This window comes from Paenibacillus sp. CF095, assembly GCF_900101225.1.
Taxonomy (GTDB): Bacteria; Bacillota; Bacilli; order Paenibacillales; family Paenibacillaceae; genus Paenibacillus.
This window is the reverse complement of sequence record NZ_FMZN01000002.1, coordinates 288,356-403,698: the sequence shown is the minus strand read 5'-3', so window position 1 is coordinate 403,698 and position 115,343 is coordinate 288,356. Positions and strand designations below refer to the sequence as shown.

Annotated in this window: 103 protein-coding genes (2 of these 103 running past the window's edge); 22 read left to right on the top strand and 81 right to left on the bottom strand. The window is 48.5% G+C overall.

All coding sequences use genetic code 11. The annotated features are described in order from the left end of the window. Positions 1–854, bottom strand: the 5' portion of a protein-coding gene (locus tag BLS69_RS21110; RefSeq protein ID WP_017691731.1) for a cytochrome ubiquinol oxidase subunit I. It extends 562 nt beyond the left edge of the window; only the first 854 of its 1,416 coding nucleotides appear in the window; it begins with the start codon at positions 852–854; its stop codon lies off the left edge, out of view. 383 nt (positions 855–1,237) lie between these two features. Here BLS69_RS21110 and BLS69_RS21105 point away from each other — a divergent pair, with 383 nt between their 5' ends. Genes BLS69_RS21105 through BLS69_RS21085 form a run of 4 tightly spaced genes read left to right on the top strand, consistent with a single transcriptional unit; the run spans position 1,238 to position 5,733 of the window. Then, the gene (locus tag BLS69_RS21105) at positions 1,238–2,530 is read left to right on the top strand and encodes a tetratricopeptide repeat protein (RefSeq protein WP_091035885.1); all 1,293 of its coding nucleotides are present in this window, start codon (positions 1,238–1,240) and stop codon (positions 2,528–2,530) included. Next, positions 2,527–3,522: a glycosyltransferase gene (locus BLS69_RS21100; protein WP_256332376.1), complete on the top strand. Its 996-nt coding sequence runs from the start codon at positions 2,527–2,529 to the stop codon at positions 3,520–3,522. The genes BLS69_RS21105 and BLS69_RS21100 overlap by 4 nt, the downstream gene beginning before the upstream one ends. 1 nt (position 3,523) lies before the next feature. Continuing rightward, on the top strand, positions 3,524–5,065 hold the full coding sequence (locus BLS69_RS32665; protein WP_256332375.1) for a glycosyltransferase family 4 protein: 1,542 nt from the start codon (positions 3,524–3,526) through the stop codon (positions 5,063–5,065). Continuing rightward, positions 5,062–5,733: a class I SAM-dependent methyltransferase gene (locus BLS69_RS21085; RefSeq protein WP_076216788.1), complete on the top strand. Its 672-nt coding sequence runs from the start codon at positions 5,062–5,064 to the stop codon at positions 5,731–5,733. The genes BLS69_RS32665 and BLS69_RS21085 overlap by 4 nt, the downstream gene beginning before the upstream one ends. A gap of 246 nt (positions 5,734–5,979) precedes the next feature. On the opposite strand, the gene BLS69_RS21080 is transcribed toward BLS69_RS21085, so the two are convergent. From BLS69_RS21080 to BLS69_RS21060, 5 genes are all read right to left on the bottom strand, one after another. Beyond that, positions 5,980–7,995, bottom strand: a complete 2,016-nt coding sequence (locus tag BLS69_RS21080; RefSeq protein WP_176872916.1) for a glycosyltransferase family 2 protein — start codon at positions 7,993–7,995, stop codon at positions 5,980–5,982. Between the two features lie 111 nt (positions 7,996–8,106). After that, a complete protein-coding gene (locus BLS69_RS21075) occupies positions 8,107–10,077 on the bottom strand; it encodes a tetratricopeptide repeat-containing glycosyltransferase family 2 protein (RefSeq protein ID WP_176872914.1) in 1,971 nt (656 codons plus the stop codon). Then, positions 10,034–12,316 carry a glycosyltransferase gene (locus BLS69_RS21070; protein WP_176872911.1) on the bottom strand — a complete coding sequence of 761 codons (2,283 nt, stop codon included), beginning with the start codon at positions 12,314–12,316 and terminating at the stop codon, positions 10,034–10,036. Before BLS69_RS21070 ends, BLS69_RS21075 begins: the two co-directional genes overlap by 44 nt. A gap of 78 nt (positions 12,317–12,394) precedes the next feature. After that, positions 12,395–13,801, bottom strand: coding sequence for a DUF6385 domain-containing protein (locus BLS69_RS21065; protein WP_256332374.1), 1,407 nt, complete (start codon positions 13,799–13,801; stop codon positions 12,395–12,397). 45 nt (positions 13,802–13,846) lie between these two features. Next, positions 13,847–14,344, bottom strand: coding sequence for a DUF6385 domain-containing protein (locus BLS69_RS21060; RefSeq protein WP_091035871.1), 498 nt, complete (start codon positions 14,342–14,344; stop codon positions 13,847–13,849). Between the two features lie 199 nt (positions 14,345–14,543). Here BLS69_RS21060 and BLS69_RS21055 point away from each other — a divergent pair, with 199 nt between their 5' ends. Next, positions 14,544–15,077, top strand: a complete 534-nt coding sequence (locus tag BLS69_RS21055; RefSeq protein WP_091035868.1) for a hypothetical protein — start codon at positions 14,544–14,546, stop codon at positions 15,075–15,077. 30 nt (positions 15,078–15,107) lie between these two features. Continuing rightward, the gene (locus BLS69_RS21050; RefSeq protein ID WP_091035866.1) at positions 15,108–15,689 is read left to right on the top strand and encodes a hypothetical protein; all 582 of its coding nucleotides are present in this window, start codon (positions 15,108–15,110) and stop codon (positions 15,687–15,689) included. A 121-nt stretch (positions 15,690–15,810) separates the two neighbouring features. Here the strand turns inward: BLS69_RS21050 and BLS69_RS21045 are convergent, their stop codons facing one another. The 23 genes from BLS69_RS21045 to lspA form a co-directional block, all read right to left on the bottom strand. After that, positions 15,811–17,148 carry an MFS transporter gene (locus BLS69_RS21045; protein WP_091035864.1) on the bottom strand — a complete coding sequence of 446 codons (1,338 nt, stop codon included), beginning with the start codon at positions 17,146–17,148 and terminating at the stop codon, positions 15,811–15,813. A 69-nt stretch (positions 17,149–17,217) separates the two neighbouring features. Next, positions 17,218–18,396 (bottom strand): winged helix-turn-helix domain-containing protein, encoded by a 1,179-nt coding sequence (locus tag BLS69_RS21040; protein WP_091035862.1) that lies wholly within the window; start codon positions 18,394–18,396, stop codon positions 17,218–17,220. A gap of 188 nt (positions 18,397–18,584) precedes the next feature. Beyond that, positions 18,585–19,379, bottom strand: coding sequence for an ABC transporter ATP-binding protein (locus tag BLS69_RS21035; RefSeq protein ID WP_036606660.1), 795 nt, complete (start codon positions 19,377–19,379; stop codon positions 18,585–18,587). A gap of 2 nt (positions 19,380–19,381) precedes the next feature. After that, positions 19,382–20,242: an ABC transporter permease gene (locus tag BLS69_RS21030; RefSeq protein ID WP_051154091.1), complete on the bottom strand. Its 861-nt coding sequence runs from the start codon at positions 20,240–20,242 to the stop codon at positions 19,382–19,384. 171 nt (positions 20,243–20,413) lie between these two features. Then, positions 20,414–21,463, bottom strand: coding sequence for an ABC transporter substrate-binding protein (locus BLS69_RS21025; RefSeq protein ID WP_091035858.1), 1,050 nt, complete (start codon positions 21,461–21,463; stop codon positions 20,414–20,416). Positions 21,464–21,805: 342 nt separating this feature from the next. After that, positions 21,806–22,666 (bottom strand): phosphotransferase family protein, encoded by an 861-nt coding sequence (locus tag BLS69_RS21020; protein ID WP_091035856.1) that lies wholly within the window; start codon positions 22,664–22,666, stop codon positions 21,806–21,808. A gap of 22 nt (positions 22,667–22,688) precedes the next feature. Further along, positions 22,689–23,261 (bottom strand): TetR/AcrR family transcriptional regulator, encoded by a 573-nt coding sequence (locus BLS69_RS21015; protein WP_091035852.1) that lies wholly within the window; start codon positions 23,259–23,261, stop codon positions 22,689–22,691. A gap of 163 nt (positions 23,262–23,424) precedes the next feature. Further along, positions 23,425–24,072, bottom strand: a complete 648-nt coding sequence (locus BLS69_RS21010; protein WP_091035849.1) for a helix-turn-helix transcriptional regulator — start codon at positions 24,070–24,072, stop codon at positions 23,425–23,427. Between the two features lie 12 nt (positions 24,073–24,084). Beyond that, a complete protein-coding gene (locus BLS69_RS21005) occupies positions 24,085–24,972 on the bottom strand; it encodes an oxygen-dependent tRNA uridine(34) hydroxylase TrhO (protein WP_091035847.1) in 888 nt (295 codons plus the stop codon). A gap of 236 nt (positions 24,973–25,208) precedes the next feature. Beyond that, entirely contained in the window at positions 25,209–26,318 is a 1,110-nt protein-coding gene (locus BLS69_RS21000) for a TolB-like translocation protein (RefSeq protein ID WP_143023603.1), read from the bottom strand. A gap of 57 nt (positions 26,319–26,375) precedes the next feature. Further along, positions 26,376–27,881: a sensor histidine kinase gene (locus BLS69_RS20995; protein ID WP_091035841.1), complete on the bottom strand. Its 1,506-nt coding sequence runs from the start codon at positions 27,879–27,881 to the stop codon at positions 26,376–26,378. Continuing rightward, complete coding sequence (locus BLS69_RS20990) at positions 27,878–28,588, bottom strand: response regulator transcription factor (protein ID WP_091035838.1); 711 nt, start codon at positions 28,586–28,588, stop codon at positions 27,878–27,880. Before BLS69_RS20990 ends, BLS69_RS20995 begins: the two co-directional genes overlap by 4 nt. A 252-nt stretch (positions 28,589–28,840) precedes the next feature. Beyond that, positions 28,841–29,737 (bottom strand): helix-turn-helix transcriptional regulator, encoded by an 897-nt coding sequence (locus BLS69_RS20985; RefSeq protein ID WP_091035834.1) that lies wholly within the window; start codon positions 29,735–29,737, stop codon positions 28,841–28,843. 221 nt (positions 29,738–29,958) lie between these two features. After that, positions 29,959–31,368 carry an MATE family efflux transporter gene (locus tag BLS69_RS20980; RefSeq protein ID WP_091035831.1) on the bottom strand — a complete coding sequence of 470 codons (1,410 nt, stop codon included), beginning with the start codon at positions 31,366–31,368 and terminating at the stop codon, positions 29,959–29,961. Between the two features lie 236 nt (positions 31,369–31,604). Next, entirely contained in the window at positions 31,605–32,492 is an 888-nt protein-coding gene (locus BLS69_RS20975) for a carbohydrate ABC transporter permease (RefSeq protein WP_091035828.1), read from the bottom strand. 30 nt (positions 32,493–32,522) lie between these two features. Beyond that, positions 32,523–33,404, bottom strand: coding sequence for a carbohydrate ABC transporter permease (locus BLS69_RS20970; protein ID WP_091035825.1), 882 nt, complete (start codon positions 33,402–33,404; stop codon positions 32,523–32,525). Between the two features lie 38 nt (positions 33,405–33,442). After that, a complete protein-coding gene (locus BLS69_RS20965) occupies positions 33,443–34,762 on the bottom strand; it encodes an extracellular solute-binding protein (RefSeq protein WP_091035821.1) in 1,320 nt (439 codons plus the stop codon). Positions 34,763–34,876: 114 nt separating this feature from the next. Further along, a complete protein-coding gene (locus tag BLS69_RS20960; protein ID WP_091035819.1) occupies positions 34,877–35,671 on the bottom strand; it encodes a response regulator transcription factor in 795 nt (264 codons plus the stop codon). Beyond that, the gene (locus BLS69_RS20955; protein WP_176872909.1) at positions 35,661–37,433 is read right to left on the bottom strand and encodes a cache domain-containing sensor histidine kinase; all 1,773 of its coding nucleotides are present in this window, start codon (positions 37,431–37,433) and stop codon (positions 35,661–35,663) included. The genes BLS69_RS20960 and BLS69_RS20955 overlap by 11 nt, the downstream gene beginning before the upstream one ends. Positions 37,434–37,972: 539 nt before the next feature. Then, a complete protein-coding gene (locus BLS69_RS20950; RefSeq protein WP_091035811.1) occupies positions 37,973–38,800 on the bottom strand; it encodes a carbohydrate ABC transporter permease in 828 nt (275 codons plus the stop codon). Beyond that, the gene (locus BLS69_RS20945; protein ID WP_036606633.1) at positions 38,800–39,666 is read right to left on the bottom strand and encodes a carbohydrate ABC transporter permease; all 867 of its coding nucleotides are present in this window, start codon (positions 39,664–39,666) and stop codon (positions 38,800–38,802) included. The genes BLS69_RS20950 and BLS69_RS20945 overlap by 1 nt, the downstream gene beginning before the upstream one ends. A gap of 24 nt (positions 39,667–39,690) precedes the next feature. Further along, positions 39,691–40,878 (bottom strand): ABC transporter substrate-binding protein, encoded by a 1,188-nt coding sequence (locus BLS69_RS20940; RefSeq protein ID WP_371129085.1) that lies wholly within the window; start codon positions 40,876–40,878, stop codon positions 39,691–39,693. A gap of 311 nt (positions 40,879–41,189) precedes the next feature. Next, the gene (lspA, locus tag BLS69_RS20935; protein ID WP_091035808.1) at positions 41,190–41,681 is read right to left on the bottom strand and encodes a signal peptidase II; all 492 of its coding nucleotides are present in this window, start codon (positions 41,679–41,681) and stop codon (positions 41,190–41,192) included. A gap of 228 nt (positions 41,682–41,909) precedes the next feature. On the opposite strand from lspA, the gene BLS69_RS20930 reads away from it, so the two are divergent. Beyond that, positions 41,910–42,389, top strand: coding sequence for a heme-degrading domain-containing protein (locus BLS69_RS20930; protein WP_256332373.1), 480 nt, complete (start codon positions 41,910–41,912; stop codon positions 42,387–42,389). A gap of 71 nt (positions 42,390–42,460) precedes the next feature. Here the strand turns inward: BLS69_RS20930 and BLS69_RS20925 are convergent, their stop codons facing one another. From BLS69_RS20925 to BLS69_RS20875, 12 genes are all read right to left on the bottom strand, one after another. Continuing rightward, the gene (locus tag BLS69_RS20925; protein ID WP_091035806.1) at positions 42,461–43,438 is read right to left on the bottom strand and encodes a permease prefix domain 1-containing protein; all 978 of its coding nucleotides are present in this window, start codon (positions 43,436–43,438) and stop codon (positions 42,461–42,463) included. Between the two features lie 6 nt (positions 43,439–43,444). Beyond that, complete coding sequence (locus BLS69_RS20920) at positions 43,445–43,774, bottom strand: PadR family transcriptional regulator (RefSeq protein ID WP_017691704.1); 330 nt, start codon at positions 43,772–43,774, stop codon at positions 43,445–43,447. 160 nt (positions 43,775–43,934) lie between these two features. Further along, positions 43,935–44,882 (bottom strand): nucleoside hydrolase, encoded by a 948-nt coding sequence (locus BLS69_RS20915; RefSeq protein WP_091035803.1) that lies wholly within the window; start codon positions 44,880–44,882, stop codon positions 43,935–43,937. A 57-nt stretch (positions 44,883–44,939) separates the two neighbouring features. Continuing rightward, entirely contained in the window at positions 44,940–45,344 is a 405-nt protein-coding gene (locus BLS69_RS20910; RefSeq protein ID WP_091035802.1) for a DUF350 domain-containing protein, read from the bottom strand. Further along, positions 45,326–46,726, bottom strand: a complete 1,401-nt coding sequence (locus tag BLS69_RS20905; RefSeq protein WP_091035799.1) for a glutathionylspermidine synthase family protein — start codon at positions 46,724–46,726, stop codon at positions 45,326–45,328. The genes BLS69_RS20910 and BLS69_RS20905 overlap by 19 nt, the downstream gene beginning before the upstream one ends. A 4-nt stretch (positions 46,727–46,730) precedes the next feature. Beyond that, positions 46,731–47,015 carry a hypothetical protein gene (locus BLS69_RS20900; protein ID WP_036671603.1) on the bottom strand — a complete coding sequence of 95 codons (285 nt, stop codon included), beginning with the start codon at positions 47,013–47,015 and terminating at the stop codon, positions 46,731–46,733. After that, positions 47,015–47,437, bottom strand: coding sequence for a hypothetical protein (locus BLS69_RS20895; protein ID WP_256332372.1), 423 nt, complete (start codon positions 47,435–47,437; stop codon positions 47,015–47,017). The genes BLS69_RS20900 and BLS69_RS20895 overlap by 1 nt, the downstream gene beginning before the upstream one ends. Before the next feature lie 313 nt (positions 47,438–47,750). After that, on the bottom strand, positions 47,751–49,832 hold the full coding sequence (abc-f, locus tag BLS69_RS20890; RefSeq protein ID WP_076333794.1) for a ribosomal protection-like ABC-F family protein: 2,082 nt from the start codon (positions 49,830–49,832) through the stop codon (positions 47,751–47,753). Between the two features lie 98 nt (positions 49,833–49,930). Then, entirely contained in the window at positions 49,931–50,092 is a 162-nt protein-coding gene (locus tag BLS69_RS32215; RefSeq protein ID WP_017691697.1) for a hypothetical protein, read from the bottom strand. A 113-nt stretch (positions 50,093–50,205) separates the two neighbouring features. Further along, a complete protein-coding gene (locus BLS69_RS20885; protein WP_076333795.1) occupies positions 50,206–50,490 on the bottom strand; it encodes a hypothetical protein in 285 nt (94 codons plus the stop codon). A gap of 53 nt (positions 50,491–50,543) precedes the next feature. After that, entirely contained in the window at positions 50,544–51,542 is a 999-nt protein-coding gene (locus BLS69_RS20880; RefSeq protein WP_091035796.1) for a glycosyltransferase, read from the bottom strand. Between the two features lie 18 nt (positions 51,543–51,560). Continuing rightward, entirely contained in the window at positions 51,561–52,544 is a 984-nt protein-coding gene (locus BLS69_RS20875; protein WP_091035793.1) for a phosphotransferase family protein, read from the bottom strand. 161 nt (positions 52,545–52,705) lie between these two features. Between BLS69_RS20875 and BLS69_RS20870 the strand changes: the two genes are divergently transcribed. Further along, the gene (locus BLS69_RS20870) at positions 52,706–53,296 is read left to right on the top strand and encodes a TetR/AcrR family transcriptional regulator (protein ID WP_091035790.1); all 591 of its coding nucleotides are present in this window, start codon (positions 52,706–52,708) and stop codon (positions 53,294–53,296) included. A gap of 190 nt (positions 53,297–53,486) precedes the next feature. Beyond that, positions 53,487–54,065 (top strand): NAD(P)H-dependent oxidoreductase, encoded by a 579-nt coding sequence (locus tag BLS69_RS20865; RefSeq protein WP_091035788.1) that lies wholly within the window; start codon positions 53,487–53,489, stop codon positions 54,063–54,065. A 603-nt stretch (positions 54,066–54,668) separates the two neighbouring features. Here the strand turns inward: BLS69_RS20865 and nikE are convergent. From nikE to BLS69_RS20815, 10 genes are all read right to left on the bottom strand, one after another. Further along, positions 54,669–55,469 carry a nickel import ATP-binding protein NikE gene (nikE, locus tag BLS69_RS20860; protein ID WP_091035785.1) on the bottom strand — a complete coding sequence of 267 codons (801 nt, stop codon included), beginning with the start codon at positions 55,467–55,469 and terminating at the stop codon, positions 54,669–54,671. A gap of 161 nt (positions 55,470–55,630) precedes the next feature. After that, complete coding sequence (locus BLS69_RS20855) at positions 55,631–56,437, bottom strand: ABC transporter ATP-binding protein (protein ID WP_091035783.1); 807 nt, start codon at positions 56,435–56,437, stop codon at positions 55,631–55,633. Positions 56,438–56,475: 38 nt separating this feature from the next. Further along, positions 56,476–57,306: a nickel ABC transporter permease subunit NikC gene (nikC, locus tag BLS69_RS20850; protein WP_091035780.1), complete on the bottom strand. Its 831-nt coding sequence runs from the start codon at positions 57,304–57,306 to the stop codon at positions 56,476–56,478. Next, positions 57,303–58,247, bottom strand: a complete 945-nt coding sequence (gene nikB, locus BLS69_RS20845; RefSeq protein ID WP_091035776.1) for a nickel ABC transporter permease subunit NikB — start codon at positions 58,245–58,247, stop codon at positions 57,303–57,305. Before nikB ends, nikC begins: the two co-directional genes overlap by 4 nt. Positions 58,248–58,322: 75 nt before the next feature. Beyond that, a complete protein-coding gene (gene nikA / locus BLS69_RS20840; RefSeq protein WP_091036538.1) occupies positions 58,323–59,957 on the bottom strand; it encodes a nickel ABC transporter substrate-binding protein in 1,635 nt (544 codons plus the stop codon). A gap of 294 nt (positions 59,958–60,251) precedes the next feature. Next, on the bottom strand, positions 60,252–61,193 hold the full coding sequence (locus BLS69_RS20835; RefSeq protein ID WP_091035774.1) for a glycoside hydrolase family 113: 942 nt from the start codon (positions 61,191–61,193) through the stop codon (positions 60,252–60,254). Between the two features lie 72 nt (positions 61,194–61,265). After that, the gene (locus tag BLS69_RS20830; protein ID WP_091035772.1) at positions 61,266–62,303 is read right to left on the bottom strand and encodes a glycoside hydrolase family 130 protein; all 1,038 of its coding nucleotides are present in this window, start codon (positions 62,301–62,303) and stop codon (positions 61,266–61,268) included. A gap of 22 nt (positions 62,304–62,325) precedes the next feature. Beyond that, a complete protein-coding gene (locus BLS69_RS20825; protein WP_091035769.1) occupies positions 62,326–63,159 on the bottom strand; it encodes a carbohydrate ABC transporter permease in 834 nt (277 codons plus the stop codon). Between the two features lie 2 nt (positions 63,160–63,161). Continuing rightward, the gene (locus BLS69_RS20820; protein WP_017691677.1) at positions 63,162–64,049 is read right to left on the bottom strand and encodes a carbohydrate ABC transporter permease; all 888 of its coding nucleotides are present in this window, start codon (positions 64,047–64,049) and stop codon (positions 63,162–63,164) included. A 195-nt stretch (positions 64,050–64,244) separates the two neighbouring features. Further along, positions 64,245–65,558 (bottom strand): ABC transporter substrate-binding protein, encoded by a 1,314-nt coding sequence (locus BLS69_RS20815; RefSeq protein WP_091035766.1) that lies wholly within the window; start codon positions 65,556–65,558, stop codon positions 64,245–64,247. A 413-nt stretch (positions 65,559–65,971) separates the two neighbouring features. On the opposite strand from BLS69_RS20815, the gene BLS69_RS20810 reads away from it, so the two are divergent. The 3 genes from BLS69_RS20810 (at position 65,972) to BLS69_RS20800 (ending at position 69,559) form a co-directional block, all read left to right on the top strand. Next, positions 65,972–67,162 carry an AGE family epimerase/isomerase gene (locus tag BLS69_RS20810; RefSeq protein ID WP_091035764.1) on the top strand — a complete coding sequence of 397 codons (1,191 nt, stop codon included), beginning with the start codon at positions 65,972–65,974 and terminating at the stop codon, positions 67,160–67,162. Then, positions 67,159–68,343 (top strand): glycoside hydrolase family 130 protein, encoded by a 1,185-nt coding sequence (locus tag BLS69_RS20805; RefSeq protein WP_091035761.1) that lies wholly within the window; start codon positions 67,159–67,161, stop codon positions 68,341–68,343. The genes BLS69_RS20810 and BLS69_RS20805 overlap by 4 nt, the downstream gene beginning before the upstream one ends. 139 nt (positions 68,344–68,482) lie before the next feature. Continuing rightward, positions 68,483–69,559 (top strand): substrate-binding domain-containing protein, encoded by a 1,077-nt coding sequence (locus BLS69_RS20800; protein ID WP_091035759.1) that lies wholly within the window; start codon positions 68,483–68,485, stop codon positions 69,557–69,559. Positions 69,560–69,634: 75 nt separating this feature from the next. Here the strand turns inward: BLS69_RS20800 and BLS69_RS20795 are convergent, their stop codons facing one another. The 3 genes from BLS69_RS20795 to BLS69_RS20780 all read right to left on the bottom strand — a co-directional run bounded on the left by BLS69_RS20795 (position 69,635) and on the right by BLS69_RS20780 (position 72,867). Continuing rightward, on the bottom strand, positions 69,635–69,892 hold the full coding sequence (locus BLS69_RS20795) for a hypothetical protein (protein WP_091035755.1): 258 nt from the start codon (positions 69,890–69,892) through the stop codon (positions 69,635–69,637). 741 nt (positions 69,893–70,633) lie between these two features. After that, the gene (locus BLS69_RS20785) at positions 70,634–72,061 is read right to left on the bottom strand and encodes a pectate lyase family protein (RefSeq protein WP_091035750.1); all 1,428 of its coding nucleotides are present in this window, start codon (positions 72,059–72,061) and stop codon (positions 70,634–70,636) included. Between the two features lie 290 nt (positions 72,062–72,351). Then, positions 72,352–72,867, bottom strand: a complete 516-nt coding sequence (locus tag BLS69_RS20780; RefSeq protein ID WP_036671622.1) for a DUF2179 domain-containing protein — start codon at positions 72,865–72,867, stop codon at positions 72,352–72,354. 346 nt (positions 72,868–73,213) lie between these two features. Here BLS69_RS20780 and BLS69_RS32860 point away from each other — a divergent pair, with 346 nt between their 5' ends. After that, entirely contained in the window at positions 73,214–74,428 is a 1,215-nt protein-coding gene (locus BLS69_RS32860; protein WP_143023602.1) for a Leu/Phe/Val dehydrogenase, read from the top strand. Positions 74,429–75,134: 706 nt separating this feature from the next. On the opposite strand, the gene BLS69_RS20770 is transcribed toward BLS69_RS32860, so the two are convergent. From BLS69_RS20770 to BLS69_RS20720, 11 genes are all read right to left on the bottom strand, one after another. Next, positions 75,135–76,802, bottom strand: a complete 1,668-nt coding sequence (locus tag BLS69_RS20770; RefSeq protein ID WP_091035745.1) for a hypothetical protein — start codon at positions 76,800–76,802, stop codon at positions 75,135–75,137. Between the two features lies 1 nt (position 76,803). Next, positions 76,804–77,589, bottom strand: a complete 786-nt coding sequence (locus BLS69_RS20765) for an ABC transporter ATP-binding protein (protein ID WP_047840868.1) — start codon at positions 77,587–77,589, stop codon at positions 76,804–76,806. 234 nt (positions 77,590–77,823) lie between these two features. Continuing rightward, the gene (locus BLS69_RS20760) at positions 77,824–79,332 is read right to left on the bottom strand and encodes an RICIN domain-containing protein (protein WP_256332371.1); all 1,509 of its coding nucleotides are present in this window, start codon (positions 79,330–79,332) and stop codon (positions 77,824–77,826) included. A gap of 34 nt (positions 79,333–79,366) precedes the next feature. Continuing rightward, complete coding sequence (locus BLS69_RS20755) at positions 79,367–79,558, bottom strand: hypothetical protein (RefSeq protein ID WP_091035743.1); 192 nt, start codon at positions 79,556–79,558, stop codon at positions 79,367–79,369. A gap of 134 nt (positions 79,559–79,692) precedes the next feature. Continuing rightward, positions 79,693–80,322, bottom strand: coding sequence for a PepSY domain-containing protein (locus tag BLS69_RS20750; RefSeq protein ID WP_176872904.1), 630 nt, complete (start codon positions 80,320–80,322; stop codon positions 79,693–79,695). A gap of 236 nt (positions 80,323–80,558) precedes the next feature. Further along, positions 80,559–81,359 (bottom strand): PepSY domain-containing protein, encoded by an 801-nt coding sequence (locus tag BLS69_RS20745; RefSeq protein ID WP_176872902.1) that lies wholly within the window; start codon positions 81,357–81,359, stop codon positions 80,559–80,561. A 78-nt stretch (positions 81,360–81,437) separates the two neighbouring features. Beyond that, the gene (locus BLS69_RS20740) at positions 81,438–82,814 is read right to left on the bottom strand and encodes a sensor histidine kinase (protein ID WP_091035735.1); all 1,377 of its coding nucleotides are present in this window, start codon (positions 82,812–82,814) and stop codon (positions 81,438–81,440) included. Further along, the gene (locus tag BLS69_RS20735) at positions 82,811–83,566 is read right to left on the bottom strand and encodes a response regulator transcription factor (protein WP_091035732.1); all 756 of its coding nucleotides are present in this window, start codon (positions 83,564–83,566) and stop codon (positions 82,811–82,813) included. The genes BLS69_RS20740 and BLS69_RS20735 overlap by 4 nt, the downstream gene beginning before the upstream one ends. A 55-nt stretch (positions 83,567–83,621) precedes the next feature. Further along, entirely contained in the window at positions 83,622–84,266 is a 645-nt protein-coding gene (locus BLS69_RS20730) for an SDR family oxidoreductase (RefSeq protein WP_091035729.1), read from the bottom strand. A gap of 316 nt (positions 84,267–84,582) precedes the next feature. Beyond that, on the bottom strand, positions 84,583–85,764 hold the full coding sequence (locus tag BLS69_RS20725) for an NAD(P)/FAD-dependent oxidoreductase (RefSeq protein ID WP_036606574.1): 1,182 nt from the start codon (positions 85,762–85,764) through the stop codon (positions 84,583–84,585). A 24-nt stretch (positions 85,765–85,788) separates the two neighbouring features. Further along, entirely contained in the window at positions 85,789–86,235 is a 447-nt protein-coding gene (locus BLS69_RS20720; protein ID WP_017691658.1) for a DUF1641 domain-containing protein, read from the bottom strand. 684 nt (positions 86,236–86,919) lie between these two features. On the opposite strand from BLS69_RS20720, the gene BLS69_RS20715 reads away from it, so the two are divergent. Continuing rightward, positions 86,920–87,093 (top strand): CsbD family protein, encoded by a 174-nt coding sequence (locus BLS69_RS20715; RefSeq protein ID WP_017691655.1) that lies wholly within the window; start codon positions 86,920–86,922, stop codon positions 87,091–87,093. Between the two features lie 166 nt (positions 87,094–87,259). On the opposite strand, the gene BLS69_RS20710 is transcribed toward BLS69_RS20715, so the two are convergent. Continuing rightward, positions 87,260–88,261: an NAD-dependent epimerase/dehydratase family protein gene (locus BLS69_RS20710; RefSeq protein WP_176872900.1), complete on the bottom strand. Its 1,002-nt coding sequence runs from the start codon at positions 88,259–88,261 to the stop codon at positions 87,260–87,262. Between the two features lie 154 nt (positions 88,262–88,415). Here BLS69_RS20710 and BLS69_RS20705 point away from each other — a divergent pair, with 154 nt between their 5' ends. Beyond that, a complete protein-coding gene (locus tag BLS69_RS20705; protein WP_091035726.1) occupies positions 88,416–88,934 on the top strand; it encodes a cupin domain-containing protein in 519 nt (172 codons plus the stop codon). A gap of 276 nt (positions 88,935–89,210) precedes the next feature. Here the strand turns inward: BLS69_RS20705 and BLS69_RS20700 are convergent, their stop codons facing one another. The 8 genes from BLS69_RS20700 to BLS69_RS20665 all read right to left on the bottom strand — a co-directional run bounded on the left by BLS69_RS20700 (position 89,211) and on the right by BLS69_RS20665 (position 101,174). After that, the gene (locus tag BLS69_RS20700; protein WP_091035723.1) at positions 89,211–90,290 is read right to left on the bottom strand and encodes a DUF1835 domain-containing protein; all 1,080 of its coding nucleotides are present in this window, start codon (positions 90,288–90,290) and stop codon (positions 89,211–89,213) included. A 67-nt stretch (positions 90,291–90,357) separates the two neighbouring features. Beyond that, positions 90,358–91,017: a TVP38/TMEM64 family protein gene (locus tag BLS69_RS20695; protein ID WP_091035720.1), complete on the bottom strand. Its 660-nt coding sequence runs from the start codon at positions 91,015–91,017 to the stop codon at positions 90,358–90,360. Between the two features lie 268 nt (positions 91,018–91,285). Further along, a complete protein-coding gene (locus BLS69_RS32970) occupies positions 91,286–92,926 on the bottom strand; it encodes an HNH endonuclease (RefSeq protein ID WP_371129083.1) in 1,641 nt (546 codons plus the stop codon). A 380-nt stretch (positions 92,927–93,306) separates the two neighbouring features. Continuing rightward, positions 93,307–94,482, bottom strand: a complete 1,176-nt coding sequence (locus tag BLS69_RS20685) for an acyltransferase (protein WP_091035717.1) — start codon at positions 94,480–94,482, stop codon at positions 93,307–93,309. Between the two features lie 281 nt (positions 94,483–94,763). Beyond that, entirely contained in the window at positions 94,764–96,110 is a 1,347-nt protein-coding gene (locus BLS69_RS20680; RefSeq protein WP_091035715.1) for a cryptochrome/photolyase family protein, read from the bottom strand. Positions 96,111–96,146: 36 nt separating this feature from the next. After that, entirely contained in the window at positions 96,147–97,310 is a 1,164-nt protein-coding gene (locus BLS69_RS20675) for a response regulator (protein ID WP_091035712.1), read from the bottom strand. Positions 97,311–97,409: 99 nt separating this feature from the next. Then, positions 97,410–100,505 carry a hybrid sensor histidine kinase/response regulator gene (locus BLS69_RS20670; RefSeq protein ID WP_091035710.1) on the bottom strand — a complete coding sequence of 1,032 codons (3,096 nt, stop codon included), beginning with the start codon at positions 100,503–100,505 and terminating at the stop codon, positions 97,410–97,412. A gap of 240 nt (positions 100,506–100,745) precedes the next feature. Next, a complete protein-coding gene (locus tag BLS69_RS20665) occupies positions 100,746–101,174 on the bottom strand; it encodes an SRPBCC family protein (RefSeq protein ID WP_256332370.1) in 429 nt (142 codons plus the stop codon). Between the two features lie 228 nt (positions 101,175–101,402). Between BLS69_RS20665 and BLS69_RS20660 the strand changes: the two genes are divergently transcribed. Then, entirely contained in the window at positions 101,403–102,170 is a 768-nt protein-coding gene (locus BLS69_RS20660) for a class I SAM-dependent methyltransferase (protein WP_091035705.1), read from the top strand. 275 nt (positions 102,171–102,445) lie between these two features. On the opposite strand, the gene BLS69_RS20655 is transcribed toward BLS69_RS20660, so the two are convergent. Then, positions 102,446–103,480: an NADH:flavin oxidoreductase/NADH oxidase gene (locus BLS69_RS20655; RefSeq protein WP_017691643.1), complete on the bottom strand. Its 1,035-nt coding sequence runs from the start codon at positions 103,478–103,480 to the stop codon at positions 102,446–102,448. Between the two features lie 48 nt (positions 103,481–103,528). Further along, positions 103,529–103,720, bottom strand: a complete 192-nt coding sequence (locus BLS69_RS20650) for a tautomerase family protein (RefSeq protein ID WP_017691642.1) — start codon at positions 103,718–103,720, stop codon at positions 103,529–103,531. 488 nt (positions 103,721–104,208) lie between these two features. Between BLS69_RS20650 and pepT the strand changes: the two genes are divergently transcribed. Then, on the top strand, positions 104,209–105,447 hold the full coding sequence (pepT, locus tag BLS69_RS20640) for a peptidase T (protein ID WP_091035698.1): 1,239 nt from the start codon (positions 104,209–104,211) through the stop codon (positions 105,445–105,447). A gap of 135 nt (positions 105,448–105,582) precedes the next feature. Here the strand turns inward: pepT and BLS69_RS20635 are convergent, their stop codons facing one another. After that, positions 105,583–106,275, bottom strand: coding sequence for a Crp/Fnr family transcriptional regulator (locus BLS69_RS20635; RefSeq protein WP_091035696.1), 693 nt, complete (start codon positions 106,273–106,275; stop codon positions 105,583–105,585). A 283-nt stretch (positions 106,276–106,558) separates the two neighbouring features. On the opposite strand from BLS69_RS20635, the gene BLS69_RS32855 reads away from it, so the two are divergent. After that, on the top strand, positions 106,559–107,398 hold the full coding sequence (locus tag BLS69_RS32855) for a methyl-accepting chemotaxis protein (RefSeq protein WP_091035693.1): 840 nt from the start codon (positions 106,559–106,561) through the stop codon (positions 107,396–107,398). Positions 107,399–107,543: 145 nt separating this feature from the next. On the opposite strand, the gene BLS69_RS20625 is transcribed toward BLS69_RS32855, so the two are convergent. Further along, entirely contained in the window at positions 107,544–108,980 is a 1,437-nt protein-coding gene (locus tag BLS69_RS20625; RefSeq protein WP_076251914.1) for an alanine/glycine:cation symporter family protein, read from the bottom strand. A 329-nt stretch (positions 108,981–109,309) separates the two neighbouring features. Between BLS69_RS20625 and BLS69_RS20620 the strand changes: the two genes are divergently transcribed. Beyond that, positions 109,310–110,239 (top strand): response regulator, encoded by a 930-nt coding sequence (locus BLS69_RS20620; RefSeq protein ID WP_091035691.1) that lies wholly within the window; start codon positions 109,310–109,312, stop codon positions 110,237–110,239. A gap of 173 nt (positions 110,240–110,412) precedes the next feature. On the opposite strand, the gene BLS69_RS20615 is transcribed toward BLS69_RS20620, so the two are convergent. Then, on the bottom strand, positions 110,413–110,589 hold the full coding sequence (locus tag BLS69_RS20615) for an aspartyl-phosphate phosphatase Spo0E family protein (RefSeq protein WP_017691636.1): 177 nt from the start codon (positions 110,587–110,589) through the stop codon (positions 110,413–110,415). A gap of 435 nt (positions 110,590–111,024) precedes the next feature. Between BLS69_RS20615 and BLS69_RS20610 the strand changes: the two genes are divergently transcribed. Both BLS69_RS20610 and BLS69_RS20605 read left to right on the top strand, forming a co-directional pair. Further along, positions 111,025–111,648 (top strand): acetate uptake transporter, encoded by a 624-nt coding sequence (locus BLS69_RS20610; protein ID WP_091012490.1) that lies wholly within the window; start codon positions 111,025–111,027, stop codon positions 111,646–111,648. A gap of 210 nt (positions 111,649–111,858) precedes the next feature. Then, positions 111,859–112,371: an acyl-CoA thioesterase gene (locus BLS69_RS20605; RefSeq protein ID WP_026081401.1), complete on the top strand. Its 513-nt coding sequence runs from the start codon at positions 111,859–111,861 to the stop codon at positions 112,369–112,371. A gap of 41 nt (positions 112,372–112,412) precedes the next feature. Here the strand turns inward: BLS69_RS20605 and BLS69_RS20600 are convergent, their stop codons facing one another. Next, a complete protein-coding gene (locus BLS69_RS20600; protein WP_091035688.1) occupies positions 112,413–113,489 on the bottom strand; it encodes an anthranilate phosphoribosyltransferase in 1,077 nt (358 codons plus the stop codon). Positions 113,490–113,507: 18 nt separating this feature from the next. Further along, positions 113,508–114,101, bottom strand: coding sequence for an ANTAR domain-containing response regulator (locus BLS69_RS20595; RefSeq protein WP_091035686.1), 594 nt, complete (start codon positions 114,099–114,101; stop codon positions 113,508–113,510). Between the two features lie 590 nt (positions 114,102–114,691). Here BLS69_RS20595 and nirB point away from each other — a divergent pair. Then, positions 114,692–115,343 carry the 5' end (the start) of a nitrite reductase large subunit NirB gene (gene nirB, locus BLS69_RS20590; RefSeq protein ID WP_091035683.1) on the top strand. Its footprint extends 1,790 nt past the window's final position, so the window shows 652 of its 2,442 coding nt (coding positions 1–652); its start codon is at positions 114,692–114,694; its stop codon lies off the right edge, out of view.

The window sequence follows — 115,343 nt, the reverse complement described above, 5'->3', positions numbered from 1 at the left end:
ATTTTGATCTCACCCGTACTCTCCTGTTTATCCGGGTCAATAAAAGCGACCACCGTCCATGGCGCCGGATCTTCTGTCGTTGTCCATGTGCCCTCACTGGCTGCCATCTTCATCGGCTGTGTCTCCACCAGATATTGCGCCTGGAAGTGACCCGAGAATGCGACGCCGAATGAAGAAACAAGAGCGATAATGATCGCAATATTAAACGATTTGCGGAAGATCTCCACATCTTGCTTTTTCATCAATTTGTAGGCACTAATCCCGGTTACGACGAAAGCCCCTGTCATCAATGCCCCAAAGATTGTATGTGGGAATTCGACGAGAAGCTGACCATTCGTGATGAGTGCAAAGAAATCATTCATCTCGGCTCGGCCGTTGTTAATCTCAAACCCGACCGGATGTTGCATAAATGAATTGGCTGCCAGAATCCACAGCGCGGACAGGAATGTGCCGACAAACACCAGCCAGATGCAGGCCAGATGCACTTTTTTGGACAAACGATCCCATCCGAATATCCACAACCCAATAAATGTAGACTCCATAAAAAACGCCAGTAGCGCTTCAATAGCCAGTGGCGCACCAAACACGTCTCCCACAAACCGAGAGTACTCGGACCAGTTCATGCCAAACTGGAATTCTTGCAGAATACCTGTGACAACCCCGACGGCAAAGTTAATCAGGAACAGTTTGCCCCAGAACTTGGCCATCGTTTTGTAGATCTCCTTACCCTTAACAACGTACAACGTCTCCATGATTGCAACCAACAGTACAAGACCGATGGATAGCGGGACAAAAAAGAAATGGAAAATCGTTGTAAGTGCATATTGGATACGCGATAACATAATCGGATCCATACCGTTACCCCTTCTTTCTGTTCACTTCGCAGTATGCGTATTTGGCATTGAAGCTGCACCTTCGCTGTCTGTCCGCCAAATACGTTGATGAACGTATTGTGCCAGATTACCTATTTTATACATGTGAGAATTATCACAATCTTCGTCTCTAGAGCAAAAAAAAGTGATCCTGGTCACACAAAAGATAAAATTCAGCCTATTATCATAGCTTGCCAACTTCATCTATTCATGGAAGATACTCATGTTTGGGACGGAATGCCCATATGTTAGTCTCAGGCATATCATGCGAAGTACCGTGAGGGCTTTACATATGAAGTGAAAGCATGCAGTACATGCAGAGCGAATGACGCTCCATATTACAGTCAAGGTGAGGTGAACTTTTCATGGAAAAACCTGCACCACTGCCAGGTGAAGACACCAAAGCCAGCCTGGATAAGGTCAGCACAACACAGCCCCCTGTCCGATATGTTCTCTTCCCTCGCAAAGGTGGCTGGTCATCCTTTCCCTATCCCGATATTGCTGCACTGCTGTCGATCGAGGGAGAGGTCTACTATGTCAGCAGCCTGACGCAAACAGAAGATGTACCTCCAGTCATTACCGTCATCTCCCTCCCTGAAGCCGAGCAGCTATTGCTGGAACCTCGCACCGTAGCCGTAGTCGCCCATCCCTACTGGCTAATGGCTACAGCCTCGCTGGAGCCGGAGCTATGTATCGCCCTGCTCCCTGAGCCTGCTGGGGAAGAATCATCTTCTCCCCTATGGGAGAGCAGTATTTCCAAACTGGTCGGCATCGCCGATCTGGTAGGCACATCCTCCGAGACACGTTATATGAAGCTGTTATTCCAAGGCGTACGTGTTATCTGGCTGGGCGGCGAAGACCCTGCACCTGCGGGTACGATGCAAAAGGATGATCTCGAAGTCCCTCTCCGGGACTACGAACTGTTCTTCCTGCATGCGCTGCGGCAGGTCTTGTCAGGCACTTCGGATAGCGTCAGCCTGCTTCAATGCAGTGTACGTGCCGACTTCTACCGACAGCTCCGAGCCAAAGCAGGCCCACATGAGACGATATCCTTTTTGCTGGCAGCCTATGAGTACTTGCTTGAAGATCGGCGGGCCGTCCATTCGCTGCAAGAGGCCTTCACCCACGCGGTCATGAACGGTCGCAGTGATTGTGTGGTTTCCCATTATCGATTCCTGTCTGCCATTCATGCCCGGGCCGGACAGTTGGAGGACGCCCTGCGGGTGTACGGAATTAGTGCAGCAGATGAACAAGAACGGCATCATTATGAACAGTTATGTCGCTGGCTTGAGGCAGGAGAAGATCAACTTGTACGAGCGGAACTACTGCGTATGAACGATGATTACGGAAACGCCCTGCGTATCCTGGACGAACTTGGCGGAGAAACGGCGAGACATTGGAAATTCCGCATTTATCAGGAGACAGGACGTGTGGAAGAGGCACTGGCTCTGGTGCATGCAGTCGATATTCAGGATGATGCCAGTCGCCGGGATTATCAGCAATTATCCGGCAGTGCGCTGGCACTGCGAGGGGAACGGCACGGGGCAGTCCGACATTTTCTCGAAACGGCACTGGAGGATGAAGATGCGCTCGCCCGGATTGTCGAACTGGAGTTGTTGGATTATGCTGTACAGCAATTGCTTGGGGAGGTGCCATGATGCTGGACCCGAAGAAGCGTAGACAACAGTTGAATGGGCCAATGGTGCACAGGGATATCCGAACCGAAACCACTTACACGCCAACCGAAACAGTCGATCGAACACATACAGACGCATTGGAAAATGGAGATCACACCCCGGATCATGCACAACCAACACAGGACATCCGAAGCCAAGTGCATCACTGGGGTGATTCACAAGGTCAGGCAGAACAGAATGCAGCTATAACACAAGAGGAAACAAGTGTATTCAAAGAGCCCTTCTCCATTCGTCGGGTTCGCAAAAACAAAGGTAACAAGCTGACCGCCATGCTCCAGGTTCGCAACGAACGTGGCCGATACCTTGAAGAAGTATTGCATGATCTGAGTGAGTTCGTGGATGAGATCGTCATTGTAGACGATGCCAGCACAGACGGAACACCGGACATATGCAAAGCCTATTCGAAGGTAGTCCGTCTGGAGGTATTGGAGAAACCACTGTTCGCCGAGGAATGGCGCCTTCGCAACACCTTATGGCAAGCTGCTGCGGGAACATGTCCCGACTGGTTGCTCTCAGTTGATGCGGATGAGCTGTACAGCTTAGAGGCCAAGAAAGCCATAAGCACTCTGATTAATCAGGAATATGCAGACTGGTTTGCATTTCGTTTCTACGACATGTGGGGTGGCCGGACCCACTACCGGGAAGATGAACTTTGGTGTCTGCATAAACGGCATACGGCTTCACTTGTACGGTATATGCCTGGATATCCTTATTTTTATCCACAACAGAATCATCATGTTCCCCGTCTTCCCTTGTCCTGCACTGTGTTGCCTGGAGTCAGTACGGAACTGAAGGTTCAGCATCTCGGCTGGGCAGGCAGTCTGGAGGACCGGGTTCGTAAATATTTGCGTTACAAGCGCATTGATCCTAGCGGTGAGTGGGGCAATCTTGCACATTACGAGTCTATTCTCGATCCGGAACCTCGGCTGATTCCCTGGAAGGAGGGACCGTGAGATGGGCGTGGTAAGTATTCTGACGCATAGTTTCACCGACGGGTACAACCGGGAATTCGGTCGTGTATTTGGGGGTGGACTGGAACGCTACATTCTGGATCTGTGCAGTGTCATCCGAGGACTCGGGCATATTCCCGAGGTTCATCAGCTGTCCTATTTTGAAGCATTCCAGACTCGGACGGAGCAGATTGACGTATTTGGTTATTCGTACGACATGGATAATGTACCGGAAGCCTTTGACCGGATGGCAGCAGCAGCGCGCGGCCCAGTGATCTATGCCAGCTGTCTGTGGCAACCCATCACCTACAAACCCGGCAGTCTTGGCATCTGTCACGGCATTAACTGGGATCGTCCCGGACTTCCACTGGAGACCAAACAACAAGTGGCGGAACATATTCAACTGGCTCTGGATGGACTCGTGCGCATTGTATCCGTGGATTCTCATTTCCAGACCTTTTGCCGAGCTGCATGCACCTATACCGATCCAAGACAGGTTGTCCTGATTCCCAATGCGGTGGATACTTCCTATTTCACACCTGCCCCACCAACGCGAACCTTTGAGCAAGAACAGGAAGACGAATGGCTTGTCGCATGGAAGAATGATCTGGCGAGTCATGAGGAGAATGCTGGTGCAGTTATATCAGGGGTGCAAGCTGTAAAAGGCCAGGGCGGAACGAGTTGTGCTGGAGCGAACAGTGGTAAGGCTAACGGAGATGGAGGTGGGGATACAGATAGCGATCAAGAACCAGAGGGGAAAGAAACGGTAGATCTCCATTTGCAGTTATCGAAACTGGAAGAAGTCGGGGCAGATGGCGAAACGTATAGGTTTGCTCATAACCACCGATATTCAAAGGATTGGGCTACCGATATTCTAGCAGAAGCAGATGCTGAGCATCAGGTTAATGGTCCGATTCAAGGGCAGGTTGAAAAGAAAACTGTGGAGGCCCGTGTGACCTCTCCCCGCCCAATTCGCATTATCTATCCACGCCGCATCAGCATGGAACGGGGTATTATTCCAATGATGCTGGCAGCAGATAAACTACTTGGAGCCTTTCCGGATCTGGAGGTTGAATTTGCCGGGGAACTGGTCGAAGGCAGTACGGTAGGGAGAGTCTTTCGTTACTGGCATCGTACTCATCCACATGCGGAGCGAATTAACCAGCGCACGTATGATTTCCGGGATATTCGGGAGGCCTACCATCAGGCAGATATTGCCGTAATTCCAACCGTGTTCTCGGAAGGCACATCCTATGCCTGTCTGGAAGCAATGAGCTGTGGACTTCCGGTGATTGCCTCCAATGTTGGCGGATTGAATGATCTGATTCAGGATGGGTTTAACGGGCTATTGGTACCTCCTGATGAGCAGGAACTAACCGCTGCACTGGTACGTCTTGTACAGGATCGGGCCGAGCGAGAACGACTGGGAATCTATGCGCGCGAGACTGCATTGTCCTATGATCTTGCCAGGTGGCGGAGCCGGTGGTGCACAGTGTTGGAATCTTTTTTGGCAGAGACAGGATTAAAGGAGGGAATTCGGGGATGATGGATACGCCCAAGGCAACGGAATTCATGGAATCAAGATACATTCGGCAAAGTGACCCTAAAACGGACACATTGGTCTTCCCGCTGCATCCGGCATGGTGGAGCCGTCCCTACGAATATGAATGGGCCCGGCGGTTTGCACGTCCGGACGATGTTGTCCTTGATGCAGCCTGCGGCATCTCCCATCCGTTCAAATTCTGGCTTGCCGAACACTGCCGCGAGGTTCACGCCTGCGACTGGGATGAACGTATTTTGTCTGAAGAGGCGATAAGACTGGATATCGTTTCTGATTTTGGCGAGCAAGCCGCCCAGGATCTTCCGGAATCAACTCTCGTCCGATTGCACCGTGCAAAGGCTAATCTGGCCCAGCTTCCGTACGAGTCGGGTAAGTTTGATCGGGTGTTCTGTATCTCTGTACTGGAGCATCTGGATACGGGCACAATGTTGCGGGCGTTTCGGGAATTCGCCCGGGTACTGAAGCCAAACGGACAGTTGATCGCTACCTTCGATGTCCCCGAGATGCGCCCTGATCTGCTGGAGACAATCATGGCTGTCACCGGATTAACCATTGAAGATAAGCTGAACGTGAAAGAGCCAGACGATGCCATCTGGTCTGATATGTACGGCACGCCGATCCGTTGTTTTCGAGCGGTGATATGCAAAGGTTGAGACAAATTGGGTTACGTTGAGTTAAGAGCAGAGTGGAAAATTGCGGACTTGAGGGTTCGACCCATTAGCAACGGAAATATACACGGTTCGGGCAATGCTCCGATTACCGGTAGCTCCGTTGCTTTTGCAATTTCAATCGGATGGGCTAGTTCGGGAATATATGGGGATGGAGGTTGGGGACTAGAGACTAGAAATCAGTGATTAGTGATTAGTGATTAGTGATTAAAGATTAAAGATTAAAGGAAATTATAGGTGTACCAGTAACATGTTGCACTGGTTGGTGTACTCTTTGGCAGAGGCTGCGCCGGGTGCTGTCAGGCGCAGCAGGGTTTGCAGGCCCGGCGGGATTGCTGTCGCCGGGCGACCTGTGGCGGCAGATTGCCGCGCAGTGAGTTGGGCCGATTCGGCCCATTCACGCGCCAGGTTCTGCCGCCCGGCGAGCAGCGCGAGCGTGCCCGCGAGGAGCGCGTGAGCGGTGCGCTCCGGGGCGGGCACTTCGTCCGCGGGGGGCTGCTGCGCGCCGTCAGGCGTGCCGCATAGCGCAAGCAGCCCTTCGCGGACGCTATCGGGTGCGCGCAGCAACCCGCAGCGTGCCGCAGGCGGAAGCGCTGCGAGCAACGCCAGCGCGCCGCGGGGCGGCAGGGCTTGCAGCAGGCGCAGCCATGCGGCCCAGGCGCCTACGCCGGCGAGCGCTTGCGCAGCGGCGAGCACGCCGCCCGGCGCAGGCGCGGCACGGCCGCCGGGCGTTGCGCCGAAGGGCGGGCTGCCGCTGCTGCACGCCCCGCCGCTGCTGCGGGCCAAGGCCCCGTGCTGCAGCAGCGCCTCGGCGGCGTGGGCCGCGGCAGGCAGCGCTGCCTGCTGGCGAGCCGCCGCTCGGGCGTTGCGCCCGCCGGGCTGCTTGTGGCCCAGCGCCCACAGCGCGAGCGCCGCCTCTGGCCCGTGCTGCGCATGCGCCGCCCAGGGCTGCAAAGCCGCCCGAGCCGCGGCGTCCTCGCCCAGCTGGGCCAGCGCAAGCCCGGCGGCCAGCGGCTGTGCCCGCAGCGGTGCAACCAGCGCCGCCGCATGGCGCAGCAGCCACTCCGGCCGATGCGCGGCAAGCGCGGCCGGGATCAACGCTTGCCATGCCGCAGGCGGCAAGCTTACCCGAGCCGCGGCGCTGGCGATGGCGTGCGGCCGCCCTGTGGCTGCGGCGAGCAACAACAGCCGCTGCCATGCAGGCAAGGTACCGGGTTGCATGCCCAGCGCCGCTATGTACGCGGCTTCTGCCTCTGCCCAGCGGCCAGCCCGCTCATGCGCCATGCCTTCCAGCGTCAGGCTGCGGTAGGTTCCAGCACCAGAGACCGAAGTATACCTGCTGGCAGTGGAAGCAGCGGATCTAGCCTGTTTTAACCAGTTCAGGGCCATATCTTCTCTCCCTTGATCCAGTTGCAGTACAGCACCAAGCTCCAACAAATCCGGAAAATCCTCATACACGGGCGCCCACGCTTCCACCACAGCAAGCGCCCTCTCCGGGCTGCCAATCTCTCGCCAAGCGTAAGCCGTTTTCAGCACCAGATCCGAGTGATATCCACACTCCGGCATAAGCTGCGCCAATAATGGCTGTAACAACCGGAGTGCTTCATCATACTTCGCTTGCTGAAACCATTCAGCAGCCAGAGCATATAACAGATCCGGTTGATCCCCCTCCTGATTCAACGCGGAACGTATCAATTGCATGTTGCGTGCACCTTTATTTTTGGCAGTAATCGCCTGCTCCAGATATCCGTAATGAATGACTTCAAGTCCAGAATGAAGCACACCTTGTGGAGCCAGTGCCATGATGGACGAAGCAATCTCTTCATGAATTCTACCCTGAAAGGCAATTCGGGGATCATTTCGGAACAATCGACATACCGCATCCGTCACACGCTCTTCACCGGACACACCCAGCAGACTTGTGACCTGTATCCAATATCCCCATACGTCGTCTCTGCTTGCCGCTAACAACTGCACGAGTTCTGCCTTCATCTGCGGGGTCTGTACCCAGACTTCATCCGCATCAAGCACCAAAATCCACGGTTTCGTAGCAGCCGCCAGCGACAGATTACGGGCTTCACTGAAATCTCCGTTCCATTCCGCACGGATTACAACAGCACCATGGAGACGTGCAATTTCAGTTGTATCGTCTATCGAGCCTGTGTCTACAACGATGATCTCATCCACAACATCCTTGACTGCATTCAAGCACCGCTGGAGTGACCCGGCCTCATCCTTCACGATCATGCACAAGCTGATCCCTGACTCCACATTCACCACCATCCCTCACCAACGGAGTTCGCCCCCATTCAGAACCCAGCTGTATCTACTTTAACTCCCTCACTCACCTGATTCCTCTCAGCTCTCAAACCCGTCCGCTCCCGGCAACTCCAGCCGAATATGCTGAACGACAGGCCAACAACGGTGCCGCTGACCATCTGCATGCTGAGCGAATATCTCCAGATGATGATCCGCAGCACTGACCAATCCCTTCACCAGCCAGCTGGTTCCCGTCAGGGTATCCGAAGCCCCTGGGAACGACTCCATGTCACCGGCCTTCCCTTTTTCCTTTTTCCCTTCCATCTCTTTCTCCTTCTCTCCCGCTCGAACGCTCTCTCCCACCGATAACCCTTCTCCCGACAATTGCTGACGGCATATCTGAATCAGGCTATGCAGTTCCTTCCATCTTCCTGACTGTACACATCCTTCCATCATCAGTCCGAGCGCCTGCCAGCCATCATACTCTGCTCCTGCAACCGTTCCGTCCATGCCGGAGTCCATGTCCTTCTTTGTTGTCGCTCTCAGACCCACCGTTCGTCCTGCCTGTACAACCATTTCCTCATTCGTGACTGCACCTAGCTGCGAGCTACGCTTCAACCACAACGTCAGTGGATCATCTCCGTTGACTTCCTTCCCCTCGACCCACTCCAATCGTTCGAGCCATCGGGCAGACGAGATCGCAAGCAGCCCTTTTTTCCGCTGCACAGGTTCCAGTTTCAGACGCGCCTTGTTCCATCTTCCCTGTTGGATTTGGAGCATCGCCTCCGCCACAGATAAGCGCTCCCTCATCTCTCCGGTGGGTTGTGAGGATACATCCGGTAACAATTGAAGAGCCGCATCATAACAACGGGATTGTTCCAGAATGCCCAATACTTTGTGTGTTGCCTCTTCCGAACCGAGTGCAAAGCGCTCCCTCACCAGCTCTGGAATCTGATGTCCCTGCCCGGAGACTCGCATAATGCGGAATATCCGATAGAGCGGCGGTAACAGACTCGATTTGGCGCGCACCGCTTCCACGTAAGCATCCACCGCACCCTCCAGATCGGCCCTTCCTTCCAGCAATCGCCCTAACGTATACCACGTCTGATAGGTGCCGATGCCTTCTTCCGTATGGTATATGGGGAGAGGTGGACCCATGCGAATAGCTTCACGGAGCGAATACTCTGCCCGATCTGCATCACCCAATGCCTCTGCACATACCGCCCGATGGTGCATCAGATCCGTGTACTCTGGAAAGAGTTCAAGCGCAGCATCAATACGATCTAATGCCTCCTGCCAACGATTCAGATGCTGGAGACAACGAACTTCATATTTGAACAACAGATGCGCATAACTGGTCACCGCAGGATCAATCCCCATCCGAGCCACACCAAACGTCTCCAACGCCCGCTCCGCTTCCCCCACACGCAAATACTCGACACCCAGATTATAGTGATGGAACGGCTGATCCGGTTCTTCCTCCACTGCCTGTTGCAGCAGGCGGACATTGCGGTTCACCTTATCTTTGCGCTCCACAATCGCCGTCTGATACCCATAATGATGGATGACCATGTCCGTCACATGAAAAGCAGCCTCTGGATTCCCACGACAGATCGCCGCCGCAATCTGCTCATGAATCCGACCTTCAAACCGATGGCTAGGAGCATTGCGGAAGAGACGCAAAACCGGATTCACGGTAACCCCTTGTTGACCCGTACCTGTATAGTTATGAATGTTTAAAAACAATCCGTCACATCCGCTGACCGCCGTCCAGCTCCTGATCTGCTCCCGCGCAGCTCTATCGAGCGCCTCGTCCGCATCAAGAAAGAGAATCCAGTCGCCGGAAGCCCGCTCCAGGCCAGCATTCCGTGCTGCGGCAAAATCTTCGCACCACTCAAATGCCACAACCACCGCTCCATATTGCTGCGCAATCTCCGCGCTGCGGTCCGACGAACCGGTGTCCACTACAATCATCTCGTCCACCGCTCCCTGGACACTGGCAAGGCAGTGAGGCAGCAACTCTTCCTCATCCTTCACGATCATGCATAGGGAAATTCGTTCCGCTCGCAAGCTGATTCCTCCTTTCCTTCGCTTGGAAAAGCGTACGCCACGGGATGCCTTCGGTCGTTCGCAGCCTTTGTTCCAGTGCAGTATATTGTGCATCGAGTACACCCGAAGATGAAGAACGAACCATTTCCTGCCGAATCGCCTCCATTGCCAACCGCATGTAACATACAGCAGCTCCAGCTCGGGCCTGCCGCATATCAGGCTTCTGCTCCAGAGCCTGCTCGAACAGAGACAGCGCTTGATCATTGTGGCCTTTGGCATACAGCGTTTCACCCAGCCAGAATAACCCTTCGGCATCCAGCTCACTCTCGGTCATGCACTGAATCAGGATGTTCGCGGCTACCATGGTATACCCCTGACGATACAGCAGGCTTGCAAACTCCCGTCGTAAAGTTACAGCTGTGTCCCAATGGTCACGCATCATCATTGCTCGCAACTCATGCAGCTGTTCAGCAAGTATGAGCTGTCCTGTCTTTATGGCTTGCTGCACAACCTTCTCCGCTACCATCTCTGCCTGCGGGCCCCATTGCATAAGCTTCTGTTCTTGTGACGCAGATTTCCTGCTTCGCGGCTCTTTGGTTAACTGATCCAGCAGTCGATCCATGACTTTCCACACGTTTTTTTCCTGTGGAAGCGTAGTTGCCAGGAACGCCTCGGATAATCGTAATCCATTGGCCCAACAAGCCAGTGCCCAATCCATCCTGTGCTCCCCCAGCAGATTGACTTCATGTGCCCCCCCCACGTTCCAGTGTTCTTCTGCCAATTGCAGTGCTTCGGAAACCTTATTCGCACACAACATCCAATGTATTCGATCCGCCACATGGATACGAGCGGTACGCACATCTGCATCCAGCATTTTCAGTGCCTGTTCATATGCTCCGCAGCCTGCTAGAACATAGATTACATGCACCAGATGATCCTCATTCATCACTGCATATGAATGGGGCATTTCACCACGAATCGAATCACCGTGACCCGATTCCTCGAATCCTCGGCATCTGGCGAGCAATGCTTCTGCTATGTTCTCATCCGTTTCACCGGATTGTTGCATAACATCTGCCAACCCTACCCATGCCGGAGCATACGTGAACATGCTGTCCAGAGCCAGCCCGTACAGGTGTGCAGACTCATTAAGGAATCCCCGTTTCTGCGCAAGTCTTGCCATGGCGGTATAGGCTCTGTAACTGTCGGAACCTGCTTCCGTTACATACTGTGCATCAAACTTACCTCCGCCATCACTCTGTCCAACACGGTCCATTCCCTTCCGGCAGTCCGTTGCTCGGGCATAGGATTGATATGCACGTTCCTCCAAACCTTGTTGCTCCAACGTCTCCCCATACAACAGGTGCAGATCAGCATAGGAGGGATAACGCTGCCTTTCCACAGCCAGAATGGCATGCGCCTCGTCATAACGTGCCGATCCCACAAGGGTCTTTGCATAATCTCTAACCAGAGTAGGACGATATGGCGCGAGCAGCTCTGTCAGGTGTAATGATTCACGGAACACTTCAATTGCCTGTTCGATCTGACCAAGCTGGCAATACGTTACTCCCAGATTGTACAGGTGAAAAGGCTGTGCAGGTTCATCTGCGAGTTCCCGCTCAATCAGTTTCAAATTACGTCTTGGCTTATGCTCTTGCGCAATCGTTGAGGCCAGATATCCATCATGAATCAGACATAACGGAGCAAGCGGTTCCGTCTCAATCAATACACTTTCTTCATCTGTATTACTCTCGCTTTTATTTGTATCAGCAACCTCATCCTGGGCAAGCTTGCATGGGCTATGACGAACCAACTGCTCATGGACGCGTCCCGCATATCGATATCCCTGATGAGCACGGAATAGTCTCACTGGTTGGGAGATGACCCTCTCTTCCACCCCTTCACCATATCGATTCTCTATGGTAATCCGTAATCTTGAAATGCTTTTATGGACTTTAGGTAAATAATTCAGCAGTTCTTCCAATCCCTGCGCAACGTACTCATCAGCATCCAAAGATAGAACCCATTCCGTACTCGCCAGAGGCAGACTGATGTTTCGTGCATGGGCAAAGTCATCTTGCCAGCGGGCGTGCAACACCGTTGCTCCGTACGTTCTGCCGATTTCAGGTGTACGGTCAGATGAGCCAGTATCGGTAATAAAACATTCCGTGCCGATATGCTTCAAGCTGTCGAGACAGCGGGGCAGGTGATGTTCTTCATTTTGAACAATCATATGGATTCCAAGTAAACGGTTCTTCAAATGTAACCACCTCCAATGCAAAAAAGTACATGAAGTCCACCAAAGGAACTCCATGTACCTATATGACAAATAAATGGGTTATGTGCCTTGTCCATTGAAGAACACATCAATCGTACTTGGTGCGCCGATTAGGCTGGAGCGGTAGGAAAGACGCGTATATTTGAGAAAACGTTGCGGCACGAGTACATCCACTGATCCGGATAAAATACCCGTCACAGTTGTCACATCCGTGTACCAGTTCGTTCCATTGGCACTGATCTCAACAAGAGCATCTACCCGGTTTACACCCGGTCCCCGGTTATATACAAAGAAAGAATACGTGCCAAATACACTGGTCGTAACCGCTGGGAGCGCTGTGAAGGTGTTTGCGGTAGGGGTGCTTATGAGTTGGGACTCCTGAAAACTCTTCTGTGAAATAGACGTCACACTGCTAAGTGTCCCCGCTGTAATTGTCGCTCCGAGCACACTGGTAATCGTTCCGTTCAACAAGTTTGTCAGGGTTCCTGCGGTGATCGTTGCTCCAAGCACACTCGTGATCGTACCATTCAGCAAGTTCGTTAATGTACCCGCTGTTACAGTTGCACCAAGTACGCTGGTAATCGTTCCGTTCAATAAGTTCGTCAGGGTTCCGGCTGTAATCGTTGCTCCAAGTACACTCGTAATCGTACCATTCAGCAAATTGGTCAACGTACCCGCTGTTACCGTGGCTCCGAGTATACCTGTGATGGTACCTGCTGTAATCGTTGCTCCAAGCACGCTCGTGATCGTTCCTGCAGTAATCGTTGCTCCCAATACACTTGTGATCGTACCGTTCAGCAAGTTCGTTAATGTTCCCGCTGTCACTGTGGCTCCGAGCACACTCGTGATCGTTCCTGCAGTAATCGTTGCTCCCAATACACTTGTAATCGTACCATTCAGCAAGTTCGTCAGCGTTCCCGCTGTCACTGTGGCTCCGAGCACACTCGTGATCGTTCCGGCGGTAATCGTTGCTCCCAGTACACTTGTGATCGTACCATTCAGCAGGTTCGTCAGGGTTCCCGCTGTAACTGTGGCTCCGAGCACACTGGTAATCGTACCATTGAGCAGGTTCGTTAATGTACCTGCGGTCACGGTTGCTCCCAGCACACTCGTGATGGTTCCCGCCGTGATCGTTGCGCCCAATACACTTGTGATCGTACCATTCAGCAAGTTCGTCAATGTACCTGCTGTTACTGTAGCTCCAAGCACACTGTTAATCGTACCTGCCGTGATGGTCGCTCCAAGCACACTTGTGATGGTTCCGTTCAGAATGTTGGTAATGGTTCCGGCGTTAATTGTAACGGTAGTCAGACCTGAGATGTTACTGATGGTTCCGTCCAAAATAATACCAACCACGTTCCCGCTCGTATCTGTTCTGACAGGCTGGGCTGTGCCTGTACTATCTTGACCGAAAATCAACGTTCTCAAATTATCCGGATTTGTATTAAACGTTGTAAAGTTAGGCATGTGCTTCGTCCTCCTCCCTGGTCAAATCTGTGTGATCATACTCCCTTACGGCATACGCTGTGCCTGAAAGTAAACATCGAGCCGGGTCGGTTGATCCGGTTCAACGGATTGAATTGCAAGCCGGGTATAGTGCAAAAATCGCAATGGTACCAGCGCTTTGGTCTGTCCTCCCGCGATCACCTCCTGGCTGTCCACAGCATAGTCCAAGGCATTGGGGCTGATCTGGATCTGTACAAGAGCCGGATGTTTCCCCCGATTCACAACGCCATAGGTGTACATGCTGAGTGATGAGGTGTCTTGTGCCGGGAGTGAATCCATGCTGCTACTGGTTTCGGCCCCGACATACGTATGCTCTGTAAAACAATGAATAGCACCAGGGAGTTTCGTGCGTGAGGAAGCACCCTGCTTGAACCGGGGACGAGTAATCCGGGAACAAGGGGGGTTCAGCAATTTAGCGCGGCAGGAGTGACGGGAGCGGCGGCGACTGACATATTTAGTTGGTTGCTTCGTTCTCTTCTTGCTTCGCTTCGCTGTTCGACTCATCTCGATTTCCCCTTAAAAAATGTGCTTACGCATCGTATGCCCGGATTGAATATGCGGGCACGGCATCTGCCGTTATTTTGGAATTTGCAGACAGTTCCCAAACGCTTTCTCTTGTTCTTACATACAATGCAATTAATGAGGACATGCGAAATAAAAAAGTATCATGAAGGCATTTCAATCTGTTCAGAGGGGGTACAAGATGGCAAACGCTAATGTATTCAACCAGTCTAATGGGCCCCTGTTCACTCAACTGACCAACACCTATGCAGCCCCAGGTATTGAGGCTTCGGTAAATACCGGTGCGGCTGCGGCAGGCAGTTTTTTTGCCCTGACGACAAATAACATATCGATTCCTTCCAGCCAAAACCTTCTTCTTCAAATCCTGAATGCGTCTGGAAGTGGCAGAACAGTACGTATTGCCAGCCTTTCGGGAGGTACAACTGCTGCAGCTACACTGGTCGTTTATTCCGGAGGCACGGTGACCGTAGGAAGTACACCTGTACCCGTCAATACGTTGCTTGGCAACACCAACACCAGCATCGTTACCACCAGGCAAAATACAGGCACTCTTGGGGGTACGTTCACAAGCTTACTCAGCATACCTCTTACTGCGGGAATGTATTCTTTGGATTTGAACGGTTCCATTCTTGTTCCGCCGGGACAATCACTATCCATTAGTTTAGGAACTGGCAGTCAGACTGCAGCCATTAATCTCTTCTGGTGGGAATTCTGAGCATGATCCTGATAAAAGGAGGTGCACACTGTGCCAAACAACAATGTATTTAATCCATTGAATCTGCCCGTCTATACGTCCAACACCAACACGTACATTTCTCCCGGCATTGTTGCTCCTCCGGAGAATAATGCTGGCAGTACAGGCAATCTGTATAATGCAGGTTCCACCAACTCCACAACACTGGGATTGCTGGGAGGAACGGTTATCGCCACCGTACAATTGGCCAATCCAGCAGGGAGTGGGAAGACCCTGTACGTATCCCGGCTCTCCGGCGGAATCACGGTTGCACTGAATCTGTTGTCATCCTTCAGCGGTTCCATGAGTCTGACCGCCAATGGAACGCTAAGCTCTCCCAGTACACTAACATCGGTGAACAGCAATCTTTCCAGCAGCAATACCAGCGTAGCCACGGTACGGTTCTCTGCTGCAGCGCCTTCAGGAACGACCTCATTGATGGCTATGCCCCTTCAAGCAGGGCCGTTTCTATCCAATGAATTTGGCCGTTATGTGGTTCCTCCAGGTCAAGCCATTAACCTCTCTGTCAGCGGATCCCTTTCGGTTGGTGGACTGATGGCCTCTACTGCTTATTTCGCTTGGTGGGAAGTATGATTCATTCAACGATGTATAACAAATGCAATGTGCAAACAACCGCCTTCGGTTGAATACGGAAGCGGCTGTTCGTTTTATTGTAGATGGATTGAGGATAAATATATTGTCCGGGCAAAGTCTGTCAGACCGATTCCTGCGGAATAGTCTCTTTTGCTTCAGACACGAGAGGTTGCTTTCCCTCCCACAAGATACGTTGTAGCAGTATGCCGGCAAGACCAATCACGAGCGTAGCGAGACCGATATATTGAAAGGTGGGACTTGGCCCTGCAACTCGAATGAGCGCCCCACCTGCAAGTGGAGCGACCACCAGTACAACACTGGATAGTGAATTTTGAATGCCGAAGACGCGCCCTACATAGGCAGGAGGGGTCTCCTTTTGCAACAAATAATTCAGTGTTACCATAAAGAGTCCATTACCCAGCCCAATGCAGACACCCCAGATAATGACCCAAATTTCAGGTGTTTGTGGGCCGATCCACCCCAATGCAGCGATTGCGGCACCTACGAACAGATATCCTCCACCCAGTCCCCACCCATACCTAATTCTCGGCAAGCGATTTAACAACAAAATGATGATGACTGCCCCTGCTCCTGCCGACGACCCCAACCAGCCGAGCAGTGATTCGTTACCTGGCTTGATCTCTCGAAACAGGGTCGTAAACTGATAATCAATCATAAGAATGGCCATGAGTCCAAAACAGCCGAACCAAATCGTACTCAGCACGGTGCGACTGCTCCGTATAAAACGCCAGCCTTGCTTCCACTGGGAGAACAAAGATTCCGATCCATCCTTTTCACTAGCAGCACTTCCGTCTGAGGCTACGGACTCCGACTTTTCCACCAAACGCCGCAAGGGCCACAATACCGCACCTGACAACAGGCGGGTACAGGCATTAATGACAATACAGATTTGTGGTGAGAAAAAGGCCAAAATAACTGCACCCAGAAGTGGTCCCGCCACTTTCGAACACTGGCTTACAAAACCGTTTAGGGACGATGCCTGAAACAGATGCTCCTCTGCCACCACCTGGCGGGTTAACGCCTGCTGGGCTGGAACATGAAAAACCCCCATCATGGCACGTAGAGCAAGAAGTGGAAGCAGCCAGATCGGGCTTGGTGCGAATAAAATAGCAACGGTTAATCCCACGGTGATCACATCACACAGCATCATGATTTTCACTTTGTGAAGTCGATCGGCAAGGGCACCTGCAAAGGAGCCCAGCAGTATGCCCGGGACAGCCATACATACAGGAATAAGGGCAATGATCAGCGGATCGGCTCCCCAACGGTAGGCCACCATCACCTGGATGGCAAGTGCATCGAACCAGTCTCCAAACGTAGCCAGAGAGTATGCGATAAACATGCGGACAAACCGGAGGTTGGTCCATAAGCTTTTGGAAGATTCCGCGAGTGATTCGGTGGATTCCTTGGATGTGGGTTCATTTGAAATGACGGTCATACGTGTACTTCCTCCCTTGATTACAGCCGTTAGCGGTCTGTATGTTCCTTGGCTGTAATCATAAAGGAGTTATATCAGAGGAAGATCAGAGGATGGGGAGATAGGGGATAAAAAGTTACGTATTTCATCTACAATTTGTTGTCCATATGCGGGTACACCGTAACTTTTGCCGATCTCTGCATACACTTGACGATACTTACTGCGAATTCTACCTTCAATTCGATGTTGACCCATGAACTGGAGAATCTGAAAGGCAGCATTCAGATATAGCGGTGCGTTCAGCGACATTTTCAATACATCCAGACCGTCATCCATTCTCAGTTCCGCTTCACGAACTCGTCCTTGCCGAAGTAACCATAATCCCTCCATCACCTGAAAACGTCCGATCTCTCGCAGATACGGGGCATCCTTCAATCCTGACCGCAGGACTGACACCTGAGCTTCAATCGCCTCACCACTGCCACCCCACAGTTCCACATACAACGCTGCAAGTGCTACAGGAAGTCTGAAGTTCTTCAGCTCGTCAGTCTCTATTACACGATACGTTTCTTCAAGCTGCGTTTTGGCACGTTGATACTGGCCCGCCTCTACATAGACTTCAACGATGTTCAGAATGCGAAGTTCCCGAAGCTGATCGGCAGATAAAGCAGATGAACTCAATGCCTGCTCATACAAGGGTAAGCTTTCTGATGGTTCAATTAGCGAATGGACAAAAATTAATAACCAGTATAAGCGTTCTTCGAAAGCAATTTCTTTGGTTGTAATCAGCCACTCCAGATCTCCCTGTATAAAATGAATATACAACTGGTAATACGGGACAATCTGAATGCCAAGCGCTTCCTGCTGCTGAACCAGGGTCTGTATGGCATTTCCCTGCCCAAACAAGTGATATTTACGAAGTAATCCGTGAATGACTTCCTGCATTTCTGGGTCCTGAGCAGAAGGGCTAGCGGGTAGAGCGGACTTGTTCTCCTGCACAGCAAGCCGGTATCCATAACCCCGTACCGTATCCAGACTGATCTCATCCCAGCGTTTCAATTTCTTGCGCAGGCGATAGATATGATCGTCCACGGTGCGTTCAACCGGATATTCCAGCGGCCATACCCGATCCAGCAGTTGACTGCGGGTGAAGGCTTTTTCCTTGTTTTCATACAGAAAATGCAGCAGTGCAAATTCCTTGGCGAGCAGGCGAATGGATTCCGTTCGCCGCGTAACCGTATATGTTCCTTCATCCCATTGCAAAGACATGTCAGGGTCCTCCTACTATGTATAATTCGCTATTCCGAAATAATATAGATTCATTCCATTTTCTTCAACGTGTTCAACATACCATAAAAACCCTTTGCGAGAACGCAAAAGGTTTTTATCGTTTATCTTATAGATAGCTAAATTGCAGACGCTACGATATCTGTTCTTCCAACAAGTATTGCCTTGCCTTAACCCAGTACGACACGATCATCTGCCATCTTTTTGCCGCTAATCCGTTCGAATTCGCCAAGCAACTCAGGCACGGTTAACGTACGCTTGCGCTCTTCGCTGACATCCAGAATAATTCGGCCTTTGTCCATCATGATCAGACGGTTACCCAGACGAATGGCCTGCTCCATATTGTGCGTCACCATCAGGGTGGTCAGTCTCATCTCACGCACAAGTGTCTCCGTCAGTTCCGTGATCAATTCGGCACGTGAAGGGTCAAGGGCTGCCGTATGTTCATCCAGTAGCAAAATCTGCGGCTGGGTAAACGTAGCCATCAACAGACTGAGTGCCTGCCGCTCACCACCAGACAAAAGCCCCACTTTTGCATTGGGACGCTTCTCCAGTCCGATTCCTAGCTTCTCCAGTTGCGTGTTGAAAATCTCACGTCTGGCACGGGTAACTCCGAAGCCCAGTCCGCGTCCTTTGCCACGTTTGTATGCCATCGCCATATTTTCTTCAATGGACATATGTGGTGCTGTCCCTGCCATCGGGTCCTGAAACACCCGGCCAATCCAGCTGCTGCGTTTATGCTCCGGCAGGTTTTTAATAGAGCGGTCATTGATCAGTACATCACCCATATCCGGCTTCATCACACCCGAAATGATGTTCATCAGCGTGGATTTACCGGCTCCGTTACTGCCAATCACCGTCACAAAATCTCCCGGATTCATCGTCAGATTCACACCTACCAGCGCGGTCTTCTCATCCGTTGTGCCTGGATTGAACAGCTTGGTTACTTGCGTAATCTCCAGCATGCTCACATACCTCCCTTCGCCTGATGACCCCCGGATCGCATCAACTCTTCTGTTCGTTTGCGAGCCAGACTTCGCTGCTTCATGGAGCGCTGCATCGTTGGGAATACAAGGGCAATAATGACGATCACCGCGGTAATCAACTTCAGATCAGATGTATCAAACCATTCGACCTGTAGGGCAAGTGCGACCACAATCCGGTAAATAATCGAACCAACGATCGCTGCAAGTGTCGCCCAGAAGACCGTTCTTGCACCAAGAATGGCTTCACCGATAATCACCGAAGCCAGTCCAATGACGATCATACCAATGCCCATCGTGATATCCGCAAAACCTGATTGCTGTGCAATGAATGCACCAGACAGGGCAACCAATCCATTGGATAAGCTGACACCTACAATCGTAGTCACATCGGTATTCGCACCAAAGCTGCGAATCATGCGTTTGTTATCACCTGTCGCGCGAAGTGCCAGTCCAACATCTGTTTTCATGAACAGATCGAGCATGATTTTAAACACCAGCACGACGATAATAATAAGCACCATGACATGCTCACCCGAGAATGGATTATCCATGCCCATAATGGATTTATTCGGTGCGCCAAGAATACGCATATTAATGGAGTAGAGCGCAATCATCATCAAAATCCCGGATAACAATCCGTTGATTTTGCCTTTGGTATGCAGCAGACCTGTACAAGCTCCAGCCACCATGCCGCCAGCCATTGCCGCCAAACAGGCGAGCCAAGGAGAGAAGTCATTGGAGATCATAACCGCCGCGATTGCGCCTCCTGTTGTGAAACTTCCGTCTACGGTAAGGTCAGGAAAATCGAGTATGCGGAACGTAATATATACACCAAGTGCCATCAGTGCATATAAAAGCCCCAGCTCGATTGCTCCTTCAATTGAATTCCAGCTTATACTCACGCTACTTCCTCCCTGTCTATCGAAAAGAATGAGGCGAACCCGTTGCACGTTCGCCTCGCATCCATACTGCCGGATTACACTTCGGTCAGATTATTGAATCAATCTCAGATTCTATTGAATAATGTTGTTTTCCTGGTCTTTTACTTCGGCTTTCATCTCATCCGTAACCGTGATGCCTTGGGCTTCAGCTGCTTTCAGGTTCAGGATCAGATCCAGTTTGTCCGGAACGGTGACTTTCATTTCACCCGGTTTTGTACCATTTTTCAGAATATCCGCGGCCATCTCACCCACCTGATATCCATGGTCATAATATTTGAAGCCAACCGTTGCGAAAGCTCCTTTTTCAACGGTATCCCGATCACTGGAGAAGAACGGAATTTTATTACTGTTCGCCGTTTGGATGATCGTATCAACCGCACTCACGACGGAATTATCGAGTGTAATGTAGAAGGCATCTACTTTCCCAACCAGAGAATCCGTTGCCTGTTTTACTTCAGATGTATTCGTAACGGGTGCTTTCACCAGCTTGATATTATGTGTTGCGAGTGCTTTTTCTGCGTTATTTGCCATAACCACCGCGTTTGGTTCACCTTCGTTAATGACCAAACCTACTGTCTTCACATCCGGCAGATTTTTGGCGATAAAGTCAGCCAATTGTACGATGGCCTCTGGATTCGTGTCGGATGCACCTGTAACATTGCCGCCCGGCTTGTCCATATCGGTCACCAGTTTGGCACCCAGTGGGTCTGTCACTGCTGCGAACAACAATGGCTTGTCCTTCACTTGTTGAGCCAGAGCCAGCGCAGATGGTGTTGCGATTCCGAGTACGAGATCATTTTTGGAATCACCCGAGATTTTCTGTGCAATGGACAGGTTGTTCGTCGAATCACCTTGCGCATTATTGTAATCGATTTTGAGGTTCTTGTTCTCTTCAATACCCGCATCCTTCAGGGCTGCGATGAAACCTTCGCGTGTAGCATCCAGGGATGGATGTTCAACAATCTGGGAGATGGCAATCTGGTATGATTTTTCCTCGCTGCCTCCACCTGTCGTACTCCCCGATCCTTCGGATTCCGTGCCTGTACCGCTGTTATTTCCGCAACCTGCCGCAACGATCATTGAAGCAACCATCATCAGTGACATCCAAAATTTCTTTTTCATGTGTGAGAACCCCTCTCCATCTTATAAAATGTAGTTACCCTTACCTTATCGGTATTTCATTGGCACGATAGGGCGGGACAAAACGAACGCTTCAACGCATTGTTGCTTTGATCGACAAAAGCAGACAAATATAGACTTTTCTCATGCGACTGAAGTCCATGACCCGTGTTGGTGTTTTATTGTTCCCCTAATATTAAGGGGCGTCCCGATATCCGTCAATGGTTGAACCGCTTCCAATTTACTTTCATCGGTTGATTGTGATAGAAAACATTACATTAGACAAAAAACCACCCACATTGTTCTGTAGATGGTCGCCATGGATACAACAACATAAAATCTTACTCATGAAAATGGAATATGAAGTCTTCTTCTAATCTCGTCCACAAGCATTGTTTTCTCCGCTTCCGATATGGCATCTGCGATCAATTTACGTGCGGCAACAGGCGCAATCCAGGGTTCGATATCTGCATAACCAATACCGGACAACTTCTCATACTCTTCCATAAAGACACCAATGCTGTACTCTCTTGTGGCATTGAGGACAACCGTCGCTTCATGCGGCAAATGCGGGGGGAGTATCGCATATCGAATCATAATAATGTATTCGGCCAAGTCTGCTTCCGGATTCCCGATAGAGGCATTGTTCCAGTCAATAATGACTGCATCATGATCTCGAAGGAGTATGTTACCCGGGTTGGGATCACCGTGACATAGTTGCTGCTTCATCGGTAATTGATCCAATTGGGCAATCACGGCAGCTTTCTCAGCTTGAGACAAGTATTGTGCTTCAACAATATTATGCTTGATATTTTCCCGCTGACTCGGCATATTGGCCACAGCATGTGAATGAATCTGATGAAAAAGCTGGGCTGTAATTCGGGCATTCACAAAATCTTCGCTGATATCCAGCGGTTGCTGCATTCTGGACTGCTCTACCGCGCTGTCTACAAAACGCTTCATGATCGTCTCGCCATCAATCCGTTCGAATACAATACCTGATCGCCCCTCAACGGTCACCAGATCATATGGTTTGGGAACAGGTAATCCACACGCCGAAGCGATTCGGCAATGATGAAGTTCGGCCTCCAAAGCAGCGGTAATGGTGTTCGGTTTGGCCAGTTTAACGATCTTGCTCCCATCTTCCCATTCAAATACTTCCGCACATCCACCTTCTCCAATTTTGTTACCCAACCTGTGGACCATGACGCTCACTCCTTCAACGGATTTAATAAGTGAGACCTTCCTTATGCAACAACATCTCGTACATTTCCCGGATCATTTCAATCGCTTCATTCATCTCCAGCTCCAAAGTGTGAGAGTTCAGAAGTGTTCCAATACCAATTAAATAGATTGTGAGCTTAAGGAAAATGCGCTTGAGTTGTTCCACCGACACATCCTGCAATCGCTTACTATATCGCATATAAGACGTGGTTAATTCTTCACCCAGAAACTGATCGGTGTGGGGATTGTATTGTCGGTAACCCGAGAGATACAACGTTCGAAATAGCTGCTTCTCGTTCTGTGCAAAGTACAGGAATCCAATCGTCAGGTTCAAAGCAGGGGATTTGTCATCGTCCTTATACTCCAACATGCTGTAACGGGCGAATTCGGCAGCCTTGTCATAGACCTTTGCTTTTAGCTCTTCAATGTTACTATAGAGACTATATATGGGCTGGGTGGAACAATGGAGCGCCTGAGCAACGTTTCGCGCAGTGAGTGCCTCCAAGCCTTGAGTCCGTACAAGCTCAAAGGCGGCAGATAACACTTTTTCTTGTGTAATCTCAGATTTCGGTGGCATATACTGCTCCTTTCGTTTTAATAACACATGTTATATAACGTATGTTATTATGAGTTAATTCATGTGTCAAGTGCACTTACGGGATGAAATTTTTCATATTTAAAATTTCCAAAAAAAAGAGACTATTTCGACGAATCGAAACAATCTCTCGTGTATAAACCAGTTAATTCCCCGACGCTTCGCGAATCTCATACTTGCACCTTTTGCCGCCATCGGCGTAACATTCGGTACGCTCCACTTCAGCTTGAAGCAGCGAGCGGAACAGATCCAGTTCACAGCGGCAAGCCTGCTTGTAGACACTCGCGACTTGCACAATCGGGCAGTTCATTTCCGTAATAACGTAGGTTCCATCTTCTTCTATGGACGCATCCGCCATATATCCGTTGGCATTCTGAATTCGCGCGAGTTCCTCCACCCGTCCGGCCAGATCCTGGCCCTCCATCTGTGGCAACCCGCTGCGAAGCAGCTTGTCCCGGCGACTCTCGAACAATGCATCCACCACACCGCTCCCGGCTGAGTCAGACAATTCGTCAAGCAGTTCCAGCGTAAGGGACGAATATGATTTTGGGAAAAAGCTGTCCCCGCGTACCGTCAATTGGTACACCGAGGACGGACGTCCGGCCGTAGCCCGGGCCTCCCGAACCTCAATCCAGCCGTCCTGCTCCAGTGCCGTCAGATGACGGCGAATAGCCATGCCGGTCAGACCCAGATCAGCTGTCATTTCCCTCGCGGTCAATGTGCCTTGCTGCTTCAGCATGAACAAAATCCGTTCACGCGTCGTTCGTTCCTCTTCACGCTTCACGATCAGCACCTGCTCTCCTGCTTATGCGTGTACCGGTGCTGCCTCCCGGCAAGCATCCGAGCAAAAGCGGTTATGCGTCTCTTCGCAATCCTCACAGCTTACGTGCTGCAGGTTGCAGGTTGGACAATTAATATATCGGTCATGTGTCGTTCCACAGTGATAACAGCTGGCAATGACAATATCCTCGTCTGTCCGGTTAATCGGCACAGAGATTCGCTCATCAAACACGTAACACTTGCCATCAAACAGATGGCCTTGTACTTCAGGGTCTTTACCGTACGTGACAATACCGCCGTCCAATTGAGCCACGTCCTGGAATCCTTCATTGATCATGAAGCCAGTCAGCTTCTCGCAGCGAATGCCGCCAGTGCAGTAGGTAATAATCGTTTTGTCCTTCATGTCACCCAGGTTCTCCCGAATCCACTCCGGAAACTCACGGAACGACTCAACATCTGGACGGATGGCCCCGCGGAAATGGCCGATTTCGTATTCATAGTCATTGCGACCATCGATAACGATGACATCATCACGTTGCAAATGCTCATGGAACTCCTTCGGTGAAAGGCGTTTGCCGCTAATCACATTCGGATCGAGATCTTCCTCCACGCGGAACGTAACCAGCTCTGCTTTGTGCCGAACAAAGATTTTTTTGAACGCATGCTCTTCCACATCATCAATCTTAAACACCATGTCGCTGAACAGCGGGTTCGCATGCATGTCTTTCATATACTGTTCCGTCTGTTCTGGCGTTCCGGATACCGTGCCGTTAATACCTTCGGATGCGATCAGAATACGGCCTTTCACACCGAGATCCTTGCAGTATTGCAGATGCTCTTGTGTAAACGTCTCGGGGTCTTCAATCTTCACGAACTTATAATATAAAAGCACGCGGTACGCGCTGTTACACATGTATATCACCTGTTCCTATTCCATGTTGTTATTAGCCGGATCATCCGGCAAGACGACTACGTTGCACCCTTACTTGTAAAAAGAAAAGAAACAGCCGCCCGAAACTTCGTCTCGAACTGCTGTCTGACATTCGACTTTTATTCCTGCATTCTAGTTTATCGGAAGCGGAATAGCTTAGTCAATATAAATGTATAGAAAGGGATGAAAGATATGGAACATATCTGTCCGCAACCATCCTATTCCGAGATCGTAATGACCGAGGTCACAAAGTGATAAGACTCATTCTCCAATATGGCCTGCGATAACAGGATCTTATTGCCTTTCGGGCTCCAGGCAAGCGGGTCAGAAGCGTTGTCCATATCCGCCGAGATCTGGAACTGCTCAGCCGATTCCGTGTTGGAGACAAACAGCCCTTTCTCATTATCATTCTCTGAATTGATGGTGTATGCAATCTTGGAATCATCACCCGACCAGCTGGTGCCGAAGATCTGCGTACCTCTGGCGAGCGTGGCCTTCTCATTACCTTCCAGATCGGTGAGCACCAGCGCCCGTTTGGTATCCGCCGTTCTTTTCACAATCGCAAGCCTTGTTCCATCATTAGAAGGGATGACCCACTCCACACTTTTCAGCACCTGTTTTACGTCACCCGTCTTCACATCGTATGCATTCAACTGGCCGTCTTCGCCTGTAATATAATAGAGCATTCCGTTCGAAACCTTAATGCTCCGCACATTGAAATTGCCTGTCTCGACCAGCACTTTCGTTGTACCATCCACACTTGCCGAGATGAGATCACCCTTCATATTGGGAAAAATGACATGTTCATTATCCAGCCATGCGCCCTCTTGGATAAAGCCATCCTCCTTACCAGCGGGGATTGCCTCCCCGTTATGCAGGTTCAGAATGTAACCTTTACCCGTACTTTCCTCCGGCTCCCGGTAGAACAGGTACTGACCATCCGGTGACACCAGCGGTGCACCCAGACTGGCTTCACTTTCCTTGAGCGGCGTGTCTGTACCTTTGGTTAGATCATACATATATAAGTTATGCGGGTATCTTTTCTGACCTTCAACGGTGACGGGTTTCAAGGACTTATTCTCCTTGTCGGATACAATCCAATCATCACTTAGCCAGGCGATTCCGCGCATATTCGGCAATTTATCAATTTTCTCCAACTTGAAGCTCTGGTACACGGACGTGTTGGTGTTATCTTTTACTGTAATATCGGTGCCCGTTTTCCCGCCTTGTGCATTGTCCCCCGGCTCTGTTGTTCCCCCACATGCTGCTGTTGTTAACAGGCCAATGGCCCCAAACGCCCCCAAAGCTGCTTGTTTCCAATTCATCATGGTCCCCCCTGGTTTCTCTTCTATAAGACCAAGCATACACATGGCATACTTCCAAAGTTATTCAGACTTGTTTCGAACTTGTAAACTTGAATCAGCCAAAGGGAACATGAGCTGGAACGTCACACCTTCCCCATCTTCTGGATCGCCCGACAGCAGGGTGATTGTACCGCCCTGTTTTTCAACAAACTGCTTCACGAGAGATAATCCCAGTCCGGTTCCGCCAGTTTTTCTGGCCCTGTCTTTGTTCACGGTGTAAAAGGGTTCAAAAATCTTCTCCCGTGCCTCAGCCGGAATCGGCGTACCCGAGTTGTAGATGCGAATGACCGCTTGACGCTCCTGCATCCGTAGTTCACTCTTCACCCGGATCACACCATCCGGAACGTTATATTTGATCGCATTATCCAGCATGTTAATGAAAATATGCATAAGACTCTCCCGATCACTGCGGATCACCGCCGGTTCAAGATCCAGTTCCATATTCAGCGCGAACTTCTCCGCTTTCCCACGCATCCGGCCACAGGCATCCTCCAGCAGAGCACTGACCTCTACATCTTCGGCCTGATTCTCGAAGTCGTACTTCTCCAGGGCAGATAAATGTAGTACTTTCTCCACCATCTCGTACAGCCGCTCCGTTTCTTTGCCAATGTTACTTGTGGCATCATCAAGCAGTTGCGGATCATCCTTATACATGTCGAGTAGCTCCACATAAGCTTTGATCGACGTTAGCGGTGTCTTGAACTCATGGCTGATGTTACCGATATATTGTTTCTGTTGCTGTTCCAGCGCCTGAAGCTTCTTAATTGCCAGTTGCAGCTTCTCCTGCTCCGCATGCATGGCTGTGATGTTTTGCTGAATGGATGTACTCATATAATAAATGCCCTGCCCCAGCTCTCCCAGTTCATCCTTGCGCCTTACAGGGGACTCCGTAATGTAGTTCCCTTCGCGAATGGAATCTGCGGACCTCTTCAGCCGGGTAATCGCAACGGCAAACCGATTGTAGAACAGATAACCTAATATGAAGCTCAGCGCCACAACAGTAATTCCGGCCCAGATGAACAATTGAAGGATGCGAGTATAGAATTCATGGTAGCTCTGGACAGGATATTGTATCCATACGGCGCCCATCTGTCCATCCGGACCGTCCAGCGGTGCGGCATAGAGCAGGGTCTCGCCTTGCTCATGATAGGCTATTTTATTTTGCAGCGCATAGTCTAACGTTTCCTGAACGAGTTCACTCTCGCCGGAGGCGAAGGATGCTCCCACCTGCTGGCCTGTCATGTTATAAAGTGCTATTGGCAATCCGGTAGAGTTGGCCAGTTCCTGTGCCAGCCTGCGGCCATTTCGCTGTAAAAATACATCCTGATCCAGATGAACGGACTCGGTGTAGTAGGACTGTCGCACATTCAGATTCACCAGCCGTGTCTGCTGCGATAAAATACCTTCAATCTGTGACTGTTGATTGCGTTCAATACCGCGCAGGACCAGTGAACTAAGCACAACCACCGTTAGGATAAGCAAGGCTGCCAGAAAAACACTGAACTTCAGCTTGATGCTGACTCTCATATGGCCCCGCCTGCTTCAGGAGCAGATGCTTTGTAACCAATCCCGTATACGGTCTGCAATTTTTGCTGATCCGTATCTCCGATTTTCTTACGCAAACGCTGGATATGAATGTCCACGGTTCGTGTACCACCCGCATATTCCATACCCCAGACCCGATCCAGAAGATCGTCTCGTGTATACACACGCTCAGGATTAGACATGAGAATGGTCAGCAGATCGAACTCTTTTGGGGTCAGATCCAGCTTTTCCTCATTCACGGTCACCGTGCGGTGAGCAACATGAATACGCAGTGTGCCATTCACGATGGCCTGATTCTTCGAATCATCCGGTGGTGGACTGCTTTTCTCGACACGGCGCATGAGCGCTTTCACCCTTGCGAGCAGTTCACGGATCTCGAAGGGCTTGGTCATGTAATCATCGGCGCCCATTTCCAGGCCAACGATCTTATCCACGATATCATTTTTGACGGTTAGCAAAATAATGCCGATATCCTCCCGGTCTTCCAGCCTCCGGCATACACCGTACCCATCAAGTCTTGGCATCATGACGTCCAGAATCATGACCTGCGGGTGAAACGATGCAACCTTGACCAAGGCCTCTTCGCCGTCACTCGCAGTCTCTACTTCATATCCTTCGCGCCGCAGCGCGTAAGCAATGGCACTGACGATACTTGATTCGTCATCCACCACGAGCACTTTTTTATTCATGGGATTCATCCTCTTTATCTATGTCATGAGTTAGTTTATGGGTCTATGTTAGCAAGGTCCGTGGGAATTAGCTATGGATGAGTTTGCAATTTGTATGAGAGACTCTCATCCTCTCAGCTTGGACTTGGCTCTACTTTCTTTATACCCCAAAGGCAACAAAAAGAGCCAACCCGTAATTGGATCAGCCCTTCATCTATAGATTCCCAATTCGTGTTACTGTTTAAGTCAGCCGTTTAAGTCCCTCTTCTGCATTTACTCCTCAAATGACAGATTGAGCGGCTCGTCCGACATCTCGTACTCTGGCTCCATATGTGTCAGCGGTGTGTTCAGATCAACCTCCTCGAAGCGGAAGCTGTCGACCCACACTTTTCCTTTACCGTTCAAAATAACCCCGAATGAAATGACCGCGCTGTCCTCCGGTACATCAAGCACAATACTATACTGATTCCATGGCTGCGTGCCCGTAATTGGCCGATCATGCATGTTATCAAATTGAAGTACGTCATGGACGTTATTATCCACACGCATCCACAATCCGCAAAAAGCATCCACACGCTCGGTCTTCACAAATCCCGATAATTTCATCCGCTTACCCACATACTTGTCTGCTCTGAACTGTTGCATCATAGTTGCAAATTCGTTGGGCTCCATCGGCGTAACTGCCTTCAAATATCCTGAAGCTTTCCCCTGATGCACTTCGGCCGGATCAATGCCCATCTCATAATTTTGCGGATGACTTCCGGTTAACATCCAACCTGTAATCGTTGACGTCTGATTCATCTGTAATTCTCCTCCTCTGGTTCTTCCTTCGAATAATTTCAGATCGAACAATTTGCGAAAGCGTCCTGGTGGCATGCCATATAATCTGCGGAATGCGCGGGTGAAGGCTTCCTGACTGTCAAATCCACAAGCCAAGGAAATATCCAGAATGCCAGCATCTGTGGATCGTAGGGCCGTGGACGCCAGACTCATCCGGCGATTGCGGATATAATCCACCACGGTCATGCCAACCTCATTACGGAAAATACGGTGGTAATGATAAGGTGACAACAACGCCTCGGACGCCACTTCTTCTAACCCAATCTGCTGATGAAGATGGGTTTCGATATAGAACAAACTTTGCTGAATCATTTCACGATAACGGCTCAACTGAGGCAAATCCCCCTTCCATATCTTTACTATACGTGAATGAGTTATCTCCGTTTTGATCATTTTTGCTTTCCTCACTTCGGTTGGTCTCTGCCCCGAACGCAAAAAAGAGCCAATCACGGATTGAATCCTTTCCGTGATTGACTCTTCTGGGAAACTGCTGCCCTGTGGCTACTGTAGAGCCACTTCATTGATCTACAGCAGGTTCATTTATCTATTCGTCAGACAGCCGGTACCGGCTGCGCACCAACCTCTTCGTCATCATGCTCCACCAATTCATGTTTCTCCCAAGCTCTACTCTTCCAGCGGAAGTACATAATGACCGCACGGGTCCACTCATCCGCCGCAATGGCAAGCCACACACCCGCGAGCCCCAGATGAAGCTTGAATATGAGCAGATACCCCAGTGGCAGACTCATGCAGACCATGGAGATCAGCCCCATGTATACCGGGAATTTTGCATCCCCTGCCGCACGCAGGGAACCAATGATCACAATGTTGCAGGTACGTCCGGTTTCGAGCAAAAGACTGAGCAAAATTACCTGAGCCCCCAGCTTGATAATTTCCGGATTATCCGTAAATATGCTCATCAGAGGCACACGGAAAAAAATGATGATTACATCAATGATAACCGTAGCCAGAAGGGCCCATTTTACACTGTCAAAAACACGTTTGTACGCATCGTCTTTGCGCCGCGCACCCACAAGCCGGCCTACAATGATCGATGTCCCCATACCAATCGCCATGCTGAACAAGTAGATATAGCTGGAGATATTACCCGCATACTGCTTGGTTGCCATGGCTTCTGCGCCCAGATAGGTCACATACAGCGTGAACACGAGCTGGCAGGAATGATATACCATGGATTCCATCGCAGACGGAATGCCAATCCGCAGAATTTTGCCAATAAAATGTTTGGACAATTTAATGTAGTATTCGAAATCCACCCGCACCTCGCTCACACGATACAACAACCAGAAGAAGATCAGCAGGCAGATAAAGCGACTTCCTACCGTGGAGATCGCTGCCCCTTCCACCCCAAGCTTTGGCAGGCCGAAGTGACCAAAGATCAATGCATAGTTACCAACAACGTGAATGACATTCATGAACACAGCAACATACATCGTTTCTTTGGTGTAACCATGTGTACGAATCGTCGCAGCCAGCGCATTAATGAGTGCCTGGAGGAAGATTCCGCCACCGACGATATTTATATACGAACGGGCAAAATCATAAATTTCGCCTTGAATATTCAGAAGTGTTAACAAATGTCCTCCGAACAGAAGGAAGATTCCGCTCAGGACCAGCCCCACGATAAGATTCAGCGTAATCGCATTACCCGTAACTTGTGCTGCTTCACTTAGCTTTTTCGATCCGATATATTGTGCTACTACAATCGCGGCACCATGTCCAATGACTTCCAATACAAGGATAGCGATAGAAATAATCTGATTGGCTGCTCCAACGCCGGAGACCGCATTATCGGATACCGAGCTGAGCATGAGCGTATCCACGCTCCCCATCAACATAAATAAGAAGAGTTCCAAGAAAATAGGCCATGTCAGTCGAATCAGATTCAGATCCTTGGCATCAGAACGAAGGGACTCTTTGGTTGAGGATATTGCTGTCATTTTCTCACCTTTCCCATGTGGGCTTTAATTCTTAGGGTATGTTAGCACAGGTAGTTTGAAAATGCAGTAGTTTTGCGAAAATAGTTGAAAGTTTTTTGCAATTCCATAAATAGGTATTTTCAGCGTTTTCATCAAGCTCCGTTTCCGTACACCTGCCAGAAGTTTTAGAAGACAAAAAAGGCCCCTCCCGACTCGCTTTTAAGCAAGTAATGGAAGGACCTTAGACCCTCAGCCTTTTAACCTTTAACAGAACCCGCAGCAATTCCCTCTACGATTCGATTACTCAGGATGAGAAATGCAATCAGGATCGGCAAAATACTAATCATCAGCGTCGCACCAATGGCTCCCCAATCCGTTGTATATTGACCGATAAAGTTCTGTACCCCAACCGTTAAGGTCTTGTATGAATCTGTACTGATGAACGTATTAACAAAGATAAATTCATTCCAGTTATAGATCATGTTGATAATCGCCGTTGTGGAAATGACCGAAGACGTCATCGGCAGCACAATCCGAAAGAAAATTCGATGCACGGAGCAACCATCCATCACTGCCGCTTCTTCCACTTCCCGAGGAAGCGCGTAGTAGAATCCCAGTAGAATCATAATGGTAATTGGCATATTAAATGCGATATAAGACAAGATTACTGACAAAGGATGATCGGTGAGATGAAGTTTCAGGAACAAGCTGAACAGTGGGATCAATGTGGAGTGCACAGGGATCATTAGCCCCACCATGAATAACCCCAATACCAGCGAGCGACCCTTCCAGCGCATACGTGTAATGGCAAAGGTCACGAGACTGGCAAACAGCACGGTGAACACAACCGAGACCACCGTAATCCATACACTGTTGAAGAAGTATAAGCTGATATTCCCCTCTGTCCATACCTTGACATAGTTTTCCCAACGCGGAGTAGCAGGAAGGGAAAAAGGCGCCATGTCGAATACTTCCTGATTATTTTTAAGCGAGAACAACAGCAACCATACCAAGGGCAAAATTTGCAGCAAAGCTACCAGGGACAAGAGGAAATACAGCAGAACATAGCCGAATCTCCTTAACCATGCCGAACCTCGGCCTGTCCCCGGATAAGTTGGTAATCTAACGGCCGTATCCGTCTTCACCGGGATGGACCTCCTTTCATTTCACATGCCTCAGGAATACTGGATCGTATCTTTGGATGCCGTCGCTTTTCGAAGCAGCCAGGTAACCAGCAGACAGATCAAGAGCAGGAAGAAACCTACAGCACTGCCGTAACCAAAGTCGAAGCTACGAAACGCCTGACGATACATATAGGAGGCCATCACTTCGCTGGAGCCATTCGGTCCGCCATCGGTCATCACGTAGATGAGATCAAAATACTTGAGTGAACCTACCACAGCCAGTACAACGGTCACCTTGATCACCTCAGTAATAAGCGGCAGCTTGATGCGAAAAGCGATCTGCCAAGGGCTTGCCCCATCAATCCGGGCTGCTTCCACCAGAGATTCCGGAATATTTTTGAGGGCCGCATAATAGATCAAAATATAGAAGCCTGCATACTGCCACAGAATCGGTACGAACAGTGCATACAGCACCAGGGATGGCTCCGCCAGCCAGGCTGGCGGATTGCTGAAGCCGATCGCTTCCAGAAAGGTGTTCAGCACACCATTGCTGGGATGATAGATCTTCAGCCATAACTGGGCGATCGCGACCGAAGACAGCAGCATCGGGATCAAATATATTTTACGGAACAGATTGGCACCCTTGATCTTGCCTGACAGCACCAAAGCAATCATCAGATAACCGATCAGACTCAGCGCGGAGAACAAAGCAAGCAAAAAAGTATGACCCGCACTCTGCCAGAATGTTCCGTCCTGAAGCAGTCTGGCGTAATTATCCAATCCAATAAAGGTCATTGCACCGATCCCGTCCCATTGCATCAACCCATAATACCCGGTGAGCACGATCGGGATGTAAACCAAGACCAGCAGCAGAAGCAGTGCAGGAAGCACGTACAACGCAGCAACGAGACGGTTGGACATGACTTTGTCCATCACATTATCCTCCCTTCAAGCGTTCAAACGTGTGTACGTCAATTGCCTTTATCAATCGCAGCCTGATGATTCTTCACAAAGTCCTCCGGTGTTACCGCTTTGCCAAACAGCGCCTGAATCATATCCAGATGTGCCTGAGCGGCTGCCGGTTTCATCTGCACGTCTGCAAAGAGTGTGAGACTGCTGGCCTGATTCAATTCGTTCAGCAGGTCAATATAGAGCTGTGGAAGTTGTACTGCAGCCGTATCCACTTTGGTTGCCGGGATGACGCCTGCTTCAGTCACCGAACTTTCACCCCATTTTTCCACAAAGTATTGCACGAACTTCGCCGCTTCTTCCTTCACTTTGGAGTTCTGAGCCACGAACAGCCCTACGCCTGGTCCACCTACCCAACTGTTAATATCACTTTTGCCATCTTCCATTGTTGGGAATTTGAAAAATCCGATCTTGTCCTTGAATTCCTGCGGGATGTCCGGGTTAGTCGTGAAGTTTGGCAGTTCCCAGGTGCCCATCAGATACATAGCAGCCTTTTCATTCATGAATTCGGATTTGCCCTCATCGTTGGACAACCCGTTGAAGCCTTTGTTGAAGGCATTCATATCCACCAGCTTTTGTACCTCGGCAGCAGCTTGAGTCAGAGCAGGATCGTCAAACTTGCCGGAGCCATTGATCGCCTTTTCCAGTGCATCTCCACCTAACCGATTCGCCAGATACATATACCAGAGTGAGCCGGTCCAGCGGTCTTTATTACCCAGTGCGATCGGAACCTCACCGTTATCTGTCAGTGTCTTCAGCACACTCAGGAATTCATCGTACGTTGCTGGCGGCTGCAAGTTATATTTTGCAAAAATGGCTTTGTTATAATAAATGGGGGAGATATTCAACTCGATTGGTAACGCATACGTTTTGCCGTCTATGGCATAGGCTTCTGTTGTTCCGGCTATGAATTTGTCGCCCAGCGAGCCGCTCAGCAGATCATCGACCGGTGCAAACAGATTCCCCTTCACATAAGGCTCCAGAAATCCAGCAGCCCAAGTTACACCAACATCGGGAAGTTCATTGGATGCCGACAGGATTTTCAATTTGTTCTTGTATTGTTCATTCTCCAACACTTCCTGCTTAATGGTCACATTGGGATGATCCGTCTGATACTGCTTGATGATATCGTTGACCAGTTTGTTTTGCTGTGCGGAACTACCTGCTGGCCAGAGGTGCATGAATTTGAGGGTTACTTTCCCATCTGTGCCGTTGCTGCCCGCTTCACCCTCTTGATCCGAACTTGAACTGTTACATCCGGATAAAATTACGGCGAGAACCAGCGTCCACGACAGAAGAATGGCCATCGTCTTTTTGCTCATTATTCCAACCCCCTTGGTTTTTTCGGTTAATGTAACCGCTTTAACCAAATTGTAGCACGGGCCTATTACCTCTATAAGACCAGAACAATTTGGAAAAACTCCACTTTTTTGAGGTTATTTGTTATCGTTTTCAGATAGGGAATGACGATATTTGCTTGGACTAAGCCCCTCAAGACTTTTAAATACCGTGATAAAATACTTATCCGTCTGATAACCCACCTGTTCGGCAATCTCCGAGATGGGCATCGTAGTCTGTACAAGCAACTCCTTCGCGCGCTGAATGCGTTTGCGGGTCAGGTATTCACTAAAATTGATGCCGATCTGTTCCTTGAACAACACACTGAAGTAACTGGAGTTGAGATGGAGTAACTCAGCGATTTCACGCATGGTCACATGTTCACCCAGATGAGCATCCACATAGGCCAAAGCTTCACTGATCTGGCTATTGAGCCTTTGTTCCCCTCGCTCCTTAACATCCAGCAGCTTGGGGTCAACCATATCTTGCATCGTTTGAATACGTCGCTGTTGTTCGCTAAACTTCAAGGCTTTTTCGACGGTCTGCAGCAATTGTTCCTTATCAATCGGTTTCAACATATACTCCACAACACCCAGCTTAATGGCCTGCTGGGCGTATTGAAAATCGGCATGCCCCGACATAATCAGGACAGCAGGCTTGTTCGAAAAGTGCTGAATGGCTTCAATCAGACACAATCCAGAGAATTCCGGCATGCGAACATCCGTTATTAACAGATCTGCCGGTTTTTTCTTGAGCCATTCCACGGCCTCGACGCCACTTTCTACAGTCTGAATGTGATTTCGTCCTGCTGACCATCCCTCCAGTGTCTTGCGAATACCCTCTCTTGTACGCGGTTCATCATCAACGATAAGAATCGTTTTGTCATGAATCATATGCACCCTCCGTTCCCTTGGGAATCTCAAAGCAAATGACGGTCCCTTCCCCAACCTTACTTGTTATGGAGAGTTTGCAACGTTCGCCAAGTTGGCTGCCAAAGTAAAGCTTCAGTCGCTGATGTACGTTAATTAGACCTACACCTGTCCCCTTCTTGGACACAGCCGGCCCGCCATGTAAAGCATGAATAACAGATTGAAGCCGCATTTCATCCATACCGGGACCATCATCCCGAACCTCAATGCAAACCAGATTTTTCTCGGTCGAAGCATCCACATGGATGCTTATCTTTCCCGGTCCCAGTTTACTTTCAATGCCGTGGAGAATCGCATTTTCCACCAAAGGCTGTATAAGCAGTTTCGGAATGGGGACCTTACGAACCGCATCACTCAGCTGAATCCCCCATTGCATTCTATCTCCCAATCGCATCTGCATAATTCGAAGATAACGCTCGGCGTGTTCCAGCTCGTCGGCAATCGTAACCCATTCATCCTGCTGCGAACTGGAGATAATGTAGCGAAATAATCGGGACATCGCCACGACCATACGTGCCATCTCCTCGTCTCCCTTTTCTTCAAGAGACCAATAGAACGCCTCCAGGGTGTTGAATAGAAAATGGGGATTAATCTGAGACTGCAACGCCTTCAGTTCGGCCCGGGACTGCATGATTTCCTTCTCATGCACCACACGGGTCAATTCGTTCTGCCTGTAAACCATCTGGTTATACACGTTGTTTAGTTCATTGATCTCCATCGTAGAGCTGACCATTAGATTAGGTCTCATTGCTCCCGGCTGTGCACTGCGCATCGCCCGCATCAGGCGGATGAGCGGACGTGTAATCATCGTGGACAGAAAGAAGGACATGATGAGGAACAGCACAACACCAATGATTCCCGAGACAAGCAGCGCCGTCCTCAGGATGGATACCCCTTCCGTTGTCTCCCGCAGCGGGGTCAGGACAGCAAGTGTCCATCCCGTTAACTCCGATTTTTGCCGGACGACGATGTAGGATTCCTCCCCGTTTTGCACGACTGATCCGCTGTCCAATATGGCTTTGGGATCGAGATTTATCTCCAGATCGGAAGTCACCACTTCGCCTGCACCATCCAAGAGCATGATAGAGTCCTGCGAACCATCTGACCCATTCGAATCATTGAGTTGAAAAAAACTGCGTTGCATCCGTACCAACACATAACCTCCATGTTCGAAAGAATGATCCAGCAGGTTAATCCGCCGAATAGCCAGCAGCACACCCGGATCTTCAGGGTCAGCGCCTGCCCATACCAGTCTGCCTTTTCCTTCATCCGCCAGATTGATCCAGTTGCGCTCCACTCTGAGATCGAGGGATCGGTCATCCATCGGAAAGATGCGGTTATAACCCGTAGTGTATATCTCCATACTTTGCGCTCCGTTGATGAAAGACTGATAACTGCCTGCAATCTGCAAGAGAGCTTGGCGCTGATTAAAGGTAGCTGGGTTGCCTTGTTTCTCATCGCTGAGCAGACGCTGCACGTATGAATCATCCGCCACCTGGGCGGTCAGCGAATTCACTTGTGCAATGAGTGCATCCAATCTGCCACTGGCTTGGACGGCGGTTTGGTGAATATGTTTCTCCGCATTGCTTTTCAGCAGAGCAGCTACCCGATCATAAGCCGTTATACCTGCGAGCAGCAGAACAACCAGCATCACCATAACAAAACCAATGAAGATCTGATTGCGAAGTGAGTTAAAATGTCCTCTTTTCCCGTGCAACTTCCCCATTCTCCTCTCTTTTTGGCATGTAAAAGAACCCACCACCTTACGCCCGTGCTCTTGAAGACTGGGTACAAACGATGCCGGATTTATCTACGTATTCAGTTCTTCTATATAAAATGAACGAAAGAATATTTACACTAGCCACTACGATGACAGAATAACCTTCCAATCGCTGTTATCCCCAGATTTTTTGATTCCCTTTTTAAAGGGGAAAATCCGGTGATAAAGGCGAACGCTCCGCTTTTTCAGGTTATTTCTGCCCTCTCCGTTCTCGTGCAAATGTTTAGTTCAATTTATATAGTTAAAGCGCTTGCAAAATTGAACCTCAATCTTCTTCTCACTATCTTTGTTTACCGATTAAACTGACGACTAAAAAATAGCATAGTTTTACAGGTTAATCAATCCTCCGAAGAGTTCTCAAACGTTAAATGACAAGGATCAAAAAAAGAGAGGGGACTTTTAATGTCCACCTCTCTTTACTCATCTTCCCTGTACATATGTCCATTCCTTTTACATCTATCTTTTTCTTCCCCACATAATTTCAGTTATTTCACAGACCCTTGCGTAACCCCGTTGATGATCCACTTCTGTGCAAACAGGTAGATGATAATCATTGGCAGCAACGCGAGCAGGTAGGATGCAAATGCAAGGTTAAATTCAGTATTGAACTGTCCTTGGAATACATACTGTACTAGCGGCAGCGTGTACTGTCCCGGATCACTGATAATAATGAGTGGCAGCAAGAAGTCGTTGTACGTCGATAGGCAGGTCAGGATACCAACCGTGGCACTGATTGGTGCCATGAGCGGGAAAATGATTTTCCAGAACGTGCCCCAAGTTGTCGCCCCATCCACAAATGCCGCTTCCTCCAGTGCTACCGGAATGGACCGGATGTATCCAACGTACACAAATACGTTGAATGCCAGACCATAGACCGTGTGCAGCAGGATCAGACCTACCAGATTCGTCATCTCCAGGGATGCGGTCAGTTTAACAATCGGCAGCATGATGATCGGGAACGGAATGAACATCGCGCTGACAAAGTAATAATACAGCCCTTTGAAAAACTTGCGTTTCTCCATATTCCGCGCAATGGCATAGGCCACCATCGAGTTACTGAGCAACGTCAAAAGCACGGTTGATGCAGTAACAATTGCACTGTTACGGAACGACTGGAAGAAGTTCGTCATGTCGATGGCCCTCGCGAAATTCTCCCAGTGAAGCGTTGTTGGCATGGCAAAGACCGATTGGGCCATCTGTTCCGGATTTTTCAAAGCAATCGTAACGGTCATATACAATGGGAACAGGATAAACAGCGTGCCCAGCACAACGAGCAGCATAACGAGCCAATTGATTCGTGTACGGCTTCTCATTACAGATCCATCTCCCTTCTTTGCAGGAACCGGATTTGCAGAATTGAAATCACCGCAATAACGATGAAGTAAATAACCGAGTTCGCAGATTGATATGCATATTCGCCGCCTTCAAATCCTCCGGTGTAGATCAGATGGGAGATGGACTGCGTCGCCCGTCCGGGACCACCGTTGGTCAAGGCTACGATTTGGTCGAAGACCATAAGTGAGTTTTTCATCGCAAGCACCATATTAATGGTGAAGAAAGGTGCAATCAGCGGGAATGTAATACTCCAGAATTCACGCCATTTGCCTGCACCGTCGAGGTTGGATGCCTCGTATAGTGTCGTTGGTATCGTTTGCAGACCAGCCAAATATAGAATCGTATTCAGGGCCACGGATTGCCATACTGCAACAATGACGATACCGATCCAAGCCAGACTCTCGCTGCCGAGAATGTTGGTGGATAGCGCGTTGATGCCCAGATTTTGTCCCCAGATCGGGAATACGTTGGAGAACAGGTAGTTAAATATGTAACCTACAATCAGTACACTCAGAATATTGGGCAGGAAGTAGATGCCGCGGAAAAAGTTACGGAACTTGATCTTGGCATTCAGTCCGAGTGCAATGAGTAGGCTCAGGATATTGGTCAGGATTGTCACCACGATCGCAAATTTGAATGTAAACCAGTAGGCGTTACCCACGTTGTCATCTTGGAATAAGTTGAAATAGTTTTTAAAACCAACAAAATCATACTCTTTCCCGAATCCGTTATAATTCGTAAATGAATAATAGATGCCCTGGAGGGCCGGCAGTGTCATAAATACAAAGAACAATACAACCGCCGGAACCGTCATCCAGTAATAAGGTGCGATACGTTTGTTCATGTTCCATCCTCCTTCAGACAAGGCTTAACGCCGATTGGCAACCTTGTCCCATTCTTTGTCGAGTGTATCTAGATAGTTGTCGATGTTTTGGTTCTGCAAAAAGGACTGTACGATGGAATTCAGCTGCACCGCAGCCGGAATATAGTGATCGGGAAAGTCAACAACCTTGCCCTGCTCGATATAAGGCATCAATTCCTGTACCGCAGGATCATCCTGCTTTACATCTTCGACCGCAGAGAACAGGGTCTGTTCGTCAATGTATCTCCCGATATTTTCAGGCTCTAATAGAAACGCAATAAACGTCTCTGCCTGCTCGCGATTAGGCGTGTCCGCCGCAATGGTAAACAGGGAGTCGATCCCGTTCACCAGCTTGATCTCACTTGCATCGTTGCCTGTTGGGAACGGGAAGAAACCAATGTCAACATTCGGGTTTGCTTTGCGAATCTCCGAGATGGCCCAGGTTCCCTGGATGTACATGAAAGCTTCACCGTTAGCAAAGGCACGGTTACCGTCCGAATACGCTTTACCAAAGTTATCGCTGTGACCGTACTTCATGAGTTCCAGCTGCTTCTCAGCTACCTCGCGGTACTTCTCCTTGAACGTCACTTTGTTATCGCGCCGCTCTTGGTAGAAATCAATACCGACCAGATTGGAGGCCAGTGCATTGAACGGCAGGCTTGTCTGCCAGTCATCCTTGTATGTGAAGTAAAATGGAATCTCACCTGCATCTTTAATCTTTTGGGCGGTCGCAATGAGTTCATCCCACGTCTTGGGCACGTCCAATCCCATTTCCTTAAACAGCGTTTTATTGTACATGATTCCGTTTGCATTAGTCGCGTAAGGAATACCTGTCACTTCGTCCATACCTGTGAGATCATTCAGCATTTGTATGTAGTTCGGATCAATCGTCTGGAGTAATGAGCTGTCCGTCAGATCGGTGAAAATATCACTCTGGGCCAGGATTGAATACGTATCCGTTGCCCCCATGGCCATAATATCCGGTATATCATTTTTGACGACACGTGTCTTTAAGACCGTCTCCGCATCCGGCGGATTCACCTGTGTCACCTGAATATCGTCATGCTCTGCATTAAACGTTTTGATCAATTCATCAAAGGTTGTTTTGGCTTCAGGCTTGTTCTGGAAAAACTCAATCTGCACTTTGCCATTCGCGCTATCCCCACTGGTACAGGAAGATAAAAGTACAGCCATCGTTCCACACAGCAACATTGTCCCGAGAGCCTTGGTAAGTGTTGTTCTCATGTTGTACCTCCCTCAGCTTTATACGTAAATATTTACCCATCCAAATGGTGAAATAACCATATGGTTACTCCTTCCAAACCTATTTCAATCTGAATGAATGATATAAGTCTTTATTATTTCTAAAACGGTTTCGGTAAAATTGAATCAAGGCAGTTCTTCCCATGGCCCGAGATTGGCATAACAAAAAGGACACTGGATGATATCCCATGTCCTCAGTTATTAAGCTTATTTTCAGCCACTGTAAAGCTGTTAACCATGTGTTACGGACGCTCAATTTTGGGCAAAGTATTACGCAACCGCTTGGCCCGGTAACTCTGAAATGCACGAATTAACATGCCGATGATGATCATGACCACGCCGATGTTAATTGCGACATCAGCTAGATTCAAGATACCTCGTCCTGACGGAAACACGAGAAAATCTGTTACCCGGGCATAGATAAATCGATCGATCGCATTTCCTAAAGCCCCACCGACCATAAAACCCGCGCCAGCTTGCATCCAGAAACCGCGAATCTCACCTTTACTCCGATAATACAGCATGCCCGCTATGAACAGAACAGCAATCACACCGAACAGCCGTGCATTTCCCTGAAACATGCTGCCCGCCATGCCACTGTTCTCGTAATGCTGTAACTGCATGCCCGAGTTACCCAGTCTCATGACGTCGCCAACTTCCATATACATCCTCACTGCAATCTTGGTTCCCTGATCCACCAAAGTCACCAGCAGTGCTACAAAATAAAACAGCATCGTGCTTCTCCTCCTGCCTACTTAGCGATAACTTATTTTAACTTTAAGAGTTATGAGTATATTAGGTTCCCTTCACTTTAACACAGCCGATGTATGCTCTCCAAATGAGCCGTCTTCAACCACGCCTATAACATCCACTAACATCGTCCAGTCCGCATTTGGAAGGTACTAAACCTATTCATGTCGAATGTAGACATCAATCATATATGTAAAGGGGCTGCCTGTAATTTGAACCTGACCATGATCGAAAAATTAAAGGAAATGCAGCAGGAAGAAATGGACTTGGTATTTGGCACATTTGATTCTCAAACAGCACTTAGCCTTGGCCTGCATCTGGTTGAAGAAGCGAAGCGTCGTTCCCAAGCCGTAACCATCGATATTACCCTGAAGGGACATCGCCTCTTTTTGCACGCCATGGAAGGCACTCATCCTGACAACGAAGACTGGATTCGCCGCAAGAACAACGTGGTGAATCATTTCTCCTCCAGTTCTTGGCATACGGCTCTGAGGTTAAGAAGCGAAAACCAAAAGCTTGAGCAAGACTTCAATCTGCCTTCAACGGACTATGTCCTGGCTGGTGGCGCTTTCCCGCTAATTCTGGAAAATGAGGGACAGGTCGGCACCATTACGGTATCCGGTTTGCCTGATGAGGAAGACCATGATCTGGTCACGACCGGCATTCGCTCGTTTTTGTTGCAGCAAAACTAGATTGAATAGAACAAAAAAAGCCCACCAGATCAATATAGATCAAGTGGGCTTTACTAGCTAAAGCAGCATGCTCAGGACGGATTTTTGCTTTTCATAATATGGTACACATTGCTAAAGCTGCCGGAGAGAATGCCTGTAATCGGGAATATGGCCCAATTGATATCCCACCGTTGATATACAAAGCCTGTGAACAAGAAGATAGCTGTCGCCAGCGGCCATACAATCGCTTCCACGGCTCTCACAACCTTTACTTCTTGCTTCTTCTCTGCCGTCAACTGGTGCTTCTCCAACAGGTTCGTGTAAGCCCCCTGAATATTACCGTAATATACAAACAAGAATACTCCTACCCCAGCCATGATCATAAAAGCAGATACACCATAAGAGGCGTAGTTATCATTAATAGAGGAGGCTGCGAAAATAAACACAGGAGACAGAATGCACAGGCAGACACCCGTGATGATGGCTACACGATAAGTCAGAGCGAAGCTCTCCCGACTATGCTGAATACTCATTTTAAGTGTATAAGGAAGCTGGAAGCCCTTCTCCATATGACTGAAGCGTTCAAGCTTCATGCCACTGTGAATGAACATGCCTACCGCAATGGCAATCAGCACGAACATGCCGATCAGGCCCAGTACAGCCCCCGTTTCCACCGAACGGTTTGCAGCTGAAGTGGCATAGTTCTCAAATAAAGTATCCATGAAAATCAGAAACGCCACACCCGACGCGCACAATAAAACACCCAGCCCGATCCAAAATCCGGCATTTCTTTTGGCAGTGGTATATGCGTAGGCTTCTTCTTCCGTCAGCACAGGTACTGCCTCTTCCGTACTGACTGGCTGAATACCGAGTTCCGCAGTTAACTCCTCGATATTACCAAATTCTGAAATCACAATACCGATGGCTTCATTCTCCGACTTGCCTTCCCGCTTCAACTCCAGGTACTTATCTTCCATCCCCGAAAGGAGTTCCTGCTTCAGATGCTCCACCTCGGGGGTCTTCGGTAGACCAGCAAACATGTTCTCCAGATACACCATAATTGTCTCCATGTTCCGTCACAACTCCCTGATAAATAGATTAACAACCTCCTGCGTAACCTTCCATTCCTCACACTTTTCTCTGTAATAGTCGAGGCCGGGCGGCGTAATCCGGTAATAGGTACGACGCTTTCCCAAACTGTTCTCATCCAGATAAAACGATTCAATATAACCGTTCTTCTCCAATCGGGTGAAGGCCGAATATAATGTCGTCTCCTTCATGACGTACTTTTCCTCTGTCAGCTGCCTGATGTTCTTGGAAATCTCGTAGCCATACGACTCCCCTTCGAGCAGCATGTAGAGGATCAGCGTATCATTGTAGCCACGTATAACGTCACTGCTGATCACAAAAGATACTCCTCCTCATTACTTCATCTGTCGTAGTAGTTGAAGTATAGCACAATTTACTACGACAGGTGAAGTAGTTACTCCAAAAATGGGCAATAAAAAATCCGTACCTGGGATAGGCACGGATTTTCTTCTTTTTCTTGCAGTTAAATTCCTGCGTTTATTGGATCGCTGACAGAACGTCCAGCAGCATGGATTTGAATTTGGGCCGATCAATCGCCTCACATACACGTACATTCGGCTCTTTGCCAAAACGTCCGTTGATATCCACCACACTGTATCCGCGTGTCAGTTCTCCTGCCGCTTCCACATCCACATAATATTGACCCGACTTGGTCATGATGGATTCATCTGCCGCAACAGCCATTAACAACGTATCGGGATGAGTGGTGCCATTGAGTTTATGTACCGACTTGTTGAACTGCATAACCACTTTGTTGATTGCGGTGAAGAAATCGGCACCGGATGTACCGAGAGCTGCAATCTCTGCATGATCGTCATCGTCCATGACTGAATATTGCGTGCACATTTCCCAGCCAACCATCGTGATTGGAATGCCCGCATGCAGTACAATTTTTGCTGCTTCCGGGTCCACGTAGAAGTTATACTCCGCCGCTGGCGTGATATTGCCCAGTGCATTATTGGTTCCACCCATGATGTACAGATGAGCAATCTCCGGAATAATGGTTGGGTCCTTCTGAATTGCCATTGCAATATTGGTCAGCGGAGCAATCGCCAGAAGTTCAATTTCACCTGGATGTGCATGCACCTTCTCAATGATAAAATCAACCGCGTGACCGCTCTCGGGACGCTGATCTGCCTTTGGGAAATGTGCGCCACCCATGCCGTCATCACCATGCACATCTTCCACTGTGCGGTGCTGAGCCTTTCCGTAGGCCATTAGCGGACGCTCGCAACCTTTATACACAGGCACCTTGCCGCCATGTCCAGCAACCTGTACCGTGTACAGGGCATTTTCAACCTCCTGGTCGAATTGTACGTTACCGCCCGTAATGGTGATGCCTTCCACCTGAAAGTGATGCAATGCCGTCAGGATCGCAATCGTATCGTCTCCTGCTGTATCTGTATCGATGATGACTTTTCTCATGATGCCGCGCTCCTTCTTCCATTTGATAGTAAACTCTATAAAACACTATGTCTTATTTTACATCAAAAATGTACCGATGACGATGGAAACGCCGATGATAATCGAACGCAGCAGTTGTGCTACCGCCATATTGCCTCGTGCGATTTCGTCGCATACCCGCATTTTTGGAATCAGGAAATCAAATATAATATAGACCAGACACAGAATAATGATTCCAAGCGCCGACCACATCAGCATATCTAGCCACGAGTGCGTGGAGAAGGACACCATACCTACAATAATACACAGTCCCAGCAATTTGCTGCCCATGTACATGCCTGCCGCCTCGTTACCTTTGGCGATTTCCTCACTATCGTTATACCGGGTCAATTTGCTAAAAGCGAAATATCCACATACCAATACCACCAGCAGAATGCCTACACCCACCGCCACATTCACGAGGTTTAATCCCAAGTTTTCCATTCCTTTTCCTCCTCATCATTCATCCGTTCACGTACTGTAGCCGCGCAATAATAGGCCATATCTCCGGTCACTTTCTCCCCGACCCGGGGCAGTACTCCTGCCAAGCGCCCACCGATAACAAACACCCCTGTAAGCAGATAACCGCTGTACGCTCCATCTTCCGTCTCAATCACGGCCTGTTCCATCGGCACCAGCTGCTGATAGATTTTGGGCTGGTTTTCGTAATAAGCTGTAATCTCTTCATCCTCGTCTGTTGCCCCAGTTGCAAGATTGGATTCCAGCGCCTCGTTAAGAGGATGCTCCATATCCTTCTTTCCAAGGGCATTGTTCGTTCCTCCATCCAGCAAAAGAGTACCTCTGCCCTCGCGTCCCCAATAACTTTTGGATACATACGGTATGGCATTCAGCTCGAAAGGCTCAGCCGAAAAATAGGTGGGCAGCAGATATCGGGAAATCACATCCATTTCTGCTTCATCAAAGAGGGTAAACCCGCAATATTCCGGGGTTTGCTCGTTACGCTCGTAGAGCGACCAGATCGCCGCCATGAAGCCTTTGCTCTGCATCAGTACATGCTGAACCGGATTCATCAAGCCCAGCCGTCCTTCACGTACAAGTTCAAGCAGTGCAGCACCAATGTCCACCCCTGTCGTCTCATCCCGATCATCAATCAGATACTCCAGTGGATAGAGACGGTACAGCAGGTTAATCTCCCGCCCCTTATGGTAAAGCGCCTCTCCCGGAACAATCTCCAGTTCCTCAAGTGGAGCATAGAAAACTTCGTATCCCGCTTCCTGACAACGTCTCATCAGGTATTCCGTATTTGTTCGATCTTCGACATGTTCGCCAAAAGAAGTAAACGTCACCGGACCCTGCAATCCTTGGTTTGCATAGAATTCCAGCCATATCCTGAAACACTGCCGAATACGTGTATCCATCTCGGCAGATGGCCCAGTTATCGTAGTATCCTCAGCAAGAGCGACCAGAATATCTTCCAGTGTTGCAACCTCCGGGATACCCGTAGGGGTGTCCGTATTATTTTCAATACACTTCGGTCCAGCTTCTCCAATAATCCAGTCCTGACGGGTAATGCCTCCAGTTACCATCTCCATACGTGCTGCCGAAATAAGCCCCGGATGGATACCCAACTGATGCTCCAAAAAAGAATCCGGCATATATTGCTGGATAAATCGCATCACTTTACAGTAAATGCCGTCTACCGCCTCAGCTGCGGTACGCAGCTCTTGTATCTCCGAGGGAGAATAGACCGTCAATGCAGGCACACAATACTGCTTCCCGTACATTCGATGGTATGGAATCTGTTGTCCCGCTTCACCCTGAAACACCTCTTCGTGACTAAACGGCAGTTGAACCACTTGCCTCATCCGGTTATCCTCCCGAACTGCGGAAGAAGCTACCGAAGCCGCTTGATTTGGACTTGGATTTGCTATAGGAGCTGTTACTGTCCTTGTTGCTTCGATACGACGACCCACCGTAGTAATAGTGCCCACTGCTGGAATCATATTCACATCCGGTATCATACTCCGGGTCACATTCATCATTGTTGCTGCCACAACCCGATAACACGGCAGGTACCGCCAGCATCAGGGAGAAAGCAACCAGCTTTGCTTTTGAACCGGGTTTCGATGCTTGCCCCCGCTCTTGGTCACTCATTACAGATCCACCTCTTTCATATAAAACAACACTTTCTTGCGATCCGCATCCAGCACGGAATACAGGAACTCATACGTCTTGCCACCGCGAACCATGTAATGGTCCAGCAGTTGCTCGGCAAGCTCCATCGTATAGGTGGAGGATACTGTGAGTTCCAATTCCTGAAATGAACGTCCATTCCACAACATATACTCTGCGCTGTACATGGAAGACATTTTGCACATCGCCAGCGCAGCATCCGCAATAGCTGCCCCGTACTCATCCGGCATCTGTTGCTCATACGCCGTTACATATACTGCATGTTCCCGCCCATCCTGGCATTCATTGGACAGATGCGCCCAGAGTTTGTTTTTCACCAGGGTGGCATCCACCAGTTTGCGCATGAACAGTTCATCGCGTGTGACTGAAGTCTGTTCCAGCACCCCCGTCTCCGCCTGTCGATCATCCGACCAACTCCGATACGTCAATGAATAATAGATACCGATAACCTCCCTTTTTGCGAGCTCTTAGGTGAGCCGTTTCAATTCATACAAACGTATTTAACGCATGGGGAGGTAAAAAGTTACACTATTCCCCATGACATGTAAAAATAAGAACAGGTTGTCGCCCAGTTCTTGGATCAACAAAGCTTGAAAAAACAAGCAAATTCCGCGTTCGCTATGTAATTCAGTTCAAAAAGGCCGGAGATGATTCTCCGACCTCGCTTGTTCAATCTTATGCTTGTGCTATTCTGACTTATAACTCAGCCCACTGGGCCAATAGATCATTGTATTCAGCCGACAGCTGCTCGCGTTCATTCCAGCGTTGTTCCAGTTCAAGCGGATTGTTCTGCACCGTTTCCAGCTGCTGATCCAGCGCCTGAATCTGTGCCTCAAGACGAGCCAACGTCTGTTCCAGCTTCTCCGCAGACGGTTGGTTCCCATTGCCGTTTCTATGATTCGATACAGCTGTTGCTGAAGGAGTTAACGCCTTACCTGATTCAGTAGAAGCTTCATGATCTCGACTTCCATCGATAGCCGCAACAGTGGAACCGTTCATTGTCGAGGTTGCTTCTGGTTTCTTCCCTGATCTGGTAGTCCCACTCGACGCAGACGTTAAACCTGACTTCATCTCTGACTTGGCGTTCCCACGAGAAGAAATTCCCACTCCTGCTGTAGCCTGAGTCGCCGCCGCCGAACGAGCTTGCAAATCAAGCTTCTTCTCGCGATACGCCTCATAGTCTCCCAGATAAGCGGTCATCTGCCCGTTCTCCAGTTCCCAGACACGGGAAGCGAGGCGATTGACGAAGTACCGATCATGTGAGATGGCAAGTACGGTCCCTTCAAAATCAACCAGCGACTCTTCCAGCGCTTCTCTGGATGCGATATCCAGATGGTTAGTTGGCTCATCGAGAAGCAGTACATTGGGTTTACGCTGCACCAGTAGAGCCAGACGCAAGCGCGTCCATTCCCCGCCGGATAATTGCCCGACAGAGCGGAATACATCCGCTCCATAGAACAGGTATCGGGCCAGAATTCCGCGAGCCTCTCCCTCTTCCACGCCTGCTTCCAGACGGAAGTATTCGAGTACGTTCAGCTTTGGATTCGTGGGTTCCTCCTGTTGAGCCAGATACCCCACATCCACACGCGTCCCCCACTCCAGCTTGCCCGCATTGGGCTGCTCGTCACCAAGCAACAGCTTGAACAGGGTCGTCTTGCCGGAGCCATTGCGGCCAATGAGTGCAATTTTATCCCCATATTCCAGCAGACCCGAGACTCCGCGCAGGATTTCACGCTCACCATAGCTCTTCTCGACCTGTTCCAATACCGCTACCCGTTTACCCGTTCGATCCGTAGGACGCACATCGAACTCGGCATTGCGGCGCTCCAGTACAGGACGCTTCACCTGTTCCATCCGCTCGATGGCTTTACGCATAGAAGCCGCCCGTCTGAAGAACTTTTCATTCCCACCAACTCGGCCCCACTCCTCTAACTGGCGGATCGTTTCCTTCATTTTCTTGATAACCTTCTGCTGCTCCTTGAACTCCTCGAATTGCTGCAACAGCCGTTGTTCCTTCACTTTCATATATTCCGTATAACCGCCAGCAGACGTTTCCGCTTCTCCATCCTCCAGCTCCAGTGTTCGATTCACGACCCGATCCAAAAAATAGCGATCATGCGAGATCAGGACAATGGTGCCTGGGTATTCTCGTAAAAATCCCTCCAGCCACTCGACCCGCTCCAGATCGAGATGGTTCGTCGGCTCATCCAGCAATAACAGATCAGGTTTTACGATCAGCTGCGAGGCCAGCACAACCCGGGTCTGTTCCCCACCGGACAGGGAACCAAAGCGCCATTCATAATGCGCCTTGGCGATATCCAGACCGTCCGCCACCTGATCGATCCGCGCATCCATTTCGTATCCACCTTCACGCTCAAACTGGTCTTGCAGCGCTGCATAACGTTTCAACAGGCGCTCCAATTGATTAGGGTCTGCTGCACATGCCGGATCGGACATCTGCTGCTCCATTTCCTTCATTTGCGTGCGACATATCATAAGCTCCTTGAATCCAAGGCTCAGCACATCCAGAACGGTATGGTCATCCAGTCCTTCTGGAACTTGTGCCACGTAACCGGTCCGTGTATCTTTTTTTATCATCAATTGCCCTTCATCCGGCTTATTCAGCCTTGCCATGAGGCGCATAAGTGTTGTCTTGCCGCTTCCGTTGCGGCCGATCAGGGCGACCTTGTCGCCTTCCATAATTTCAAATGTAATGCCGTCCAGCACCAGATGTGCTCCGTGGTATTGAGTCAATTGTTGCGCGCTAATCATCATCATAATAAGGTTCCTCCTATGGTATGGAAGATCCTGACCGCAACACAAAAAGAGCCGCAGGAGGTTAGCTCCGCGGCCCTTCAGAATTCAAGCAATATCGCTTATCGTCCGAATGAGGTCAAGGCAGGCATCTTCTCGCAAATGTTAACTTCCGTATATTCAAAATTGGACAGACTTCTCCCGTTGGTCAAAAAAGTATGAACAATGCCAGCCATAGCAATCGGCAGCTGGCTAATACGGTTGTTAAGCATCTCGTGATTCACCTGTCTTCACCTCCCTTGTCATAATTAATGTCAATATATCACAGACGAATGCGTTTCCGCAACCATCCCTTCGCCCAATTCAATCATACTGTAAAGTAGTTTCATTATCCCGCTTAGTTCCTGCCCCGTCGCCGAAGCATCACATCCCTGATCGCCACCGTAATAAGTGTTAACATTCCCGCGGCACCCAGTGATGCACCGAGCAGGGCATATCCGATGCCGTTCCACCCGCCAATATCGATGCTGATCATGATTACAACGGCACCGCCAAGCAAGGCCACACATGGCAATATATATTGAACCCACGTCATTCGCCGTCCTTGCAAACGGTAGATAAGCCATTCAATCAGCAGCTGCACCGCCCACATTCCCAATGTCCACAAGATCAATACTTCCATAAGGTTCCCCTCCTGTTGCTGGATGGATTAAGCCCTTTGTTACAGACCTTACGTTACTTCAACCAATCCGAGAAAAAGTTTTGGTACCCTTCTTTCATCTTCGTGCGCGAAAAAGCACCAAACGCATACTCCCGGTTGTCTTCTGACACACTGCGCGGCGCGGCCGCAGCCATGTTCACCAGTTCAAACCAGTTATCCTCGTTGCCTGCAAAGGCATGCGTGGATCGAATGTGACCGTAGCAGGCATGCTCCGGTTTCACGACCATTTTGCCCATCGCCATCGCTTCCGTCAGCGGCATCGCAAACGTATCAAAGGCCGAACAGTTCCAATACACCTTGGATGAGTTCATCAACGTAAATATCTCATCCTGCGTAAGCGCAAACTTCAGCTTCACGTTGGGAGGAATGTCGTACTTCTTCATGGTTTCCTTATAGCGTACACCGCCAAACACCATATATACTTCCTTGTCCGGGTTCTGCCGAGCATATTCCAAAACTAGATCCGGTCGACGGTTTGCTTCATCCCGACCGATCCAGAGCACCCGATTATGCACAACCTGACTCGGGTCATAGTGCCGGTTCGCCAGCTCTTCACTAAAGCCAATCGGGATGACGTTCACGTCATGTACGCCGAAATTGCGGCCAAGTTCTGTTTTCAAAAACTCCGTCTGTACAATCGCTTTATCCACCATCGTATAGAATGGCTTCATCATCTCATATCCCGTTAGTGCGGGATCGGGGAAACTGTGCGGGAACAATACACTCTTTGGTAGGAACATCTTCAAAAACGTAAACCCGGATACGGTGTAGATGACATGCTCTATATTTTGGCTATGAATCTGGTCCAGCACGATATCGTAATTCACCAGGTCACCTTTCTCATGCTCATAACCCGGCAACCAGTCGTATCCGCTGACATGACGCTCCGGCGAGATGAACACGATATCCACACCCAACTCCAGACCAATCTGCTTCAGCCGATCCGCAAATACGCGTGGCCCCTGTGCTTCCGTGAATTGAATTTTACGCATAACAAGTCCGACTTTACGCAAGCTTCTCACCCCTCATTTCTATTCCTCACCCAAGTGCTTCATGCACTGTTCCAGCGTTGCTGCCGTCTCATGCCACTGGTTACGCAACTGTTCCTTCGGCCACACACATTCCTCACTTCTCAGGTCACCATCAATCAAACGCAGCATCCAGAGTGAGAATACAATAGCATAAGCGTCGTACCATTCTGCAAAAGAAACCCGTTCAATCTGCACGCCCAGGCTCCCTAGTTTGTCCAGATACACATCCATGACCCGTTCTCGCAAAGCAGGCGTAACCGTTCTGGGAAACAGCGGATGTGAGAGATCCACCAGATGAACTACGTCCCACAGCGGCGTGTTAAGGTGGGCATGCTCCCAGTCCAAGATGACCAGTCTGCCTTCCACCTCCGCTATGTTACCTGGATGCAAGTCTCCGTGACACAAAACAGTAGGAAGTTCTTCCTCTGCCGTGAGGATCAACCTGGAGATCTTGTCCCAATCGGATGCAGACAGCTGCATATCCAGTCTGGACAACAGGTCATCCGTAGGTTGTCTGTGCATTTGCAACTCATCCAACATGGTGTGAATAGACGGTTTCTGGCCCACGCGAGGCAGCTCGCTCCAATCCGTAACAGACAACGCATGCCACGCTGCCATATGTACCGCTGTGTTAAGCATGGTCGCTTCTTGCGAATCGTGCACCAATTGACCCAGATCTTCATAGATCATCCAGCTCTGCGCCGGTGCAATGGTAAGGTCCGACGCTGCAATAAGCTGCGGATAGATTGGTGGTAAGCCAGACATCACACGCTCGTACATCCATCGTTCCCGTCCGTGCTGTGCAGGATTCGTCAGCGGTTTAAAAATATAACTGCCACCGGTAGGAACAGTGAATCGCTCCACATATCGTCCGTTCATTCCTTTATACAACTGTTCGCGGCTTGTTATATAGTGATCATTCAGCATTCCTTCAGACGACACCCAGCTGTATGTATCCATCTCTTCTTTCACGCTATCCACCATCCGTTTCGTTCTCCCTGCTGCTCCCGATTATGATTTCTATTCATCATACGTTGCTGTTCACAAGCCTGCAAGCTTTGTTCGTAAGCGCTTATTTAGTGCTCCAAGAGTGAGGTTCAAAAGTGCTTGTTGCATTTTAGTTAGTAATCACTTACTATACAATCATGAAGAACAAATCTCATGTGGATAGCAAAAAGAAAGATATCCTACAAGCGGCGATGCGCTTGTTCGCAACCAAAGGCGTTGACGGCATATCCGTCAAAGAGATCGGTGACGCCGCCGGAGTAACCGATGCGGCGATCTACAAACATTTTAAAAACAAAGATGCCGTTGCCCTGGAAGCCTTCACCCAATACTGCGCGGACTATACTTCACTGATTGACGGGTATGTTCGACAGGAAGGTCCGGTGCTGGAACGCTTCAAGCAACTGGTTACCGAGGTTCTCCATCTGCATGATGAAGATCCCTACGGACTGCTGCTGATTTCACAGAATCATGAAATATTCATTGAAGCGGGAAGCAGCGAGGATTACCGTCAGCCATTGGATGCGTTAATGGATCTGATCGATCAGGGAATCATGCGAGGTGAGCTGCCTCAGCAGGATTCACGGCTTACAGCCGTTCTGGTGATCGGTGCAATTACACGTATGGCGGTCTCCAGTATGCAAGGTGAGCTACCAGAGCTGTTGGTACCTTATACGGGGGAAACGGTTCACCGACTTGCATCAATGTTGGGGCAGGTACCCCAAGAGTAGCGAGGGAGAGTGGTAGCCATTCTGACCTCGCAGAACACCAAGTAAGGCTCGGGGCTACACGTTATAAAAAGAGAATCGTCAACATACCATCAGGATATACCAGATGGATTATCGGGTCATACGTGACCTTTTCTTTTTGCACATGAGGTTAGTGTTCATTAACTAAAATAGTCAGGACGTGTCATCTTCCATGAAAAAAATATTAATTATTCAAGGCAATCCCGTCTCACCCAGTTACAACGGTGCAATCGCCGAGGCTTACAGTAAAGGTGCGGTTCAAGCTGGTGCAGAAGTTCGCATGATCACCCTGAATGAGTTGGCGTTCAACATGAATCTGGAAGGAGGATATCGTAATAAACTTCCACTTGAACCAGATTTGCTACAAGCTCAAGAAGCAATCAAGTGGGCCGAGCATCTCGTATGGGTGTTCCCAATATGGTGGGGAGGACCGCCTGCCCTACTGAAAGGTTTCGTTGACCGAATCTTCATGCCAGGTTACGCCTTCAAGTATCAAAAAGGAAAACCTTTCCCGGATCAACTACTCAAAGGCCGCACCGCTCGCATGATCACCACCATGGATGGTCCGAGTTGGTACTTCAAGTGGTTCCAGGGTGAGCCCGCACACAAGATGATGAAAATCTCCACATTTGCACTGACTGGCATCAAACCTGTGCGGATAACAACTGTAGATCAAGTTGGTAAGAAGTCAGATGAACAGAGAAAGAATTGGTTGGATAAGATCGAACAGCTTGGGCGGAAGATGGGTTAAAAGATTTCTGCAAGAAATCCTTCATCGGAAGTAGATACTTCTCTCCAGATGTTAACCTTGTAAGTTAAATCAAAGATCTGGGGATCTGCGTAATTCAGAGGTAGTCCTGTAATCCGCGAGTGGCGCAATTGTCATTTTAGTTTAACTTATATCAGAAAGCAGGAAATGTGCCTATTCCCAGTTACAAAAAAAGGGTTGTCCCTACGTCTTGTTCAAGACGCAGGAGACAACCCTTTTAGCATTCATTATGATCTAACGAACCGTAAACACGCTATTAGCCCCATTTCCGATAAGTCTGAGGTTTAACGAATCTTAGACGCGTTATTTCCTCGATCTGTACATCATTTGGCAGTTTTCCACTGGTTTGCACCGGAATAACTTCACTGAGGTTCGTTACATTTTGCATTCCACGCTAAATCGCCATTTAACGCTCATTCGGTTCGTTAGCGACCTGCACTTAGAGAGACAAAACCGCACGACTTGTCAGCGTGATGCCGCCAACACCCGCCTTTGGAAAGTCGACTTTGCATCAGTAATGCAATGGAAACAACCATGGTTAGCACCCCCAATGAACAGCCATCTACAACAAATACAAACAACGCATTACCTAAACGAAATACGACCCGACGGATGCTCAGGCAAAATAGCTGTAACCAACTGCTGCACAGCCGGATGATCCGACTGCATTACCGAACCCCCAGCATCACCGCTATAGACCAGCTTCCCCTGATCCATTACCGCAATGCGGTCACAGATCGTCATGGCAGCCCGAATATCATGCGTGATAAAGAGGTACGACAACCCGTAGGACGCCCTGAGCTCCGCCAATAAGGATAGAATTTGAGTCTGGTGCACCATGTCTAGGCTGCTGATTGATTCGTCCAGTACGATTAACTTTGGCTTGAGCGCAATGGCTCGTGCGATGTTAACTCGCTGTAATTGCCCACCGCTGAACTGGTGCGGAAGCTTGCTCCCATCCTCAGGTGTAAGCCCAACCTGCTCAAGCAGTTGTCCGACCACACGAAGTTGTTCTTTTGCCGAAAATCGCTCGTAATTATCCAGTGGCTCACCGATGATCTGCGCGGCAGTCATGAGTGGATTCACAGCCGAATAACAGTCCTGGAACACGACCTGCAGATCGCGCCGTAATCCCTTAAGCACGGGTTTGCTGGATCGATAGATATCCTGACCCTGAAATAAAACCTGACCCTGGCTGGGCTTCTCCAGACCAAGAATGATTTTACCCAAGGTACTTTTACCTGCCCCGCTCGTACCCAGGAGCCCTAGACACACACCCTTTTCGATCGTAAGTGAGATATCTGCCAGCACAGGAGGACGCGCTCCCGAACGATCCAGCCAGTTGCGTTTGCCATAGCTATGGCTTACTTCACGTACCTGAAGCATCAGGTCACCCTCCTCTTTTGTACTTGGCAGAAGCAATCTCCGAAGAAGCTGAAATTACACATTACCATGTCCATTTCACCCCTACGCCTACACGCTTCAAACATAGTTCATACCCGCTCTACACATACGCTCACTGAACGATTCAACTCATCTGTGATTGACTATCGTCCCAAAGACATACTGGGTCTGGCATTTAACAACACCCGGGTATACTCATGCTGCGGGTGATCGAACAGTTGGTACACATCCGCCTGCTCCACAATCCGTCCCTTCTGCATAACCGCGACTTCATCGGCCATTTGCGAGATCACACCCAGATCGTGGGAGATGAGCAAGATGGATGTGCCATACTCCGTACGTAGCCGATCCAATTCCTGAAGCACCTTGAACTGATTCACGACATCCAGTGCCGTCGTTGGTTCGTCAGCAATAACCAAGGCTGGTCGCAGGCACATCGATATAGCGATCATCACCCGCTGCAACATACCTCCACTCAGTTGGAATGGATATCGCTTCATCAGTTTGGCTGGCTCGGGCAGGTTCATGTCTGCCAAGGCAGTAATCGCCCACTCCCGGGCCGCTGCTTTGGACATTCCTGTGTGTGTACGCAAGGTTTCAATGAATTGGGATCCAATCGTGTATACAGGTGTAAAAGCATTCATCGGATTCTGCATAATAAATCCGATGTCCTTGCCCCGGATGTGCCGCATCTCCTCACCCGACAACGAGCCAAGCTCCCGTCCATTCAGACGGATGCTGCCCGACACTTCCATCCGGCGTGAATCAAGCAGATGGAGCAGCGCATTACATGTAACGGTCTTGCCGCTGCCACTCTCGCCGACCAGACCGAAGACACGACCTTTTTTTAATTCAAAATCTATGGGCTCCAGTAACGGGACTGAACCCTTCGCTGTTCTAAGATTCACTTGCAGACCACGAACTTCGAGTACCTTCGCTGCATCATCCATCGTTACGTTCACCTCCATATGCCTTCGGTCTCGAACCACTACCTTTTTGCAATGCCATAACGCTCGGATAACGCTTCACCCAAGATGTTGAACGTAATGACTACCAGCAGAATCAATGCACCCGGGTATATCATCAACTCCGGATGACTGCGAATATACCCCGTTCCTTCATGGATCATGGCTCCCCACTCTGCATTCGGTGGTTGAATACCAAGTCCCAGGAAGGACAGAGCGGATATATCCATAATCGCCCAGCCCATCTCCAGTGTGCCCATCACAACAACGGGACGCTGCACATTTGGGATGATATGTTTTCGAATAATCGTCCACGAAGAAGAGCCGCTAATCCGCGCCGCTGCGATGAAGTTCCGTTCTTTCAGACTAACGACCATGTTCCGGCAGATACGTGCATAATACACCCACTGTACCATCATGAGTGCTAGAAGCACCTGCATCAGACCTGGACCAAAGATCCCTACAATACCGAGCACCAGCACCAGATTCGGAAACGCCATAATGCCTTCACACAAGCGCATCAACAGACTGTCCACCCAACCACCAAGATAACCGGAGATTGAACCTACAATGACACCTATGAGTAAAGATGACAGGAAGATCAGGGTAGCAAATCCAAGCGACACTCTCGCTCCATACATCAGCCTAGTGAGATTGTCGCGTCCCAGATGATCCGTTCCGAGCCAATGCTCAAGCGATGGACTCGCCAGCTTCTGCAACAGATTCACCTTCACCGGGTCATGAGGAGCAATCCATGGGGCTAATAACGCGATCACGAAGAAAAGCAATATGATCACCGAGCAGATCTGGATGGCTCTCTGTCCTTTAAATACCGCACGCCATTTGTTTATCAATGTTCTGCCCGTCCTTTCGCTGAAATCCGTGGGTCCATAACGAGCTGCACCAGATCAACGAGCAGATTGCATACGATGAACAGGCATGCCGCCAGGAAGACATAACATTGAATCACGGGAATATCCCGGTTAAATATCGCATCGACAAAATAACGGCCGAACCCAGGCCAGGAAAACACCTGCTCTACAATAATGGTGCCTGTGAGCAGCTTGCCCATACTCATCCCCATCCCCGTGATGAGGGGCGATATAGCGATCTTCAGGACATGTTTCAGCATGATGACTCGTTCTCGAATCCCGCGTGTTCTTGCATATTGTACATATGTCTCCTGCAATTGCTCCAGTACACTGGAACGCAGTAATCGGGTGTAGATCGCAATAAGAATCAAGGAGAGTGTAATCGTAGGCAGAACCAGATTCTCCCACGATCCACGTCCTTCCACAGGCAGCCAGTCCAGCTTTACGGAGAAAAAGAAGATCAACAGATAACCGAGCCAGAATTGCGGAATAGATGCTCCAAAATAGGAAATCGCCCGGCTGACCATGTCAATCCAGCTATTCTTGTACACCGCCGCCAGTATTCCCAAAGGAATACTCACCAAAGCCGATAACAACATACTCCAGAAAGCCAGTTCAGCCGTAGCCGGAAGCCTTAATTTCACTTCATCCCATACGGGTTTATTGGTGAGATACGAGGTGCCGAAGTCGAGCTTGGCAATCTTCTGAATCGTATGCGCATATTGGGTTAACAAGGGCTGATCCAGACCGAATTCATGCCGTTTTTGCGCAAGCAGCTCCGGTGTTGGATAGATATGAGCGGCTGTCAGATAAGCCTCGGCTGGATCAACCGGTGAAATATGAATAAGCGCAAAGGTAACAAGTGTAGCGATAAAAACGATAGGAATGATCGCGATCATTCGTTTACCGATATAACTGATCACCAAACGTTCCTCCCTTTTATCAAGCTACATGACCTTACAAAGGCCTTACCACTCCGAAATTAAAGTAATTACTACTTATTGATTGCCCAATTCGATTCCTACAAACGGATTTTCATCACGATTCGCCGGGAAAATAAAGTTGGAGATTTTCTTCTGATATACAGCCGTTTTCTTAATATAAGAGATCGGTACGATTGCCGATTGCTCCTGAAGTGTTTTCAGGATAGAGCCATATAACTCCTGGCGTTTCGTCTCGTCTGTAGATGACAGTGCTGCATGCACCTGATCGTCCAGTTCCTTTTTCATCGGCAACGCACTCAGGGTCTCGGAAATCCCGAATCCAGGGCTCGCCACAACGTTAATGAAGGAATGTGGATCATATGGAGCGCCATAGTTGTACCAGAAATACAGGTCGAAATCATTGGCTTTCAGACGTTTGATCTGTACCGTAAGTTCCAGTCCAGTGAGGTTTACCTTAACCCCAAGCTCGCTCCATTCTGCCTGAATGGTCTCAGCCATCGCTTTCTGAATCGGGTCTGTCTTGTCAAAAATCATCTCGAAATCAAGCTGCTGACCGTCTTTCTCACGAACCGTACCACCTGCAGGCAGCTTCCAGCCCGCTTCATCCAGTAATGCTTTGGATTTCTCTACGTCATACGTGATCGGTTCCAGGTCTACATTGGTGTATGGATAGTTTTTGGACAATACGGTATCGGCTGGTTCTTCCAATCCGGAAGTCACGCCTTCCACCATCGCCTTTTTGTTAAACCCTTGCTGGAGCGCCATCCGCACTCTGACATCGGACAGCTTTGGATTGGAAGAGTTCAGCAGCAGACTGCGTGTGCCCACCGGATCAGACAATTGGGTCACATATTTATCATTGTCACGCAGCTCCTGGAACGCATCCAGACTGATCATACCTTCACCATAGATCAGGTCGAGATCGCCTTTTTCAAAAGCAAGGACACGGGTTTCACCGTCAGGAATGATTTTGACCGTAATCTGATCCACCTTTGGTGCTGTTCCCCAATAATTCGGATTGCGTTTGAAAACAGCAGATTCGTCCTGCTTGTATTCAGCCAGCATCCACGGGCCCGTTCCAACTGGCTCTTTGATGCCTTGGGAAGTATCTCCGTCATCAGGGAATCCAGCTTCACCCAGGAAGCGGAACGGACGGACCACAGACAAGTCCTGAAGAACCGGATAATACGGCTCTGTGAGTGTCAATCGGAAAGTATGGTCATCCACAACTTCTGTCTTGTCGAGCACACCTACAATGCCCAGCCAGCTATGTGTATCTTTATTTTTCATTACAGCATCAAAGTTCTTTTTCACAATCTCAGCATTAAATGGTGTACCATCTGAGAATTTCACACCTTGGCGAAGCTTGAATGTATATACTTTGCCGTCATCGGAGATTGTCCATGATTCTGCCAGTGCAGGTTCCAGTTTTCCGTCCTTCTGGTAACTGATCAGTGGCTCATAGAGCATCGATTGGGCAAATAATTGCGAAGGATTGTACGTATGCGGATTCATTGTACCGATATCACGTGGCCATGACATCGTAATCGACTTCGTAGATGTTTGATCCGAAGCAGCAGATGAGGATTCATCTCCACTTCCTGTATTGCTGCAACCCACAATAACGAATAACAACAAGAGCATAGTTGCCAGCGTGAGGGCCGAAGATTTGCGATGTTGAACAGACATGGATGTTGAACCCCTTTTCTCTATTTTATGATAATGATTATCATATTCATCCATTAAGAATAGGCAGGAGCCCTCCTTTTGTCAACAAAATTCGACATAGTATGTGTTGTTATTAAAATAGCCAAAAAAGCCCTTCCAATAGGAGGAAGAGCCTCTCGACCTGAATATAAATCGCAACTGCAAAAATAAGTTCCACAATAATCTGCCATTCTTTGCTTATAACATGGAAATCACGAAAGTACATATGCAGATATATTACTGAAATCCATCTTCATACGCCTTCTTGTTTTTCGTTTAAACTTCTACAGCGATGCCCTCATAGAACCGACGAATCACCTGCTCCGCTGGCTTGCCGTAAACTCCATATCCGTCATCGGTCAGCGCATCATTCTCCGCGTGCAGATGTGCGCTCCAATCCCACAGACCGAAGCCCCGTACCCAGTCACGCTGACTGACATGCCGGAACATGGCCTCATAGAAACGCTCCTGTTCCTCCGCACTTACTTCGCCTTCCAGTCCCCAATCGTTCGGTACCTGGGCTGATCCACTGCGGCTGGGACAGCCTGCTTCTGCGAAGAAGAAAGGTTTGCCGTAGGGAGCAATCGCCTGCTCAATTCGATCCAGCTGTGCCTCCCAATCTCCGATGGGATAATACCCACTGGAAGAGATGACGTCCACAGCATCCCACCATTTCACATGACCTTCCTGATATTTGTCCGTATTGTATGACACCGGTCCCGTGTACACTTCACGCACACCAGCGATTACCTCGCGCCATTCCTGATCCCGACGCTCGGATTGCACCATCTCACAGCCTACGATGAACATCTCACACTTTTCCTGCTCTGCAATCCCTGCATAATGCTTCTGAAATGCCGTGTAACTGCAGAACCAATCCTTCCACTTCGGCTCACAAGGCACATCGATATCAAAAAAGTTAATGTGTGCACGCCATGTGCCGTCGGTGCAGTTAACGGTTGGTTTCAGAATGATACGCAGCCCGAGTGTACGGGCATAACGAATCATGTCGATCAGTTCATCATCCTCCACCAGATGTTCACCCCGATACTTGACCTCTACCGCCTGCGGATGATCCTGATGTGCAGCCAGTGCAAAAATAACATGTGAACTGCCTGTACGTTCAGCCATCAGGCGCAAGGATTCTTTGGCTTCCGGCTTGCGGAAGTCGTCCTTGCCACTCATCCAGCCAAATGTAAATCCCTTAATATAATCCATATGCATTGCTCCCCAGTGTTCCTGTTAACTTAATGTAAATACAATGACCGAATATATACACTTTCACTTCAATTACAGCTTGCCCTCTTCATGGTCTCCAGCGATGACTTCATCCGTCTCGATCACATAGTTCACGATCTCTTCGATGGTCGTGTAAGCGACGCCCACATACGTGTCGGCAGCGCCGTAATAGATGGCGATACGTCCGGTATCAGCATCATGCAGTGTTGCGCATGGGAAGATCACGTTATCAACGAAGCCTTGTTCTTCATACCATTTTTCTGGTGTCAGCACAAAGTTGGAGGAACGATATTTTACTTTGGATGGCTCATCCAGATCCAGAATGACCGCACCCATGCTATAGACAAAACCGTTACAGGTTCCGGTTACGCCGTGGTAGAACATCAGCCAGCCTTCAGACGTTTCGATCGGAGCGGGCCCGCCGCCAATTTTGACCGATTGCCACCAGCCTTGGCCGCCCTTGCTCATCACATGACGGTGCTTGCCCCAATACACGAGATCCGGGCTTTCACTCAGGAAAATGTCTCCGAATGGCGTATGTCCACTGTCACTTGGTCTGGACAACATTACATAGTTATCGTTGATTTTGCGTGGGAACAACACGCCATTCCGGTTGAATGGCAGCATTGGATTTTCGAGGCGGACAAATGTTTTAAAGTCATCTGTTTTGGCCAGACCCAGTGCTGCGCCGTAGAAGTCTGTACACCAGATGATGTAATACGTGTCTTCGACTTTGACCAAACGTGGATCGTATGCATAGTTCGGCATAAACGGATCGCCATTTTCATCTACAAATGCAATACGCTCTTCTTCAATCGTCCACTCCAAACCGTCTTCGCTTGCGCCCATGTGAAGGTGTGGACGGCCATTAACGGTTTCGGCGCGGAATACACCAATGAATTTTCCTTCATACGGTATAACAGCACTGTTGAAAATACGGGCAACACCCTTGACCGGGTTACGCGGGACTACCGGGTTCGCCGAATGTCTCCATACCGGGCCTTCCGTTCCCTCCGGTTTGGCTTCCCATGGCATATTTGGCAAAGCATCCCCAACAATGTGTACGTTTTTCGTTTCGGCAACTGACATTTTTCATTTCTCCCTTCGGATTTTATTTAACTGAGCCTTGCGCGAAGCCGTTGTAGATGTACTTCTGTAACAACAGGAAGATGATCATGGTTGGAATAATGGCGATCATGATGCCAGCGCTGATGACTTCCCACTGCGATCCAAACGGTCCCTTGAATTTGAACAAGGCGGTGGATATGACCTGTAGATCGGTCTTTGGCATGTACAAGAACGGTGTGTAGAAGTCGTTATAGATGTTCACACCCTTCACGATAATGACCGTTACAATGGCCGGTTTCAGCAATGGCAGAATGATTTTCCAGTAGATCGTGAAGTACGACGCGCCGTCCAGCATGGCGGATTCATCCAGTGCACTTGAGATGGAGCCAAGGAACTGCAGGAAAATATAAACCGCGATGATATCTGTACCCAGGTACATCACGATGGCCGCCCAGCGTGTGTTAAACAGGTCGAGCGCGTTGATGATCTGGAATGTGGCGACCTGTGTCGTAACACTTGGAATCAGGGTAGCGAGCAGGAATGCCGCGACCATGATTTTCTTGCCTTTGAATTTGAACCGATCCAGCACATACGCGATCATGGAACCCGTTAAGGTCGCCCCTATAATGGAGATGACCAAGATAATAATGGTATTTTTGAAACCAACCAGCATGTTGCCATCCACAAAAGCCTTCGCATAGTTCGCAAAGTTCAGCCAGTTGGCTGGCGGGGCAAGCGGGCTGCTGGAAGCGTATTCCGCATTCGTTTTGAGAGATGCAAACAGGATGACCACGATAGGTAACAGTGCGATAAACGCCGCAAGCACCAGGGAAGCATATTTAACCACGCTCGCAAGGGTGTATTTGAGTTGTGTCACGTTTATTCCTCCCCTTTCATGGTGACGCGCTGCACAAGCGTAACGAGAATAACGATCAAGAGCAGCACCACAGCCATGGCGGATGCCAGTCCCAGCTTGCCATATTTAAATGCCAAGTGAACCGTTTGGATTACAAATGTCATACTGCCGTTGGAACCATCGGTCATGATATATGGAATATCGAACGCACTAATTGCGCCGCTAATCGCCAAGATCAGGTTGAGCTGCAGGATGCGTGTAATGCTTGGCAGGATGATGTGGCGGAATTGCTGCCAGCGATTGGCACCATCAATATCGGATGCTTCATACACATCCTTCGGAATGGAGGAGATTGCACCCAGGAAAATGATAAAGTTGAAGCCCATGTATCTCCATACCGATGCACCTGCGAGTGACACGTTAATAATATTGGGATTACCGAGCCAGAGCTGCGTGTATTGTCCCAGCCCTACAGCATGCATGAGCATATCGAGTGTACCGTCTGGTTTGAAGAAAAAGAGGAAGATAAAACCGATGGCTACCCCATTCAGCAAATAAGGAAAAAACAGTATGCCTTTGAAGAAGTTTTTGCCTCGAACTTTGAAACTCAGAATGGTGGCAAAGTAAAGCGCCAAGCCCATCTGTAAGAACGTAGCCACGAAGTAATACAAGCTGACAATAAATACTTTGAAGTATTCGGGATCACTGAATATGCGAGTGTAGTTCTCAAAGCCAACATAATCGAACCTTTTACTATATCCGTTCCAATCGGTGAAACTGTATTTGAACATGTTGATGACTGGCAAGTATGCAAATGTAAACAGCAACGCCAGCGGAATAATTGAGAAGGCACAGATGATAAATATGCGTTGCGCTGAGTAGCCCCAATTCGAAAGTTTTAAGTACTTCATGCTCTCCACACCTCCAAGCGGTTCTCCCGCCTATATATCGAAAGACTCCGTCCAATGGAATTCCTGCGGAATAACTGCCGGGGGAAGAGCATGGGTATCATGCTTTCAAATACCACATACTCCATGCTCCATTCATAAATGGATTCCTTTATCCCCGCAGTCCATTCATCACCTGATCCACTTACGTTAATCCAATTATTTCGTGAGTTCTGCTCTTGCTTTGACCCACTTGTCGTTCAGATCTTTCATAATGTCGTCATACGATTCCTTGCGGTTCCCAATACCTGCTTCGATAATGCGTTTCTTGAAGTCAGGCTGCCAGAGACCGATTTCGCCTTCGTTATCAATCTTGTCGACCAGACCTTCCTGACCTTCTTTGGCAGGTGTAAGCGTGGAGAATTTCACATCTTTATATTGATCCAAAATGGGTGGTAATTCAGCATTCTTGTCTGCATCCATACCGCCACCCTGTTCAACCGCGTAGTTTGATTTCGCCAGGAACCAGTCAATCCAGGCTTTGGCAGCAGGTTTGTTCTCACTGTTCACGTTCATGCCGATGTTATAGTCTGCGGAGAGCGGAACCACAACCTCACTTGCATTGGTTGGGAAAGGTAAGAAACCAATGTCGTCCGGAGTATCCGTCATGCCTTGGATCTGTGTGATCGCCCAAGATCCAAGTGCCATCGTAGCAATTTTGCCTTTGGCGAGATCCGCTTTGGAGCTTTCCCAGTCGGTTGTTGTTGGATCTTTCTCGATTAGACCGTTCTTGGCTGCATCATAGAGCACTTTATATAGTTCATAGTGCGGCTGACCAGGCACAAAGTTCTCATCTGTATTCGGTTGGTCCACGTTAACGTAATCCACACTGCCTGCAACAGTTGGCAGGTCCGATTCCCATTGGGTGAGGGCCCAGCCGGATGCATAGTTGGTGTAGAGCGGAACCGCATCTGTATTGTCTTTGACCAGTTGAAGCGCAGCCTGGAATTGCTCCGGTGTTTTTGGAACTTCCATAATGCCTGCGTCTTTGAAGACCTGTTTGTTATAAATGATTCCGGAGAACGTGATCACGGTAGGGATACCGTAGACCTGACCATCCACCATGCGTTCTTCAATGGCGGTGTACTTGTCTTTCAATTCATCATACGTGCCGAGCGGCTCGAAAAAGTCCGGGATATCCGCGATCGGAACACTGGTCGGGATCATCAGTACATCACCATAATCCTTGGTGCTCATACGGATCTTCACTTGTCCTTCGTAGTCGGCTAGTGCCTGAAAGTTCACTTTGACATCCGGGTATTCCTTATTGAACTCAGCAGCGTAGTCTTTGAATACGGTATCAACAATATCTGTACGTTGTGTAAGGACAGTAATCTCACCCTTGATATCTGCCGGATCTGTACTGATCTCCTCCCCTGCCTGCGTAGATCCACCTCCGGATGAACATGCAGCAAGTAGTGAAGTGATGAGCAGCATCGTCAGCAACATCATCCAACCTTTGTTTTTTCTCAATTGTTTCGACCCCTCTCTTAAGTTAATTAAGTTATCGTTAAGGTTACAAAATGAATTCTATTATGGTAACGCTTACCTGTCAATTAAATTATTTATAACTTAACAAGAAAAATTGCGATGCATTTCGTTGACATCTGTTTTTCAGAGCACTAATATTATTTAATAAAGTTACCGTTAACTTAATTATATGAATTGATTAAACATTTACACGAAACGTAGAGGACAGAAAGAACCTGAAGAAGCGGAGCGTTCGCCTTTATCACCGGAATTTCACCTTTGAAAAAGGGAATCAAAAAAATCTGGGGATAACAGCGATCGGAAGGTTATTCTGTCATCGGAGTGGCCAGTGTAAATATTCTTTAATTCAATTTATATATTAAGATTTATGTAACACGTTGAAGGAGCGCTCACTTATGAATACAAAAACACCCCAACTCCAATCTGAGATTAAGGCCCATTGGGAGAAGCAGATTTTACCCTTCTGGTCCAACCTTAAAGATGCAACCCACGGTGGATTCTACGGCTGGGTTGGCAATGATCTTCAGGTGAATCCACAGGCACCCAAAGGCGGGATCGCCACGGCACGGCAACTCTGGTCTTTTGCAGCAGCCTATCGGATTACCGGAAACGAAAGATGGCGCGAGCATGCTGAACATGCATACCGTTTTCTCGCTGACCATGTGATGGATACCGAATATGGCGGTATGTACTGGATGGTAGATTACACAGGGGAAGCGCTGGACACGAGCAAACATGTGTATACGCAATCATTCGGTGTGTATTCACTCAGTGAGTACTATCGTGCAACCGGGGATGCTTCTGCATTGGAACTTGCGAAAACGCTTTTTGCTCTAATTGAGGACAAAGGTCTGGATGCCGAACTACCTGCGTATAAGGAACAATTTGATCGCACATGGAAAGAACAGCCCAATGAAATGCTGAGCGAAAATGGGGTTATTGCGGATTACACAATGAATACGCATATCCATGTGCTGGAGGCCTACACCACGCTCTATCGCGTGTGGCCGGATCAACAAGTGAAGGCGGCGCTGGAACGCCTGCTCGGAATTTTGTATGAACGCGTGTATGACCAAGACACCAAGTTTCTCGGGGTATTTTTCAACAAACAGTGGGAATCCATCATCGATCTGCGCTCGTTCGGACATGACATTGAAGCCAGCTGGCTGATTGACGAAGCACTGAAAGTTCTGGGGATGGAACAACATCCGGAGTATGCAGCGATGGTAACGGATATCGCCTATAACATCTCCAATGTAGCCGTGAATGCCGATGGTTCCCTGTTAAATGAACAAGAAGGTGAACATATCGATGAGAAGCGAATCTGGTGGGTTCAAGCTGAGGCGATGGTCGGTTTCTATAACGCGTATCAGCGTACAGGCGATCCCTTGTTTCTGGAGAGAGTGGAACGCTTGTGGACCTATACAAAAGAAAACATCATTGATCAGCGCGCTGGTGGGGAATGGTACTGGTCGGTTGATGGGAACGGTACACCGGATCAGAGCGAGATTGCTGGACCGTGGAAATGCCCGTATCACAATAGCAGATTCTGTATTGAACTAATCGAGAGGATGGGATCAGAATGATACACCCGAAATACAAGGAGTTACTGGAGAAACAGGAGCAGCTACTTAGTCGCCCCAATGAGATCAATTCTTCCTTCTACAATGGCGTATATGATCGGTATCAATATCCGGTAATCACTCGCCATCATGTACCGCTGCATTGGAGATTCGATCTGGATGAGACGACGAACCCGCATTTTATGGAGCGTCTGGGCATTAATGCGACGTTGAATCCGGGAGCCATCTATTTCAATGGCAAATACGTCATGGTTATTCGTATGGAAGGATTAGATCGCAAATCAATCTTTGCGCTCGCCGAGAGTGACAATGGCATCGATGGATTCCGTTTCACGGGTAAACCATTGGTCTGGGATGATATCGATGCGGATGAAACCAATCAGTATGATATGCGCCTTGTTCAACATGAAGATGGCTGGATCTATGGCATCTATTGCTCGGAACGCAAAGACCCGGAGGCTCCTGCATTTGATACGTCCAGCGCAGTTGCACAGGCAGGACTGGTTCGGACACGGGATCTTACAAGCTGGGAACGGTTGCCCAACATCACGACCAATTCCCCTCAACAGCGCAATGTCGTATTGCACCCGGAATTCGTGGATGGAAAGTATGCCTTCTACACCCGTCCACAGGACGGATTCATCTCGACAGGCAGCGGCGGCGGAATCGCCTTTGGTCTGTGTGAGGATATCTTGAACCCTGTCATTCATGAAGAGACCATTATCGACGAACGGCAATATCATACGGTATATGAGGTCAAAAACGGTCAAGGCCCTGCTCCACTCAAGACGGATCGTGGCTGGATTCACATTGCTCACGGAGTTCGGAACACCGCAGCAGGCCTGCGTTATGTGTTATACACCTTCGCTACGGATCTGAATGATCCGGCGCGTATTATTGCCAAGCCGGGCGGCCACTTCATTGCCCCTTATGACGACGAGCGTGTAGGCGATGTATCCAATGTTATTTTCTGCAATGGTGCTGTGGTCAATGAGAAGGAAGAAGTCTTTATCTATTACGCTTCCAGTGATACCCGCTGTCATGTGGCAACAACGACTCTGGAGAAACTCGTCGATTATACGTTCAATACACCGGCTGATCCGTATCGTTCCCTGGACTGTGCCAGCCAGCGGGGTCAGCTGATAGAACAGAATGAGAAGCTTTTACAGAAACAATTGACATAACATCGCTATAGCAACCTTTCAAGCAAGCCTAAAATATGCTGAAAATAGCGAAACAACAGTCAGAATGGCTTTATTCCAAGTTGGTAACGATGTATACTGATATGGATTGTTATTATGTGCGGAGAAAGCACTCATCATAATGACAGCACATTGTGCCTATACCGGCTTGAAGGAGGCGACCATACTGAAGAACAATATCACCATGCGGGATATCGCCGACAGGCTCGGGGTCAGCAGTGTGACCGTCTCGAAAGCATTGAATGATAAAGATGGCGTGAGTGGCGAATTAAAGGAAAAAATTAAAGTGCTTGCTGTTGAAATGGGCTATCGGTATAATGCTGCTGCCCGTTCCATGAAGGAAGGCTTAACCCATAATATTGGCGTAATTATCCCGGAGCGTTTTACCGGGCCTACGCAGTCGTTCTATGTACGCGTGTTCCAACGCATCACCAAACATCTGGAGGAACAGGGCTACTACGGCATTCTACACATTCTGAATGTGGAGGATGAGGAGGAATTAACACTGCCCAAGCTGTACAGCGACAACAAGGTCGATGGTTTCATCGTGCTCGGACAGATCAGCAAAGAGTATATTGAACTGGTGCGATCGATGGAGGTTCCCAAAATGTTTCTCGACTTCTACGATGAACATTCGGACATCGATTCCGTCGTTACCGATAACTTCTACGCTGCCTATGAGCTGACGAACTATCTGGTTCAGCAGGGCCACCGTAACATTGCTTATGTGGGGAACCTGTATTCCACGAGCAGCATCCAGGACCGATTCCTCGGGTATTACAAATCCTTGCTGGAACATCGGTTGCCGATGAATCCAGAGCTGGTTCTGAATGATCGGGATGAACGAGGTACGTTTATTGAGATTGATCTGCCGGAACAGCTGCCAACCGCCTTTGTATGCAACTGTGATCAGGTCGCTCATCTGCTCGTCCAAAAACTGACTTCCATGGATATTCAGGTGCCTGGCCAATGCTCTGTTGTTGGTTTTGACAATGATATCTATGCGATGCTCTCCGATCCCAAGCTGACAACTGTTGAAGTGGATGTGGAACAGATGGCGCGCACGGCAGTTCAGTCCATGCTCAAAAAGGTCGACAACCCAAACCGCAGTTTCGGCCGTGTACACGTGAAAGGCAACATCATCTATCGTGACTCGGTGAGTGCTGTGTCTGCCTCATCAGATACAATGGATATTTGAATTAAAAAATGAAATAAACGAACACAGATGACTGGCCTTTATCTTACTGGCCAGTCTTTTTTGATGCATCGGAGCTTAACGACGGCGATGATCTGTTGAATTCTTCAGAAATGTAGTCGTTCTCCAAATCGAGAGGATGAGGATTAACTCATACACATTGGTTAAAGTTCCGGTTTCCACTGGCAGGGAGATTAACTGTCCTACAAACAATAATGCAGTCCCAACAAACAGCCATACCCATTTATGTTTGAAAAGAACGATCAGGCTAACAAACAAGAGTACAATCCCCACGATGATCACCATCATCGGCGGACCTCCATGACCTTCTGCCATATATCTCAGTACTCCATACTCTTCTATAACCTTGAGATTTTTAACCTCGGATAAAGTAAAACCTACAATCTGGTAGATAACCAAACCTAAAGTTATCAGCCATGCTACCACACTCGATTATACTTCTATTTGCAAACTTGGCGCCTGAGCTGCGCAAGATATGGTATCCAACAAGAATAAGGGTAGGGGTAGCAAAGGCATGCAGCCAAAATCGAAGGCTACTGAGAAACATTAACACTTCCCCCTCCCCTATCAAATTACCTACAGCAATAATTCCATTATCATATGCCAAGCTGAACGCTACAAATAGCTGAAAACTGGAATACGCGAGCCATTGCTTCCTCTGGGTTAAATCGACGGCCATCCAAACAACAAGTATCAAATAAACAAGAGTAAGTGCGGAGTATATCCATACATCCAAGCTGCTTCACCATCCTTATTGGTCAATTCTAATAAATTATATTTACCGGTAAGTAAAATTACAAGGCGTACTTGTATAAATGGTTAATTTGTCATAAATTACTCACAAAGGTAATGAAGATAAATAAAGATTTACAACGATCACCGGGGAGACCAAAACATGCTGTAGATGATCCACCCTTACAAGGAGTCACTTTTCAAGCGGCCCGCCAAACTGTATATGGAGCTAAATTATATAAAAAGAGCACCCCCGGCTATCGTAGCTGCAGGAGCACTCTTTTCCTTATTTGAAGAACGTAAAAGCAACAGGTTACTCTGATATCAATAACTTGTCTTCAACCAATTATCCTTGGACCAGGTCAGTTTACCCGAACCCGCGCCATTGGAAGCCGTGAGACGTGCATTCAACGTAGATGGATCATCCGTGGTATAGCTGTAAGGAAGTGTCGAGAAACCGTTCCAGGAGAACGATTTTACCACTGCCGGGATCGGAGCCAGCGGACTGCCGGACGTATCACTGCTGCCCCGGAATAAGCTTCCATCCAAAGAATACATGGTATCGGTCACTCTGATTTTGCCGGTATAGGTTGGATCTGCCGGGTCGGTCTGATTGTTACGAACAGGATACAGCACGTCCTTAATGACTGATTTCTCAACCAATACGGCCCCGCTCTCCGTAGAGATTGCCCCATTGCCAATGATATCGAACTTATAACCTTTGGACGCAATCGCTGTTGCCATCGCCGTTGTAATTTTGGCTTTAGCGGCACGTGCCCCAGTCGAATCCATCACGATGTTGTATGCATGTGCATTGCCTCCACGCAGGCGTGGCATCCGATCCTGAATATCTTTGTACAGATTATGGTGCAGGGTCATGGACAGGTTGGCGTTAGCTGATTCCAGGCTGGTCGAACCGACCAGATGTCCTTTCTTTTGGGGTCCCGAGATGGCGATAATATCGGCTTTGCTGAGACCTACAGCACTGCTGCGCAGGTAGTTGTACATGGGATAGGAAGCCTTATTTGCTTCCAATTCGTTAATCTGCTGGGTAACCCAGCTGTTCGAGCTGCCGTCATCCCCTTTGAAGAGGGACCAGGAGATGGTCACGCCACTGGTTCCTTTTTTCGAATCGACGAGTCCGTCATAGGCTTTATTAAATGTGCAGTGATCAATCCATACGTTGCTGTTCTCCTCCAGGGTGATGTAATCCCAATCGTTCTTGTCGTAATCACCTTTGGTGGATTCATCCCATTCCCATAACTCATCAAATTCCAGGTTGCGGATGATGACATTTGAGCTTCGTTTCACGCTGATCGCAGCGTGTTTGATCTTGGAACCATTGGCGGAGAAAATCGTGAGTCCATTGAAACCGTCAATCGTGAGTTTGCTGACACCGGTCTGTTTCAATACGGGATGTGTCAGCGCATCATTATGCTTGGCAAAAGGAGAAGTCTGCGCTGCGCTCGGAATTTCATTCCATCCCAGATTCAGATCGTTCATGATCTCAACAACTTTGACACCGGAGTTCTTTTTCAGCGCCAGTGCCAGATCGTTCGCATTATACACTTTCTTATACGTGGCTGTGTTTGATTCGCTAATGATGCCGCCGCCCGCGTTCCCTTGAGAGAAGCCTGTGAGATTGTAGTCTGCGTTACCCGCTGCCTGCACACTTGCCGGGCCGGACAATAAAGTTAACCCCAACGTTAGAGCCAGGGCTGTGCTGCATAAACTTCGAAATTTCGTTTTCATCGATTCCATTCCTCCCAATATATGATGATAACATTCGTCCATCGCTGCCATGCCAAGTTACGAAGGACATGTTCTCAATGTAAATTTTGAAAGCGATTACAACAATAATCCCTATCTCACATGTGCTTAGGAAAGGCTGGTATGGTAAGGGTTTGTACTGTAAACAACCTTGAATCGTACGAAGTTAACTTTGGGGGTAAGGTTTCAGGGATATATCGTGGCAACAAGAAGATCTCGGGTAAAATGAAACCAAAAAAGCAGGACTGCATCTGCTGCAGACCTGCTCGATTTTACTTTTTGATGGAACGTGTCCAGAAGCCGCCATGGAACTGTTTGGGCTCCACGGTAATGACAAATGCTTTCGGGTCCAGGCTGAGAATCGTCTGATAGAGCAGTTTCTGGTTTTTTCGTTTCGCCAGAATCTCCATCACGAGCCGATCTCCATCACGTCCACTACCCACCCAGGCAGTAACGCCATATCCTTTATCTCGCAGGGCATTCGCGACGCTTCCATCCAGCTGATTACAGATTACTTTAACGGTGATATAACCGAGCGCAATCTTTTCTTCAATCCACGCTCCGAGCAGCACACCCAATCCGTAACCTACCGCATATACAATCAGGGCCTCCGGTTGTTTCAGATAGTTTAACACCAGATTCAGACCGAGCACATAGATCACAATCTCACCCATGCTGATCAGTGCGGCGATATATTTCTGTCCTTTGAGTGTCAGAATCATCCGGAGTGTATAAGCCGATACGTACACAATCTGGATCAAAAAGATAAATACCAATATTTTAAACAATCGTAACCCCTCTTTCCTGGCCTTCACAACGAAATTGGCCCTTTGCTGCATATCCTCGACGATTTCGTTTCATCTATGCTTCCTGTATGTTCGCTCTATCTCCATCATTGGACGTTATGCCCTCATTCTAAACGGTTGAATGTAAATCCGTAGGCATTTTCTGCTCTCTGGCATGCCGGAACTGCAATTATAGAACCGTTTGTACCGATTATCAACCCAGCGGAGGTCCCAGGGTCGAAAACGAGGGTCTTTGAATATGCTGTATCATCATAAAGCCAAGCACGCTGGCACAGGATATCAGGTCAGAACCAGGATGGATGGGTCAAAAAAAAAAGGGGGTACCGTCATGCAGCTATGGCAGGAGATGGAGCGGGAAGGCATGGAGGAACTCATTTTTTGCCATGATGCAGATAGTGGATTGAGGGCGGTCATTGCCATTCATAACACGGTCCTTGGACCTGCGCTCGGCGGATGCCGCTACTGGACGTACGCGTCCGAGGAAGAAGCTGTTCGGGATGCTGTGAAGCTTGCCAAAGGCATGACGTACAAAAATGCAATCTCAGGACTGCCGTATGGTGGCGGGAAAGTGGTCATATGGGATTCACCCTTTGCGAAGAGTGCAAAACCGGATGTGGATGGTTGCGGGTCTGTTAGTGGTGAGCAAGTCGCTGGAGATCTAGGGGTAGAGCAGCAAAAGAGCGCTGCCACGGAACGAGAAGTCGCCGCCGATCAGGTTGCTGATCGTATAGATAAGAGCCTGGATACGGACGTATCCAGGCGGGCGCAGCGCTTTCGCGCATTGGGTCGTTGTCTGGAGCGGCTGAACGGACGGTACGTGACAGGTCTTGATCTGGGTACCACGGCGACAGACATGGACCAGATCCGACTGGAGACCGCACATGTGACGGACACCACGGGTTCACTTGGGGCGCAGGATGACTTCACTGCCGAGATGACCGCCTACGGTGTACACATCGGCATTGTGACCTCGCTGCGCCAGCAAGGCATTGCATCTTTGCAGGGCATTCCCGTTGCTGTCCAGGGACTGGGCAAGGTCGGGTATGCCCTGTGCCGTTACCTGCATGTAGCCGGGGCACGGCTCATTGTGGCAGACGTTGTACCGGAGCGTGTACAACGTGCCCTTGTGCAGTTCAGCGGCGCCATCCCGGCCGATCCGGCCCATATCCACGCCGCTGACTGCAAGGTCTTCGCCCCCTGTGCCTTAGGGGGCGTACTGACCCCGGCAACGGTGGAGGAGCTGCGCTGCTCCATCGTTGCCGGGGCGGCCAACAACCAGCTGAGTGAACGACAGCTGGTTGCAGGCCGCATGCAGGCGCGCAGTATCCTGTACGCGCCTGATTATGTGCTCAACGCAGGCGGGATCATCTCCACCGCCTACGAGCTGGAAGGCGCGGGGCCTGACCTGATCCGCCAAAAGGTGGCGGGGATTGCAGGCACGCTGAGCAAGGTATACGCAGAAGCTACGCAATCTGCGATCTCCACAGCGGATGCAGCCGATCGGCTGGCGGAATCCATCCTTCGATCAGGCTATAAGAAATAGGGCACCCCACTCTGCCCAAAGATACAGATCAAGAACCGTTCCAATAGCAGACCCCTAGCCGTAAACAAGTCCAGAACCATCCGTTAGATTACTCACTTCTACCACAATTCACGCGGGTGATTGCGTACTCATGTGTCCCCACATACCTGAACCTAATATTTGCTTGCTGGGCGCGACGTTACTGCTAGTCCTTATTACTAAATTGGATACAGCTTCTATATACAAACACCCTGCCACCTAAGTATATTCACACCGCCAACACATCGGCCGTCTCCCTATTGATTCAAAGTTATAGTATTACCTGGAACTCATTATGGGCTTCACTCGATTTAGATATTTCGACGTACCGAAAGAGAGCCTCCACTGCTTCACTCCATTTTAACGAACCTGATACACGTTATAAGCCCCTTTTAGCATGGATCTAATATCTAACGAATCTCAGACACGTTATTGTGCCTAGTTTGGTCCTTTTTCAAGCTAAATAACTACTTTTCCGAAGAATAGCGTTCCTGAGGTTCGTTAGAATTTATATTTCAGAATTTTACCCTGAATAGGTTGTCTCAGGTTCGTTAGCGCTGCGGACGAGGGTTCTATGGGGTAGTATCACCTATCAAAAAGAGCTAACCCCGACATCCGTGTCCAGGTTAGCTCTTTTACCCTCTCTTATTGTTTAGTCCTCTTACTCTCTTTCTCTACTACTCTATTCTCAAACTGCAACCGGCATCTTCTTCGCTGTCTTCTTCTCTCGATACAGCAGCGTCCATAGTAACACATTCGCTACGATCAGTAGCGCACCGTAGATCCAGATGCCCCCCGATACCGAACGGAAAAAGACATGGACTCCCCATAACATGGCAAGCACAGGAAGGGCGGCAAATACATACCAACCATCACTTTGCTGCGCCATACTGAAGGATTGGGAGAACGGTGGCTTACGCAGCAACAACTTGCCTGCCAGTGGGACAAGGGCGGTCGCCGTCAACAAAATTATCGCAATATCCGGCAGTATCCGTGATCCAAATGCCCAGGTGAACAGAATGGCATTTGCCAGAAATATAGGCAGGAACATGTTGCACAAGAACGCCTTCAGAGCGCCTTTGTATAACGCGCTATCGTTCGCCATCGGTGCAGCGCGAAAGGTCCAGAACGCCTTATATTGTCCCGAAAATTTCAACATGACCACAACCGTTACAACCAGCATCAGCACAATGTAAAAGGTGTATACAAACGAACTTTGCCTAAACTCCGCCCAGGTAGAAGATTGTAATTCGGTAAACCAAAATACATAAGGTAAAACAAATGATAAACCAAGCGATGGATACACCTTCAGCTTGAATTCCCGTTCGTTGCGCATCATGCTGGCTGACAGACGGAAGCAAGCTTGCTCCTCTCTGGAACGACTGACCACCTTGGAGATCAAACGATCCCATCTTCCGCGTCTGCGTCCGGAGGACTGACCCGAATGTGCCATTTTTTCCAAATACAACTCAAAGGAAGGCATAAGCTTCACATATATGATCAGACTTACCACCGGAACCAAGACTGCCAATGCTGTGAAGGTATATATCCACACATTCCCGCCCCCTGCGAATAACCATTCATAGGCAGCCGCATACCATAACGGAGGCAGCAGCAACTGCCACCAAGCCGGGGTAAATACCATACCAAAGTCAATAATACTGAACGAACGAATCACCAGCTGATAACCAATCGCAATCCCCACGGAAAGCAAAATCTGTACCATATTGATCATATCCTTCAGCTTCTCGCCATCCAGAAACTTCATCATGAACAGATAGATCAGAGACGTTGTCACCAGAATCAGCATATTGATCAGAATCAGTTCTACAAGGAAAATCAGAAAGAATCCGATCCCATGCGTCACTAACGCGGCAATTAGCGGTATACCGGTTAATGAACCCGTCAGCAGTAGCAGATATACGCCCGCATGGATGGCTCGGGCCATACCTACCGTTCGCCCATTAACAGGCTTAGTCATAATAATATTACGATCCCGAATGTCCAGCAGTACGGAGGAAAAATCCGAGATCATGGACGTCATGATCATAAACATTAAGATACCAAACACAAGACCCATCTGAAGCATGAAATGCCCCGTATCCCAGACGATGAAGGGGAGCATCATCAGTCCCATTAATCCATACAACCACAGGGAACGAAGAAACTGATTCCCTTCCTTGCGCTCTTTTTTCCCTGAATTGTTGGACAAAATGGTAGGTACTCTGCGTTGATCCATCTGGAATTTCACCCGCAAAATCAGGCGCAGCACATCATAATCCGCCCCTGTTCTGGCGATGATCGGACGAAAGCGATCCAGAATCTTGAGTGTGCGGAAGTCGGAGGATTCCTCCATATCAGTACACCTCCTGCACAATCGATACAAAACGCTCCGCAATGGCTTTATGCTCATTGAAGCCCGTCAATTGATTGAATACTTCCTCCAACGTCCCTTCCATGGACTGCTGTTGGAGCTGCTTGAACGTACCGTCTGCCACCACGCGTCCTTCAGCGATCAGTACAATTCGACTGCTGATCTTCTCCACCACATCCATGATGTGTGAAGAATAGAAGATCGTTGTGCCTTTGGCTGACAATTGTGACAAAATCTCTTTGACCACCATCACACTATTGGCATCCAATCCGCTGAGTGGTTCATCCAGAAATAGCAGATCCGGGTCATGCAGCAGCGCAGAGATTAACAGCACTTTCTGACGCATACCTTTAGAAAAGGATGCAATGCGGGAATGATATGATTTTTCCAGTCCAAAACAATCCATCAATAGCTTGGCTTTGTAATCTGCATCTTCATAGGACATGCCGTATAACTCCCCCGTAAAAGTCAGATACTCCGCAGGCGTTAATTGTTCGTACAATTCCGCGACCTCCGGAACATAACCGATTCTGCGTTTGTACTCTACATCCCCATCCGCAATATCTTTACCAAAGATTCGTACCGTGCCTACATATCCTTCAACCAGCCCGAGTAAAATCTTAACCGTCGTACTTTTGCCAGCCCCATTCGGACCAATATATCCAATCATCTCACCGCGATTCACTTCCAGATCGATGCCGTTCAGCACATAACGTCCGTTGTATCTCATACGTAAGCTTTCAATGGATAGCACTTGTTGTTCACTCACTTCGTTATCCAGCTCCTGTCTCTATCTTTTTCTACAATTCTACTAGTTTACCACAGATTGGGATGGTAATGATCGGAAATAGGTCACGATATGAGCCATCAACTGGATATCCCTTTCGAGTAAGAGCATCACGTAACAAGCTCTAATACATCACAAAGCCCCTGTCCCACCTTATGGTAAGAGACAGGGGCTTCCACTTTATGTTGAACCTTATTTTATAATATTTAAAACGTCTTACTGCACCTTAACAATCTGAAAATGCTGATTCGTACCCCCATTATCCGTCCACTGGATGGCCGCAGCACCATCTGCCAAAGATTGACCGGAGATGTCCAAGACCTTGCCTGTACTGCGGTTTTTCAGTTTATAATAACCACCACCTACATGGACGAGCTGCCATTGCTGGCTGGCCCACCCTCCATCATTCCACTGTTCAATGACAGCCCCATCAGTGGTGGCACCATTCTCCACACCGATTAGCTTACCGCTGGAACGGTTGATGATTTTGACATAACCGCCACCCGCATCGGTAATCTGCCACTGTTGACTTGTTGTTCCCCCATCTGCTCGCTGCTCCAAATCCGCACCGTTGGCGGAAGAACCCCCGATGACATTTAGCAACTTGTTGCTTTTACGGCTAATCAGCTGATATGAAGCATTTGGGTCCCAGACATCCGGGGTATTCACTCCAGTTACGGTACCTGTTGCTGTATCAATCGTAATACTACTGGCCCAATTCATCGCCAGACTGGTTGCGCTTGGGAATGAAAGTGGCAGCCAGACATACTTGGAATCTTGCACAGGCCCACTCCACGCTCCAGCCCAGCGATCACCCATGTAGAGATAGGAGGTTGTCTGTGAACCTTCTACCGGAACGACATATGTCGATTGAGAACCATACGTTGTACTGTCTCCAAAGTTGCTGAGACCGCTCCATGTGCCTGTAATGCTGGAGGCTGTCGCATATTTCGCCTGATTTGGATTCCAGCCGGTCGCACCCGAGGTGATCAGGAAGTAGACGCCGTCTTTTTTGAATAGGGCAGGTGCTTCTCGATATTGTCCGGGCCACAGTGTTGTGACAAGGGATTCCACACCGAGGAAATCCGGGGTCAGCTTATATATATTCAGATCTGCATTCACTCGGGTCGCGGAGATCAGATAAGCGGTTCCGTTATCGTTGTATACCGTCATGTCTCTGGAATCATACCCAAGTGGACGATAGCTGCCCACATACGTGTAATTGCCATCAACCGTATTAGAAGTAGCTACGGCCACTCGGGCCTCGCCATAATCCAGACCATTCTCCTTGTGCATCCACAGCACATATTTGCCGGTAGCACTGTTGTAGATAACCTTCGGGCGTTCAATGTTGGAGATATTTAGCTCCGTTGCCGAGCTACTGGTGAGCACATCATTGCGATACTCCCAGTTCTTGAGGTCCGATGAACGATACACCGATACTGCCTTGAACGTTCCATTCGTATTACGATTCTCCCCAAACCAATAATAATACCCATTTGCCTTGATCATCCCGCCCCCATGAGCATGAACGACATTGCCATTGGTATCCTTGAACTGTATCCCGTTCGTTACACTGAGCGGAGCAGCTGAAGCATTCGGTCCGGGTGCAAGCAGCATACCTATTGATTGCAGCGCCAAAACCAAAGCAAGCAGATAACTTAAGCGGCGGGTAAAGCGACGTGAATGTGTATTCTTTTTCAACCATCCATCGTTCATAGCCATATCGTAATGCACCTCCATATTTTTTGTGAAGCGCTTACATAAAATAAAATCGATATGTCTCATCTGCCTCCGATCGATGATGCATTTTAGCAATAGAATTCTTGGCAAGATTGGCTGGGCATTCACCTCCTTGATTCCGATTGTATCCGCCACGTTCCTGCTCGGATAGTGAACAATCCGGCGGAAGATGTACAATTTCATACTCCATTCTCTTCATCAACAGCAATAAGACGCTTCCCCCGAAGCGTCTCTGCTATACCTGCCCTGCCCCTCCATGATGTAACGATCTCTAGCTGTGTGCGGCTGTTGATAGGCAGGTTTTTATATGATGTTTTATCGGCGTACTCTCGCCCTTATTGCTTAGTCTTGGTCGTCAAAATCCTGGTCAAACGATAACACTTTACCTGTGTTGGCATCGATATCTACATCTGCTTCACCTTGAGCGGTTCTCAGCTCGATCTCATACACATAGCGACCATCATCATGATCCAGCTCGACTTTGGTTACTTTACCACCCGTAACTTGTTTCAACGCAATATTTGAAGCTTGGGATGCCGTCAATTTGACCTGCTTGGAAGCAGGGTTATTAGACGTGTTACCTGTTGCAGTACCTTTATAATCGTCGTCATCATCGTAGTCTTCATCATTCACGACCGCAAGAATTTTGCCTGTATAAGCATCCAGACGAACGACAACATCATTGGTTCCTTTTCTGTCGATCTCAACTTCATAGAACGTTTGGCCGTTTCTACGCTCCAGATCCACGTCATCCACTTTACCATCGGCTGCTTTTAACGCCAACGCTTTTGCTTGTGATGCATTCAGCATTTTACCTGTGTTGTTCTGATTCTGTGTTGCAGATTGTGTTGTTGACGTTGGTGTAGTTTGCACCGATTGTCCGTTCACATTCCCGCTAGCCGCTACGGCTGATCCACCAAGTAATACTGCTGCTGACAAGCTACCAATCCAAAGTTTATGTTTGTTCATCATCATCATTCATCTCCTCGTTTGTTGTTTCGTTCTCGTCTACATTTATAGAATAACCTGCAGGAATGAGAGATCAGCGAGAGTTAGATTAGAATTTGATGAGAAAATGAAGAGAATGCTCATTTAATGAGAGTTCATTATGTATGTAATCTAAAAGAAATGAAAAAGATGACCCCTAAATTAGGAATCATCTATCCAACAAGGTGTAACTCTATATTCAATGGATTCCTGTACAAATGTTAATCATCGTCCTCATCCCAAGTCACCGAACGAATTGCTCCTGAGATGGCATTCACTTGCACAATGGCTTCCCGGCCATCCTCCAGATCAATTTCAACCAGATAATATGGATTCCCGCTGTTGGTTCCACGCAATTCGATGTCGTCCACTTCCCCCGGGACCTCCGCAAGTGCCTTCTGCTTGGCTTGTTTCTCGCTCAGAAACTGAGGTTTGGGATCATCCTTTGTTGGTTCAGTTGTCGGAGTTGCTATTGTTTTGGAAGATATCGTCTCTCCCGTATATGGATCGATCGTAAGTTCTTCACGGCTGTTATCCTTCGCCTTCACGACCGCGGTGTATACCGGACTGCCTTGCTGCTCGACAAGTTCAAGCGAGACCAGTTGGTTATCTGTTTGTTGTTTTAACAACGCCGTCTTGATCTGCTCGCGGCTCCATAACGTCTTCTCTTCCGCTTGTGGGTTCGACTCCAGCCGTTTGATGGAATTCACGGTAGCCGTGACGGCATCCACCTGCACGTCATACAGTCCGGTCTCCGAACGGAGCTGCATGATATACGTGCCGTCCTTCAACGTGGAATTCACAATCTCACCTGGATATTGATCCAGTACGGATTGAGCTGCCGCATCTGCCGTAAGTACCGTACCCGTCGATTGCCACGGCTTCCACCATACAACAGCTGCCACAATCAGCACAACGAGAAGCCCTGCACCCCACCAGAGTGATCTTCGCGATTTCGCCCATCCACTGTTCCCTTGTTCATGCCGTTTCATCTCCGGTGGTCGCTGCTCATGCTCTGTCATCACGTTTCCCCCTATGCACTCTCTTATCATCCCCAGTTGATCTGATGCTTATCAGTATATAAGAGAAGAATGAGAATTTCATGAGAGCGGCCCGTTCTGAACCGATAAAGGCAAAATAATCGAAGCCTCGGTGCCTTCACCCTCGGTGCTGGTCAGTTCGATCCGTGCTCCAACTGCTCCTGCAAGCTCTTTGGCAAGTGACAATCCCAGACCTGAACCGCTTGCACCTAAGCTACGTGTTCTGGCCGGATCAACCCGGTAGAATCGGTCAAATACCTTCTCCAGCTCGTCCTCCCGCATACCAATTCCGGTATCCACGATCCGAATTCGGCACTCTTGTCCCTTGGCTTCCAGCCTGACTTCAATTGCATCTTCACTATACTTCCGGGCATTATCCAGCAAAATAAACAACAGCTGCTTCAGCTTGCTCTCATCGCTGATCGCCCAGATTGGACCTGGATCTTCACACCGGACTTCGCGGTGATAGGCTTCGCGAAACGCACGTGTGGAGTCTGTTGCCAGTCTCGTAATATCCACACGCTCCAACTGTACATTCCACTGCTCTGGCTGCTTCGCGAGCAGTAACAGTTGCTCGGTCATCTCTCGCATGCGAACCGATTCGGACAGAATCGCTTCCACCGCTTCATCAAATACCTCGGGCCGCTCTTTCCCTCGCCGCTGTAGCAGACTGGCATAGCTTTCAATAATGGTCAGCGGTGTTTTGAGCTCATGAGATGCATCGGATACAAACCGTTCTTGTCGTTCAAAGTTGGATTCGAGTAGATCCATCATCCGGTTAAACGTCTGTCCCATCGTTTTCAGTTCATCCTTCGACCCTTCCTCCAGTGGAAGACGCTTGAATTGGCCGCTGGACTGAATGTCACTCATCGTGCGTGTCATCTGCTGAATCGGTCTGGTCATCCGATTCGCCAGAATCCGGCTGGAGATAATGGCTGGGATCAGAGCAATAATCGTGACCGCCACAAGCACAGTCCGAAGTACAGACAGACGATTCTCCGTCTCTGCAATGCTCTCAGTGACCTGTACATTCACCACCTCGCCATCAGGCCAGATGACCGGGACTGATACCCACACATAACCAATCTGTTCAACTTGGGTATACTCCGATTTCTTCTCACTTTCGTACTTATAAGGTAGCTTGCTCAGCTGCTCGGAAGCTGCTGTTGTTGTCACCGGGGAACTGGTGCCGTCTTCATTAACGATCCGAAGCATGCCGTTCACAGGCGCGTAGGCCCGCAACAAGTCATCCGGCGGAATGGAGCCGGCAGACTGACGCACTCCTTTGACAATAGACTCCGCTTCCGCTTCCACCCGATTAACCTCGTTATCAATCGACATCCGTTCAAACACGATGTAGACCGACAGGTTCACCGCGATTAACAGCACAGCAAATAATACAGACGAATATCCGTAGATTTTACTGCGCAGGCTCATAACTGTTCCTTCAGGACGTATCCAACGCCCCGTACGGTATGTATTAAGGGCGGTGTGAATCCGTTATCCACCTTTTTGCGCACATAACGGATGTACACATCCACCACATTGGTATCTCCATAATAATCGTATCCCCACACGGCCTGCACAATCTGGTCACGACTGAGCACCTGACGTTGATTCTGAAGCAGATACACGAGCAGGTCGAACTCACGTGGAGTAAGCTCAATGGCCACACCATTTCGGGATACCTCTCGCGTTCCTTCATTCAGTTTCAACCCGGCAGCCGTCAACCAGCCTGCCTCAGCTTCATCCTGATGCCCAGACGAGTCATTCCCCTTATCAGCCGGAGTAGACGAAGAAGCGGAAGAAACAACCGACGCCACTGCACTAAGCCGCAATGCGGCCCGAACTCGGGCAAGCAGCTCTTCAATCTGGAACGGCTTGGTGATGTAGTCATTGGCTCCGAGATCCAGGCCGGATACTTTGTCTTCCACAGAATCTTTGGCAGTGAGCATAATGATCGGAACCGTAGCATCTTTGGCCCGAACTCGCCGCAACACTTCAATTCCACTCAGACCAGGCAACATCACATCAAGCAGAATCAGATCCCACTGTCCTTCTGCATACTTCTCCAGTCCTTCTGTTCCACTACCCGCCTTGCCTACCTGATATCCCTCATACTGTAGTTCCAGTTCAAGCAGACGTGCTATTTTGGGCTCATCCTCTATGACCAGCACGGCTTCGTTCATGCAGCGCTCCCCCTCATCCCCATCATTTCATTCTCCCGTTATCTTACAATAACATCTACAATTTGCCCAAGGCATCTTCAACCGGATGCTCCCCGGCAATCAGATCAAAGGCCATCCGGTACGTCTTCTCTTCCTGCAAAGAAGCCACGATTACGCGGGCTACATCTTCACGCGGGATGCTTCCTGGCTCCAGATCGGTTCCAACTGCAATCTTGCCTGTGCCCGGTTCATTCTTCAGACCACCTGGACGTATAATCGTGTAATTGAGATCACTTGCAAACAACACACGATCCGCATAATGTTTCGCCACGTAATAAGGTTTAATGGACTCTGACCATTTCTCCCGTTGATCTGCGCCATACGCACTGACCAGAATATATCTGGAGATTCCTTGCTGCTCTGCGGCTTCCATCGTTTTCACCGCACCGTCGAGATCAATCAGCAGTGTTTTGTCCTGACCGGTAGATCCGCCAGAACCCGCCGTAAACACAATCGCATTATGATCCTTCATTGCCTCAGCCAAGTCCTCCACACTACCCTCCAGGTCACCAATTACCACATCTGCACCGAGTTCCTTCAGTGTACCCGCCTGCTCCGGTTTGCGGATCAAAGCCGTTACTTTATGTTTGCCTTCCTGTGCCAGCTGCTCCACCACAAACTTACCGATTTGTCCATTCGCTCCTATAACTAAAACGTTCATACGTCATTTCTCCTCTCAGTTGAACGGATGGCTTGTTGTTGCTCCCCGTTCCTTTTATTTAAAGATGCTCATCCTATAATTTAAACGAAAGCCGGCGCTTCTAAGCGCCGGCTTCATGTCCATGCCCGTTCAGTACCTCTATGAAATGTGACGTCTTCCGTTGTCCCATTAATATGCCATATCCCCTAGGTACTTTATACGCGACCTCACATCGACCACTTCAGCCGCACCTTTTCCTATCTGAATATCTGTTAATCTTTGTAATCTTGACAACCAAAAAGGACGCCCAAAAGGGCGCCCTTGAATGGCATGAAGATTAGTAAGCCAGTGCGAACAAACCGTGAATATGAGCCAGGTAACGGATGTTACTTGCTTCTTTCATCATGGTTGCAGGCAGACCTTTCAGACGAGTCTGATTGCCACCGATCATGCCGACAGCATCTTTACGACCCAGACTTCCCAGCGTACCGGAGAATACTGGTGTGAAGGATTCCATTGCGCCACCTTTGAACATAACGCCCAAGTTGTGACCAATAGTCTCACCCATTTGCCAAGCCAATTGTGCTGTTGGAGGGTAAGGGCGAGCGCCTTCGCTAGGGAAGACCACTGCGCTGTCACCAGCAACAAACACGTCTTTGTGAGAAGTAGATTGCAGAACTTCCGTAACTTTCGCACGGCCACGATCCACTTCAATTCCGCTGTTAGCAACAACAGCGTTGCCTTGTACGCCACCTGTCCATACGAGTGTGTTCGTAGGGATGGAGCTGCCGTCTTTCAGCAGAACTTCGTTTTCTTTCATCTCGGTAATCGCTACGCCAACGATGAAGTTAACGCCACGTTTCTCAAGACTTGATTTAGCACGCTCAACCAGTTCCGGCGGGAATCCTGCCAGGATGGAAGGACCTGCTTCAACTGTGTACAGGGATACTTCTTTGAAGTCGATGCCTTTTTCTTGGCATACTGCAGGAAGCAGGTCAGCGAATTCGCCAACAAGCTCAATACCTGTCAAGCCGCCGCCACCAATAACAAACGTAGCGTCTGCTTTGTTGCCGGACTGTTTGTAAGCATCAAGACGTGCTTCAACGTGTGCACGAATACGGTTTGCATCGCTAACCGATTTGAGCGTGAAGCTGTACTCTTGCAATCCCGGAATTCCGAAGAATGCCGTTTCGCTGCCCAGAGCAACGACAAGTGCATCGTAAGAGTATGTGGAGCCGCTGGTCATCAGAACTTTCTTCTCGTCCGGCTTGATAGTATCCACCGTATCGATTTTCAAGTTCACGTTTTTGCCACGCAGCAATTTTTCGAGTGGAAGAGCAACTGCTTGTTCAGCAATGCTTCCCGCTGCAAGACGGTGCAGTTCCGTGATAATTTGGTGTGTAGGGTAACGGTTCACGACAGTAATTGTCGCTTCTTCCGGAGACAAGTATTGACGCGCAGTCAATGCAGTCAACAGACCGCCGTATCCTCCACCCAAGATCAAAATTTGCTTCGACATATCCATCCTCCGTTCTTCTAAGTCTTAACGTTTCGGTTGTTGACGCTCGTTCAAGATGCTCAAGAAAGATTGAGCAAAACGAAGCGATTGTTGTACGTTTGGATCTTTAAGCATTTTCAGCATAGCGAACAAACCAACTGAAGTTTGCTCTGTTTGCGCACGGTCATTGGCTTCGATGGCAGCAGAAGCTACACCTTTAGCTTTGTCTACAACAGGCTTAGCGAACTCGCCCATTGCGCTCATTGTGTCGCTGATCAGAACTTTGTCTGTTGCTACACTTTGTGCAAAGTCATAAGCTTTGGTCATAGCAGTAACCATTTCAGCCAATTTAGGCAGGTTCTCCACCAGAACGGTTAAAGACTCCTGTACCTCAGGCTTCATCAGTTGATCCAGAACGTCCAAGGACTGGCGCTCGGAAACGTTGGCACCTTCTGTAACTGGCACCTCTTGTTGAGTAGGCGATTGTGACATAAGAGAAAGTCCTCCTTTACTTTGGGATAGAAGTCCGCGACTTTCATGATGCCTGTCAAGCAGAGCCGAACCACAAAATACATCGAATACATCTAAATGTACCAAATTTCACACAATAGGATGAGCGTAGCTCAGGGCCACTCCCATATCATGCATTGTATCTTGGATCTATTGCGGACAACATGTGTTGACGCACAAAACGACAAGCAGGCCGAAACCGAACTCTATACCCTTATATTACACCTCTTACACATGAACATGAAAAAGAAATTTTTTACACTTGTGAAGATATTGTGAACATTGTAGCAAAATCGATTTTTTTGTCAAGCATTGCGGTCGGATTAAAATCGATTATTCTCCTGTCCCGGATCCGTCATCCTACCACATGTGGTATGAAGACAAGATCCCATATGACCATATGTGCGATATGTACACAAGGAAGGTTTTTTTCAACTGAATAATTCAGGAATTGTTTTCCAAAACCATGAATTTCATGCAACGAAATTGGTCACTGTCGTTATTATGCAGCTAGGGGTGCAGCCTTATTCCTGAAATGACATCATTTCTTGTTCAAGTATGAACCTCTTGCGTCACGAATGCAAAACTTGGAACACACCCTATGCGTTTAGAATGCAGACATCCCGGTTAATAAGGACTACACCAGAAACGAAGGAGATGTTCGATATGAGTAATTCAACTAGCGATAAAATCAAAGCAGGCGTAAACAAGGCCAAAGGCGAAGTGAAGGATCAGATCGGTAATGCAACCAATAACAGATCCCTTCAGGCTGAGGGTAAAAAAGACAAAGCCAAAGGTGCTGTACAGGATAAAATTGCCGACGTTAAAAGAGATCACTAGATCCTTTTGATGCAAAAGTCAGAAAGCACGAAGATTTCGTGCAATAGATTGTTTTAAAATAGCCTAACCGTCCGTGTTCGAAAGCTATCCGAAAATGAGACGGAGGCGCAAAAAAGCCAAGGAAGGTGTTACTCAATACACCCTTCCCTGGCTTTTTTTGTGTATTTTATACGGCTGGAACTGCGTATCTTGCCATATCGATAATGAAACTGCGCGTTTCCCTTGTTGTATGGTATTCACGGCTGAACTGTCTGACCCATTCGGGGTGTTCCTGATACCAACGGAAGGTTTTTTCCAATCCTTTTTCCAATGTGGTTTGAGGTAACCATCCCAATTCCGCCCGTAATCTGCCTGAATGCACGACCAGACTGGACCCTCTGGACTGGGTTGGTTCTTGCTCCCGAATCTCTACAGCAGCTAAGGATCGATACATTGGTTTCAATATCTCCCCGATCTCCTGCATGGTTGTTCCAAGTCCTGTCGATATATTGTAGACCTGTCCGTCTTTGCCTTTCAACATGATCTGTTCAATGGCCCGGAGGGCATCATCTACATACAAGAAATCACGCACTGCCGATCCCTGGATATCCAGAGGCAGTCCGTCCAACATCCGACCAAAATTTCGGGGAATAATACGGTCTGGTAATTGCCATGGACCATAGAGGTTGGTCAAACGAAAAAGTTTGACTGGAAGCTGGTAACATTGAGCGTAAGAGTGAGCAAGCATTTCACACGCGACTTTGGACGCGGAATAAGGAGAGATGGGCGCATATGGATCTGATTCGTGATAGACTCTGCCCCAATCGCCGCCATACACTTCAACGGACGAAGCCAGCAAGACTGGAATGTGATGTTCCGTAGCATATTGCAGGATAGCCTGTGTGCTGAGTGTATTATTGCGGAAAACTTCCCCTGGCTGATGATACGAATAATCCACGTGTGGCATGGCCGCCAGATGAATTATGTAATCTGTTCCTGGAGGTAGATGAATCCGGTCCGATGCAAGGTCACAACAGATGAACGGCATCTCGTGCAGAGGAGAGATATGAACAAGCCTCTGACAATAATCATCCCGATCCAGAAGGGTAATTCGATGCCCCTTTTGCGCCAAATACTGTGAAAGATTAAATCCCACAAATCCAGAAGCCCCTGTAATAACAATGTTCACACACGATTCCCCCTTGCGATTTATACAACGAGTGCACCTGAAGAGAGTTTATGTACTGAGTATAACCTTAAAATGATACATTTTGTATCATTTTACAAATTGTTTTTTGTTCGTCCTTGAGGTTATAGGGTAATTTATAGTGAGGTGATGTGAGATGAATGAACGGAAAAAGGACATAGAGACGTTATTCTATCAGGATGACGGTGTAATTCCCAATCATCCGACCCTGCCTGTTCTTTTGTATAAGAATGTATGGGCTGAAGAGGCTCTTCATGCAGAATCGTTGCTGAATCGTAATGGATGGGGAAATAGCTGGTTGAATGGTGTGTTCAATTATCATCATTATCATAGTAACGCTCATGAGGCTCTTGCTGTGGTGAGTGGATTCGTGAAACTGATTTTAGGCGGAGAAAATGGGCAGAAAGTTTACCTTCAAACAGGCGACGTTGTCGTGCTTCCCGCTGGAACAGGGCATAAACGTCTGGAGTCCAGCACTGATTTTCGTATTGCCGGTGCTTATCCGGGCGGAATGAGTTACAACACACGCACAGGTGAGGAAGGCGAGCGACACAAGGCTTTTCAGGAAATCCGAGAGGTTCCAATCCCGGATACCGATCCGGTCTATGGGCAGCACGGACCGCTACTAGAAATCTGGAATGGGAAGAAATCTTAATACAAATGAAGATCATAAAGATGAATGTTATTGCACATTGCACAAGCGAAGCTGGTTCAGTACTTACGAGAAACAAATAGACTGTTCCCCGGACAAGTAGGAGAATCATGCCGGAGTACAGTCTATTTAAGTGTTAAATCTGAACAGCTGGTAACGGAGACAATTCGTGATCATATTCCTGTATGCGGAAGGAAGTGCTCAAATCTTCCATCATATTTCTAACTTTGCGATCTCTTCGCTTGTTTTTCTATCTCTGTGTTTCAGTCTTAGTCCCTTTCAGCGCTCGGCAATCCGAATACTGTAATACCTCATTGCAAGTGGCTTTCCATCCATTTCAAGTTGGCCTTGCAGCACCAGTTGTCGTAGACGGTACTCCACGAACGTATCACTTATATGCTGGCTACTTGTACCAATCACTTCACCCACAATACGAGCTGCTCGGATATACTTGCCTGGCTCCCAGTTCGGTGTCAGTTCCCTCACCTTCTGCATAATGTACTCGTCCAACGCCTCTTCAGTTAAGCTCCGAATCACGCCATTCTCCATCATACGTAATAGCCCAGGCTGTACCGAAAGTTCCAGCCAATCCTGCTCCAGTTGGCGGCGCTCTTGCTTAGACAATGGCTCTTGCTCAGAGCAAACGTGCCACATCGCCAGAAGCTTTTCCGGAAGAATCTCGCCTGTGTGGAGCACATCGTATTGAACGTCAGGTCTATCAAATAATTGCTTATATAAGCCACTCGTTTCGATAAGATATATGGGGCTCTCGCTGTTCCGCAATAGATACATGGCGTAAAGCAGTCCCGTCTTCTCCCGTGCATTATTCGCATACCAGATAATGATCGACGTCTCGGAATCAAAGGATTGTATTGTGGCGTTGAGCTCGAATAATGAATCCAGTTCATGCATGCCATATGCCTCACGGTCATTGAGACACATTCGTTCGGTCAGCCAGAGATGCCTGCGTTGCAAGTCTGCATGCCTAATCAGATCACCTAACGGCCCTACCGCATAATTATCATCTATAGAGAAAAAACTCCGTTTTTCCTGATTAGGTAATGTACTCATTCCCATTTTCAGACTACTTAGAGGTGATTCTCCAAACGTAATATGAATTTCATTTGGCTTGTCGACCTCGGCGAGAGCTTGTTGTTCCAGACGCCCCAGATCAAAAGGGGTATCCATATTCCGAAACAGTGACTGTACCGCTTCCGCAAAATCCACCTTTTCGCCTTGCTCTTCCTGCCGCTTGACCACTTGTGCTGATTTCATATAGAGCACACGCAGTACTGAACGAAGTTCATCTTCACTCATACGATTTATCGTTCGGCTGAATGCATAGATATTATCATTCATGCTGGGTCCTCCTTCGAGCTAACGAGATTACTGACATCCTATATCCGCGCACTGATCATTCTTTTATTTATGAAGAAATCGATTTTCCAGAGGGTTGATTCAGATCATGTATATCTTCTCCATCTGACGATGAACGGGTAAAGTGTCGCTCCAGTTTGCGGCTTGCCCACAGGGATATCGCAATAAACAACAATACGCCTACCCAGCGTACAGGGTGCTCCAGAAATTGTTCCACATTGGAACCGATATACGTAACAGAGAAAATCATGATCGCTTTACCACAGCCCACTGCAAGCAGGAAGGATAACAATCGCATTCGCGCGATACCTGCCGCCACATTAATAATGACGAATGGACCTACCGGGAAGATACTCAGCAGAAAAACATAACTGAATGCATTCCTTCGAATCCATACCATGCTGCGTTGCACACGAGGTTTGCGTGCCCATCGCTCTACAAAGGCGGATTTCCCAATCTCCCGTACGATCAGGAACGTAACGGTACAACCGAGCACCATGCCGATCCATGAATATAAAAATCCTGCCCACAGACCATATACCGCACCGTTCACGCCCACAATCAACAGCGTGGGAAGCGGCGGTACAAATGATTTCATAAACGTAAGCAAAATTCCCGGTAACGGGCCCAGGGAGCGAAACTTCTCCAGCCAGAAACGAATATTTTCTTCCGTAATATATGACATAATGTCTAATGCTGCCGGGGTCATCTGCATCCATCCAATCTATACAGTCTAAGTTCTTAGGCTTGATGTTCACTATACATTTCATCATTCATATGGATGATGAAGCTTCTTTAGCAACTCCCTCCCAGTATAACGTACATCTTCGATGAACACCGTTGTCAATTTGAAGAAATTATTGCACAGCAAACTAACTTCCCACCCAAATCAAAATTAAATCAAAAAAGCACACCTCGACCTCTGTGGTCTTGGTGTGCTCTTCATATCAAAACCCCGATTCCATGTTCGGGGGCATTTATCCTTCTTCCAACTGCGCTTCCTGCATTGCCAGTTCAATCAGTTCTGCCTGATGTGCAGCATTCCATTCGGGAATACCGGAACGCATGAACTCTTCGGCATCCATCGCTGCTTTGGACTGATTGCACAGATTACAGGCGCAGACACAGTTGAGCGGGGTGGTATGTCCACCTTTGGCACGCGGCAGCAGATGGTCAATCGTATCTCCATACGATCCACAGAAGTAACAAGTATAGTGATCCCTGGTCAGAATATACCGCTTGAAATCCTTGTTGCTGAACAATCGGCGAATCGTGTACCGATTGACCACCACAGCAGCTTTTTCCTTGACTAGCGTGACCGCAAGCTCCATGTCCACTTCCTGATGCCAACGTCTGCCCTTGTCCGTCTTGCCTCGCATCCGTACCATGCCTTGCCGGTTGGTCCGGAGCGAAGCCGGATCTTCCGGGTCGATAGCGACCGGGGCCGACGGGGTCTGGCGGCGGGGACGGCCATCCGTGCCAGCACCGTGACTACGGCTGGCATGCGCGGGTCGCTGCCCGGATGTAACGCGGGCAGCGACTTCGCCGCTCGCCTTGGGCGCACGCTCCTTGCGCGCCTGGCGCGGCTTGGACCCTGGCGAGCCAGGCTGGCGCACGGGCGCAGGAGGCCCTGCCTCCGCAGCATCCCCCGGCGCTTGCCCGGGCTCGCGACTGGTGGCGGCAGGCTGTGCCTCCGCCGCCGTAGGTGCAGCGACCGTGTTGGCATCGCCACGGTCGCTCAGGGCCGGCGCATGGGCCTCAGCAGCTACGCTGCGGGCCTGCCCTGCGCCGGGCGCTAGCGCGGCAGCACGCTTGCGGCGCCGCTTGCGCTTGCGTTTGGCTGCGGTCGGTTGATCCGCAGCCATGGGCTCTGCTGCCGGGCCTTGCGGCTCAGCCGGCAGCAGAGCTTGGTGGGCCGCCGCGGTCTGCTCGGCGGCCTGCCCTGCAGCGGCTGCTCGCGCGCCAGCCCGCTGTGCAGTGCCCTTATCATTCGCAGCAGCATGGCCCTGCGAATGCCCTTCCCCACGCCAGTGCTCGCCTGGCCGTGGCTCATCTCCTACCTCACCTGCCGAGCCATCCTGCTCCAGACTCGTCTCTCTCAGCTCATTGCCCGTTATGCTCTCTGATCGCTTGCTCTTCCTCCGTCTTCTCCTCTTCTTCCGAATACCCGAAGAAGAGGGGGAGGAAGTCACCAAGTCAGCACGTTCATCGTCATTCGAAGATGACGAGTCTACTGACGGTTGAGACACCAGACTTCTGTCAGACTCAGCCAACGTAGCAGTTCCCTGCTCCATAACATGAGAGGTACGACCTGCCTCATTTCTTGCAGATGCAGAGGGTCTGGCAGTAACAGCACGTGTCTCCAAGCCATCCCGTTGACGCCCGATCCGTTCATTCGTTTGCCCGCTCACGCTTGAACCTGCATCGTGGTCAGCCTGTCCACCGAGCTGACGACAGCTGCGGCAGACTCCCCGCCTGGCTCCGGGACCTGCCCGCTTTCCGGTTCTGCGCCGGAATTCGGACATCGGCCGCTGTTGTCCGCAATACATACACGTTTTGCTCAGTCGCGCTTCTTGTTCCGTCTTTCCTTGCCGGAAAGGGGCTGGACCCGTCTCCATGTTGTCACCTCGGTTCCGTATGAATCCGGTTTCTTTCTATTGTATCACATCTGCTCGTGAACACCCTCATGGCCATAGGCCTGATAATCTTTCGAGTTATACTCCTGTGTCTGTTCACTGCATTCGTGAAGAATGTGTTCCACATATTCCAATATATCCTGCATCGGTCTCCCGCATTTTTCGCATGTTGTCATTATATTCACCTTAATCCTGTTATCCATAATGTATTATCGTTCCGCCTTATGATTACCCCTCATATAGGAAAAAGAAACACTCGTTCCCCATATCACGCATATCTTTATATACAAAAAAAACCGCTCCCTGCTCTCCCCTAAGGTCGACCAAGAAACGGTTTATTATTCCTGTGTTGGAAAACCATCTTAACGAACGTCCAGTTGGCCCGAGTTCTGTTGTGGGACGAGACGTGGTTTGGGTTTTGGCAGATTGCCAAAGATGACCCATGCATATGGAACAAACCTTGCCGTCAATCCAACGACGATCCACGAAGCGATTAGAGCTACACCGAATCCTCCGGCATACCACAGATGCACTAACCACGATACTCCTGTTTGAGGTGGATAATTCCGATACACCAGCAGGAAGAATGGATGAATCAGATAGATGCCAAAGGACAATGCCCCAAGCCGATTCAGCGGCTTGACGATGAGTGAAGGCCCTTTGCGATAGAGCAGATAGGCAATCTGGATAAGTACCAGCGCACAAGCAAAGGTATGCACATTCCAGAAGAATTCATACCACAGTGTGTTATACGTTGCGATCTTCAGACGCAGCAGGTAATAGATATACACATGGCCAAGTCCGGCAATGATCCATACCGCCCAGAGCAGAATCCATGAAGCTACGCGTCCTTTGGTTGCATTGGCCCGACTGATGACAAACCATTGCTTGATTTTAGGGAAATATACCCCGATAAAAGCACCCAGCATGAAATAAGAGAAGTATGAGAACGCCCAGCTTCCCTTGTTGGGTACCTGGAATCCATATTTATTACTTACGATAAATGCCCATTGAATCAATAGTCCAATCGGTACAGACCATTTCACCACAGAAGGATACTTCTTAAGCAACCATAACACCAATGGGAATAACAGATAAAATTGCATGTTAATAAATACAAAGTACAGATGTGTATAAGCCTTGCCTGTAAACAATTTCGTGATAAAACTTACTGCCGATTCGCCGAAAGGTCGGCCCTGATAATGCGTGAAATGCAGCAACACAAAATACATTAATGAGAACAGGAAATACGGAAGCAAAATATACACAAATCTTTTCTTGTAGAAGTTACTTACGAGTTTCTTATCCAGCGGACGGGAATAATAGTTATAGAACAGTACGAAACTGCTCATAAAAATAAAGGTTGGCGTACCATATTTCATAAAGATATTAATAAAGTTGTACAGCCAGTAGTAGCCTGAACCCGTCATGTCCACCGTCGCATAAGACGTGGAATGCACGCAGAGTACGCCGATAATTGCCATGGCACGCACCAGATTCAGCTCTGGAATTCGCTCTCTTTTCAGTGTTTCACTCATGTTTACGTTTCTCCTTAATGTGTTCGTCAATATGTCAGATATGACTTAATACAATAAAGCTCTCTATCTATTAAAAGCCATAATGCTTAAGATGGATAGTCCATTTTCTTAACAATTCCTAAATTTTCAACACATTTCACACTATTTTCATGTCTATATATGTAAAAAAGACCGCGAGTACGCGGTCTGTGGGACATCCTGCTCTCAACCAAATGAATATTGGATCAACAGGATGAAAATGGTGAATTTGGGTTTGGGCATGATCACGCCCCTGACCGAGTCTACTTCCCACGACTCGCCAGAATCTGTTTATACACGTCAATAGCTGCCTGTCTCGATGCCTTCAGATCAACAATGGCATCCTTGCGCGGCTGATGGATGTCCTTGCTGTGCAGATCCTTCAATTCAGGCAACCACTTGCGAATATAATCACCTTGCGGATCATACTTCTCGGATTGTGTTACCGGATTATTCACGCGAAAATACGGAGCCGCATTCTCACCAAGCGAGGCACACCATAACCAGTTACCACGGTTTTGAATGTTATCATAGTCACGCAGCTTGCGCCTGAAATAGGCTTCACCCAAGGTGAACGGGCATTGCAGGTTTTTGGTGAGAAACATCGCCGTGAGAATTCGCAGCCGGTTTGGCATATGTCCGGTCTCATTCAGTTCCGTCATCGCTGCATCAATAATCGGAATGCCTGTCTCCGCCTTGCACCACCGTTCAAAGTGATCATTATGGAGAGCCGAGAGATCGTACACCTTTTCATATGTAAAATAGTGACTCTCATAAACTGCACGATACAGATAGAAGTCGCGGAAGCACAACTGCCTGATCCATTCCCCCGCTTCTGCCGTGCGACTCGCCGCATCATACATCTTGCGAATGGATACAGCCCCCACAGCCACGTAAGAACTGAGATGACTCGGCTCGTAAGCCTCATATTCATCCCGATGATCCCCATATTCAGCAATTCGATCCGACAAAAATTGATCCAATAGCAGATGCGGGTCCTCGTCATTCGAACCACTGCCCTCCAGCAACTCCGGAGGTACCTGCATTGCATCCGGCCATTCAATCTGACGATCACTCACCTTCAACTCTGCAACCGTTGTTGCCGAAGGAGGGTTGGGATGTTCATTCATGAATTCCACCCACCGCCGATGGAAAGCCGCAAATACCTTATATGGCTCCGACTTGCCTGTAAAATTGGCAAATCCATTCAGATCCATCAGCAGATGATCCGTCAGTTGTGTGAACGAAACCTCGTGCGCCTCACTGACTTTGCGTATGGCCCTATCCCGCTCGATTGCATATGGCGTCATATCCCGATGGACCACAATCTCGTTAATCTCACCTTTGAATTCGTTCAAGATGAATTCAACCACTTCAGCTGGATTGCCATAAGCAACATGCAGTTTTCTTTTGGCTTCAAGATAACGTCTGCCTAATTCCGCTGCATGCTGCCTGAAATTCACACCGCTGTGTTCCTTCTCTCGGCCTTGCCGCAGGAGGAATGCATCATAGATGAGAACATGCACACTCTCTTCTTGGTTTTCCCGCAAATAATCGAATGCGGCCAGATCATCCGTACGCAAGTCTTTGCGGTGTATGAATAGCTTCATGCCTCACCCTCCTGTCTGAACTTACGTTACATACGTTTATTTGTCCGTCAGGTTCTGATATAACCTGCTTGTTTCGGGCTCGGGCTGATACCCCAGATCCTCAATTAATGTCAATGTAAATGTATGATATAAACGAAGTATGCCTTGCTGATCATCCATGGATGCATACACTTCCATCATGAGTCGGCAGATTTCTTCCGAATAAGGCTCCCGTTCCTGCAATATCGTTAATTGCTCAATCGCTTCCTTGCCACGACCATGCTCCATGTCCCATCTCGCGATATCCATAACCAGCCCTGTATACTTGCGTCTGAGTTCCCTTGCTTTGGCCTGTGCCCAACGATAGTCATGCTCTTCCAGATAATCGCCACGATAAAGCGGAATCATATGCCTCAAGTCATCGATATTGTCTGATGTGATGACGTTGTAGACCATGGATTTTTCAAATTGGTCCACATCACTTACCAGATTGCCTGCTAACAGACGATAACGGTTCATATTGTACTCCAGCTTGCCCGTCATGTTCCATTCCTTAAGCAGCTTTCGAATCTGGTACACGGATGTATGTAGATGGGTTAATCCCTTTTCCTGGGAAACATCACCCCATAACTTATCCAACAAAATCTCCTTGCTTACCCATTCTTCCCTGTGATGGAACAAAAAAGCAAACAATTCCTGTGATTTGGTTGTGCGCCACTTATGTTTCTTGGCACCCTGATCCAAACTTCTGTAGATATCCAGATGTTTGAACGTGAGCAGCCCCGGAACTTCAGTATCCAACTCCACAGGTACGGGTTCCGATCCCTTTACCTCGACGGTGGCTGCAACTTGGGAATGATGCGACATTATGCCCGCGATTCGATCAACGGTTTTGGCCAATCGGGCGGAGCTTACCGGTTTCAGTACATAATCCAGTGCATGCAGCTCAAATGCTTCCACTGCATGGTCCGCATATGCCGTAACAAAGATAATACGAATACTCTGATCCAATTGCTGTATATATTCAGCCGCTTCCAGGCCATTCATCTCGGGCATTCCAATGTCCAAAAATACAACATCTACACGTTCCTTTGCCAGAAAATGCAGACCATCACGAGCTGTTGAAAAACATTGCACGGGTGTAATTCTTCCGTCCGTTCGTAGTAGTCGCTCCAGATGAAGCTGCGCTGGCTTCTCATCATCGATCACAATGGCTCTCACCGTTCTTTTAGCCTCCTGCTATGAAAGATTCAATAGGAATACCGATTTTATCGGCATCCGCTTATTAGTCTGTTAACCATAATTGCTTAACTCGGCACACTAATTGGAATAATCCACCTTTTGCACAGGGATACGGAATCGGATCTGCGTGCCTTTACCCACATGGCTATGAATCTCCAGTCCCTGACCATAGAGTGACATCAGGCGACGGTTTATATTTTGCAGCCCGACACCCCCCGGACCTTCGGTGCGCCCAGACTTGACCTGAGCCATACGCTCAGGAGGGATACCTACTCCATCATCTTGAACCTGTACGACTACATGCTCGCTCTCTTTGAAAACCCTAAGGTGAACTGTCCCGCCGGCTGCCCGCTCCATCACGCCGTGGCGAATGGCATTCTCCACAAGCGGCTGAATACTGAGAGGTGGCAGATATAGATGCACGTCCGATTCCACCTCATACTCGACCACCAGTCTTTCCTCAAATCTGGCCTGTTCCAGATGCACATATGACTCCACCAATTCCAGCTCTTTGGTCAAAGGAACAAGCTGCTCCCTGTTCTGGAAGTCAAAACTTCCGCGCAGGTAATGACTCAATTCAATCAGCAGATCGGTTGCTTTGTCCGGATTCACTGCACAGGTCGCAATAATGACATTGAGTGCATTATATAGAAAGTGCGGCTTAATCTGGGCCTGCAAAAAGGCCATTTCGGTACGAATAGCTTCCTGCACAGAACTCCGCATCTCAATTAATGTCCGAACTCTGGCGCGCAATTCACCAGCATCCACCGGTTTGCTCAGGAAGTCATTGGCTCCCGCCTGGAATCCGTGTTTGATATCCTCAGGCAACCCGCGGGCGGTCAGCATCAGAATCGGTAACTCCGACAAGGAACTGTGCTCGCGCAGTTTGCGACATAACTCAAGCCCGGACATCTTAGGCATCATCCAGTCCGTAATAACAAGATCAATGGACGGGAACTCCTCACGGAGTTTCAATGCAGTGGACCCGCTGTCCGCTGCGAGCACGCGATATCGTTCCGTCGATAACAGATTCAGCAATACCTGTCGATTGACGGGATCATCGTCTACAATCAGAATCGTATGCTCCGCTTCCGTAAGATCATCCTGCTCATCTGACTCTCTTGTCACAAGCTCCTTCGCCCCTGCCCCCTGTGAAGCAACATATCGGGCGGCAGCTGGTTTCGAATGAGTTTGCAGCAGCGGCAACTTCATAACAGGCAGAGTGAAATGAAAGGTCGAACCTTGCCCCGGCTCCGATTCAACCCAGATCTCACCACCGCCAAGCTCAACGAGTTTTCGCGTAATACTCAGACCCAGTCCGGTTCCATTATTCAATCGCTCGATCGTGCCGTTACTCTGCTCATACGCCTGGAAGATATCCTCCTGTTTGTCCAAGGCAATGCCTACCCCTGTATCAGCAACCGATACCTTCACCCAATCCCCTTCAACACTGGCGTACAATCGAATCTCACCCTGCTCAGTGTACTTATACGCGTTACCCAGCAAGTTATACAGAACTTGTCGGAGGCGATCTTCGTCTGCCTCAACAAGTGGCAACGACTGGGGCCATTGCTGAATCAATATAACTGGCTTATCCTCAAACGTGAAACCTGAGACTTCAACCACAGTACGAGCAACGGATTCCAGATCAACAGGTACCCGTTTCAACTCGATCTCACTATTTTTTAATTTGGAAAAATCCAAAATATCGTTAACCAGCAGTGAAAGGCGCTTGCCGGTTGAAGTAATCATGGACAGATTTTTGGCTTGCTTGGGCGTGACTGCTCCGGCCGCCCCTTCCAACATGGATTGCGCAATATTAATGATGCCGTGCAGGGGCGTTCGCAACTCATGAGACGTGTTCGCCATGAACTCGTCCTTCAGGCTGTCGATGGCCAGCAAACGCTCCGACAGGGCTTCCACGTCTCGGAATGATTGTGCGAAGCGGATTGCGGTCACAATCATCTGGGCAAATACAAATAATAAAAGTTCAATCAGCGCAAAGAACGCTGTGTCTAGGGTAGTGAACGCACCAAGCGTATACAAGACAACAACCATGAGTATGCTCATCATGCTCACCAGTGCAAAGTGGCTGTCATTCGGCCGTCCTTTCAACCAATAGAACATCGCTCGCAGCGTATAAAACATGACAACAAGCGAGATCAGTAACATGGGAAGCTCAAGAGACGAGAAAAGTGTTGGAGGGAGCGTAAGACCTACAATGGCCTGGGTAACGATTAACACTACAGCCAAACGAACAAACCACTGATGAATTGCTCCTGGCACACGGGCATCCATATACCGAAGCAAAAAGTAATAGGCAAAGGCTGAACTAAGGAGCTGAATACGAAGTATCTCATTATTGGTCAGGAACGGTACAAACGTACCCAGTAACTTCTCCCCATGTGTCAGAGCGTACACCGCACCAGAAAGGCTGAATAATCCGAGAAAACGAAGTTCCTTCTCCGTACGTCGTAATCTGAACAGAAGTAGAAAAAAGGCGGCTGGCAAGATAAAACCGAATAAGGCCATCAGATCCTTGAGCCAACCTTGTTGCTGGCTTTTCAGAATACTATGCTCGTCTCCAAACAAAATGGGCGCTACAATGCCCCCAGACGAGTAACTATAATTTGATACCTGAATGATAATGTCAGCCGTGTTGCCCTCAATGGACGTGAATCCTGTAAAGGGCAGATTTAATTGTATATCTGTCGCCTTGGTCTTTCCTGGCAGGCCTTTGCCGCCAATCTCTTTACCATCAATAAATACCCGGTGGGCCATGCGTATATTCTGCGTGCGTATACCATAATCGTTTTTCATCGTCCGGGGTGTAAGCTGAACTTGCAAATGATAGGTTCCATACCCATGGGCCTGCCCCAAAGATTTGTTCCATCGGGCAGGAACTTGAGTGCCCGACGAAGCCGGCAATGGCTTGCGACCGGATACACTTGCTTCAATATCTGCCGGGCTCAGCAACTGCCCAGGGTAGAAATCCCAGACACCCTTTAGAGACGCTGCACCCTTGCGATCAAAGTCCCATTGGGTCAGGTCAATTTTTCCATCCGTAGCCTGGGGGTTACTCCGCTCGCTAATTAACGTCTGGGCGATCCAGCCCAGCGGAACAATGACAATGCATATGAAACTTATGGTCAGCATAATCCAGTGTTTTCTCATCTATGTATTCCTTCCATCCACAATGGCGAGAGACGTCTAATTCTGTCGATTTATAACTATAATTCATGTTACACGTTTCTGGTGCTCACGGAAATAGTTTCCGTCTCATAATCGGTCAACTTCCTTATAATTTTAAGGATCTCTATCTGTTATCGCCAGCTCCTGGTACACCAAGAAACCCCAGGCCGAATTTCACCGGAATGAACGGGCGAAATGGCCTGGGGTTGATTGAATGAAGATTTATTTAACAACTTGGGCAAGCTTCTGAACGATTCCGGCCCATCCCTGTTCCATACGTTCGCGTACGATAGCGTGGGCCTGTCCAAACTCGGTCAGTTTATCCGCATCCCAACCGCTGTGAATCAGTGTGAAATCCGTACCTTCGGGCTGTTCATTCAGTTGGAACGTCAACGTCCAGTCCTTACCCCAGCGAAATGACAGCTTCTGCAGCGGAAGAACTTCCGTCACCTGACAGGGTGATTGGCCGAAGGGGCCTGCTTCCAATATAAACTCATGACCTTCCACGGGTTCCAGATTACCTGGCATGAACCAGGCCTTCAGTCCTTGCGCAGTTGAGACCATCTCCCACACTTCCTCTACAGGTGCATGGAGCACTAGTTCCTGTCGGATATCCGGCAGTGCACTTGATGAACTTGATGATGTATCCATTCGTATCATCTCCTTAGACATATCTGTTCGTATAATTACTGGTTAAAAAGTTTGACCTCCGCTTTGTACCCACCCTATAATTGGAACATATTCCATAAAAGGTGCGTGATTCCTATGATAGTCTGCTCTGAAAAATCCATTTCCAACCGTTGCCGGAAGGGATAATCCCGCTCACTTCCCTTCCACATTTGCAATTCATTATATCAAAATGTGGGGGACACCTATACTATGTCATTCAGTTATTACGGTCCATTATGCACCGCCGTTTATGATCTAACGAAACCTGTGGGACACTCCTTGGGAGGAGACATTGAATTTTATCTCCGTTATCTTCAGCGCTGCAAAGGACGTATCCTTGAAGCCATGTCTGGTTCAGGCCGAGTGCTCATTCCTTTGCTTGAAGCAGGCTTGACGGTGGATGGAATTGATTATTCAATGGATATGATTGACTCTTGCCTTTCTCGTTGTATGGAGCGGGCATTACCCATGCCTGAGCTGTTCGTTGTCGATCTGGAGAAGCTTGACCTTCCATATCGATACGAGGCAATTATCATTCCCGGAGGTTCTCTGCTCCTCATTCAAGACAGACAGGCATCGATTAGCGTATTACGTAATCTATTTCAGCATTTAGAACCTGGCGGCAAGCTCGTGTTTGATCTGTTTCTGCCCGATGTGACACAACCCTCTTCTGTAGAAACATCAACCGTTCCATTACCCGATGGTGATACGATCACGGTAGAAGTGACAACCATTGAAGTGAACCTTCTTCAACAGTACAAAGTGAGTCTAATTCGCTACGAACAATGGCATCAGGGTGCTCTTGTTGCTACGGAGCTGCAACAACTTACCCTGCGTTGGTACGGCATAGAAGAGTTACGCCTAATTCTCGAACACATTGGTTTCTCTGATATTAAAGTATACGCCGACTTTAACCCGAATCAGCCACCTACACAGTCCAATCAAAAATTCGTATACGAAGCAACTCGAAGAACGTAGTCATCGATAATTGGATGCATATGCTTCTCAATATCCAAAATCAGGCCACAGCATGAGGTTTAACCCATGCTGTGGCCTTTTTTTACTATATAAGATTTGCAATAAACATTTACACGAGAACGCAGAGGACAGAAATAGCCTGAAGAAGAAAAGCGTTCGCCTTTATCCTCAGATTTCCACCTTTGAAAAAGTGAATCAAAAAAATCTGGGGATAACAGCGATCGGAAGGTTATTCTGTCATCGGAGTGGCAAGTGTAAGTATAATTTAGAGCAAATTAGTATCCACGAGAATATTGCTCTGCAATGGCAGCTTGATCCTTACTCACACCCAGTTCCAGAGCGGCATGGTTCGCCCAGTACGGATCACGCAGCATACCTCTGCCAACGGCAACCAGATCCGCATCACCGTTTCCAATCACCGCCTGAGCCAAGGCTGCATCCTCCAGCATACCCACTGCGATTACAGGAACGTTCAGTTCTTCACGGAAGCGACGGGCAAATGGTACCTGATACCCCGGATAGTTCCCCGGTTTCCGCTGTCCAGAAGGACCTTCGCCACCTGAACTGATATGGAACATGTCCACACCTGCATCTTGGTAAGCACGGGCAATATTAATCGTGTGGTCGATGTCGTATCCACCATCAGCGTATTCTACAGCCGAAATCCGCAAAATCAGCGGCATATCTGCTGGCATTTCTTTTTTCACTGCCCGAATGACTTCAACGCCAAAACGGGACAGATCCTGGCCGTATACATCCTCACGATGGTTCATCAGCGGGGAATGGAACTGGTGGATCAGGTATCCATGTGCACCGTGCAGCTCAATAGTATCCACTCCAGCCTGTACTGCACGGCGAACACCGTCTGCGAACTTCTGCACCATAGCTTCTACCTCTTCGGTACTTAACGCGCGTGGTTCCTTGTACTTTTCTCCCGGGAATGTAACTACCGATGGGGCAACCGGCTGCGGTGCATCCTCTGCTTTTCGTCCGGCGTGTGCGATCTGAATAGCTACTTTGGAGCCGTAGGCATGGATTCCATCTACAAGTTTGGTGAAGGCAGGCACATGCTCATCTGACCATATACCCAAGTCATTATCGGTAATACGTCCATCCGGATCTACATCGGTCATCTCGATTACAATCAGTCCTGTTCCTCCAACCGCACGGCTCACATAGTGAACCTGATGCCAATCGTTCGGAATGCCGTCCTTCGCAGTGACAGAATATTGGCACATCGGTGCCATGACGACACGGTTATTTAATTGCAGACTCTTGAATTGATAAGGGGAAAATAATTGTTCAGTCATTAATTCTACATCTCCTGTTCCATGATCATGATATATATGAAGCCTTACTTATTTGTCTAAGTCCGAAAACAGTTTTCCGTTCTTGCCGTAATTGTCCTTCTCCAAATCCTCAATGAAGATAAAGACTTTGCTCGGATCAACATCCAGTGTCTCACAAGCCACCTGAGTCATACGTTCAATCAACTGACGTTTCTGCTCAACCGACTTGCCTTCCAATACCTTAACAGTGATAAATGGCATGTCTAGGACTCATCCTTTCTTCATCATTTATTATGAACCTCAGTTACAGAAATACAAGTACGTACATTTTTGTGACCTAGTACCCTTTTTGATACCTAGTCATCCTCATATTTCGGTTCAGCCCCATTCTGGAAATGACTGCAAAACATGATATGATAACCGTAGAGAACCACAATAATTACTATACCCAATTTACATAAGTTGTGACTAAAGGTTACACGATAACGGAGAGGGCAGAAATAACCTGTAGAAGCGGAGCTAAAAGCTTTCTGCAAGAAAGCTACTTCGAAAGCATACACTTCGCCTAAAAGCTTTCTGAAAGAAAGCTGCATCGAAAGCATACGCTATCCTCAGATTTTCACCTTTGTAAAAGTGGATCAAAAAAATCTGGGGATAACAGCGATCAGAAGGTTATTCTGGCCTGTAGTGGATCAGTGTAAAACAAGTAGCTCAACTTATATACTACTCAAGCTAGGGAGCGATTATAGATGAAAGATGTATTAATTCAAAGACTGAGTACTTATGTTCAAATGGATACCCAATCCGATGAAAATAGTGAGACCTGCCCTTCCACACCCGGCCAACTGGCCTTGGGCAAACTGCTCGTTGAAGAATGTACCTCCATTGGTCTGCAAGATGTGACGATGGATGAGAATGGTTATGTCATGGCTACACTGCCATCCAATACCGACAAGGATGTTCCTGTAATTGGTTTCCTGGCTCACCTCGATACAGCGACCGACTTTACTGGCAAAAATGTCAAACCACAGGTTATCGATAACTATGATGGTGCTGACATTGTGCTGAACTCGGAGCTGGATGTAGTACTGTCCAACAAGGATTTCCCGGAGCTGCACGAGTATAAAGGCCACACCCTGATCACAACCGATGGTACAACGTTGCTTGGTGCAGATAATAAGGCAGGCATTGCCGAGATCATTACGGCGATGGCCTATCTGATTGAACACCCGGAAGTGAAACACGGTAAGATTCGGGTTGCTTTTACCCCGGATGAAGAGATTGGCCGTGGACCGCACAAGTTCGATGTAGCTGCTTTTGGAGCCAAATATGCTTACACAGTCGACGGTGGACCACTTGGTGAGCTGGAATACGAGAGCTTTAACGCAGCTGCCGCTAAAATTACCGTACGAGGCACCAATGTACATCCTGGAACTGCGAAGGATAAGATGGTGAACTCCCTGAAAATTGCGATGGAATTGAATCGACGCCTGCCTGTGGAGGAAGCTCCTGAATTCACGGACGGTTATGATGGATTCTATCATCTGTTGTCTCTGGAGGGTGATGTTGAGCTGACAAAGATGAGTTACATCATCCGTGATTTCGACCGGGCGAAGTTTGAAGAGCGCAAAACAAATCTATTGAATATCGCGAACGAACTGAAGACCAAGTATGGAGAGAAAAGCATCACGATTGAATTGAATGACCAGTACTATAACATGCGCGAGAAAATTGAACCCGTACGCCAGATCGTCGACATTGCCCATGAAGCCATGACCCGACTGGACATCGAACCTGTTATTCGCCCCATCCGGGGAGGAACAGATGGTTCCCAGCTATCCTATATGGGTATGCCAACACCAAATATCTTCACTGGTGGTGAGAACTACCACGGTAAATTCGAATATGTATCGGTAGACAATATGGTGAAGGCCACCCGTGTTATTATAGAGATCGCTCAATTGTTCGAGCAACGCGGAGATATCTAATTCACTTAAATGCAGAGTAAAAAGGGCACCCCTTGGTATATTCGGGAGGGTGCTCTTTGTTGTGCCATATTGTATTTTATTGTGTCGCGTCATGTCGCATAGATAAACAGGCTTGGTCTTTATTTTAAAATGCCATCACTCATATATATTGCCTCCTGCGATGACACGCAACTGTTCCAGATCACAGATCACTAGCTTTCGCTGCACTTTACGAATAATATCTCGATTACACAGATCTTGAACAACTCTATTAAGATGTCTATAGCTGGTGCCCAGCATATCCGCCAGTTCGGTGAGCTTCGAGGTCTGGATCTCTTCGGAAGAAGACTCGTCCTGGCCCATTGTGGACAACAGATAGCTGGCAAATCGGCTCTCGACCGGATATAACATATTCAGACTCGACAGGTTGGAAAAGGTATACAATTTGTGTGTAACTTGACCGAGCATAAAGTGAAGAAACTTAGGGTTCTCTGCATACGTATTCTGGAGAGCGCGGTAGCTGATACCCAGCAGCAGGCTTTTGCTCACAGACTCTACCGTATTCATAGCCTCCTTGCCATTCACCAGTTCCAAATCTCCCACAAGCGCAAGTGGTGTACTGAAACGAAGCAACAGAGACTTCCCGTTAGGCAAGGTGGTATAGATCTTGAGCTTGCCCTGCACGAGGAAATACAATCGCTCGGGTCGTTCACCTTTGGCACATATCATCTCGCCCTTCGCAGCCTCAAGTAGTCGCAACTCAGCGAGTGCAGGCTCGTCCAGCACCTGATCCAACCCATTCTCACGAGCGAGTTGCCGCACAAGTCCAAAGTCCATGATTTCTTTCATTCCGACTTCCCCTCCGTTGTCGTATATAACGTATGCAAAAGGACATATGTCCCATAATTAATATACATCCGTACAAATATCTTGATATAAAAATAGTTACAACTAACACTTATATCCAGTAAAACAGTTCAACTGGGAAATATTTTAAAATTTAATCATAAAATGTTCATTCTTTCATGCAAAATGCCGTTCACGAAAATCCATTTCTATCCGATGAAAGATAGAGCATTCCATAGATCGTTAAAAATAATACATTCAAATATTGAAAGGATGGTCCTCTTCCATGAACGTTGTAGATGCCCTGCTTAAAGTAATGCCTTATATCAGCATGATCCTTAGAGAACCAGCTAGTTTAACTGTATATGATCACGAAAAGGTATTGGAGGTTGTTACCACCGACAAGTTTGACCTTGGTTTTGAAAAAGGAATGCCACTCTTGGAATCGTATCAAAACTTTGCCATCTTAAAAAACGGAAGAGAAGCTACTCTCGCTACTCTCTCCAAGGAAGTTTATGGTATCGAACTGGATATTCTGAACATTCCGATCTTTGATGATCACCAAAAAGTTGTTGCTGTTTTCTGTGTATCTTACGACCAGTCTAACCAGAACCAACTTGAAGACATTATACAAGAAAATCAAACCATCAATGGTAACCTCGTTGATATGGTGCAACATGTCGCCGCTCATGCCGAAGAATTGCAAGCAACCAGTGAACAGATCTTGCAGAACACAAGACTTGCTGTTCAGAACTCTTCCCAAATCAACAAAGTAGCCGGGTTCATTCGTGAAATCTCTGAGCAAACCAACTTGCTTGGCCTGAATGCCGCTATTGAAGCCGCTCGCGTTGGTGAAGCCGGTGCCGGCTTCGGAGTGGTTGCTTCCGAAGTACGCAAACTCTCTGTGGATGCCAAACAAGCTACAAGTGATATCGATACCAGTCTGAGAGATGTACAACAGGTCATCAAACAGATGGAAGTTGAAGTCTCCCAGATTGCAGCCTCTTCACAGGAACAAGCAACGCTTGTATCCTCCTTTACGGATGTGATTGAGCAGCTTAATGAAACAGGCGAGCGAATGAAAGCTCTGTCCGAACAACTGATCAGTTATTCCGTTAAAAATTAATCAAAATATATCTTTGATGAAATTTGTTAGTGCAAAGATACATTTTATATGCAACAAACAGGACTTGGGTTGCCCATGATGGATAATCCAAGTCCTGTTGTTTGTTGTGTCCATTTTATATAACCAACTACATTCAGATAAAATCTTAATTGGCTACATGTATTGATTTATCTCCAATAACTTCTTCTTCCGACTGCCAGCATTCCACTTCACCCGGAATATGAATTCGGTCCCGGGTAAAGACGGGATCACGTCCTTCAGCCTTTTGTTTCTTGTAGTCCTTCAACGCTTCGAAAGTCACCTTGGACAGCATCAGAATTGCAATCAGGTTCACCACCACCATGAGCCCCATGAACAGGTCAGCCAAATCCCATACCAGCTGCACTTTGGCTACCGCACCAAACACCACCATCGCGATAACGCAAATACGGTATACCCACAGCCAGACTTTGTTGGATTTGATAAACTCAATGTTGGTTTCTCCATAGTAATAATTTCCAATTAGTGTACTGAAAGCAAACAGGAACACCATAACCGCCAGGAATCCCGATGCCCATGAACCAATATGTACACTTAATGCAGCCTGAGTTAATTCAATGCCACCCAGATTGGAACCTTTGTATACCCCGGATAGCAAAATAATCATGGCAGTGCTTGTACATATCACTAACGTATCTGTCAGCACGCCAAATGCCTGGATAAGTCCCTGTTTCACTGGATGTGTTGTATCCGCCGTTGCAGCAGCATTCGGGGCGCTACCCATCCCCGCCTCATTGGAGAACAATCCGCGTTTCACACCGTTCATCAGTGCAGCGCCCAACGTTCCGCCAGCCACCTGTTCGATGCCGAAGGCATTTTTGACGATCAACGCAATCATGGCCGGAAGCTGGGTAATATTCGCCAGCACCACAAAAGCCGCTACCCCAATGTACAATACGGCCAGTACAACAACGATGTATTCCGATGCTTTTGCAATCCGTTTGACACCGCCCATGATAATTCCTGCAAATATCACAGCCATAATGATACCCACGGTTAACCGATCCGTGCCAAATGAGTTCTCAAATGCGACAGTAATCGTATTCGATTGCACCGCATTAAAGACCAACCCGAATGAAAGTGTAATGAGAATGGCAAATAAAATCCCCATCCAGCGCTTCCCCAGCCCACGTTCCATATAATACGCCGGACCCCCGCGGAATCCGCCCTTATCCTTCACTTTATAGATCTGAGCCAACGTACTCTCCACAAAACTGGAGGCTGACCCGATTATTGCAATGATCCACATCCAGAATATAGCCCCAGGTCCACCCAGTGCAATAGCCAGTGCGATACCGGTAATATTCCCTGTACCTACACGGGCCGCCATACTAATACAGAACGCCTGAAAAGGTGAAATTTTGCCTGGTTCCTTGCTTTTTGGCTCTCGAAGCACCTTCACCATATCTCCAATCATGCGGAATTGCATGAATCGGGTCTTGGTGGTGAAGTATATACCACATACTACCAATAGTATAATTAACACTTTGGACCATAGAAAATCATTGAAAATGACGACAATATCTTGTATTGTTTGCTCCATCGGTATGCCCCTTTTTATGGTGTATTTCAAGCACAGAGATGGTTACGGGAAAAGTTTGTACCATTCTGCACAACACTAGCCCCAGACTTCGGGATGTTACTTATACTACAAGGGCATCTACGGAAATCGACAAATACCTACATGTAATTTCTACATTTATTTTAAAAATGGGCTTTGATCGCCCAATCATTGTCATTTAACCTGACATGTCAGGTTCTATGCAAGAAGGAAAGGAACGATTACACTGGAACGAGAGTTCATGGCGGAGTTAGCCGCCTTTACCATAGATTTATCAATCACACCATTCGCAGAGAAAGGGAATGACTGACATGCGTTATTTTATCGTGGATGATGATCCTGGCGTTCGTTCCATGTTGATGGATATTATTGAGGATGAAGGCCTTGGCGATATTGCCGGGGAAGCTGAGGACGGAGCACATATTCACGCGGAACTGTTGGAATTGCATAAGGTGGATGTCCTGCTGATTGATCTGCTGATGCCACAACGAGACGGGATTCAGACCGTGCGGGCGCTTGAAGGAAGGTTCGAGGGTAAGATCGTCATGATCTCCCAGATCGAGTCGAAAAATATGATCGGAGAAGCCTATTCACTAGGCATTGAATATTATATTACGAAGCCGATTAACCGGTTAGAGATTCTATCTGTTCTGCGGCTGGTGAGCGAAAGGCTTCGGATGCAGCAATCCATCGCAGATATTCAGCGGACATTGCAGGGATTGTCCAGTTTGAATTCTATCGAACGTACCGCAGCTCCGGTTCCGGACAAAACAATCACGACAGCAGGACATTTCCTGCTATCCGAGATGGGCATGATCGGCGAAGCAGGCAGCAGAGATCTGCTGGACATGCTGGAATATCTGGAGCAGGTAGAGACAGATGAGCATAAGCTGTCCCCCTATACGTTCCCATCCCTCAAAGACATCTTCCAGAATGTAGCGATACGTAAACTGGGAGAAGACGCCTCTCTCGCAGAGGTGAACAAGGAGATCAAGGCATCGGAACAACGTGTTCGCAGGGCCATCTTCCAGACGCTGAGCCATGTGGTTTCTCTGGGATTAACAGATTATACACATCCCAAGTTCGAGAATTATGCATCCAAATTTTTCGATTTCACCGAAATTCGCAAGAAAATGCTGGAGCTGCAAAACAATGTGGAGCCTTCCTTGTCCCAGACACGCATTAATACGAAAAAATTCGTACAGGTGTTATATTTGGAAGCCAAACGATTGCTGCATTAAACAGATGCATGATGGATACGATGCAAAAACAAACGGGCATGAATATTACGCCGGTAGGATACCGCCTCTTCAACTGAGGCTGTCCACACCGGCTATATTCATGCCCGTCTGTACGATCAAGCGTTACAATCTATGTGATTTGTTCCGTGTATAAAATTAAAATCGCTTTGGGTTCAGGCCCGTGAATGGTTTCGGCTAATTCGGTTATACTCATTAATCAATTCGTCCAATGCCATAGACTGCCGAATCACATCGGGATGCCCAAGACCACCCTTGTTATGCTCTACCAGCATATGAAGGTTATGTCTGGCCTTCTCTATTTTATTTTTCAAATCCAAACTCATAACCATGACCCCTGATACCTCCTTATTCTGTGAACCATTTTAGTTTTTCCTGTCAATCTATAGTTGGATTAACATATGGCATAGGAGACAAGGATGTTTTGTATTCTTCTCCATTTTTTGATAAAGATTATTTTATCACACAAGAGCTTATCCGAAAATGGCTGATATGACGCAATTTTAGTGGTATTATCGAGAGTTGGATTCTAGCGTCTGGCCTCATCATTCACGGCCAGAACGGATTGTGTCGTAAATGTGTATATTGAAAAAACAAAAAGTCTATTGGTTCAAAAGGTAATAAAATCCCTTTCCATAACGGGGTCATTCAGGTACAATAGGGCGATGTGTGTGTCCGGACCCGGCGGATACAAATGATGTAATTTAGAGGACGGCCAACAACGGCCATGGATCCTGATTTGATATTATTGGAGGCTTATCATCACCATGCAGACCGATTCACAGACTAAAGTCAAAATTGTTAACGCCGATCCCAGCGCAATGGGATTATTTGGGTTGGCTATCGTAACCCTGGTCGCTTCTTCCCAAAAGCTTGGCATTACGGATGGACTTAGCTACGCTATTCCTTGGGCGATCTTCCTGGGTGCATTTGCCCAGCTATTCGCATGTATTCAAGATTCCAAACGCAACAATACCTTTGGCACAACAGCTTTTGGCGCGTACGCATTCTTCTGGTTTGCCATGGCTGCCAACTGGATGATCAAAATGGGCGTATTTGGCTCCACTCTCGCTGAACAGGCCGATGGCAAGCAGCTCGGATTTGCTTTTGCCGGATACCTTGTATTCACCCTGTTCATGACAATCGGTGCGATTGAAGCGAATAAAGTATTGCTTATCATCTTCATTCTGATTGACTTCCTGTTCCTTGGCTTGACCTTTGACGCTTTCGGCGTAGCTCCTCACATTTTCCACACTATTGCAGCATACGCTGAAATGGCTATCGGAATTGTGTCCCTGTATGGTACAGGTGCTTCGGTACTGAATGCTCACTTCGGTTATGCGTTCTTGCCGATCGGCAAACCGTCCGGCATTTTCAAACCCAAGGCTTAATATACAGCAGTAAACCGCCAGCGCGCCGGTCCGCGCCTGGCGGTTTTTTTGCAGTCCAACTTCATTTGAATATGTATCTGACCGACACCTATACTAGGGATAATAGATCAGAAATAGACCCTGCAACACCTGAAATGAAATGTCACAGCAGCCATACTGTCAGGAGGAAAAAACATGAGAGAGATACCGAAACCAACGGAGATGGATCAGGTGGAGAAAAAATATGTACGCGAAACACGTTGTTTCAAGACGGCACGGGTGTTCCCAACCGATGTCAACAATCATAATACGCTATTCGGCGGCAAGCTTATGTCCTACATCGATGATATTGCATCCATCGCCGCTTCCAAGCTATGTCGGGTCAATACTGTAACAGCTTCAACCGACTCTGTCGATTTCCTGTACCCGATCAACCCAACAGACTCCGTTACACTTGAATCGTTCGCGTCCTGGACAGGACGAAGTTCCATGGAGATTTTTGTGAAGGTGATTCGAGAGGATCTGAAGACCGGAGAGAAGAAAATTGCGGCGACGGCATTTCTGACCTTTGTGGCCCTGGACGAAAATAATCGCAAACTGATCGTACCTCGCATTATTCCGGAGACGGAAGAAGAGAAGAAATTATACGAGACCGCTCCGGATCGGGCGGCCATGCGGAAACAACGGCGGGAAGAGAGCAAGAAATTCGCTGACTTCCTGACCGTTACTTATCCTTGGGAATAAAAACACGCTAAACCATAACAAGATTGAACACTGGCATCACATTATCTGGACGATGCCGGATAGATGGACACCGCTCTGTTATCCGGCAGTTCGCCACCCATGGAGACACACCACTGCTGATAGATGCGATACGCTGCACCACTCTCCAGCAACCCCTGACAAGTGTATATGCCCTCTTCGATGGAATTGACACGCCCCGCCGCGTACAAGCGGAAACCTCCATTTAACAAGACCTGATTCACAAAAGCAATATGACCCTCACCGCTTAACACACTTTCCGCCACTTCAAGCTGCTTCGCAGCCGTCCAGACCAGTTCCGGCACGGGCATATCCAGTTCATAGGCTGCAGGATCAACCAATTCCAGCTTCATATCACCGTCTTCCACGGCGTATACGCGGGTTGGCCGATCAATATACAGATCCTCAGAACCTTCCATCCCCTGTACAACGTAAGCACGGCGATAGTTAAACCGGGTGAGCAACTTCGCAATCCGATCCAGAAAGGTATTGTGAAACACACCAAACACCAAATACGGTGAATGGTTATAATCAATCAGTTTCTCTGCTGTGTTAAACACGGTTCGAAAACCCAACTCTTCCCGTAACGGACGAAGCTTACGAAGAGGTGCGCACCAATCCTCGGAGGACACGTACATGACACCCGAACGCAATGCAGCGCTCCGGGCATCTTCCCGATCCATCTTGTGTGTATTAATACCCACTTCCTTCAAAAGTACCGACAACGTGACGCCCCACTTGGGTGGTAAAGGATCACTCCCGTGCAAAGTCACCGGCAACCCGGCCGCCGCGAGTACAAATGCAACCGGAAACGTGGCCATGAACGACTTCGTCCGTCCATCATAAGGACCCGCGCAGTCCAATCCATCCTGAAATATAGAGAAACGTTCCGCACTGTTACGACATGCATGAACAAAAGCTTCCAGTTCCTCAACGTTTTCCATTTTCATTCGTTCAGCCATTAGAAATGCGGCCGTCTGGGCAGGGGAAACCTCCTGTTTCAGGATTTTCTCTGCTACGGTCAGTGCCTCTGTATAATTCAGATCACGTGAGCCTCGTTTCCCACGTCCGACCTCTCGGAGTATCTGAGACATATCCATGGAGAATCCTCCTTCCAATTAAGACTGGAGCAGTTGATGGGCCTTCACAATCGCTGTGGCTACATCGACCATCCGTTTGCGTTCATCCATCGCTTTCTTGCGTAACAGGTCATAGGCTTCGGCCTCGGAGATCTGCTTCAGATCACTAAGGATGGCCTTCGCCATATCAATCCACTTCCGATCCTCCAGCCTGGATTGCAGCTGCTTCCGTTCCTGCTCCCACTGTTTGCGTTCCATGTAACGCCGAGCTGCAAAGTGAAGAGTCCAGTGGATCTCAGGCCCGGTCATGGATGGTGTAAGTATTCCATCAAATGAAGTTTCGACCTCGCAGGATTCTGCGGAGGAAGAAGCCGTATCTGGCGCGCACCACCAGAGCAACGGGGAATCCGACTTCCCCTTTCCCAGGCAGTTCACCCAGTACTCCACATCAGCCAGCGACAGATGCAAGATGGACGCTTCCGCTGCCCGAGCCAGCTTCAACGCTTCCGTTTCACTGCCCGCCACCTGTACATGGTACCCGTTTGCTCCCAGCAGCCTCTCCGGTGTCAGAGGGATTGCATCGGATGAGGCAGCTATCGTTGGTTGAACACGGATGACCAATAAAGATCGCATGATGGATCAATCCCTCCCTATGGCGTATAGTCAGAGTCCACAACATTTAAGACGTTAATACATCAAAGCGATAAACGTGTTATATTACCTAACAAAAAACCAAGTAGTGATGATTATACGTCTTGATTTCAACATTAGAATGATCTTTTCATGCCTCATCATACTGTATAAAAAAAGGGGGACACCATACACATGGCACCTTTTCTACAGTATTTATTGTATAAGGCATGCTAAATTCAGTTAAATTCTTCAATTTATGAAGATATGTGCGTAAAACGTCGTCGTCCATTTGATATTCCAATAAACTCATGTAAACATAATTAACTTTAAATTTCAAATACTTTTTTATGTCAACTATATTGACATGGTTAGATCAATCTTTTATAGTTAAGCCATAACAACTCCATATTTGAATCGATCACAGTTACAACGGCGTAGCTGGTTGAAACGGCAATGAAGCCTGTTTTGCAATCTCGGAGCAAGGGATGCGTATGTATATGCGCAGTCCTCCGAGGCATAACAGGCTTTTTCGATTTTAGAGACAAGGTTTCGAGGCAGTTTGCAGAATGGACCTAAGGGGGCTAATCATAATGAGTACAACGAAAAAACTGGTGCTGGTCGGCAATGGCATGGCGGGAATCCGCACAATTGAACATATCCTTAAGCTTGCTCCGCACGCTTATGAAATTACAGTCTTCGGCGCAGAGCCGCATCCCAACTACAACCGGATCATGCTATCCTCTGTACTGGCTGGCGGAACATCCATCGAAGATATCGTAATCAATGAGTGGAGCTGGTACGAAGATAACGGTATTCGGGTGTACCCGGGTGATCCGGTCGTTCAGATCGATACCAAGCGCAAGGAAGTTGTATCTCAAAATGGTGTACGCGCAGCCTATGATGAGCTGATTATGGCAACTGGTTCACAAGCGTTCATCCTCCCGCTCCCCGGCGCTAACAAAGAAGGCGTGATCGGTTTCCGCGATATTAAAGACTGCGAGACCATGATGGCAGCATCGCAAAAGTATCGCAAAGCTGCCGTCATTGGAGGCGGATTGCTAGGACTGGAAGCAGCGCGGGGGCTGCTCAATCTGGGCATGGACGTCACGGTCATCCATATTAACGGCCATCTGATGGACCGGAACCTGGATTTGCCGGCAGGCCTGATGCTCCAGCGTGAGCTTGAAGAACAAGGCATGAAGTTCCTTTTGAACAAACATACCGAAGAAATCACAGGCAAAC

Bases quoted from the DNA above. Each gene is read 5' to 3' on its own strand.
- BLS69_RS21105 (WP_091035885.1), top strand. From the start codon at position 1,238: ATGGAAAAACCTGCACCACTGCCAGGTGAAGACACCAAAGCCAGCCTG.
- BLS69_RS21100 (WP_256332376.1), top strand. From the start codon at position 2,527: ATGATGCTGGACCCGAAGAAGCGTAGACAACAGTTGAATGGGCCAATG.
- BLS69_RS32665 (WP_256332375.1), top strand. From the start codon at position 3,524: ATGGGCGTGGTAAGTATTCTGACGCATAGTTTCACCGACGGGTACAAC.
- BLS69_RS21085 (WP_076216788.1), top strand. From the start codon at position 5,062: ATGATGGATACGCCCAAGGCAACGGAATTCATGGAATCAAGATACATT.
- BLS69_RS21080 (WP_176872916.1), bottom strand. From the start codon at position 7,995: ATGATCGTGAAGGATGAGGCCGGGTCACTCCAGCGGTGCTTGAATGCA.
- BLS69_RS21065 (WP_256332374.1), bottom strand. From the start codon at position 13,801: ATGCCTAACTTTACAACGTTTAATACAAATCCGGATAATTTGAGAACG.
- BLS69_RS21060 (WP_091035871.1), bottom strand. From the start codon at position 14,344: ATGAGTCGAACAGCGAAGCGAAGCAAGAAGAGAACGAAGCAACCAACT.
- BLS69_RS21055 (WP_091035868.1), top strand. From the start codon at position 14,544: ATGGCAAACGCTAATGTATTCAACCAGTCTAATGGGCCCCTGTTCACT.
- BLS69_RS21045 (WP_091035864.1), bottom strand. From the start codon at position 17,148: ATGACCGTCATTTCAAATGAACCCACATCCAAGGAATCCACCGAATCA.
- BLS69_RS21040 (WP_091035862.1), bottom strand. From the start codon at position 18,396: ATGTCTTTGCAATGGGATGAAGGAACATATACGGTTACGCGGCGAACG.
- BLS69_RS21035 (WP_036606660.1), bottom strand. From the start codon at position 19,379: ATGCTGGAGATTACGCAAGTAACCAAGCTGTTCAATCCAGGCACAACG.
- BLS69_RS21030 (WP_051154091.1), bottom strand. From the start codon at position 20,242: ATGGCACTTGGTGTATATATTACGTTCCGCATACTCGATTTTCCTGAC.
- BLS69_RS21025 (WP_091035858.1), bottom strand. From the start codon at position 21,463: ATGAAAAAGAAATTTTGGATGTCACTGATGATGGTTGCTTCAATGATC.
- BLS69_RS21020 (WP_091035856.1), bottom strand. From the start codon at position 22,666: ATGGTCCACAGGTTGGGTAACAAAATTGGAGAAGGTGGATGTGCGGAA.
- BLS69_RS21015 (WP_091035852.1), bottom strand. From the start codon at position 23,261: ATGCCACCGAAATCTGAGATTACACAAGAAAAAGTGTTATCTGCCGCC.
- BLS69_RS21005 (WP_091035847.1), bottom strand. From the start codon at position 24,972: ATGTGTAACAGCGCGTACCGCGTGCTTTTATATTATAAGTTCGTGAAG.
- BLS69_RS21000 (WP_143023603.1), bottom strand. From the start codon at position 26,318: ATGATGAATTGGAAACAAGCAGCTTTGGGGGCGTTTGGGGCCATTGGC.
- BLS69_RS20995 (WP_091035841.1), bottom strand. From the start codon at position 27,881: ATGAGAGTCAGCATCAAGCTGAAGTTCAGTGTTTTTCTGGCAGCCTTG.
- BLS69_RS20990 (WP_091035838.1), bottom strand. From the start codon at position 28,588: ATGAATAAAAAAGTGCTCGTGGTGGATGACGAATCAAGTATCGTCAGT.
- BLS69_RS20980 (WP_091035831.1), bottom strand. From the start codon at position 31,368: ATGACAGCAATATCCTCAACCAAAGAGTCCCTTCGTTCTGATGCCAAG.
- BLS69_RS20970 (WP_091035825.1), bottom strand. From the start codon at position 33,404: ATGGACAAAGTCATGTCCAACCGTCTCGTTGCTGCGTTGTACGTGCTT.
- BLS69_RS20965 (WP_091035821.1), bottom strand. From the start codon at position 34,762: ATGAGCAAAAAGACGATGGCCATTCTTCTGTCGTGGACGCTGGTTCTC.
- BLS69_RS20960 (WP_091035819.1), bottom strand. From the start codon at position 35,671: ATGATTCATGACAAAACGATTCTTATCGTTGATGATGAACCGCGTACA.
- BLS69_RS20955 (WP_176872909.1), bottom strand. From the start codon at position 37,433: ATGGGGAAGTTGCACGGGAAAAGAGGACATTTTAACTCACTTCGCAAT.
- BLS69_RS20950 (WP_091035811.1), bottom strand. From the start codon at position 38,800: ATGAGAAGCCGTACACGAATCAATTGGCTCGTTATGCTGCTCGTTGTG.
- BLS69_RS20945 (WP_036606633.1), bottom strand. From the start codon at position 39,666: ATGAACAAACGTATCGCACCTTATTACTGGATGACGGTTCCGGCGGTT.
- BLS69_RS20940 (WP_371129085.1), bottom strand. From the start codon at position 40,878: ATGGCTGTACTTTTATCTTCCTGTACCAGTGGGGATAGCGCGAATGGC.
- lspA (WP_091035808.1), bottom strand. From the start codon at position 41,681: ATGCTGTTTTATTTTGTAGCACTGCTGGTGACTTTGGTGGATCAGGGA.
- BLS69_RS20925 (WP_091035806.1), bottom strand. From the start codon at position 43,438: ATGGAGACAATTATGGTGTATCTGGAGAACATGTTTGCTGGTCTACCG.
- BLS69_RS20915 (WP_091035803.1), bottom strand. From the start codon at position 44,882: ATGAGAAAAGTCATCATCGATACAGATACAGCAGGAGACGATACGATT.
- BLS69_RS20910 (WP_091035802.1), bottom strand. From the start codon at position 45,344: ATGGAAAACTTGGGATTAAACCTCGTGAATGTGGCGGTGGGTGTAGGC.
- BLS69_RS20905 (WP_091035799.1), bottom strand. From the start codon at position 46,726: ATGAGGCAAGTGGTTCAACTGCCGTTTAGTCACGAAGAGGTGTTTCAG.
- BLS69_RS20900 (WP_036671603.1), bottom strand. From the start codon at position 47,015: ATGAGTGACCAAGAGCGGGGGCAAGCATCGAAACCCGGTTCAAAAGCA.
- abc-f (WP_076333794.1), bottom strand. From the start codon at position 49,832: ATGATGATGATTAGCGCGCAACAATTGACTCAATACCACGGAGCACAT.
- BLS69_RS20885 (WP_076333795.1), bottom strand. From the start codon at position 50,490: ATGGAAGTATTGATCTTGTGGACATTGGGAATGTGGGCGGTGCAGCTG.
- BLS69_RS20875 (WP_091035793.1), bottom strand. From the start codon at position 52,544: ATGGTGGATAGCGTGAAAGAAGAGATGGATACATACAGCTGGGTGTCG.
- BLS69_RS20870 (WP_091035790.1), top strand. From the start codon at position 52,706: ATGAAGAACAAATCTCATGTGGATAGCAAAAAGAAAGATATCCTACAA.
- BLS69_RS20865 (WP_091035788.1), top strand. From the start codon at position 53,487: ATGAAAAAAATATTAATTATTCAAGGCAATCCCGTCTCACCCAGTTAC.
- nikE (WP_091035785.1), bottom strand. From the start codon at position 55,469: ATGCTTCAGGTACGTGAAGTAAGCCATAGCTATGGCAAACGCAACTGG.
- BLS69_RS20855 (WP_091035783.1), bottom strand. From the start codon at position 56,437: ATGGATGATGCAGCGAAGGTACTCGAAGTTCGTGGTCTGCAAGTGAAT.
- nikA (WP_091036538.1), bottom strand. From the start codon at position 59,957: ATGTCTGTTCAACATCGCAAATCTTCGGCCCTCACGCTGGCAACTATG.
- BLS69_RS20835 (WP_091035774.1), bottom strand. From the start codon at position 61,193: ATGGATTATATTAAGGGATTTACATTTGGCTGGATGAGTGGCAAGGAC.
- BLS69_RS20830 (WP_091035772.1), bottom strand. From the start codon at position 62,303: ATGTCAGTTGCCGAAACGAAAAACGTACACATTGTTGGGGATGCTTTG.
- BLS69_RS20820 (WP_017691677.1), bottom strand. From the start codon at position 64,049: ATGAAGTACTTAAAACTTTCGAATTGGGGCTACTCAGCGCAACGCATA.
- BLS69_RS20810 (WP_091035764.1), top strand. From the start codon at position 65,972: ATGAATACAAAAACACCCCAACTCCAATCTGAGATTAAGGCCCATTGG.
- BLS69_RS20805 (WP_091035761.1), top strand. From the start codon at position 67,159: ATGATACACCCGAAATACAAGGAGTTACTGGAGAAACAGGAGCAGCTA.
- BLS69_RS20800 (WP_091035759.1), top strand. From the start codon at position 68,483: ATGACAGCACATTGTGCCTATACCGGCTTGAAGGAGGCGACCATACTG.
- BLS69_RS20795 (WP_091035755.1), bottom strand. From the start codon at position 69,892: ATGGCAGAAGGTCATGGAGGTCCGCCGATGATGGTGATCATCGTGGGG.
- BLS69_RS20785 (WP_091035750.1), bottom strand. From the start codon at position 72,061: ATGAAAACGAAATTTCGAAGTTTATGCAGCACAGCCCTGGCTCTAACG.
- BLS69_RS32860 (WP_143023602.1), top strand. From the start codon at position 73,214: ATGCAGCTATGGCAGGAGATGGAGCGGGAAGGCATGGAGGAACTCATT.
- BLS69_RS20770 (WP_091035745.1), bottom strand. From the start codon at position 76,802: ATGGAGGAATCCTCCGACTTCCGCACACTCAAGATTCTGGATCGCTTT.
- BLS69_RS20760 (WP_256332371.1), bottom strand. From the start codon at position 79,332: ATGGCTATGAACGATGGATGGTTGAAAAAGAATACACATTCACGTCGC.
- BLS69_RS20750 (WP_176872904.1), bottom strand. From the start codon at position 80,322: ATGATGAACAAACATAAACTTTGGATTGGTAGCTTGTCAGCAGCAGTA.
- BLS69_RS20745 (WP_176872902.1), bottom strand. From the start codon at position 81,359: ATGACAGAGCATGAGCAGCGACCACCGGAGATGAAACGGCATGAACAA.
- BLS69_RS20740 (WP_091035735.1), bottom strand. From the start codon at position 82,814: ATGAGCCTGCGCAGTAAAATCTACGGATATTCGTCTGTATTATTTGCT.
- BLS69_RS20735 (WP_091035732.1), bottom strand. From the start codon at position 83,566: ATGAACGAAGCCGTGCTGGTCATAGAGGATGAGCCCAAAATAGCACGT.
- BLS69_RS20730 (WP_091035729.1), bottom strand. From the start codon at position 84,266: ATGAACGTTTTAGTTATAGGAGCGAATGGACAAATCGGTAAGTTTGTG.
- BLS69_RS20725 (WP_036606574.1), bottom strand. From the start codon at position 85,764: ATGTCGAAGCAAATTTTGATCTTGGGTGGAGGATACGGCGGTCTGTTG.
- BLS69_RS20720 (WP_017691658.1), bottom strand. From the start codon at position 86,235: ATGTCACAATCGCCTACTCAACAAGAGGTGCCAGTTACAGAAGGTGCC.
- BLS69_RS20715 (WP_017691655.1), top strand. From the start codon at position 86,920: ATGAGTAATTCAACTAGCGATAAAATCAAAGCAGGCGTAAACAAGGCC.
- BLS69_RS20705 (WP_091035726.1), top strand. From the start codon at position 88,416: ATGAATGAACGGAAAAAGGACATAGAGACGTTATTCTATCAGGATGAC.
- BLS69_RS20700 (WP_091035723.1), bottom strand. From the start codon at position 90,290: ATGAATGATAATATCTATGCATTCAGCCGAACGATAAATCGTATGAGT.
- BLS69_RS20695 (WP_091035720.1), bottom strand. From the start codon at position 91,017: ATGACCCCGGCAGCATTAGACATTATGTCATATATTACGGAAGAAAAT.
- BLS69_RS32970 (WP_371129083.1), bottom strand. From the start codon at position 92,926: ATGGAGACGGGTCCAGCCCCTTTCCGGCAAGGAAAGACGGAACAAGAA.
- BLS69_RS20685 (WP_091035717.1), bottom strand. From the start codon at position 94,482: ATGAGTGAAACACTGAAAAGAGAGCGAATTCCAGAGCTGAATCTGGTG.
- BLS69_RS20680 (WP_091035715.1), bottom strand. From the start codon at position 96,110: ATGAAGCTATTCATACACCGCAAAGACTTGCGTACGGATGATCTGGCC.
- BLS69_RS20670 (WP_091035710.1), bottom strand. From the start codon at position 100,505: ATGAGAAAACACTGGATTATGCTGACCATAAGTTTCATATGCATTGTC.
- BLS69_RS20665 (WP_256332370.1), bottom strand. From the start codon at position 101,174: ATGGATACATCATCAAGTTCATCAAGTGCACTGCCGGATATCCGACAG.
- BLS69_RS20660 (WP_091035705.1), top strand. From the start codon at position 101,403: ATGTCATTCAGTTATTACGGTCCATTATGCACCGCCGTTTATGATCTA.
- BLS69_RS20655 (WP_017691643.1), bottom strand. From the start codon at position 103,480: ATGACTGAACAATTATTTTCCCCTTATCAATTCAAGAGTCTGCAATTA.
- BLS69_RS20650 (WP_017691642.1), bottom strand. From the start codon at position 103,720: ATGCCATTTATCACTGTTAAGGTATTGGAAGGCAAGTCGGTTGAGCAG.
- pepT (WP_091035698.1), top strand. From the start codon at position 104,209: ATGAAAGATGTATTAATTCAAAGACTGAGTACTTATGTTCAAATGGAT.
- BLS69_RS20635 (WP_091035696.1), bottom strand. From the start codon at position 106,275: ATGAAAGAAATCATGGACTTTGGACTTGTGCGGCAACTCGCTCGTGAG.
- BLS69_RS32855 (WP_091035693.1), top strand. From the start codon at position 106,559: ATGAACGTTGTAGATGCCCTGCTTAAAGTAATGCCTTATATCAGCATG.
- BLS69_RS20625 (WP_076251914.1), bottom strand. From the start codon at position 108,980: ATGGAGCAAACAATACAAGATATTGTCGTCATTTTCAATGATTTTCTA.
- BLS69_RS20620 (WP_091035691.1), top strand. From the start codon at position 109,310: ATGCGTTATTTTATCGTGGATGATGATCCTGGCGTTCGTTCCATGTTG.
- BLS69_RS20615 (WP_017691636.1), bottom strand. From the start codon at position 110,589: ATGGTTATGAGTTTGGATTTGAAAAATAAAATAGAGAAGGCCAGACAT.
- BLS69_RS20610 (WP_091012490.1), top strand. From the start codon at position 111,025: ATGCAGACCGATTCACAGACTAAAGTCAAAATTGTTAACGCCGATCCC.
- BLS69_RS20600 (WP_091035688.1), bottom strand. From the start codon at position 113,489: ATGGATATGTCTCAGATACTCCGAGAGGTCGGACGTGGGAAACGAGGC.
- BLS69_RS20595 (WP_091035686.1), bottom strand. From the start codon at position 114,101: ATGCGATCTTTATTGGTCATCCGTGTTCAACCAACGATAGCTGCCTCA.